This window comes from Arthrobacter sp. 05T410, from assembly GCF_056396505.1.
Genome location: NZ_JBFTLP010000002.1, coordinates 57,518 through 171,589 on the forward strand (window position 1 = coordinate 57,518; position 114,072 = coordinate 171,589).

Consider the following 114,072-nt stretch of genomic DNA (forward strand, 5'->3'; position numbering starts at 1 on the left):
GCTCGTGAGAACGCGGTTGCGCAGCGAAGCGGCCTGCCGGTAAGCCTCCGGCAGGTTCGCGAAATCGGTGCCGCTGCCGATCACCAGGCGCCAGCCGAGCCGCTCCACTTCGGCGAGCAGGGCGTCGTCGACCTTTAACCGGGTAATGGCGGCAAAGCCGTACTCGGTGAGCTCCACGAGTTTGGTGTCGAACAGCCGCCGCCACTCCAGCAGCGCCCGCACCGGAGCCTCGCCCGGTCCGCCCGGGGTCCGGGAGCTGTCCGGGGCGGCGTCAATCCGGAGACCCTGCACGACCCGCAGCTGGCCGGACCGGGTGGAGGAGATGCTTTGGGCCAGCAGGTCCTTGAACCCGTTGACATGCCGTGCGGATCCTGAGGCCACGCTCTCCGGGTGCAGCAGCAGCGCCGTGGCCAGCTGGCTCGGGGCCAGGGAGCCGCTGATGCGCTGGCGGACCAGCAGTTCCAGCAGCCCGACCGCGGTGGAGACAACGCTGTTCTGGGCCGGGGTCAGCGGGGCGTCCGTGCCGAGGATGAGCGCGCCGAGGTTGGCGTCCCGGGTGCTGCGCAGCGGATACCCGAAGACGAGGGACGAGCCCGCGGCGTCGAACGAATCCATCTCGACCCGCGGACCACTGCCGGCGAGCAGCCTGGCCAGCAGCGGCTGCAGGTCGGCTGAGTCAACTCCCGGCACGGTGCCGGCAGCGGCGCCGGCGGCCCGCGGACCGGGGGAGGGGCCCGAACCGCGGGCGCGCACTCGCCCGTCGGCGCCGACCAGCACGGCCCAAACCGGGACGCGCTGGACCAGGGCCGCGAGGAGTTCGTGCTCGGGGCGCGCGGACAAGACCGCGCGCATGAGCTGCCGGCTGGTGTCGGCCAACTGGCGGAAGGTCTTGGCGTTGTCCGACTCCAGGAGCCGGGAGAATTCCAGTCCCAGCGCGGCGAACGGGAGGCTCTCCGGGATGGCGACCAGCGTCAGGTTGTGCTGCCGGCAGGCCCGCACCACGGCATCGGGCACGGCGTTGAAGTACGGTTCCAGGCCAAAGCCCAGGGCGCCGACGCGGGCCTGGACCAGGCGCCGCACGTAAGCGTCCACCGCCTCCTCGCTGCCGCCCCCGCCCACGAACGGCAGGCCGGCCGTGAGCAGGAACTCGCCGTCGAGCAGGTAGGGGGTGGGATCTTCCAGTTCGCTGGGCTCCACCCAGCGCAGGCGCTCCTGGCCGTTGCCGCCGTCGTGCACGACGGCCAGTGCCGGCAACTGGCCCAGGAACTGCGCCAGAGTGACGAAGCCGAGCCGCTCCGGGTCCTCAGCAGCCACGGCCGCGGCCCCCGTGCCGGCCGCCCGGCCTGCGGAGTCCAAGTGCATTAAGTCTCATGAGTGAAGACTACAGGTCGTTTTGCACAACCTTGAGAGGTGGCTCACACGCCTAGGGTTGGTTCGGGAAACCGACCACTACTGAAGATAAGGACGTCAATGATGACTGTGCCAACTCTGATCGGCGACCGCCCGCCGGCGGAAGCCGGCCGTCCCGGGCTCACCGCCCAGCTCCTGCGCCGCAAGCCGATCGGACAGCTGGTCCGCGAGGCCGAGACCGGACACGGCGGCACGCGGCTGGTCCGCAGCTTCGGTGTCCTGCAGCTGACCATGATCAGCGTCGGCGCCACCCTGGGCACCGGCATCCTGGTCATCCTGGGCCAGTCGGTGCCGCTCGCCGGCCCGGCCATCTGGATCTCCTTCGCCATCGCCGGCTTCGCCGCCCTGCTCTCCGCCGTGTCCTACGCGGAGATGGCCGGCCTGGTCCCTGCCGCCGGTTCCAGCTACTCCTACACCTATGCCACCATGGGCGAGGGCATGGCCTGGATCTGCGGCTGGTGCCTGGTGCTCGAATACGCCGTCTCCGTGGCCGCCGTCGCGGTCGGTGCGGGCCAGTATGTCAACGAGGCCCTGGCGGTCTTCGGCCTGGAACTCCCGGACGCCATCTCGCAACCGCAGGGAGCCGGCGGCGTGCTGAACGTGCCCGCAATCGTGATTGTCGCCCTGGCCACCGTGCTGTTGGTCCGCGGCGCCAAGGAGAGCGCCTGGATCAACACGGCGATCGTCCTGGTCAAGGTCGGCATCCTGCTGTTCTTCTGCGCCGTGGCCTTCACCGCCTTCAACGGCGGACACTTCGAACCCCTCATGCCGATGGGCGCCGCCGGCGTCTCCGCCGCAGCCTCCCGGGTCTTCTTCTCCTACATCGGCTTCGATGCCGCCTCCACGGCCGGCGAGGAGGCCCGGAATCCCAAGCGCGACCTCCCGCGGGCCATCCTGCTCTCCATGCTGATCGTCACCAGCATCTATGTGCTTGTGGCCGTCGCCGCCATCGGCGCGCGCCCCTGGGGCTGGTTCGACGGCACCGAGGCGGCCCTCGTGAAGATCCTTGAGGAAATCACCGGCCAGCCGTGGGTTGGCGTGGTGTTCGCCGTCGGCGCCGTGCTCGCCATCGCCAGCATCGTGCTGACCGTGCTGTACGGGCAGACCCGGATCCTGCTTTCGATGTCGCGCGACGGCCTGGTGCCCAAGGTCTTCGGCCGGATCTCGGCCCGGACCGGCACGCCGGCTGCCGGAACCCTGATCGTGGGCACCGCCGTCGCACTGACCGCCGGCCTGGTGCCGCTCGGTGCCCTCGCGGACGCGACCAGCATCGGTACCCTGTTCGCCTTCGCCCTGGTCAACGTGGCAGTCATCTACCTGCGGCGGACCCGGCCCGAACTCACTCGCAGCTTCCGCGTCCCGCTCTTTCCGCTGACACCGGTTCTAGGCGCCCTCATGTGCGCTTACCTCATGGCCAACCTCGGCGCCGAGACCTGGGCGGTGTTCGGGGCCTGGATGCTCGTTGGCTGTGCCGCCTACTTCGGCTACGGCCGGAAGAACTCCAGGGTGGCTGCGCTGAGCCACGAGGACTACCTTGACCTATCAAGCCGCCACCCTGACAACACCACCACACACCAGGAACTGAAGGCAGAGATCTCATGACCATCGCCACCGAACTTCCGGCTCCCGAACCCGCTGCTGGGGCCGCTGCTGAAGCGGGCGCGGCGCCCATCACCATGCTGAATCCGGACTTCCCGTTCAGCTACGACCACTACCTCGCCCACCCGGAGGGCCTGGGATCGGTGCCGCCCGAGCTGTACGGGACCGAGGTCGCCGTCGTCGGTGCCGGACTGTCCGGACTGGTGACCGCGTATGAGCTCATGAAGCTGGGCCTCCGGCCGGTTGTCTACGAGGCCGACAGGATCGGCGGCCGGCTGCGGACCGCCAGTTTCCCGTCCGCGCCGGGGATCGTGGCAGACCTCGGCGGAATGCGTTTCCCGGAATCCGGCAAGGCCTTCTACCACTACGTGGACCTGCTCGGGCTGCAGACCCGGGCCTTCCCTAATCCGCTGGCGCCGGCGACCTCCAGCACGGTGATCGAGCTCGCGGGCCAGAAATACTATGCCGAGACCGCCGCGGACCTGCCGCCGTTCTTCCGTGAGGTCGCGGACGCGTGGAAGGCCGCCGTGAACGACGGCGCCGCGTTCGCCGAGATGCAGGACGCCATCCGCGCCCGGGACACAGCCCGGATCAAGGACCTCTGGAACGCGCTGCTCCCGCAGCTCGACGAGCAGACGTTCTACGGCTTCATCGCCGGCAGCGACTCCTTCAAGGAAGCCGGATTCGCCCACCGCGAGGCCTTCGGGCAGGTGGGATTCGGCACCGGCGGCTGGGACACCGACTTCCCCAACTCGATCCTCGAAATCCTTCGCGTGGTCTACACCGACGCCGATGACCGGCACCGGCTCATCGACGGCGGCGCGCAGCGGCTCCCCGAGGCACTGTGGGAGCACGCGCCGTCGGGTATGGCCCACTGGCCGGACGGCACCTCGCTGGCCTCGCTGCACGCAGGCGCGCCGCGCGGCGCCGTGGACCGCATCGCCCGCGACGGCGGCGGCGACTTCCGGATCCGGGAACGCTGGGGTCGCGAATCCGCCTACCCGGCGGTGGTGACCACCTGCCAGTCATGGCTGCTCTCGACCAGGATCCACACGGACGAGGCCCTGTTCCCCGCCGAACTGTGGACGGCGATCGAGCGCTCCCACTACATGCAGTCCTCCAAGACCTTCGTCATGGTGGACCGGCCGTTCTGGAAGGACATCGACCCGGCCACCGGCCGCGAAGTCCTGTCCATGACGCTGACCGACCGGCTGAACCGTGCCACCTACCTGCTGGACAACGGCCCGGACCAGCCGGCCGTGATCCTGCTGTCCTACACCTGGAACGACGACGCGCTGAAGTGGCTCTCGCTCACCGCGGAGGAACGGGCGGAGCTCATGCTGCACTCGCTGCAGCAGATCTACCCCGGGGTGGACATCGCCAGCCACATCGTGGGCCAGCCGATCACGGTCTCCTGGGAGGCCGACCCCAACTTCATGGGCGCCTTCAAAGCCAACCTGCCGGGACACTACCGCTACCAGCAACGGCTCTTCACGCACTTCAAACAGGACGGGCTGCCGGCCGAACAGCGCGGGATCTTCCTCGCCGGCGACGACGTCTCCTTCACCGCCGGCTGGGCCGAGGGAGCCGTCACCACAGGGCTCAACGCCGTCTGGGGCGTGGTCAACCACCTCGGTGGCTCCACCCCCGCCGGGAATCCCGGACCGGGCGAGCTGCTCTCCGAGCTCGGGCCGATCGCACTGGACTAGGCCCTGTGGGTCAGGCCCGCGCTGGGTCAGGCACTGTGCAGTTCCCGGTGCGCCCGCGCCAGCTCCTGGTAGTGCTCCGCGTTGTGCTGTACACCGGCGAACTCCTCGTCGCTGAGCTCGCGCCGGACCTTGGCCGGAACGCCGGCCACCAGCGAGCGGGGCGGGATGACGGTGCCCTCGAGCACCACGGCACCGGCGGCGATGAGGGACCCGGCGCCGATCACGGCCCCGTTGAGGATGGTGGCGCTCATGCCGATCAGGCAGTCGTCCTCAACGGTGCAGCCGTGGACCACGGCGCTGTGGCCGACGCTGACCCGCGCACCGACGGTGCAGGGGAAGCCGGGGTCGGCGTGCAGCACCACGTTGTCCTGCAGGTTGCTGCCGGCGCCGACGGTGATGGCGGCGGTATCGGCGCGGACGCTGACACCGTAGAAGGCGCTCGAGTTCTCGGCCAGGGTGGCGTTGCCGATCACGGACGCCGTGGGCGCGACGAAGGCGGAGTCATGGACGGCCGGAGTGGTACCGGCGAATGCGTAGAGGGGAGCCATGCCTCCAGCCTAGGACACGCCCAATCCCCGTTGAGCTATCAGTTCTGGTTGCCATGGGCGCGGTTTAACCACCACAAGTGATAGCTCAACGGGAAAAGGAGTGTCAGGCGGGGGAGCGGAGCACCGTGAAGCCCTCGCCGCCCCACTCGCTCTCGCCACGCCACTCGCTCTCGCCGCGCGGGTCGGCCGAGGTGTGCGGGTCGCCTGAGCTGCGCGGTTCGGGTGCGGGGAGTACGACGGCGATCGGCGCGCCCGGTTCCGCCACCCGCCCGAGTTCGCGGACGACGTCGTCCCACTGTTCCGCAGGCAGGCCCGCCAGGGCGTCCACCGCCCACACTGAGGCAAACGCGGCATCGGCGAACGGCAGGGAGACCGGTCCGGCCACGGAGGCTTCCAGCCCGTGGGATCGGGCGATGTGGATGTTCTCCTCGGACTGGTCGACACCGGTGAAATGGATGCCGGACTGCACAAAGTGCAGCCCGTCGGCGCCCGGGCCGCAATCCAGGCCCAGCACGCCGTGCCGGCCCTCGTTCTTCAACAGCGCCACAAACGATTCGAGCCGGTCCCTGCGGGAGGATTCCATAGCTCCAGTTAATGACCGCTTCTAGTTAAAGACAACCGTCCGGTTGCCGTCGAGCAGGACGCGGTGCTCGGCATGCCACTGCACGGCCTGGGCGAGGGTCCGGCCCTCCACGTCGCGGCCCATCTGGACGAACTGCTCCGCGGTGCGCCGGTGGTCCACGCGGATGACTTCCTGCTCGATGATGGGCCCCTCATCCAGGGCCGCCGTGACGTAGTGCGCCGTGGCGCCGATGAGCTTCACGCCGCGGGCATGCGCCTGGTGGTAGGGCTTGGCACCCTTGAAGGAGGGCAGGAACGAGTGGTGGATGTTGATGGCCTTGCCCGTCAGCTCGGTGCAGAGCTCGTCCGAGATGATCTGCATGTACCGGGCCAGGACGGTGAGCTCGATGTCGTGTTCCTTCATCAGGACCCGGAGGGCGTCCTCCGCCTGGACCTTGGTGTCCGGGGTGACCGGGATGTGGTGGAACGGGATGCCGTAGAACTCCGCCAAACCCTCGAGGTCGCGGTGGTTGGACACGATGGCCGGAATGTCGATCGGCAGGGTTCCGGAGCGCTGCAGGAACAGCAGGTCGTTCAGGCAGTGGGCGGACGTGCTGGCCATCAGCAGGGTGCGGACCTTCCGGCCGGCGGGGTTGAGGCTCCACTGCATCCCGAAGGCCTGCGCCACGGGTTCCAGCGCCGCCTGCAGCTCCGCCTGGGACGCCGCCGTCGTCGCCTCGACCCGCATGAAAAAGGTGCCCGTGCCCTGGCTGCCGTACTGCTGGGAATCTGTAATATTGCAGCCCGCCACCAGGAGGGCCCCGGCGACGGCGTGCACGATGCCCGGCCGGTCAGGGCAGGAGAGAGTCAGGATGTAGGAGGCAGTCAGGTTCTCGTCAGTCACGAGGAATAGCCTACCTGCGGTTCAAGGGCAGTTTTGAAAGGGTTTTGGTAGTGTTAACCCGTCGCAACTGGCGTTGGATGGCTAACCATCAGGGAGCGGCACTCACGAAGACCACGGATCGTACGCCTGGGCCGAGGGTCATGTCTTACCGGTCGGCAGCATCACCGCTGCCGCACCGTTGCTGGTGCCCGCGCGGGGTGCCGGCCGCCGCTGTCGCGGCCCGCTGTTAAGGGGCCCGTAATCAAGGGGCGGTGCAACGGGCCAGCCGGTAGCCTGACCAATAGCCGTACCCGTTGCCAACCAGGAGTTCCTCGTGACTACTACCACCGCCACCTCAGCCGCCGTGAGCAACCAGCCGCTGGCCGAACTCGACCCTGAAATCGCCGCCGTCCTTGCCCAGGAGCTTGGCCGCCAGCGCGGCACCCTGGAAATGATCGCTTCCGAGAACTTCGCCCCGCGCGCCGTGATGGAAGCCCAGGGCTCCGTCCTGACCAACAAGTACGCCGAGGGCTACCCGGGACGCCGCTACTACGGCGGATGTGAATACGTCGACGTCGCCGAGCAGCTCGCGATCGACCGCGTCAAGGAACTGTTCGGCGCCGAATATGCCAACGTGCAGCCGCACTCCGGCGCGCAGGCCAACGCCGCCGCGCTCGCCGCCATGATCACCCCGGGCGACAAGATCCTGGGCCTGTCCCTGGCCCACGGCGGGCACCTCACCCACGGCATGAAGCTGAACTTCTCCGGAAAGCTCTACAACGTCGCCGCCTACCAGGTCGAGGAAGATGACTTCCGGATCGACATGGACAAGCTGCGCGAGCAGGCAATCGCCGAAAAGCCCCAGGTGATCATCGCCGGCTGGTCCGCCTACCCGCGGCACCTCGATTTCGCGGCCTTCCGTTCGATCGCCGACGAGGTCGGCGCCCTGCTCTGGACCGACATGGCGCACTTTGCCGGCCTCGTCGCCGCCGGACTGCACCCGAGCCCGGTGCCGTACTCCGACGTCGTAACCTCCACCGTGCACAAGACGCTGTCCGGTCCGCGCTCCGGCGTGATCCTGGCGAAGCAGGAGTGGGCCAAGAAGCTTAACTCCGCCGTGTTCCCCGGCCAGCAGGGCGGCCCGCTCATGCACGTGATCGCGGCGAAGGCCGTGGCCTTCAAGATCGCCGGCACCGAGGAATTCAAGGAGCGCCAGGAACGCGTGCTCGAAGGCGCCAAGATCATCGCCGAGCGCCTCGGCCAGGCCGACGTCGCCGGCGCGGGCGTCTCGGTCCTGACCGGCGGCACCGACGTGCACCTGGTCCTGGTGGACCTGCGCAACTCCCAGCTGGACGGCCAGCAGGCCGAGGACCTCCTGCACTCGATCGGCATCACCGTCAACCGCAACGCCGTGCCGTTCGACCCCCGCCCGCCGATGGTCACCTCCGGCCTGCGCATCGGCACACCGGCCCTGGCCACCCGCGGCTTCGGCGCCGAGGAATTCACCGAGGTGGCGGACATCATCGCCACTGCGCTGAAGTCCGGAGCTGCCACGGAGATCGAACCCCTGCAGGCCCGCGTGGACAAGCTCGCCGCCGATTTCCCGCTGTACCCGCAGCACGAGCAGTGGTAGGCCATGACTTCTTCGCACACCGCAAAAACGGCTGAAACTGCACGGATCCTTGACGGCAAGGCCACCGCCGCCGCCATCAAAGCCGAGCTGACCGAGCGCGTGGCCGTGCTCAAGGCCCAGGGCATCACGCCCGGGCTGGGCACCATCCTGGTGGGCTCCGATCCCGGCAGCACCTGGTACGTCGGCGGCAAGCACAAGGACTGCGCCGAGGTGGGCATTACCTCCATCCGCCGCGACCTGCCGGAAGAGACCAGCCAGGACGAACTCCTGGCCGTGGTCCGCGAGCTCAACGAGAACCCGGAATGCACCGGCTACATCGTCCAGCTGCCCCTGCCCAAACACATCGACCAGGACGTCATCCTGGAGGCCATGGATCCCGAGAAGGACGCCGACGGCCTGCACCCGATGAACCTGGGCCGGCTCGTGGCCAACGTCAGCGGACCCATGAAATCCCCGCTGCCGTGCACGCCCAAGGGCTGCGTGGAGCTGCTGACCCGGCACGGGATCGACCTGAACGGCAAACGCGTCCTCGTGGTGGGCCGCGGCGTCACCATCGGCCGTCCCGTGGGTCTGCTGCTGACCCGCAAGGACGTCAATGCCACGGTCATCCTGGCCCACACCGGAACGGTGGACCTGCCGGCAGAACTGCGGCAGGCCGACGTCGTGATTGCCGCCGCCGGGCAGCCGCACATGATCAAGGCCGGGGACCTCAAGCCCGGGGCGATCGTGCTCGACGTCGGTGTCAGCCGGGTCGATGACGGCAGCGGCAAGGCAGTGGTCACCGGCGACGTGGACCCCGCTGCGGCCGACGTCGCCGCCTGGCTCTCGCCGAACCCCGGGGGAGTGGGGCCCATGACCCGCGCCATGCTGCTCGCCAACGTGGTGGAAACCGCGGAACGCCAATGGGCAGAGAAAAACCGCTGAGCAGAGGAACGCCGCCCGGGGCCCGCCTAAGGCTCCCGCGGTGGTTGGGCCGGCTTTCGGCGGGCCCAACCACCGCAGGATTCCGCACGTTCTACCGCCTGCCGGCATAACGGAACGGATACGTCAGGAGTTTTTACGAAAAGACTCTTTCATAGTTTGCGGGGATCCACTACCGTAGTGCGGGTGTCCGAACTTGCCTCTAAAGAATCACGCGCGAGCAGCCCCTCCGACGCCGCTCTCCCATACGTCATCACCGCCGAGAACCTGACCAAGCGTTACGGCGACGTCACCGCCGTCGACGGCATCTCCTTCCGCGTTCCCGCCGGGGAAGCGTTCGGCCTGCTGGGCCCCAACGGCGCCGGCAAGTCCACCACGATGAAGATGATCGGCGGGGTCTCGCAACGCACCTCCGGCAGCCTGAATATCATGGGCCTGGACCCCGAACAGCACGGGCCGGAGGTCCGCGCCCACCTGGGCGTCGTGCCGCAGCAGGACAACCTGGACGAGGAACTAAAAGTCCGGGACAACCTGCTGGTCTACGGCCGCTATTTCGGCCTGCCCATGAGCTACCTCAAGCCCAAGGCCGACGAGCTGCTGGAATTCGCCCAGCTCACCGACAAGGCCAACTCCAAGGTCGATGCCCTCTCCGGCGGCATGAAGCGGCGCCTGACAATCGCCCGCTCGCTCATCAACGAGCCCCGGATCCTGCTGCTGGACGAGCCGACGACCGGCCTTGACCCGCAGGCCCGGCACATCCTCTGGGACCGGCTGTTCCGGCTCAAGGAACAGGGCGTCACCCTGATCCTCACCACGCACTACATGGACGAGGCCGAGCAGCTGTGCGACCGGCTGATTGTGGTGGACAAGGGCAGGATCATGGCCGAGGGATCGCCGGCCAGCCTGATCCGCGAATACTCCACCCGCGAGGTCCTGGAACTGCGTTTCGGCTCGGAACGCAACGCGAGCGTCGGCGCGGAGCTCGGCGGCATCGGCGAACGCGTGGAAACCCTGCCGGACCGGGTGCTCATCTACGCCCACGACGGCGAGGCCGCCCTGGAGCAGGTCACCGCCCGCGGCCTGCGTCCGGTCACCTCACTGGTCCGCCGCTCCTCACTCGAAGACGTCTTCCTGCGCCTGACCGGCAGGAGCCTCGTTGACTAAGAAAGAGCAGCTGACTAAGCCAATTCAGGCAGCGGGAACGACGGCGGGCGCCGCGGCGGCGGGGACGGCCCTGCGCGCGCACTCGCCGGAAGTCTCGGCCGCCCGTGCCCGCCGCTGGGGCGCGTTCTACTACGCCGAACAGGTCCTGCGGGTCATGAAGGGCTACGGCTGGACCATCGTGATGTACGGGGTGGGACAGCCGGTAGCCTACCTGTTCGCGATGGGCGTTGGCCTGGCCACCCTGGTCGAGGCCAACGGCGCCGGCGTCTTCGGCGGGGTCAGCTACCTGACGTTCATCGCGCCGGCCCTGCTGATCTCGGCCGCCGTCATGACGGCTGCCAACGAGTTCACCTTCCCCGTGATGGACGGCTTCAAGTGGCGGCGCGTCTACTACGGCCCGCACGCCTCACCGCTGACTCCCGAGCAGATCGCCGGCGGCCAGATCATCGCCGTGACGGTGCGCTTCCTGCTGCAGTCGGCCATCTACTTCGCCGTCGTCGCGCTCTTCGGCGCCTCGCCCGGCGCCTGGGGCTGGGTGTCGATCCTCATCGCCACCCTCGCCGGCCTGTCCTTCGGCCTGCCGCTCATGGCCTACGCGGCCACCATCCAGCACGACAAGGGCCAGTTCGCCATGGTCATGCGGTTCATCGTCATGCCGTTGTTCCTGTTCTCCGGCACGTTCTTCCCGCTGGACACGCTCCCGCTCGCAGTCCGCTGGATCGGCTGGATCTCACCGATCTGGCACGGAACCGAGCTTGGCCGCGTGGTCAGCTACGGGTACGAGGAAGAGCCCTGGCTCACCGTCGTCCACGTCCTCTTCCTGCTGGGCCTGGCGGCTGCCGGCTGGATCCTGACCAAACGCCAGTTCGCCAAAAGGATGGCCTCATGAGCGTCCTGACCGGAAGTTTCAACACAGGGGACCACAGCGTCACCGAAGCCGCGCGCCGCCGCCGCTTCGGGCCCATCTACTCCCGCAACGTCCGCGCCGTCGTCGCCCGCGGGCTCATGGCCACCAAGAGCAGCAACTGGATGGTCATGGTCTCCGGGTTCTTCGAACCCGTGCTGTACCTGATCTCCATGGGCGTGGGCCTGGGCGCCATTGTCGGGTCGGTCCAGGGCCCGGGCGGGCAGGAAATCAGCTACGCCGCGTACATCGCGCCGGCGCTGCTGGCCGTGTCCGCCATGAACGGCGCCGTCTACGACTCCACGTGGAACGTCTTTTTCAAGATGAACTTCGCCAAGCTGTACCAGGGCATGCTCTACACCTCGCTGGGGCCGCTGGATGTCGCCATGGGCGAAATCTTCCTCGCCCTGCTGCGCGGGGCCATGTACGCGACCGGCTTCACGGCCGTCATGGGCCTGATGGGCCTCATCACCACGCCGTGGGCCATCCTGATGATCCCGGCCTCGGTACTGATCGCCTTCGGCTTCGCGAGCTTCGGCATGGGGATCACGAGCTACATGAAGACGTTCCAGCAAATGGACTGGATCAACTTCGTCATGCTGCCCATGTTCCTCTTCAGTGCCACGTTCTACCCGCTCAGCGTCTACCCGCAGTCCATCCAGTGGCTGATCCAGGCCATGCCGCTGTGGCACGGCGTGGAACTGCTGCGCCAGATCAGCGTGGGGGTGTTCACCCCGGCCACCGCCGTGCACATCGGCTACTACCTCGTCATGATTGCCCTCGGCGTCCTGCTCACCACGAGCCGGCTGCGCAAACTGTTCCTCAAGTAGCCGTCCTTCCAAAAAGGAGACCCCATGATCGGAAAATGGCAGGCCCTCGTCATCGACTGCGAGGACCCGGACAAGCTCGCCGGCTTTTACCAGGAGCTGCTGGGGATGATCCGGGTGCAGGAGGACGAGGAATGGATTTCGATCGGCGACGCCGCCGACCGTCCCGCCGTCGCCTTCCAGCGGGTGGAACGGCTGGTCCGCCCGCAGTGGCCCGACGCCGAGCACCCGCAGCAGATGCACGTGGACGTGCTCGTCGGGGACCTCGACGCCGCCGAAGCCGAGGTGCTCCGGCTCGGCGCCACCAGCCTCGACGCCGGTACGGAAACCTTCCGGGTCTACACGGACCCCAGCGGCCACCCGTTCTGCCTTGTCCTGACCTAAACGCCGGTCCTGACCTAAACGCCGATCCTGACCTAAACGCCGGTCCTGACCTAAACGCTGGTCCTGACCTAAACGCTGGTCCTGACCCAGGCCCGGCGCGGGGGCGGCGTTCGCCCGGGGTGGAAGCGGAACGGGCGGCCGGCCCCGTTTGCGATAATGGGCTCATGCAATCTCTGGGTAGCTCCTCGTCCACGTCCAACGACACAACGGCCCGCGGCCGGTTTTCCATGTTCCGCATCAGCGGGCCGGGGCTGCTGGTCTTTATCATCGCGTTCGTGGTGGCCGTGATCTTCGCGGCCAACCAGAACGACGTCGTGGGCTGGATCGTGGCGATCATCGCCGGCTTCTGGCTGGCGCTGGCCTCCTTCGTCGTGTTCAGCATCCAGAAGGCCGCCAAGAAGGCCGGGGCCAGGCTGACCGAGGCCCAGAACGCGTTCAACGCCGCAGCGGGCCGGCCGCCGGCTGCGGGCAGCGCGGACCACGGCGGAACCCGCGTGGTGAGCGAAAGCCGCGCAGCGGACAGCGTCCGCGACATGAAGCTGGACCACTCCTTCAAGATCGTCCAGGTCCAGGTCCGGGTGGTCGAGCAGGAGCGGGCGAAGGGCGAGGCGGCGGACCGCGACACGATCAGCCGCGCCCTGGAGACCATCGAGATCACCGCCACCAACGCGCGGGACATGATCAAATCCCCGGGCGGCGATGACGCTCCCGTCAGCGGAACCATCATCGACTAGAGTGGATCGGGTGAGCTCGGCATTGAAGAAGGACCACCTTCGCATCGCGTCAGTCAACGTCAACGGCCTCCGTGCCGCCTACAAGAAGGGCATGGCGGAGTGGCTTGAGCCGCGCGAGGTGGACATCCTGTGCCTCCAGGAGGTCCGCGCGCCGGACGCGATCGTCGAGGAACTGCTCGGCGAGGGCTGGTACATTCTCCACGCCGAGGCCGAGGCCAAGGGCCGGGCCGGCGTTGCCATTGCCTCCCGGGAAGAGCCCCTGGCCACCCGGGTGGGGATCGGCGATGACTTCTTCGCCACGGCCGGACGCTGGGTCGAGGCGGACTACATCGTGCGGGACGCGGACGGGCAGGCCTCACAGCTGACCGTCGTGAGCGCCTACGTGCACTCGGGCGAGGCCGGCACTCCCAAGCAGGACGACAAATTCCGTTTCCTCGACGTCATGGTCCAGCGGCTGCCCGAACTCGCCAAGCACAGTGACCACGCGCTGGTGGTGGGCGACCTCAACGTCGGCCACACGGAGCTGGACATCAGGAACTGGAAGGGCAACGTCAAACGTGCCGGCTTCCTGCCGGAAGAGCGGGCCTATTTTGACCGTTTCTTCGGCGAGGAAATCGGCTGGAAGGATGTTCACAGGGGCCTGGCGGGTAACGTCGACGGCCCCTACACTTGGTGGTCGCAACGGGGCCAGGCCTTCGACAACGACACCGGCTGGCGCATCGATTACCACATGGCCACGCCCGCTCTCGCTGCTGCCGCAGTGTCAGCCGTTGTTGACCGGGCAGCGTCCTGGGACACACGCTTCTCCGACCACGCCCCGCTGGTAGTGGACTACCGGCTCTAGTCTTAAGGCTTCCACGAATGACCACCACTTCAACTGCGACCACTGTGACCCAGGACGGCGTCGCCCCCGACGCTCAGACTGCCACCGCGAAGGACGCCTCTGCGGCCACCGCGGCCCGGCACCGCATCCTCTCCGGCATGCAGCCCTCCGCCGACTCCCTGCACCTTGGCAACTACCTCGGCGCCCTCGTGAACTGGGTCCGGATGCAGGACGAGTACGACGCCATCTTCTTCATCCCGGACCTGCACGCGATCACCGTTCCGCAGGATCCTGCCGAGCTGGCGCACCGCACCCGGGTCACGGCCGCGCAGTACATTGCCGGCGGCGTCGACGTCGACAAGTGCACGCTCTTCGTCCAGTCCCAGGTGCCCGAGCACGCCCAGCTGGCGTGGGTCCTGAACTGCATCACCGGCTTCGGCGAGGCGTCCCGGATGACCCAGTTCAAGGACAAGGCGCACAAACAGGGTTCCGACCACGCCAGCGTCGGGCTGTTCACCTACCCCATCCTGCAGGCAGCCGACATCCTGCTGTACCAGCCGCACGGTGTCCCCGTCGGCGAGGACCAGCGCCAGCACGTGGAACTCAGCCGTGACCTGGCCCAGCGGTTCAACTCCCGCTTCGGCGACACGTTCACAGTGCCGCAGCCCTTCATCCAGAAGGAATCCGCGAAGATCTACGATCTGCAGCACCCCACCGCCAAGATGTCCAAGTCTGCGGAGTCGCCGGCAGGGCTGATCAACCTGCTGGACGAGCCCAAGGTCACGGCCAAGCGGATCAAGTCCGCCGTGACCGACACGGAGACCGAGATCCGGTTCGACCGGGAGGCGAAGCCGGGCGTGTCCAACCTGCTGACCATCTACTCCTCGATCACCGGGCAAAGCGTCGACGCCCTCGTCACCGCCTATGAGGGAAAGATGTACGGCCACCTGAAGGCGGACCTCGCCGAGGTGGTCACGGAGCACCTGACCCCGATCCGGAACCGGGCCAAGGAGCTGCTGGACGATCCCGCGGAGCTGGACCGGCTGCTGGGCCTCGGCGCGGACAAGGCCCGGGAGATTGCCTCGGTGACCCTGCGCGACGTCTACGCCAAGGTGGGTTTCCTGCCCTATGCCGGCGCCCAGGGAGTCCGCTAGGTCAATGTCCTCCGTCAGCAAAGTCACCGCGAAAGCCGCCACGTCGAACGGACAGCGCAGCGAAGGCATCAGCATCGGTGTGATCCTGAGGTTCCCGGCGGACATCGCTGAGGAGCTCCAGCGCTGGCGGGCATCCTTCGGGGATCCCATGGCCGCCGTCGTCCCGGCCCACATCACGCTGGTCACCACCACCATGACGAAGGACTGGGCCGCGACCCAGCGCCATGTCCGGGACGTGGCACGGCGGCAGGAGCCCTTCACTGTGACCATCGCAGGGACCGGGTCTTTCCGGCCGGTGTCCCCGGTGGTCTTCCTGAACGTAGAGGACGGCTTCGGGGACTGCGTGAACCTGCACCGCCAGCTGCAGTCCGGCCCCCTGGAGCGGGAACTGCCGTTCGGTTACCACCCGCACGTCACCGTGGCCCACGATGTTGCCCCGGAAAGCCTCGACGAGGCCGAAACGGTCCTGAAGGATTACAGGGCCACGTTTCCTGTGGCTAGCATGGGACTTTACGAGCACGATGACAACGGCATCTGGCAGCTACGGGAAGAGCTTGATTTTGGGACCAAACCTGACCACGACAGAGGCCCGGACGGCACCGCAGGCGCCCGATAAGCCGCCGCTCCCCACCGATCTGGCCGGGCTGAAACTGGAAGTCATCCGCAAGAGGGTCGAATGGGGCCGGACCCGGCGCTCCGGCGGCGGCATGGTCGCGTCCCTGATCGCGATGATGAACTGGCTCCTGGCCCGGCTGAACATGCTGCTGCCCCTGCGCGCATACTCGCACTACCTGCGTCAGCGTGGCCCGCTGTTGAGTGCCGGCATCGGCTTCCGGATGTTTTTCTCCATCACGGGCCTGTTGGCCACTGGCTTGTCCTTGGCGGGCCTCGTGCTCAGCGACCACCCGGCCCTGCTGGACCAGGTCATCAGGAGTGTGGCCGCCGCCGCGCCCGGCCTGTTGCAGGTCGACGGCAGCGAGGGGCTGGTTGACCCCTATGCGCTGCTGAACCCCACCAGCCTGGGTTGGGCCGCCGGGATCGCCGCCGTGGTGACGGTGTTCACGTCCCTGGGCTGGATCAGCGGCATCCGCGACGGTATGCGGAGCATGATGCAGCTCGGCCCTTTGGTGATGAATCCGATCCTGCAGATACTCAAGGACGTCGGCACGCTGCTGCTGATGGGGCTGGCCCTGGTAGTCAGTTCCGCCGCCTCGCTGATCTTCGGCACGGCCGCCGGATGGGTTACCGGGCAGCTGGGCCTCGAACCGATAGTTGCCGGGCCGCTGACGACCTCCGTCACGATCCTCGTCCCGCTGCTGCTCGGCTGGGGCACCGCCGTGATCATGTACCGGGTGGCCGCCGGGCTGAAGCCAGCCCGGCGCTCCCTGCTGGAAGGGACCACTCTCGCCGCGGTGGGCACCACCATCCTGCAGATCTTCAGCACCCAGCTGCTGGCCAGCGCGGGCAAGAACCCCATTCTGGCGCCCTTCGCCATCATCATCGGCCTGCTGATCTGGTTCAACCTGGTCAGCCAGGTCTACGTGATCTGCGCCGCGTGGGTGGCGATCCGGGAAGAGGACCTCAAGGCCGGGCCCGCCGCCGCGACCACCGGCTGGGGTGCCCGGCGCGTCCAGCCGGGTAAAACCCCGGTAGAGCCGCGGGTCCGCCGCAGGCCGCTGGCCGCCGCGTTCAGGCGTCGAGGTACTGGTCGGCCCACGCCGAAATAATCTTCGCCGCACGGGCCGCCTGGCCTTTGCCGGTCAGGAGATGGTCGCTGCCCTCCAGCGAGACGAAGCTGCGCGGGTGGCGTGCCGTCTGGAAGATGGTGCTGGCGTTTTCGATCCCGACCGTATTGTCGGTGGGGGAGTGCAGCACCATGAGCGGCTTGTGCAGCTGCCGGATGCAGTCCGTCAGGTCCGCGTTCTCGAGGTCCTCGACGAAGTGCCGGCGGATCTCCACCCGCTTGCCGCCGAGGTCCACCTCGGCGCTTCCCTCGCTCAGGATCCGGTCCAGGGCCGCGTCAAAGACGTGTGCCACGTGCTTGGGGGAGAAGGGGGCACCCACGGTGGCCACGGCCCTCAGCTCCGGGATCTGCCGCGCGGCGGACAGGACGGCCGCGCCGCCAAACGAGTGGCCCACCAGCAGGGAAACCCGGCGGTCTGAGTCCCGCATGAATTCGGCGGCCTTGACGGTGTCGGCCACCTTGTGGCTGAAGGACCCCTCCGACCACATTCCCGCCGACTCTCCGAGCCCCACGTTGTCGAACCGGAGCATGCCCACGCCGTTGTCCGCCAGGGCCTTGCACATCCGCGACGCCGAGGGGCTGTCCTTGCCCAGGGTGAAGCCGTGCGAGAACACACCCCAGCCCTTGACCGGGCCCTCCGGCAGGTCCAGCACGCCGGAGAGCCGCTCGCCGGTGGAACCCAGGAACGAGACTTTTTCTGAGTGGGACAAAGTGTCCCCTTTCGTGTGAGGGCGAATCATTGAGGGCGGAAACGACGGCGGCGCCCCCACCCGAAAGGTGAGAGGCGCCGTCGTCGGTAACTACTGAAGGTGAAGCCGGTAATGCGGGCCGGTGGAACCGGTCCTTAGACCTTGCGGGACAGGATGGCCTGCTTGACCTCAGCGATTGCCTGCGTGACCTGGATGCCGCGGGGGCATGCTTCGGTGCAGTTGAAGGTGGTGCGGCAGCGCCACACGCCTTCCTTGTCGTTGAGGATCTCCAGGCGCATGTCGCCGGCGTCATCACGGGAATCGAAGATGAAGCGGTGCGCGTTGACGATCGCCGCCGGGCCGAAGTACTGCCCGTCGGTCCAGAACACCGGGCAGGACGAGGTGCACGCGGCGCACAGGATGCACTTGGTGGTGTCATCGAACCGTTCGCGGTCCTCGGCCGACTGCAGGCGTTCCTTGGTGGGCTCGTGGCCACGGTTGATCAGGAAGGGCATGACTTCGCGGAAGGACTGGAAGAACGGCTCCATGTCCACGATCAGGTCCTTCTCCACCGGCAGGCCCTTGATGGGCTCGACCGTGATGGGCTTGGACGTGTCCAGGTCCTTCAGCAGGGTCTTGCAGGCCAGGCGGTTGCGGCCGTTGATGCGCATGGCATCGGAGCCGCAGACGCCGTGGGCGCAGGAGCGGCGGAAGGAGACGCTGCCGTCCATCTCCCACTTGATCTTGTGCAGGGCGTCCAGGACACGGTCGGTGCCGTACATGGTGACCTTGAAGTCATCCCACGTGGCGTCCTCGGAGACCTCGGGGTTGTAGCGGCGCACCCGCAGGGTGACGTCGAAGGACGGGATTTCCCCGCCCCCGCCGACGCCGGCGGGCAGTTCGATCTTGGATGCTGGCTCAGCGAGTTCAGCGCTCATCTTAGTACTTCCTCACCATCGGCTCGTAGCGCGTAAAGACCACCGGTTTGGTGGCAAGCCGGATGCCGGCAATCGCCTCGGCGGAACCGTCCGCCGGGGCGTGGTCATCCTTGTACGCCATGGAGTGCTTCATGAATTTTTCGTCGTCGCGCTCGGGGAAGTCCTCGCGGAAGTGTCCGCCGCGGGATTCCTCGCGGTGCAGGGCCGCCACGGTCATGACCTTGGCGAGCTCGAGCAGGAAGCCCAGCTCCACGGCCTCAAGCAGGTCCAGGTTGAAGCGCTTGCCCTTGTCCTGGACGCTGATGCGCTGGTACCGCTCCTCGAAGGAGGCAATGTCCTTCAGGACCTGGTTCAGCGTGTCGGCAGTGCGGAACACCTGCATGTTGGCGTCCATGGTGTCCTGCAGTTCCTTGCGGATCGCAGCGACCTTCTCGGTGCCGTCAGAGGTGCGGACGTGGTCCAGCAGGTTCAGCGTGTAGGCCTCCGGGTCAACGGGGAGTTCCACGAAGTCGGCGGTCTTGGCATACTCGGCGGCGGCGATACCGGCGCGCTTGCCGAACACGTTGATGTCCAGCAGCGAGTTGGTGCCCAGACGGTTGGAGCCGTGGACGGAGACGCAGGCGACCTCGCCGGCGGCGTAGAGGCCCGGGACCACCGTGTCGTTGTCCTGGAGGACCTCGGCGCTGATGTTCGTGGGGATGCCGCCCATGGCGTAGTGGGCCGTCGGGAACACCGGAACCGGCTCCGTGTACGGCTCCACGCCCAGATAGGTGCGGGCGAACTCGGTGATGTCCGGCAGCTTGGCATCGATGTGCGCAGGCTCAAGGTGCGTCAGGTCCAGGAGGACGTAGTCCTTGTTCGGGCCGCAGCCTCGTCCCTCACGGACTTCGTTGGCCATGGAGCGGGCCACGATGTCGCGCGGGGCGAGGTCCTTGATGGTGGGCGCGTAGCGCTCCATGAAGCGTTCACCCTCGGAGTTGCGCAGGATCGCGCCTTCGCCGCGGGCGGCCTCGGAGAGCAGGATGCCCAGGCCGGCCAGGCCGGTCGGGTGGAACTGGAAGAATTCCATGTCCTCCAGGGGGATGCCCCGGCGGAACGCGATGCCCATGCCGTCACCGGTCAGGGTGTGGGCGTTGGAGGTGGTCTTGAAGACCTTGCCGGCGCCGCCGGAGGCGAACACCACGGACTTGGCCTGGAAGACGTGCAGCTCGCCGGAGGCGAGGTCGTAGGACACGACGCCGGCCACGCGCTTCTGCTTGTACGGCGTGCCGTCCTCGCGGACAGCGTCCTCTTCGACGGTCAGCAGGTCCAGGACGTAGTACTCGTTGTAGAACTCGACGTTGTGCTTGACGCAGTTCTGGTACAGGGTCTGCAGGATCATGTGGCCGGTGCGGTCGGCGGCGTAGCAGGCGCGGCGGACCGGTGCCTTGCCGTGATCGCGGGTGTGGCCACCGAAGCGGCGCTGGTCAATGCGGCCCTCGGGCGTGCGGTTGAACGGCAGGCCCATCTTTTCCAGGTCCAGGACGGCGTCGATCGCTTCCTTCGCCATGACCTCGGCGGCGTCCTGGTCAACCAGGTAGTCGCCGCCCTTGATGGTGTCGAAGGTGTGCCACTCCCAGTTGTCTTCCTCGACGTTGGCCAGGGCTGCACACATGCCGCCCTGCGCCGCGCCGGTGTGGGACCGCGTGGGGTAGAGCTTGGTCAGTACTGCTGTTCGGGCGCGCTGACCTGATTCGATCGCCGCGCGCATCCCGGCGCCACCGGCACCGACGATCACGACGTCGTACTTATGGACCTGCATACCAGACGCTCTTTCTCTCAAAATTCGCTATAAACCACCGGCAGGCAGCGCCTGCCCGGTGAAGTCTCGTGCAATCTGCGCCTGCGTTCGGCAGGCAAGATCAGGTGCCGTGACGGACCGCGGATTCCTGCCCGGACGGGCTGCTGTCCGCGGCGGTTCCGCCGCTACGGCTGAGTCGTATCGGCTGCGCCCTAAGGCGCGGGGCAGAAACCGCCGGGAAGCTGGACGCCGTTGGCCACGGGGCACGGATTGAACGTGAAGATGACCAGGGTGCCCAGGATGATGATGACCGTGGTGGCCGCGTAGAGCACAATCTTCAGCCAAAGGCGCGTTGCGTCCTTCTCGGCGTAGTCATTGATGATCGTGCGGACGCCGTTGGTGCCGTGCAGCATGGCGAGCCACAGCATGGCCAGGTCCCAGAACTGCCAGAACGGGTCGGCCCACTTGCCGGCCACAAAGCCGAAGTCGATCGCGTGGATGCCCTCGCCGACCAGCAGGTTCACCGTCAGGTGGCCGAAGATCAGCACCACCAGCACGACGCCGGAGAGGCGCATGAAGAGCCAGGCGAGCATCTCGAAGTTGCCCTTGGAACCGCCAGTGCGGCGGTACTTGGGCTGGATCTTTCCACTGCGTGGACTCTGAATGGTTGCAGTCATGGCTTAGTGACCTCCAAGGGCGAGGGACAGGTGGCGGATGGAGAAGCCGACCATGACGACGACCCAGAGGCCCAGGACAGTCCAGAGCATCTGACGCTGGTACTTGGCACCCTTCTTCCAGAAGTCGACGGCGATGATCCGCAGGCCGTTGAAGGCGTGGAACACGATCGCCGCGACAAGGCCCGTTTCACCCAGGGCCATGAGGGGGTTCTTGTAGGCACCAATCACTGCGGTGTAGGCCTCGGGGGACACACGCACCAATGAGGTGTCCAGCACGTGGACCAACAAGAAGAAGAAAATCACTACACCGGTAATGCGGTGTCCAACCCAGGACCACATGCCTTCACGGCCGCGGTACAAGGTGCCAGCTGGTTTTGTCGGCACTGAATAAACCTCCCTGCAACACAGCGGCGCTGGCATGGGATCCACGCGGGGGGAACGCCTGCTGCGAGAGCACTCGTAAGCTCAAGCCTAAATCTAGGCTTCGCTCACAGCTTATTCAATTTGGGAACTCCTTGTTGACAGGCCCCGGCGCGGTTTTGCGTTTGTTTTGAGACGAACGCCACATTTGGCCGTGGTCGCAGGCGCCGGCAGGGCCTGATCCCGGCCCAATTCGGACCGAATTGGCCGCCGTCGGCTAAAGTAGCCGTGATGACTACAGACAAAGTGACAAGCCAGGATTCACCGCTGGACCGTTTTATTGCGGTTATTCCGGCGGGCGGGGTGGGGACCCGCCTCTGGCCCCTGTCACGGGCAGCGGCCCCGAAATTCCTTCACGACCTCACTGGTTCGGGCAGTACTCTGCTGCGCGCGACCTATGACCGCCTCCAGCCCGTCGCCGGCAAGCACGTGCTGGTGGTGACCGGCTCCGCCCACAGGGCAGCCGTCTGCCGCCAGCTGCCTGAGGTCCTGGAAGCCGACTTGGTCCTGGAGAGCGAACCCAAGGACTCCGGTGCTGCGATCGGCCTCGCCGCGGCCATCCTGCACGAGCGGGACCCGGACATCATCATGGGCTCGTTCGCCGCGGACCAGGTCATCAGCCCGGACGACCTCTTCCAGGACGCCGTCCGTGAAGCCGTCTACACCGCGGCCGCGGGGAAGATCGTCACCATCGGCATCAAGCCGACCCATCCCTCCACCGGATTCGGCTATATCCGTTCCGGCGCGAACCTCCACATCCCGGACGCGCCCAGTGCGCAGTCCGTGGTGGAGTTCGTGGAGAAGCCCAGCGAGGAAGTGGCCCAGGAGTACGTCGACAGCGGCGAATATGTCTGGAACGCGGGCATGTTCGTGGCCCCGGTCTCGCTGATGCTCAAGCACCTCGAAGCCAACCAGCCCGAGCTCTTCGCCGGACTCCAGGAGATCGCCAAGGCCTGGGACACTCCGGAGCGCGACGCCGTCACTGCCCGGGTGTGGCCCACGCTGCCCAAGATCGCTATTGACTACGCCGTCGCCGAGCCCGCCGCCGCCGCCGGCGACGTCGCCGTGGTGCCCGGAACGTTCCTCTGGGACGACGTCGGGGACTTCGCCTCCGTGGGCCGGCTCAACAGCGCCAAGGAAGTCGACGAGGTCACGGTCCTGGGCGAGGGCGCACGCGTCTTCACCGAGAACGCGAGCGGCGTGGTGGTCTCCGATACCAAGCGGGTGATCGCCCTGATCGGCATCAAGGACGTCGTGATCGTTGACACCCCGGACGCCCTGCTGGTCACCACCAAGGAACACTCGCAGCGGGTCAAGCAGGCCGTGGATGCCATCAAGGCCAAGGGCGACACCGACGTCCTGTAGGCGGAGGGGAGCGGATCACGGCCTGTGCAATGTTCAGCAATCCGTAACGCGCCGTACCCGATGCCGCTATTCTTTGGCCGCTCGATAGAGTTATTCCGTGCGCAACTATTCGACTGAAGCTGAGCCCACGACTCTCGTGGGGCCGTGGCTGGAGCCCCTCCTGCCGGAGCTGATCGCTTTCCGCCGCGACCTCCATGCGCATCCGGAACTTTCGTTCAAGGAGTTCCGCACCACCGATAAGCTGGCGAAACGGCTCGAGGAAGCCGGGCTCAAGCCGCGCCGCCTCGAGGGCACTGGCCTGACGGTCGACGTCGGGCAGGGTCCCATCGCCACCGCACTGCGCGGGGATATCGATGCCCTGCCGATCATCGAGGAAACTGGCCTTGAGTTCGCCTCGAAGAACCACGGCGTGACCCATGCCTGCGGCCACGACGTCCACACTGCCACCATGCTTGGGATCGCGCTGGTCCTGCAGCGCATGCACGAGGCGTCCCCGCTGAGCGGGACCGTCCGGATCATCTTCCAGCCGGCCGAGGAAACCATGCCCGGCGGCGCCACCTCGTGCATCGAACAGGGTGTCCTGGAAGGCGTGCCGCGCATCCTGGCGCTGCACTGCGACCCCCGGATCGAGATCGGCAAGATCGGCACCCGGATCGGGGCGATCACCTCCGCCTCGGACACCATCAAGATTGAACTCTCCGGCCGCGGCGGCCACACCTCGCGCCCGCACCTGACCGAGGAGCTGGTTTTCGCCTTGGCGCAGATCGCGGTCAACGTTCCCGCAGTGCTCTCGCGCCGCGTCGATGTCCGCAGCGGCGTGTCCGTGGTCTGGGGGCAGATTTCCGCGGGCTCGGCCCCGAACGCCATCCCGGGCAGCGGCTACATGGCCGGCACCATGCGCTGCCTGGACCGCGACGCCTGGCACGACGCCGGCGAGCTGCTCGACGACATCATCCGGCAGGTCGCCGAGCCGTACGGCGTCGATGTCCACCTGGAACACACCCGCGGCGTGCCGCCGGTGGTCAACTCCGAGCACGAGACCGCGCTGATCGAGGCCGCGGCCCGCGCCGAAATCGGCGAGGGCGCCGTGGTCCTGACCCCGCAGTCCATGGGCGGGGAAGACTTTGCCTGGTTCCTGGCCGACACCCCCGGCGCCATGATGCGCCTCGGCACGAAGACGCCAGGCGGGGAAGAATACGACCTTCACCGCGGCGACTACATCGTCGATGAGCGGGCGCTGGGCCTGGGCATCCAGGTGCTCACGGCGGCGGCCCTGCGCACCATCCGCGACCTGTAAGCCGTTCCGCCCGGGCCCCTACACCGGGCCCGCCCTGCTGCACCCGGCCAGGACCGCCGCACGGAGTTTCCCCACCTATTCCGGCACGACGCCGGGACACGCCGGCGGTGCGGGCCGACACGCCGTCGGCACCCGTCAAACGTGGGGAACTCGGCGGCAGCGACGGGGAATCGTGCCGCGGCGGCCCCTTCTACGTCGATGCCGGTTCCCGCTCCGCAATTCAGTTGTGCACAACTGAATTGCACGCAACTAAATTGTGCGGTACGGTGGAGTCATGACCACGTCAGAAGAGGCCCGCACGGACGGCCCGGAAGCGCTCCGCCTGAACCGGCAGGTGTGTTTTGCGATGTACTCTGCCTCACGTGCCGCCACGGCCGCCTACCGGCCCATGCTCGAGGAGCTCGGCCTGACCTACCCGCAGTACCTCGCCATGCTGGTGCTCTGGGAAGCGGAGCCGCGCAGCGTGCGTGAACTGGGGGAGGAGCTGGGCCTGGACTCCGGCACGCTCTCGCCGCTGCTCAAGCGGCTCGAAGCGCTCGGACTCGTCCAGCGCCGCCGCTCCGCCGAGGACGAGCGCCGCGTGGAGATCTTCCTGACCGGCGCCGGCGCCGCCCTGAGCGCCAAGGCCAGCGGCATCCCGCAGCGCCTGGCGGACGCCGCCGGGCTCACCGCCGCGGAACTGGACCAGCTCCGCGACACCCTGGGCCGGCTGACGAACGCGCTCCACACCTCCCACTAAGCCCTTCCCTTAAGCCCTTCCCCCTCCACCACCCTTCCCAGGCCCCCACGGCCGACGTCGAAATCGCGGGAGGCGTGCCAGCTCGCCGGAAGTTTACGGCGACTCCGCAGGCTTCCGGCGAGTTCCCCGCTGAACCCCTTCTTCCCGCCGACAGAACGGAATCACCATGAAGACCCTTTACACAGCAGAGGCCCTGGCCTCAGGCGAAGGCCGCGACGGCACCGCCATCAGCAAGGACGGCAAGCTGAACGTCACCCTTGCCAGCCCGGTCGAACTCGGCGGTGACGGCGCGGGCACCAACCCCGAACAGCTCTTTGCCGCCGGTTACGCCGCGTGCTTCCACTCCGCCCTGCGCCTGGTGGGACGCAAGGAGCGCGCCGACCTGACGGACTCCGCCGTCGCCGCCAAGATCCACTTCGGCGCCCTCGAGGACGGTGCCGGCTACGGTCTGGCCGCCGAACTTGAGATCGCCCTGCCCGCCGTGGACCGGGACACGGCCGAGGCCCTCGTGGCCAAGGCGCACCAGATCTGCCCGTACTCCAACGCCACCCGCGGCAACATCACTGTCGACATCACCATCCTGGAGGTAGCCGCATGAGCAACAACACCGAAACTCTCACCCTTCCCGCCACCACCCGCGAGATCCAGCTGGCGTCCCGCCCCCACGGCCGCCCCGTCCCGGCGAACTTCCGCCTCGCCGAGTCGGCGCTGCCCGAACTGCAGGACGGCCAGGTCCTGGTCCGCAACCTGTTCATCTCGGTGGACCCGTACATGCGCGGGCGCATGAACGACGTCAAGTCCTACTCCGCGCCGTTTGCGCTGGATACCGCCCTCGACGGCGGCGCCGTCGGCGAAGTGATCGCGTCCCGGGCCGAAGGGCGCGCTGTGGGCGACACGGTGGTGCACGGCCTCGGCTGGCGCGAATACGCCGTCGTCGATGCCGCGGCCACCACGGTGGCGCGTACCGATCTGGCCCCCGCGTCAGCATTCCTCGGCGCCCTCGGCATGACAGGGTTGACCGCCTACGCGGGACTGCTGAAGGTCGCGGAATTCAAGCCCGGCGACGCCGTGTTCGTCTCCGGCGCCGCCGGCGCGGTCGGCTCGCTCGTCGGGCAGATCGCCAAGGCCATGGGCGCGTCCCGGGTGATCGGCAGCGCCGGCTCGCCGGAAAAGGTGGCACGCCTGCTCGAACTCGGCTTCGATGCCGCGTTCAACTACCACGACGGCCCCGTGGCGGAACAGCTCGCCGCGGCCGCGGGTGAGCGCGGGATCGACGTCTACTTCGACAACGTCGGCGGCGAGCACCTCGAAGCCGCGCTGTCCGCCCTCACGGTCGGTGGCCGGGTGGCCATGTGCGGGGCCATCGCCCAGTACAACGCGACCGAACCGACGCCGGCACCGCGGAACCTCATGCTGGCGATCGGCAAACAACTGACGCTCAAGGGCTTCCTGGTGGGCGGCTACTGGCAGCACATGGCCGAGTTCGTCGAGACCATGTCCGGCTGGCTGGCCGACGGAACGGTCCGTTACGACGAGACGGTGGTGGACGGGCTGGAGAACGCCCCGCAGGCCTTCATGGACCTGCTCGACGGCGCCAATACCGGCAAGATGCTCGTGCGGCTGTAGCCGGACACCCGGCAATCGCCGTGCCGCCACATACGCCTCCGGCGCCGGTTCCTGCGGGGACCGGCGCCGGAGGCGTCTGTGGTCGCGGCGGGCACCGGCTACCTCTAGGTAACAAGTTCTCAACAATCTGGGCATTCGCCGGGACGTGTGTTATCGGGACGTGGCGCAGGCCACTACAGTAGCTTGCATAAGTGCGCCTCGGCGCAGTGCTGCGAAATCCATCAGTGACAACAGAGATCAGCGGAACACCGCAGACAGACACTCATTGAACTTCCGTCGTAGCGCCTACTCTTTCTTCCTGGAGGAAAATTGAAGAACTCTCTGCGTGCCACCTTTAAGCGCGGATCAATGGCCGGCGTTGCCACCGCGGGCGCGGCTGCACTCCTGCTGACCGGCTGCGGAGCTGCCCCGGAGGCCAGCACCGCCACCAACACCGCCAGCAACTACACGGGCTGCATCGTGTCCGACTCGGGTGGATTCGATGACCAGTCGTTCAACCAGTCGTCCTACGAGGGACTGCAGAAGGCCAAGAAGGATCTCGGCATCGAGATGAACCAGGCCGAGTCCAAGACCAACAACGACTTCGAACCGAACCTGCGCGCCATGGTCTCCGCCGGCTGCAACCTGACCATCACGGTCGGCTTCCTGCTCGGCGACGCCACCAAGTCCCAGGCCACCGCGAACCCGGACAAGCACTTCGCCATCATCGACTTCGGCTATGACACCCCGGTCGCCAACGTCAAGCCGATCATCTACGACACCGCCCAGGCAGCATTCCTGGCCGGCTACCTCGCAGCCGGCACCACCAAGACCGGGACGGTCGCCACGTTCGGCGGCATCAAGATCCCCACGGTCACCATCTTCATGGACGGTTTCGCCGACGGTGTGAAGTACTACAACGAGAAGAAGGGCAAGGACGTCAAGCTTCTCGGCTGGGACAAGGCCAAGCAGGACGGCTCCTTCACCGGTGACTTCGAAAAGCAGGACAAGGGCAAGCAGTTCACCCAGAACTTCCTGGACCAGGGCGCAGACATCGTCATGCCCGTCGCCGGTCCGGTCGGCAAGGGTGCCGGCGCGGCCCTGCAGGAAGCCAAGGCAGCAGGCAAGGACGTCAAGCTCATCTGGGTTGACTCCGACGGCTACCTCACGGCACCGGATTACAAGGACATCATGCTCTCCTCCGTCATGAAGCAGATGGGCGAGGCCGTCGAGACGGTCGTCAAGCAGGACAAGGACGGCCAGTTCACCAACAAGCCGTACGTTGGCACCCTCGCGAACGACGGCGTCCAGCTTGCCCCGTTCCACGACATGGATTCCCAGGTTCCGGCCGAACTGAAGTCCGACCTGGACCAGATCAAGAAGGACATCGCCGACGGCAAGCTGAAGGTTGAATCCGCAGCCAGCCCGAAAGCCTAACTTCCTCCGCTAAGCGCCACGGCCCGTCCGGTCACCACCGCACGGGCTGTGGCGCTTTTCGTTGCGGCCCTTAGTGCCTCAGATCCCAGGCACTAAGCTGGTGCTGCAGCGCCCCTACGCGTCCGGACCAAGCCGTCCGGACACCTCGAGATTGGTCAGAGTTTTGAAACTTGAACTCAAGGGCATTACCAAACGCTTCGGCTCCCTGGTAGCGAACGATCACATCGATGTGGTTGTTGAACCCGGGCAGATCCACTGTCTGCTCGGTGAGAACGGCGCTGGCAAGTCCACGCTGATGAACGTCCTCTACGGACTGTACGAGCCCACAGAGGGCGAAATCCTAATCGACGACAAACCGGTCACGTTCCGCGGCCCCGGCGACGCCATGGCGGCCGGCATCGGCATGGTGCACCAGCACTTCATGCTGGTCCCCGTCTTCACGGTCGCGGAGAACGTTGCCCTGGGAGCGGAGACCACCAAGACCGGCGGATTCCTGGACCTGGATGACACCCGCCGGAAGATCCGGGAGATCTCGGACCGGTACGGTTTCGACGTCGACCCCGACGCGCTGATCGAAGACCTCCCCGTGGGCGTGCAGCAGCGCGTGGAGATCATCAAGGCACTGGTTCGCGACGCCAAGGTGCTCATCCTCGATGAGCCTACGGCCGTGCTGACCCCGCAGGACACCGATGAACTGCTGGACATCATGCGCCAGCTCAAGAGCCACGGCACCTCGATAGTCTTCATTTCCCACAAGCTGCGTGAGGTGAAGGCCGTTTCGGACACCATCACCGTCATCCGGCGCGGCAAGGTAGTGGGCTCGGCCGATCCCGGCGCCTCGACCACCGAGCTGGCCTCCATGATGGTGGGCCGGGCCGTGAGCCTGACCCTGGACAAGGCTCCCGCGAATCCGCAGGAGACCACCTTCGAGGTCAAGGACCTCACCGTCATCGCCCCCAACGGCCAGCACGTGGTGGACGGGATCAGCTTCGGAATCGCCCGCGGCGAGATCCTCGCCGTCGCCGGCGTCCAGGGCAACGGCCAGACGGAACTGACCGAAGCCATTTTGGGCCTTCACGAGCGGGTCCACGGCTCGATCACCCTCGACGGCGAAGAACTCGTGGGCCGCAGCGTCAAGGAGGTCCTCAACGCCGGCGTCGGGTTCGTCCCGGAGGACCGTTCCCTCGACGGGCTGATCGGCACGTTCTCCATCGCCGAGAACCTGATCCTGGACCGCTACGACCAGGCGCCGTTCGCCAAGGGCATCAGCATGAGCCCGGCCAAGGTCCTGGAGAACGCCAAGACCCGGATCGCGGAATTCGACGTCCGCACCCCGTCCGGCTCGCTGGCGGCCGGCACCCTGTCCGGCGGCAACCAGCAGAAGGTCGTCATGGCCCGGGAGCTCTCCCGGCCGCTGCGGCTCTTCATCGCCTCCCAGCCCACCCGCGGCGTGGACGTGGGCTCCATCGAGTTCCTGCACAAGCGGATCGTCGCGGAGCGGGACCACGGCACGCCCGTCATGATCGTCTCCACCGAACTGGACGAGGTGATTGAACTCGCCGACCGGATCGCCGTGCTGTACAAGGGCCGGCTGGTCGGGATCGTCCCGGCCGGCACCGGTCGTGACGTCCTGGGTCTGATGATGGCCGGCGTTTCCCCGGACGAGGCCCAGACCGACGCCGCAGGCAGGCACTCGGCCCGATCCCTTTCTGAAAACCCGGCCGCGAACGCAGCAGAAACCCCGGCCGAAAACCCCGCAACGAAGCCGGCCATGAACCCGGCCCCCGCCGCCCCGTCCGTGCAGGAGCCCGGCTCCGGCGCCGTAGGAGACCCCCATGAGTGAGAACACCGAGCCGCGGTCCGCGGCCGCACCGGACCCGGACCGGCTTCCGGCATCGCAGGCCACCGACGTGGAGCCTGAACCGCTCGAGGACGATGCAGACTTCGTCACCTCGCTGGACACCGCGGGCGGCGCCCACCAGCCATCGGCCGTTCCGGTCTCGACCCAGAGCGGAGCTCTTCCGGGTGCCCCGGAAGAGGAGTCGCTGCTGCGCAAGATCTTCACCGGCAACGGCATCGTGACCATCCTGGCGGTGCTGCTCGCACTGATCCTTGGCGGCCTGCTCATCGCCATGACGGACAAGGTGGTCGGCACCACGGCGGGCTATCTCTTTGCCCGGCCCAGTGACTTCCTCATCGCCGTCTGGTCCGCCGCCACCGATTCGTACGTCGCGCTCTTCCAGGGCGCGGTCTTCAACCCCCGCGGTAACGGCGTGCCCGGACAGTTCGCCCCCCTCATGGAGACGCTGACCATCGCCACCCCGCTGATCACCGCCGGCCTCGGCGTCGCCCTGGCCTTCCGCGCGGGCCTGTTCAACATCGGTGCGCAGGGCCAGATCATCATGGCCGGCATCCTCGCTTCATGGGTCGGCTTCGCGCTGCACCTGCCGCTGGGGATACACCTGCTGCTGGTCCTGGTGGCCGGCGTCATCGGCGGCGCCGTCTGGGGCGGCATCGTCGGCGTGCTCAAAGCCCGGACCGGCGCCCACGAGGTCATCGTGACCATCATGTTCAACTACATCGCACTCTATTTCCTGCGCTACCTGCTCGACACGGACTTGTTCCAGCGTCCGGGGGCGGACACACCGATATCGCCCATCGTGGACCCCAGCGCCGCGTACCCGCTGATCTTCGGCAGCCAGTACCGGCTGCACCTGGGATTCCTGCTGGCCATCGCGGCCACCGTGTTTGTTTCGTGGCTGCTGAACCGCTCCACGCTCGGTTTCGAATTCCGTGCCGTCGGGGCCAACCCCAAGGCAGCCCTGACCGCCGGCATCAACGTCTCCCGGGCCACCATCCTGGTGATGACCATTGCCGGTGGCCTGGCCGGCCTGGCCGGCGTGGCACAGGTGGCGGGCACCGAAAAGGTCCTGACCGACGGTGTCGCGGCAACCTACGGCTTTGACGCGATTACGGTCGCGCTGCTGGGTCGGTCCTCGCCATGGGGCACCTTCGCCGCCGGCCTGCTGTTCGGGGCCTTCCGCGCAGGCGCTGTCCAGATGCAGATCCAGACCGGAACTCCGATCGACATCGTGCTCGTGGTCCAGTCACTCATCGTCCTGTTCATCGCGGCGCCGCCGCTGGTCCGGGCGATCTTCGGACTCAACCCGCGCAAGAAGAAGGCCGCGACCGCCGGCAAAACCAAGCAGGCCGCAACCACCGGAGGTGCCGCATGAGCACAACAGCAACCTCGCCCGTTGAAGGAAAACCCCAGCCGGAGAAGAACCACAGGCCGACGGTGTCCGCCAAGCCCGTGACTTGGAAGTTGCCTGTCACGCTTGCGGTGCTGGCCACCGTAGCGTTCATCTTCTTCGGACTGCTGGGCCCGCAGGCGAACGCCAAGTTCGGCGTTTCATCCAGCGGAGACTTCTTCCAGCTCCCGGCGATCGAAGTACCCGCATTCCTGTCCGGCATGGTGCTCTCCCTGATCCTGCTGGGCCTCGCGGGCTACGCCCTGGTCCTGAAGGCGAGAGCGAACCGGCGGCCCCCGCGCTGGGTGCCGGCCGTGTTCACCGTCGTGTTCGTGGTCGCCTTCCTGATCTGGGTGGTGGGCGGCGCCCGGACCCCCAGTATTTCGCTGGCCGGCCTCATCGCCGGATCCGTGACCCTCGCCGTGCCGATCGTCTTCGGCTCCCTGTCCGGTGTGCTGTGCGAACGCGCCGGCGTCGTTAACATCGCCATCGAAGGCCAGCTCCTGGGCGGTGCCTTCACGGCCGCGCTCGTCGCCAGCCTGACGCACAACCCCTACCTGGGCCTGCTTGCGGCGGCCGTGGCGGGCGCCCTTGTGTCGGTGGTGCTGGCAGTGTTCAGCATCAAGTACGTGGTCAACCAGATCATCGTCGGCGTCGTGCTCAACGTCCTGGTCTCCGGGCTCACCGGCTTCCTGTTCACCACCGTGATGCAGTCCGATCCGGAGAAGTACAACTCGCCCGCCGAGCTGCCCATCATCGATATCCCGGTCCTGTCCAGCATCCCCGTGATCGGGCCCATCCTCTTCAAACAGTCCGTGGTGGGCTACCTGATGTACGTGGCAGTCATCGTGATCTGGGTCGCACTGTTCAAGACGAAGTGGGGCCTGCGCGTCCGTGCCGTGGGCGAGCACCCGCAGGCGGCCGACACCCTGGGCATCAAGGTCAACGCGACCCGCTTCTGGAACGTCACACTCGGCGGCGCCGTCGCCGGGATCGGCGGATCGTTCTTCACCCTCGTGGCGATCGACAGCTTCACCAAGGAAATCTCCGGCGGGCGCGGCTTCATTGCCCTCGCCGCCATGATCCTGGGCCGCTGGAACCCGATCGGGGCGTTCTTCGCCGCGCTGCTGTTCGGCTTCGCCGACAACCTGCAGAGCATCGTGACGATCATCGGCACCCCGGTGCCGAGCCAGTTCATGGCCATGCTGCCGTACGTGGTGACCGTGTTTGCCGTGGCCGGGCTCGTCGGCCGCTCCCGGCCGCCGGCCGCTGACGGCATACCGTACATCAAGGGCTGAGAATGGACAGCATCGACGTCGACTGGGCTGCACTCGAAGCTGCGGCAGTGTCCGCCATGAAGAACGCCTATGCGCCGTATTCGAAGTTTCCGGTGGGGGCCGCGGCCCTCACCGGAGACGGGCGGATCGTCAGCGGCTGCAATGTCGAAAACGCCAGCTACGGGCTGACCCTGTGCGCCGAGTGCGCCCTGGTGGGCAACCTGCAGATGACCGGCGGGGGACGGCTGCGCGCCTTCTACTGCGTCGACGCCGGCGGGAATGTCCTCATGCCGTGCGGGCGCTGCCGCCAGCTGCTCTACGAATTCCGGGCTCCGGACATGGAGCTCATGACCACGCAGGGAATCAAGACCATGGACCAGGTCCTTCCCGATGCCTTTGGCCCCCAACACCTGGAGGAACCCCGGTGACACAAACGACTCAGAACCCCCCCAACAGTGAAGCGTTCGACGCCGTCGACATCATCCGCATCAAGCGGGACAAGGGTGTGCTCAGCCCGGCCCAGATCGACTGGACAATCGACGCGTACACCCGCGGCGCCATCGCCGACGAACAGATGGCCGCCCTGAACATGGCCATCCTGCTCAACGGCATGGACCGGGCCGAGATCTCCCGCTGGACGGCGGCCATGATCGCCTCCGGCGAGCGGATGGACTTCTCCAGCCTGCGGCGGCCCGACGGCGGCGTGAAGGCGACGTCGGACAAGCACTCCACCGGCGGCGTCGGGGACAAGATCACCCTGCCGCTGGCTCCGCTTGTAGCGGTGTTTGGCGTGGCAGTGCCGCAGCTCTCGGGCCGCGGCCTCGGCCACACCGGCGGCACCCTGGACAAGCTCGAGGCCATCCCGGGCTGGCGTGCGGCCCTGAGCAATGAGGAAATGATGGCCCAGCTCCAGGACGTCGGCGCGGTCATTTGCGCGGCCGGCGCCGGGCTGGCCCCGGCGGACAAGAAGCTCTACGCGCTCCGCGATGTCACCGGGACAGTGGAGGCCATCCCGCTGATCGCCTCCTCGATCATGAGCAAGAAGATCGCCGAAGGCACCGGCTCGCTGGTGCTCGACGTCAAGGTGGGCAGCGGCGCGTTCATGAAGGACGAGGCCCGCGCCCGCGAACTGGCCGAAACCATGGTGGCCCTGGGCAAGGACGCCGGCGTCAACACGGTGGCCCTGCTCACCAACATGAACACGCCGCTGGGCCTGACCGCGGGCAACGCGATCGAGGTCGAGGAATCCGTGGAGGTCCTCGCCGGCGGAGGCCCGGACGACGTCGTCGAACTCACCGTCCGGCTCGCGGAGGAAATGCTGGCGTGCGCCGGCATCCGCGACGCCGATCCCCGGGCAGCACTCCGGGACGGCCGGGCCATGGACGTCTGGAACCGGATGATCGAGGCCCAGGGCGGAGACCCGCGCGCCAAGCTCCCCGTCGCCAAGGAATCCGAGGTCATCTACGCCCCGGCCGACGGTGTCCTGGTGGAGCTCGACGCGATGGCCGTCGGCGTCGCTGCCTGGCGGCTCGGTGCCGGGCGCGCCCGCAAGGAGGACCAGGTCCAGGCCGGTGCCGGGGTGCGGATGCACGCCAAGCCCGGCGCCACAGTCAAGGCAGGCGAACCGCTCATGACCCTGCTCACGGACACACCGGAGAAGTTCGAGCGTGCCAAGGAAGCGCTCGAACACGCCGCAGTGATCGCCCCCGAGGGCTCCCGGCCCGCCCAGAAGCTCATCATCGACCGCATCGCCTAAGCCCGTTGCCCTATCCCTTACGGTGCCCAAACCCTGGGGATAACAGCCGTACGGGAGAGGGCAGCGGCGGCCGGAGCCGGCGGTACACTGACTCCACAGCAGTACCCGTCAGGCGCAGGCCCGGCTCCGGCCGAGCCTGCGCTTGGATCGATCTGGCCCCGCCGCGCGTTAGGAAGCTGTGCAGGCAATCAACGACTTCATCCTCGCCGCCGCAGGGCAACCCTGGGTCCTCGTCCTGGTTTTCGCCTGCTGCGTGATCGACGGCTTCTTCCCCCCGATTCCGAGCGAATCGGTGGTGGTGGGCCTGGCTGCAGTCGCCGCCACTGCGGGCGTCCCCAACCCTCTGCTCCTGATCGCAACGGCTGCCGCAGGGGCCCTGGTGGGCGACAACATGGCTTACCTGATCGGCCGCGGGACCGGAACCCGGCGCTGGGCGTGGCAGCGCGGCCCGCGCATGCAGGCGGCCTTCCGCTGGGCCGGCCGGGAACTGCGGAAACGGCCCGCCTCACTGATCCTTGTGGCGCGCTTCGTCCCGATCGGGCGGGTGGCCGTTAACCTGACCGCCGGCGCCACGCACTACCCGTGGCGCAGATTCGTCAGTCTGACGGTGCTCTCGGCGCTGCTGTGGGCCAGCTACTCGGTGGGGATCGGCCTGACTGTTGGTCCGTGGTTTGAGGAAAACCACGTGCTGGGCGCGGCCATTGCCATCGTCTGCGCGATCGTTCTGGGCGTCGTCCTGGACCGCGTGATCAGCAGGGTGCGCGGCCGCGCACCGGAGGAACCGACGCATTCCGTGCCGCCCGCCGAGTCCTAGGCGGATTGGGCCCGCCCATGGGACACTTAGGAGCGATTTGGGTCACGTTTGTTGGCCGCACGTCGTGCAAAGTTTCGTCCATAGTTCTACCCACTGTCATCGCGAGTACGTTACGGCTTAGTTGTCCGTTCCCAGTCATCAAGGAGCACCACCTGCATGGAGTTCATTAACGAGGCCGTGCTCCATGCCGCTGGCCAGTGGTGGATCTACCCCCTCCTGCTGGTTTTCTTCTTCGTGGACGGCTTCGCGATGGTGGTCCCCAGCGAGACCCTGATCGTTGCCCTGGCGGCGTACTCCGTGCACAGCGGCCAGCCCAACCTGTGGATCCTGGGCCTCACTGCCCTCGTGGGAGCCATGGCCGGCGACAACATGGCCTACATGCTGGGCCGCAAGATTGGCCTCGAGCGGTTCCGCTGGATGCGCAAACCGAAGGTCCAAAAGGTGTTCGGCTGGGCCCACTACGAACTCGAGAAGCGCGGCGCCGTCCTGATCTTCACCGCCCGGTACATTCCGTGGGGCCGTGTCGCCGTCAACTACGTGGCAGGCACGACGGCGTTTCCGCACCGCCGGTTCTTCTTCCTGGACGGCTTTGCCTGCCTGACGTGGGTCGCCTACTCAATCGGCATCGGCGTCCTGGCCAGTTCCTTCCCGTGGCTGCACCACAACCCGTTGCTCAGCGCGGGCATCGCGGTGGTATTCGCCATTGTGCTCGGTGTCCTCATCGACCATCTCCTGCGCTGGTGGCACAAGCGCCTGGGCCGCCACGACACCAGTCCGGTCCCGTCCGAGACCGAATACGTCAACGAACCCGCATCCGGTGAGCGTGCTTCCGAGCTGCACGGCACGATGCTGGCCGGTCCGTCCGCTGAGTCCGGAGCATCCGGAAAGTAGCTTCCAGCGCCCGGCGACCCTATGGTTGGAACGTGACTGAGACTATTCCTGACGCTGCCCCTGACCTCGACTTCGACCTGAAGGGCCTTCCCAAGGTTTCCCTTCACGACCACCTGGACGGCGGACTCCGCCCGGCCACCATCATTGAACTTGCTGAGGCCGTCGGCCACACGCTGCCGTCCACGGACCCCGTTGCACTGGGGGAGTGGTTCCGCGAATCCGCCGACTCCGGCTCCCTGGTCCGCTACCTGGAGACCTTCGACCACACCATCGCCGTGATGCAGACCAAGGAGGGCCTGTTCCGCGTCGCGAAGGAATTCGTTGAAGACCTGGCCGACGACGGCGTCGTGTACGGCGAGGTGCGCTGGGCGCCCGAACAGCACCTGCAGAAGGGCCTGAGCCTGGACGACGTGGTCGAAGCCGTGCAGGCCGGCCTCGAAGCTGGAGTGGACACCGTGGCAGAGACCGGCCGCGATATCCAGGTGGGCCAGCTCATCACCGCCATGCGCCACGCCGACCGCGGCCAGGAGATCGCCGAACTGGCCGTCCGCCACCGCAACAACGGCGCCGTCGGCTTCGACATCGCCGGCGCCGAGGACGGCTTCCTGCCGTCCCGCTTCAAGGACGCCTTCACCTACCTGGCCCAGCACAACTTCCCGGCCACCGTCCACGCCGGCGAAGCCGCCGGCCTGGAAAGCATCCAGTCGGCCCTCGTCGACGGCCGGGCCCTGCGCCTGGGCCACGGCGTCCGGATCGCCGAGGACGTCACGATCGAATTCGAAGAGGACGAAGAGGCCGCCGACGCCGAAGGCTTCGACGACTCCGTCAACGACACCATCGGCATGGTGACCCTGGGCGAGCTCGCCAGCTGGGTGCGGGACCGTGGCATCGCCCTGGAGATCTGCCCCTCCTCCAACCTGCAGACCGGCGCCATTGCCGGCTTCGGTGAGGGCATCGAAAGCCACCCGCTGGACATGCTCTACCAGCTCGGCTTCAACGTCACCATCAACACCGACAACCGGCTCATGAGCGGCGTGACGCTGACCGACGAGTTCGAACTCCTGGTTGAAACGTTCGACTACGACCTCGATGACCTGCTGGAGCTGACGCTGAACGCGGCCGAGGCCGCCTTCCTGCCGCTCGAAGAGAAGGAAGCCCTGGTCGAATACATCAACGAGGCCTACTCCGATCTTGGCTAACGAGGACACATCACCCGTCCAGGGGCTCGCTGGGCCCACAGCGGCAGGGGTCCCTGGCCGAGCTTGCGAGGTCGGGGAGCTGCTGGGGCTGATAGCGGCCCTGCGCGAGCATTGCCCCTGGATGGGTGCCCTCACCCACGAGTCCCTCGTGGAGTACCTCCTGGAGGAGGCCTATGAAGTGGCCGAGACCATCGAGACCGGCGCCGGCGACGCGGAACTGCAGTCTGAACTGGGGGACGTCCTGTTGCAGGTGGTGCTCCACGCCCGGCTCGCCGAGGAACGCGGCGCCTTTGACCTGGGCGATGTCGCCCGGGGCCTGAAGGCCAAGATGATCCGGCGCAACCCGCACGTGTTCCGGCCCGACGGCTCGCTGCAGGATTCCTTCCCGGCAACGGTGGAGGAGATCGTCCTGAAATGGGACGCCGTCAAGAAGGCCGAGAGGCCCGAACGTGGCCACGTCTTCGACGGGGTTCCCGCCGCGCTGCCGGCCCTCGCGCGGGCCCAAAAGCTCCTGGACCGCGCCGAACGCGCGGGTATGGCAGCGGCCGCCGGCCAAACCGCCGCCCGAACCGCCGTCGGAACCGCCGTCGACCTCCCGGCCGCCGAGGAGGAACTCGGCGACCTGCTGTTCGGGATCGTGGCCGCTGCCCGGGACGGCGGGCTCGACGCCGAACGCGCCCTCCGCGGCGCCCTGCGCCGGTTCCAGGACAGCACCGGCCCCAGGCCCTCGGCACAATAGTGCTGGCAGACTTAGAGTCGGCACGGTAGCGGCACCATCATGACGTCCGGGGATTGGATAGGTTTCCGTAACTTATCCCGCTCTCGACTACGCTAGTAGCGACGACGACGTCGGCTTTTCCGCTTGATGTTCAGCCAGAGTCCAAGCAGTCAGATTCCCTGCAGATCGCTTCACCCAAAGGAGCATATCCATGGCGCTTATCGATGCCATCCACGCCCGCGAAATCCTCGATTCCCGTGGCAACCCGACCGTAGAAGTTGAAGTCCTGCTCTCGGACGGCCAGATCGGCCGCGCAGCAGTTCCCTCCGGCGCTTCCACCGGCGAGCACGAGGCCGTTGAACTTCGCGACGGCGACAAGGGCCGCTACCTCGGCAAGGGCGTCCAGAAGGCCGTCGACGCGGTCATCGACCAGATCGCCCCGGCCCTGACCGGCTTCGACGCGACCGACCAGCGCAGCATCGACCAGGCCATGATCGACCTGGACGGCACCCCCAACAAGGGCAAGCTCGGCGCCAACGCCATCCTGGGCGTGTCCCTGGCCGTGGCCAACGCCGCCGCCGCCTCCGCTGACCTGCCGCTGTACAAGTACCTGGGCGGGCCCAACGCGCACGTCCTGCCCGTGCCCCTGATGAACATCCTCAACGGCGGCTCGCACGCCGACTCCGACGTGGACATCCAGGAATTCATGATCGTCCCGATCGGCGCCGAGACCTTCTCCGAAGGCCTGCGCTGGGGCGTCGAGGTCTACCACAACCTCAAGTCCGTCCTGCAGGCCAAGGGCCTGTCCACCGGCCTGGGTGACGAGGGCGGCTTCGCGCCGAACCTGCCGTCCAACCGTGCCGCCCTGGACCTGATCCAGGAAGCCATCAAGAACGCCGGCTACACCCCGGGCAAGGACATCGCCCTGGCCCTGGACGTCGCCTCCTCCGAGTTCTTCAAGGACGGCGCGTACCAGTTCGAGGGCAAGGCACTTTCCGCCACCGAGATGAGCGCCTACTACGCCGAGCTCGTGGCCGACTACCCGCTCGTGTCCATCGAGGACCCGCTGGATGAGAACGACTGGGAAGGCTGGAAGACCCTCACCGACACCATCGGCGACAAGGTCCAGCTCGTGGGCGATGACCTCTTCGTCACGAACCCGGCCATCCTGCAGCGCGGCATTGACACCAAGACCGCGAACTCGCTGCTCGTCAAGGTCAACCAGATCGGTTCCCTGACCGAGACCCTGGACGCCGTTTCCCTGGCCCAGCGTGCCGGCTACACCACCATCACCTCACACCGCTCCGGCGAAACCGAGGACACCACCATTGCTGACATCTCCGTTGCCACCAACGCGGGACAGATCAAGACCGGTGCCCCGGCACGCTCCGAGCGCGTGGCCAAGTACAACCAGCTGCTGCGCATCGAAGAGGAACTCGACGACGCCGCACGGTACGCCGGCCGCAGCGCGTTCCCGCGTTTCAAGGGCTAGTTAGCCGCGAAAACCGGTAACCGGTGGCTATGGTTGAAAGACCATGGCCACCGGTTCTTTTTTTGGTCCGTTTTTGAAGGAGTGACATGGCAACCCGACGCCCCAATGTTCCCCGGGCTACGCCTGCCGCCAAGGCTGCTGCTGCCAAGCCTGCGGCCACGGGTCTGGGGGCAGCAGCCGACGGCGGCGAGGTGATCCAGGCGGACTTTGGCGGCGCCCGCAGCGGCGCGGCGGCGCCGGCCGGCGCTGCGCCTGCCCCGCCACGGGTGTCAGCTCACACAGGCAAGCCGGCCCCGGGCAGCACCGGCGCCGGATCTGCGGCCAGAGCCCGTCCCGCAACAGCCCCGGCAGGAGCACCGGCAAAGCCCGAGACCCGCCCGGCGGCCGGGAAGGCCGGCGCCAAGTCCGGCGGCAAGGCCGGCGGCAAGACTCAGAACCGGACCGCCGCAGGGGGTCCGGACGAATCCCTGGACCCCGTGCCCGCCAAGGCGTTCTCGGGCCGGCTGCTGGCCCTGGGCGTCGTCATGATTGCCATCACCATCCTGCTGGCCCCCACGGTCAAGATCTTCCTGGACAAACGCGCCGAAATCGCGGCGCTGCAGGCCGATATTGCGGCCAAGCAGACGAAGCAGGAGGACCTCAAACGCCAGGTGTCGCGGTGGCAGGATCCCAACTATGTGAAACAGCAGGCCCGCGACCGCATTAACATGGTTATGCCCGGAGAGACGGGCTACTGGGTATTCGGCAGCGATCTTCCTGCCGCGCAGTCCGGTGGCGCGGCGGGTGCAGCATCAGCACAAGACCCGGCCAACCTGCCCTGGGTGGACGCCCTCTGGGAGTCCATCAGGCGATCGGCAACAGACTAGAAGCGGCGCCCGCCGCCGGGATTGTCCCGCGGACAATCCGGAACAGGGCAGGAAGGTGCCACTCCCGTGGACGAGAACCGAGTGGACCAGAACCGAGCAGCCGAGAACAACGACGGGCCCAAGACCCCGGCACCACGGCACAGGGCAGACGCCCCGGAGGGCTCCCGCCAGCCGTCGCCGCACGATCTCGAGGTCCTCAGCCGCCAGTTGGGCCGGCCCGTGCGCGACGTCGTCGAAATCCCGGCACGCTGCGTCTGCGGAAACCCGCTCGTTGCCGCCACTTCGCCGCGGCTCAGCAACGGTACGCCGTTCCCCACCACGTTTTACCTCACCCACCCGGTGATCACGTCGGCGGTATCGCGGCTGGAGGCCGCCGGGCTGATGAACGAAATGAACGACCGGCTCGCTGCCGACGCCGGCCTCGCGGCCCGGTACCGGTCCGCCCACGAGGCATATCTGGCCTCCCGTGCCGAGATCGGCGCGCGCTCCGGCATCGGGGCCGTTCCCGAAATTGACGGCGTCTCCGCCGGCGGAATGCCGACCCGCGTCAAATGCCTGCACGTCCTCGTGGGGCATTCGCTGGCGGCCGGCCCGGGCGTGAACCCGCTGGGCGATGAATCGATCGCGGCCATCGCCGAATGGTGGACCGTGGAGCGCTGTTACTGCGAAGGCGCCTGGGACACCGGCGGGGAGGCCCCGTCCCGGGACCTCAGCCGCCATGGCCCCCAAGGCCTGCCGGAGATCGTGGGCCGGCCCGCACCGGTCCGCAAGTCCCGCGTCGACGCCGCCGGCGCCGGCGCCGCTGACACGGCCGCCGCCGCCGGTGCTGCTGAGACGGCCGGTACCATCGGCACGGGGGGAGTCCAAGTGACCCGGGTCGCGGCCGTAGACTGCGGCACCAACTCCATCCGCCTGCTGATCGCAGATGTGAGCGCAGGCGGCGCAACAGGGCCGGCCACGCCGCGGCTGACCGACATCGTGCGGGAAATGCGCGTGGTCCGGCTGGGCCAGGGCGTGGACTCCACAGGTGAACTGGCCCAGGAAGCGCTTGAGCGCACCTTCGCCGCGACCCGGGACTACGCTGCCCTCATCCGCGAGCACGGCGCCGAAAAAGTGCGCTTCGTGGCCACCTCCGCCACCCGCGATGCCCGCAACCGCCAGGTTTTCGTCGACGGCATCCGCGACATCCTCGGCGTCGAACCCGAGGTGATCACCGGCGACGAGGAAGCCGCGCTGTCCTTCGCCGGCGCCAGCAGTGTCCTGCCCTCCCGCGGGCAGGACCCCGTGCTGGTGGTGGACCTCGGCGGCGGCAGCACGGAGTTCGTGCTGGGCAACGCCGACGGCGTCATCGCGGCCCGCTCGGTCGACGTCGGCTGCGTCCGAATGACCGAACGGCACCTGCGCAGCGATCCGCCCACAGCGGATCAGATCGCAGCGGCAGAGGCCGACGTCGACGCCGCCATCAGCGAGGCGGCACAAACCGTTCCGCTGGAACGCACCACCGCCGTCGTCGGCGTGGCCGGCTCCGTCACCACCATCACGGCGCACGCGCTGCGCCTGCCGGAGTACTCACCGGCCGCGATCCACGGCACCGAACTGGACCTGGACGCGGTCCGGAAAGCCTGCACCGAGCTGCTCGAAATGACCCGGGAGGAGCGGGCCGCGCTGCCTTACATGCACCCCGGGCGGGTGGACGTGATCGGCGCCGGTGGACTGGTCTGGCGGCGGGTCCTGCAGCGCCTGGCCGAGGTCACCGGCGGGCGCATCACCACGGCCGTGAGCAGCGAACACGATATTCTTGACGGAATTGCCCTCAGCATCCGATGATCCCGCCCCAGCAGCCGTGCCCCAGCGCGCGCCCGTGCCGCTGGTGCATCCGCCGATAGGACCTGAATGACCAGAGCAACAGCCCGGCGCCGCCGGACCGCCTCCGCGTTGATGGCCTTGGCCCTCGCCGGCGGAGCGTCCACGGCGGCGCTGACCCTGGCCGCACCCGCCCACGCCGACTCCTGGCGGGACAAGGAATACTGGCTCGCCGAGTCCGGCATCACCAAAGCCTGGGACGTTTCCAAGGGAGCCGGGGTCAAGGTCGCCGTGATTGACAGCGGCGTGGACGGCCGGCATCCGGATTTGGGCGGCGTGCTCGCTGGCGGCGCAGACATTTCCGGCGCCGGCAAGGCCAACGGCCAGGAGAGTATCGGCGCCAAACCCGAACACGGCACGCTCGTGGCCACCATGCTGGCCGGACGGGGGCACCAAGCGCCCGAAGCGACCGCCAAACCGAGCGCCAGCGCAACTGGCCCTGCCGCCGGCCCGGCCGCTGGACCTGACGGGGTTGTCGGCGTCGCCCCGGAAGCGCAGCTGCTGTCCGTCTCCACCTGGCTCGGTTCCGCCAACCCGGGCGGCAAGAGCGACCAGGACCAGATCCCGGAGGCAGTGCGCTGGGCCGTGGACAACGGCGCCCGCGTCATCAACATCTCCCTCGGCAGCACGTCGCCGGAATGGCCGCAGAGCTGGGACGCGGCATTCCTCTACGCCGAACAGAAGGACGTCGTGATCGTCGCCGCCGCGGGCAACCGGGTGGGCGGCAACGTCCAGGTCGGCGCCCCGGCCACCATCCCCGGCGTCCTGACGGTTGCAGGCCTGGACCGCACGGGCGCGGCCAGCATCGACTCCTCCTCCCAAGGCATCAGCATCGGCGTCGCAGCTCCCGCCGAGGACCTGGTTGGCGGCCTGCCCGGCGGCGGCTACGCCGACTGGGCCGGCACCTCCGGAGCCACGCCCATCGTGTCCGGCGTCGCGGCCCTGATTCGCTCCAAATGGCCCGAAATGTCCGCCAGCCAGGTCATCAACCGGATCGTCACCACGGCCAAGGACGCCGGGGCGCCAGGGAAGGATCCGCTCTACGGCTTCGGCGTGCTGAACGCCGAGGCCGCACTCAAGGCCGATGTCCCGGAAACCAAAGTCAATCCGCTGGGGTCCATTTCGGACTGGATCCGGGTCCACCGGCGCGGAAACCTCGCCACGACTGCCTCTGCCGCGGAGCCCGCGCCCTCCAGCGCTGCCCCCACCCTGCCCGAAGCGACCGTGCCCGTCGCGGAGAAGCCGTCCCAGCTGGACAGTGCCGTGCCGGCCGCGGTGGTCCTGGGCTTCGGAGCCCTGCTCGTGGGAATCGTTGTGGCCGCCGCGTTCCAGCTGCGGGCCGCCATGCGCACGCCGCCGAAGGACGGCCCGGACGGGCCGGGCGGGACCGGCAAGGCCGAACCCGAGGCCGTCAATCCGGTGGACTCCAGCAAGCCGTCATAGTTAGTGAAGGTTTTCACAAACTACTGTATTCTTGAGATATGGCATCCTCCCTTCAGCTCCAGGACCGTCCCCGGGTACTCGTCGTCGGCGGCGGGTACGTCGGCCTGTATGTAGCCCTCAAACTTCAGAAAAAGATCGCGAATGCTGGTGGCATCGTCACCCTCGTGGATCCGCTGCCCTATATGACCTACCAGCCCTTCCTGCCGGAAGTTGCCGGCGGCAACATCGAGGCGCGCCACGCAGTCGTCTCGCACCGCCAGCACCTGAAGCAGACGGAACTCATCCAGGGCCGCGTCACCTCGATCGACCACGCCAACCGCACGGCAGTGGTCGCACCCTCCGACGGTGGACACACCTTCGAGATTCCGTACTTCGACGTCGTGCTTGCCGCCGGCGCCATCACCCGCACGTTCCCGATCAAGGGCCTCGCGGACAAGGGCATCGGCCTGAAGACCATCGAAGAGGCCGTCGCCCTGCGCAACAAGGTTCTCGAGCGGATCGAGACCGGTTCCCTCATGACGGACCCCGTTGAGCGCGCCCGCGCCCTGACGTTCGTCGTCGTCGGCGGCGGCTTCGCCGGCATCGAATGCATCACCGAAATGGAAGACCTGGCCCGCGCCGCGGTCAAGAACAACCCGCGCATCAAGCAGGAGGAAGTCCGCTTCGTCCTGGTCGAGGCGATGGGCCGCATCATGCCCGAGGTCACGGCATCGCAGGCCGAATGGGTCGTCGAGCACCTCCGCAGCCGCGGCATCGAGGTCCTGCTGAACACTTCCCTCGACAACGCCGAGGGTTCCCTGAAGCTCATCAACCTCCCGGACAAGAGCCCGGCCCAGGAATTCGAGACCGACACCCTGGTCTGGACTGCCGGTGTGCAGGCCAACCCGATGGTCCGCTCCACCGACTTCCCGCTCGAGCCGCGCGGCCGCGTCCGCGTCCTGGCCGATCTGCGCATCGCAGGCGACGAGGGCATCATCGAGAACGCCTGGGCCGCCGGCGACGTCGCTGCCGTCCCCGACCTCACGGGCAGCGGCCTGCCGGACGGCACGTGCGTGCCGAACGCGCAGCACGCGCTGCGCCAGGCCAAGCGCCTCGCCAAGAACCTGTGGGCCTCCCGCTGGGACAAGCCGCTCAAGGATTACAAGCACAAGAACCTGGGCGCCGTCGCTGGCTTCGGCGAATGGAAGGGCGTGGCGAACATCAACCTGCTTGGCCGCATCGGCCTCAAGGGCCCGCTGGCCTGGCTGGCACACCGTGGCTACCACGGCATGGCCATCCCCACTGTGGAGCGCAAGATCCGCGTGATCTCCGGCTGGATCTGGGCCTTCTTCCTGGGCCGCGACACCACGCAGCTGATGGATCTGGACAACCCGCGCGGCGCCTTCGTGGCCGCAGCGACGCCGGCCCCGAAGCCTGCCGCTGCTCCCGTTGCCGGCACGCCTGCGGATGCTGCCAAGAACGACGCCGCGAAGAGTGGCACTGCCAAGAACGACACTGCCAAGAACGACACCAAGGAAGCTGTTCCGGCCGACTCCAAGTAGCCTGATCCGAGCCTTCGACGGCGGCTGTTCCCCCAGGGGGAGCGGCCGCCGTTTTCGTGGCGGGCAGCCGCCCCAGGACGCCGGGAGCGGGCAGGAGCGCGGGACCCCCGCCTAGACTGGCTCCATGACAGCTGAAAAGGACCTGCACGCCCTCCTGGCCACCATGCACCCCGAACTGCGCGAGGGCGAATACGTCTACGCCCTGTGGCCGCACGGCAAGCCCCTGGCCGGGGCCATTGCGGCCGCCGTCCGTGAGGCGGAAGGGCTGACCGTCGTGCTGCCGCGGAACGAAGCGGACAGCCTGGGGCTCTCCTACGACTTCGTCGCGGCCTGGATCACGCTCCAGGTGCACTCTTCGCTTGAGGCGATCGGCCTCACGGCTGCCGTCAGCGCGGCCCTGACCGAGGCGAAGATCAGCTGCAACGTCCTGGCCGGCTTCCACCATGACCACCTGCTGGTGCCGGTGGCGGACACCGAACGGGCGCTGGAGGTACTGCACGAGCTCGTCGCGGCCAACGGGGTGCACAAACCGGCACCGGAACTCGTGCTGCGCAGCGAGGAACCGGCGGACCGTCCCGCCATCCTCGCCCTCACCGCCGCCGCGTTTGCCATCTCGCCCGCCACCGGAGAGCACATCGACGGCGAACCCGAGGAAGTGAAGCTGCTGGCGCGGTTGTTCGAGTGCCAGGAATACCTGCCGGCGTTCAGCATCGTGGCCGAACTCGCCGGCGAAATCGTGGGGCATGTGATCAGCACCCGCGGATGGGTGGACGGTCTGGAGCTGCTCGGCCTCGGGCCGATCGGGGTGGTGCCGCGGCTGCAGCGCCACGGCATCGGCACCGCGCTCATGAACGAGACCGTGGCGCGGGCTAACACCGCGGGGGAGCGGGGTATAGCCCTGCTGGGCAGCCCCGAGTATTACTCCCGGTTCGGCTTTGTTCCGTCCACCTCGCTCGGGGTGGCGCCGCCGGAGGCAGGCTGGGCCGCGCACTTCCAGTTGCTGCCGCTCGCCGTCTGGCCCGGCGGCGTGAGCGGCACCTTCCGCTATGCGGATCCTTTCGCGGGCTGATCCGCCCGGCGACGGGATACCATTGACCGGGCGCCCCAGTAGCCCAATTGGCAGAGGCAGCGGACTTAAAATCCGCGTGTTGTGGGTTCGAGTCCCACCTGGGGCACTGAGCTGTGCGCCGCCCTGCGGCGCGGCGGCAGCCGGGTGGCCCTGACCCCCGGCGTTCCCAGGACCCTCGCACGGGCTTGTCCCACGCACGTGCTTGCCCTCGGGGTCGCCTGACCCGGGCAGCCGTTCCGGGCCGTCGCCCCCGACAAAACAGCCGCCGCAAACCGTCCAGATTTCCTCTATGCAACGAGTGTTATAAGGATGTGACCGTAGTCACTTATTTTCACGTCGAAATTGCACTAGCTTGAAGTGGAATCAGGAACACCTGATCTTTCGCGTCAAAGGCCGTTCGCACCTTTAGATCGAGGAGCTTGTACATGACTTCACTCCCCCGGGTTGCGCCCCGCGTCGCTAAGCTCACCGTGCTTAGCCTCGGCGTCGCCCTTTTGGCTACGGCTTGTGGCGGTTCACCCGCCCCGAGTTCGTCGGGATCCAGCTCAGCCGCGGCCGCGGGAATCGCGTGCCCGGCACCTAGCGCCACCGGTGGCGGTACCAGCGCCGCCGGCGAAACGGGCACTGTGCCCGCCTCGGCCACCACCACCCCCACGCCCCTGAAGATCGGCTCGCTCCTGCCGACGACGGGTTCGCTGGCCTTCCTCGGCCCGCCCGAAATTGCAGGTGTCAACCTCGGCATCAAGGAGGTCAACGATGCCGGCGGCGTCCTGGGCAAGCCGGTAGAGGTCATCCACCGTGACTCCGGCGACACCAAGACCGACATCGCCACCCAGTCCACCACGGCACTGCTCGGACAGGGCGTCAGCGCAATCGTCGGCGCCGCCTCCTCGGGTGTCTCCAAGACCGTAATCAACCAGATCACCGGTGCCGGCGTCGTCCAGTTCTCCCCGGCCAACACCTCCCCGGACTTCACGGCGTGGGATGACAAGGGCCTCTACTGGCGCACCGCGCCCTCGGACGTGCTCCAGGGCAAGGTCCTCGGCAACTACATGGCCACCTGTGGCGCCCAGACGGTCGGCATGATCGTCCTGAACGACGCCTACGGAACCGGCCTTGCTAAGAACGTCCAGGCAGCTTTCGAGGCGGCCGGCGGCAAGGTTGTTGCCCAGGAGCTGTTCAATGAAGGCGATTCCCAGTTCAGCAGCCAGGTGGACAAGGTTCTGGCCGCCAAGCCGGATGCCATTGCCCTGATCACCTTCGACCAGGCCAAGAGCATCGTTCCGCTGATGACGGGCAAGGGCGTCAAGCCGACCCAGATCTTCATGGTGGACGGCAACATGTCCGATTACAGCAAGGACTTCCAGGCAGGAACCCTGAAGGGCGCCCAGGGCACCATCCCGGGCACCTTCGCCAAGGAGGACTTCAAAAAGAAGCTCCTGGCGATTGACCCGGCGCTGAAGGACTACAGCTACTCCGGCGAGTCCTACGACGCAGTGAACCTGATCGCACTGGCTGCCGAGGCCGCCAAGAGCACCAAGGGCACCGACATCGCAGCCCAGCTCAAGGCAGTCTCTGAAGGCGGGGAGAAGTGCAACACATTCCCGAGCTGCGTCACCCTGCTTCGCAACGGTAAGGACATCGACTACGACGGCCAGTCCGGCCCCGTAACGTTCTCCGACGCCGGCGACCCGACGGAAGCCTACATTGGCATCTACGAGTACCAGGATGACAACACCTACAAGCCGGTCAAGGAAGAATTCGGCAAGCTGTAAGCCGCTTCCCCTCGACTAACAAAAGACCCCCGTCCAGTCCGGACGGGGGTCTTTTGCGTGCGGGGGAGCGGGGGCGGAGCGTCAGGACCGCGGAACCGGACGCGGTTGCGGAACCGGATTTGCGCTGCGGATTCGGACAGGGGCGGCGCGGATCCGAGGTGCGCCGGTCCGAAACCGCCGCGAAAACGTGGCTCAACCGAAGGGCGACGGAGGCCGAGCAAGTGGCTGCGGGGGCGACCGGAGGCGACCGGAGGCGACTGGAGATGCCGTGGGGCCACGGACTGTTGTAGCAGGCACCGGGCACGCAGAAGGGCCGCCACCGGCTGGTGACGGCCCTTGCGGGGGAGATACTGCCCGGAGCGCTATTCGACAGTGTCTGCGAGCGTCCCCAGGTAGAGCTGGATGACCTTGGGATCCTTCATGAGCTCCCGGCCAGTACCGGTGTACGCGTCCTTGCCCTGGTCCAGCACGTAGGCGCGGTCGCAGATCTGCAGGCAGCGGCGCGCGTTTTGTTCCACCATGATGACGGAGACGCCGGCCCGGTTGATCTCGTGGACCCGGAGGAAGGTCTCATCCTGCTTGACAGGGGAGAGGCCCGCGGAGGGCTCATCGAGCAGCAGAACGGCCGGGTCCATCATGAGGGCCCGTCCCATGGCGACCATCTGGCGTTCGCCGCCGGAGAGCGAGCCGGCACGCTGGGCGCGCCGTTTGGCGAGCTCCGGGAACAGTTCGGAGACAAAGTCGAACCGTTTGGCGAAGTCCTTGGGCCGCTGGAACATGCCCATCTGCATGTTTTCCTCGATGGTCAGGGCGGCGAACACGTTGTTGTTCTGCGGAACGAAGCCGACGCCCTTGCTGACCAGCTTGTTGGCCTTGAGCCCGGTGATGTCCTGCCCGCGGACCACCACCGAGCCGGAGTGGACCTTGACCAGGCCAAACATGGCCTTCAGCAGCGTGGACTTGCCGGCGCCGTTGGGGCCGATGATGCCGATCAGCTCACCCTTGCGGGCTTCGATGCTGCAGCCGTTGAGGATATTGACGCCTGGGATGTAACCAGCCACCAGATCGGTGACCTTCACGACCGAGTCGCCATCGAAGGCGGGCTGGGCGGCCGGTGCCGCGCTGGTGGCGCTCATTCTTTGTCCTTCTCTGTGCGGTTTGGCTCTTCGGCGCGGTTCGGCTCTCCGGCGCTGCGGCGGCCGCGCGTCGTCCCGTTCGCCGCCTCCTCCGCCTCGGTGGCGAGGACGTCGGCGGAGATGATGCCGGCGTTTTCAGTGCCGACAATCGATTCCTCGTCGGCGACCAGCTCCGCGGCCAGTTCCTTGATGCCCTCGGCGTCGCCGAGATCCACGTCGTGGTGGGCGCCGAGATAGGCGTCGATCACAGCGGGGTTCTTCATGACTTCGGCGGGAGGCCCTTCGGCCACGATCTTGCCCTCTGCCATCACGACCACCCAGTCGGCGATGTGGCGGACCATGTTCATGTCGTGCTCGACGAACAAAACCGTCATGCCTTCGGCCTTGAGGTTCTTGATGTGGTCCAGCAGCGACTGCGTCAGCGCCGGGTTGACGCCGGCCATCGGCTCGTCGAGCATGACCAGCTTGGGCCGCACCATGAGGGAGCGGGCCATTTCCAGCAGCTTCCGCTGCCCGCCGGACAGCGACGCCGCGTAGTCGTCCCTCTTGGCGTCCAGTTTGAACTTCTCCAGCAGCACGTTGGCTTCCTGGGTGATCTTCTTTTCCTGGCCGCCCCAGATGCCCTTGAACAAAGCCTTGGACAGCCGTTCCCCGGACTGGCTGGAGGCGCCGAGGCGCATGTTCTCCATGACGGTGAGCTTGCCCATGACCTTGGTGAGCTGGAACGTGCGCACCATCCCCATCCGGGCAACCTTGTACGAGGAGACGCCGGCGATGTTGTTGCCCTCGAACTGCCAGGTACCCGAGTTCGGGGTATCGAATCCCGTCAGCAGGTTGAACAAGGTGGTCTTGCCGGCGCCGTTGGGGCCGATCAGCGCGGTGATCTTGTGCCGCGGGATCTCGAGGTACTGGACGTCGACGGCGTTGATGCCGCCGAAGGTGCGGGTGACGTTTTCTGCCACCACGATCGGATCACGCTTCTTGCAACCGGGCGCGATCTCGCCGGCGGCGATCGGACGGTTGTCCGTCATGTAGTCGATCTCTTCCGACGTGCGGGGTTCGTCCCGTGACTCTTCGCTTGGAATGCTCATGCGAATGCCAGCTCCTTCTTATTGCCGAGAACGCCCTGGGGCCTGAAGATCATCAGCAGCATGAGCGCCACGCCGACCAGGATGTAACGCAGCTGCCCGGCCTGGACCGTGTTCAGCCACGTGATGGTGCCGGACTCGATCAGGCCGTAGAGGATGCCCTGGGTGAGCGAGAGCACCACCCAGAAGATCATCGCGCCGACCACCGGGCCGAGCACAGTGCCGAGCCCGCCGAGCAGCAGGCAGGTGTAGAGGAAGAACGTCAATTCCGTGCCGTAGTTGGCCGGCTGCACCGCGCCGCGGGGAATCGTGAAGATCATGCCTGCCAGGGCACCGAGCGCGCCGCCGATGATCAGGGACTGCATCTTGTAGGCGTACACGTTCTTGCCGAGCGAGCGGACGGCGTTCTCGTCCTCGCGGATGCCCTTGAGTACCCGGCCCCAGGGGCTGCGCATCAGCAGCCAGACCAGGGTGCAGAAGAAGGCCACGACTGCCCAGGCGACCACCCGGATGAAGAAGTCGCGGTTGTTCATGCCAACGTAGGTCCCCGGCGGGAAAGGGTTCATGGCGTAGAAATCGCCCTCAAAGGCGGCCAGGCCGTTGGCCGAGCCGGTGACGGCGGTCAGCTGGTTGGTCGTGACGATGTAGCGTACGATTTCGGCCGCCGCGATGGTCACGATGGCCAGGTAGTCCGCCCGCAGCCGCAGCGTCGGGATGCCCAGCAGCAGGGCGAAGATGGCGGAGGCGACGACGGCGATGAGCAGTCCGACGAAGAACGGCACATGGAACGTCAGGGTGGAGATGGCGAAGCCGTAGGCTCCCACTGCCATGAAGCCTGCCTGGCCGAAGTTGAGCAGGCCGGTGTAGCCGAAGTGAACCGCGAGGCCGAGGGTGGCCAGGGCGTAGGCAGCTGTCGTCGGGCTGAAAAGTTCGCCGGCGGCGCTGGAAAATATGAATCCGAAGTCCATGGCTGTCTCCTAACCCACGCGCTCTTTGCGGCCCAGAATGCCCTGAGGGCGGAACAAGAGGACAACAATCATGATGAACAACGCTCCCACGTATTTGAGGTCGGCTGCGAGGCCGAACACGGTGGTCAGCTCAACGAAGATGCCGACGATGATGGAACCGACCAGGGCGCCCCAGACTGTGCCGAGGCCGCCGAGGGTGACGCTGGCGAAGATGAGCAGCAGGATTTGCGAGCCCATGTCGAAGGTGACGCCGGGACGGTAGTAGGCCCAGAGGATGCCGCCGAGGGCGGCGAGCATGCCGCCGACCACCCAGACGATCCGGATGACGGAGTCGACGTCGATGCCGGAGGCCGCGGCCAGCGCCGGGTTGTCGGCCACAGCACGGGTGGCCTTGCCGAGGCGGGTCTTGAGCAGGACGATCCCGAGGGCGGCGATCACGACGGCGCTGACGAGGAGGGACAAGAGGTTGTTGGGGGAGATGGAGATCGGGCCGATCAGGATTTCCACGCTCTGGGCGAACGGCAGTTGCTGGGTGGCGCCGCCGAAGTAGAACTGGATGATGTAGCGCACGGACAGGGCGAGGCCGATGCTGACGATCATCATCGGAACAAGTCCGGTTCCGCGGCGCCGCAGGGGTTTCCACAGGCCCGCGTCCTGGACGTAGCCGAACAATCCGCCGCCGATGACGGCCAGGATGACGGCCAGCCAGAACGGCAGGTGCATCTGGTTGAAGGCGAACACCAGCACCGCGCCGAGGGTGACCATTTCACCGTGGGCGAAGTTGGTCAGGCCGGTGGTGCCGAAGATCAGGGACAGGCCCACGGACGCGAGGGCGAGCAACAGGCCGAAGCTCAGGCCTGCCACCAGCCGGTTGAGCAGGTTTTGCATGAAGTTCTGCTGCTCCACGACAATGCCCTTGCCAAACGTGAAGATCACCGAGAGGTTTGAGGTCTGGCTGAAGGTGACGTTGCGGGGGTTCTCCTGGCCCTCGGCCAGTTTGATGCCCTGCGGAAGCGTGGACTCATCGAGTTTGACCTCGTAGGTTCCCTGGGTGGGGACGCCGATGGTCCAGGCGCCGTTGGCTCCCGATTTGGTGGTTCCCGTGAAATCGCCGCTCGTGGCGGTGATGGTCACCCCGGGGATCGGTGCGCGGTCGTCGCCGCGCAGGAAGCCGCTGATGCTGTTCGTGAACTGGGTGGCCGACGGGGATGGTGTCGGCGAGGGGGTCGTGGCGCTGGACGCCGGGGCCACGATGAGCAGTAGCGCAGCCGTGGCTGCAAATACTGACCCCACAGCCCTCAATAGTCTGCCGCGCCGTCTCTGCGACAGGCCGCTCGTTGTGCTTCTCAAATTGAAAACCTCCACATGGGGGTGCTGTGGGTTGCGCCTTTGCAACCGTTGCGAACGGTCAGGGGACGAGCGTCTGGCAATACGATCATATGTTGTGATGTCCGTCACCCTGTGTGGCCTATGCTACAGCCCGGGGGGCCCAAAGAATGCCGCCGCGAGCAGGGAGAACGTCGCGATCGGGTAACAACCGTGTAGCGCCGCCGACACCTTGCTGTAGCCCAGCTAAAGAAAACTTTTGTTGATTCCGAGTATGCCTAAACAGTGGCCTGCCCGGTCCCCAATTCGCCGGGCCGCCCGGGGCTGGCGCGGGCGGCCGGGCACGTCCGCTCCGGCCCGCGTCACCGCCACCCCCAAGCTTTTTCCAAGCCCGCCGGCGTTATGGTGCGAAGAGCGCCAGAACCCGAGTCCGTTCGTTCCGGAATCCGGCCGGCGCCGAAGGCAGGGGCCGATCGTGGAGGGCCGACTGATGAACCGGGTGGTCAAGCTGTGCCTCGCGGGTTCGCTTGTACTGGCGATCCTGGGCCTCCCGGCGCTCAGCCTGGGCCCCGAAACCGCTGGGGCGCAGGCCTGCGTTCCCTCCACGGAGGCACTCAGGGACCCCTATCCGGGGATCCAGGCGGCGGCGTCCAGCTTCGAGGCAGGCACCCTGGACGGGTTCGGCATTTCCGCGGCCGGGACGGGGAACGCCTCGGTGTCCACCGGGCTCTCGCGCTCCGGGAACTGTGCCGCCCTCCTGCACACCACCGCGGCGCCGGGCTCCATCGCCAGGCTGACGGTGGGCCTGACCCCCGGGACCACGGAGGCATATGCGGACGGCTGGTTCAACATCGCCGCCGAAGGAATGGCGGGAAACAATGTTCCCTACTTCCGGTTCTTTGCCGGCGGAGTCCGCGTCCTGGATGTTTTCCGGCAGAACATCTCCCATGAGCTCGTGCTCCGTACCTCGTCACCCGCAGGGTTCGCCTACACCACCTTGCGGCGGGACGTCCCGACTGACTCCTGGCACCGGCTCGTCATGCACGTGGTCCCCAACGGCCCCGGGACCAACGTCCAAATCTGGTGGGACGGGCGTTCGGTCTACGCCGGCACTGTCAGTATTTCCGCCACGACGCTCGACACGCTCCAGCTTGGCTCCGAACACGATCAGCAAATGGCCGACATCTATATCGACGACGTCATTGTCAACAGCGGTACGGGAACGCCGGCGCCGGTTCCCGGCCCGCTCCCGGAGCCGAAGGGGGACCCGTCGCAGCGGTTCGACGAGTTCCACGGTGACGGACAGTCCGGCCTGCTGGCGGCCGGCACCGTCACGAGCCGCACCGTCATGAGCCGCACTCTCACGAGCCGCGCCGGGAGGCCGGCGTCCGCGGACATGCTCGGCCTGAAAAACCCGCTGACCTAGATCACGGTTCGGTTGCGGCGGTCCCCGTGGGGAACTATCCCTCCCTGTCAGCCGTGGGAATTGGTAGCGTGACTATATAAAATCGCAATTCGTCTAGTCCGCATCGCACCGGAACATCACCCACCCCCTTATTTTGGAGGACACCCGCAATGGCACATGGCGGAAACCTGATCTTCAGCGGAAAGAATTTCCGCGAAGCCACCCAGGCACCGCCTGCCCCGCAGGCCCCATACGGTCAGAACCCGTACGGTCAGAACCCGTATGGCCAGACCGCTTACGGCCAGGCCCCGGGCCAGGGCGGGTGGAATTCGGCCCAGCAGGGCATGACCCAGGAACAGCTCCAGGACCTGTACAACCGCCCGGCGGCCGGGCCGGCTGACATTGGACGGATGACGTACGACGACGTCATCGTCAAGACCGCCGGGTGCCTCGGCATCCTGGTAGTCGGCGCCGCAGTGGCGCTCGCCGTCCCGCAGGGCACTGGATCCATGCTGATGATCCTCGGAGCCCTCGGCGGCTTCGCCCTCGCAATGGTCAACACCTTCAAGAAGCAGCCGTCGCCCGGACTGATCCTGGCCTACGCCCTGCTCGAAGGATTCTTCCTCGGCGGCCTGACCCGCATCCTCGACAACCTGTTCCCGGGAGTCGGCATCCAGGCCGTCGTCGGGACGCTGTCCGTCTTCGCCGTGACGCTGGTGCTATTCAAGAGCGGCAAGGTCCGGGCGACGCCCAAGCTCATGCGGTTCTTCATGATCGCCCTGATCGGCTATGCGGTGTTCGCGCTCATCAACCTCTTCATGATGATGACCGGGGCCGTGACCACGCCGTTCGGACTGAGCACCAGCGTGGAGATCATGGGCATCCCGCTCGGCGTCTTCATCGGCTTCCTGGCGATCGGCCTGGCCGCCTTCTCCCTGATCATGGACTTCACGTCCATCGAGGCGGCCATCAACGCCGGCGCCCCGCAGCGCTTCTCCTGGACCGCTGCCTTCGGCCTCACGGTCACGCTGGTCTGGCTCTACGTCGAGATCATCCGACTCCTGGCCATCCTCCGCGGCGACGAGTAGCCGGCGTCGTTCCTGAACGACCCTGATTTCCCGCGAGGAGCCCCGCCCAACGGCGGGGCTCCTCGTGTTTGCGGCGACGGGAACCTGCTGCAGCCCATCAGCTGCAACGCCTCAGCTGAGCCGCTCGAACACAACCGCCATGCCCTGGCCGCCGCCGACGCACAGCGTGGCCAGGCCGAGGGAGGCATCGCGGGCGCGGAGCCCGTTGAGCAGCGTGGTGGTCATGCGTGCGCCGGTCATCCCGAAGGGGTGGCCGAGCGCGATGGCGCCGCCGTGGATATTGAGCTTCTCCGGATCGATGCCGAGCTCCCGGGCGCTGGCCACCACCTGGACCGCGAAGGCCTCGTTGAGCTCCACGAGGTCGATGTCCCCGATGCCCAGCCCGGCGATCGTGAGCGCCCGGCGGGTCGCTTCCACCGGTCCCATGCCCATCAACTCCGGGGACAGGGCGCTGACACCGGTGGAGACGATCCGGGCTAGCGGTTCGAGACCCAGTTCGCGGGCGCGCGAGTCACTCATGACCACGACGGCGGCGGCCCCGTCATTGAGCGGGCACGCGTTCCCGGCCGTCACAGTGCCGCTACTGCGGAAGACGGGCTGCAGGGCGCCGACGGCCTCCGCGCTCACACCGGGACGCGGCGAATCGTCGCGGTCCACCACCGAGCCGTCGGTGCGGGTATACGGCGTGATTTCGCGGGCGTAGAACCCGGAAGCGATGGCCGCCTCGGCCCGGTTCTGGCTGAGCACCGCCCAGGCGTCCTGCTCCGCGCGGGTGATGCCGTAGCTTGTGGCGACGTTCTCCGCCGTCTGGCCCATGGCGATATACACGTCCGGCATCCGGCCACCCAGCCGCGGGTCGGTCCACGGCGTGTTGGCGGCCGCACGGGCCTCGGTGCGTTTCCGGGCCGCCTCGAAGCGCGGATTGTGCGTGCTGGCGTCGGTCTCACCGGCACCGGACCACTCCCGGTAGCGCGACACCGCCTCCACCCCGGCGGCCACGAACGCCTGGCCTTCGCCGGCCTTAATGGCGTGGAAGGCCATCCGGAGCGTCTGCAGGCTGGAGGCACAAAAACGGTTGATGGTGGCGGCCGGAACGTTGTCCAGCCCGGCCAGGATGCTGACCACCCGGGCCATGTTGGAGCCGGCCTCACCGCTTGGCTCGGCGCACCCCAGATAGATGTCGTCCAGGCCGCGGCCTGGCCCGGCGGCGGCGTCGAACGCAGGAATCCCGGCGAGGGCCGCTGTGATCATGGCCGCGGCGAGATCGTCGGGACGTTCGTCTTTCAGGGACCCTTTGAAGGCGCGGCCGATCGGGCTCCGGGCGGTAGAAACGATGACAGCTTCTGGCATGCGCCCAGACTACGCCCCGCCTAGGCCAGGCGCATGGCTCCGGCCGCGGGGCTGACGCTGAAGATCTCCGGCGCGGCATACCCGGCCCGGGCAAAGGCACGTTCGACGGCGGAGCGAACCTGCTGCGCCGATCCCGCCGGGGTCAGAGCGATCGCGGAGCCGCCGAAGCCGCCGCCAGTCATGCGGGCGCCGACCGCGCCGGCCGACCTCGCCGTGTCCACGGCAAGGTCCAGCTCCGCGCAGGAGATCTCGAAGTCATCGCGCATCGAGGCATGGGACGCGTCGAGCAGGGGGCCGATGGCGGCCGGGCCCCGGGTGTCCAGCAGCTCCACCGTCTGCAGCACGCGCTGGTTCTCGGTGACCACATGCCGTAGCCGGCGGAAGGTCTCCTGGTCCAGAAGCCCGCTGGCCTCCCCGAGATCCTCGAACCCGACGTCGCGCAGCGCCCGCACGCCAAGGACCTCGGCGGCGAGTTCGCACGATTCCCGCCGGGCCGCATACCCGCCGTCGGCGTGGGAATGGGAAACCCGGGTGTCGATAACCAGCAGCACCAGTCCCGCGGCGTCGGCGTCGAACGGCACCAGCCGGACACTCTGGTCCCGGCAGTCGAGGAAGACGGCGTGGCCGGCCGTGGCCCGGAGCGAGGCGGACTGGTCCATGATGCCGGTGGGCGCGCCGACGAAGTCGTTCTCCGCCCGCTGGGTGGCCAGGACCATGTCCTGCACGGAGAGGCCGGCGTCCATGAGCCCGTTCAGCGCCGAAATCACGGCGCATTCGATGGCATGGGAGGACGACAGGCCCGCCCCTCGCGGAACCTCGGAATCCAGGAGCAGGTCCACGCCGGGAACCTGAAGGCCCCGCTGCTGCAGGGCCCAGATGACCCCGAGCGGGTACTTTGTCCAGCCCCTGGCGCTGGCGCGGGCCAGCGAGCCGGTCTCCGCGGTGGTCAGCCCCTGGTTGCCGAACGTGGAGAGCATCCGCACGGTAGAATCCGGCCGGACCCGGACGGCAACCCGGGCCGCCCGGTCGATGGCGAACGGCAGGACGAAGCCCTCGTTGTAATCCGTGTGCTCGCCGATGAGGTTGACCCGTCCCGGCGCCTGCCACACGCCGTCGGGCCGGGCGCCGAAGACCGTCTCAAACCGGGCGGCGAGCCCGCGGCCGTCCAGGGGTGGATTCATGGCCTGGCTCCTGCGCTGCTGGAAGTCATGGGTCCAAGGTATACGGGTTGCCGGGTTGTTTGTGTGGTGCGGGCTGTACGGTGGTCACCATGGATCTCTCAGCGACACCCCCGGCATCCGGCACAGTATCCGCCGCCAATGACACGATGCGACGGTATGCGTCCGGCCGGCAGTATGAGCTCCGGCGCGGCGACGCCCTGGCAGTCGTCACCGAACTCGCCGCAGGCCTGCGGCTCTACAGCCGCGGCGACACCGCCCTGACGGAAACCTACGGGGATGCCGACATTGCGCCCGGCGCCACCGGAATCACGCTGGCACCGTGGGCCAACCGGGTGGAGGACGGCGTCTGGCACCTCAACGGCAAGAAGCTGCAGCTGGACATCACCGAGGTCTCCCGCAATAACGCCAGCCACGGTCTGCTGCGGAACTCCTCCTACGATCTCGTGGACGAGGACGAGTTCTCCGTAACCCTGGAGGCGGCAGTCTTTCCGCAGCACGGCTACCCGTTTCTTCTGCGGCACCGGGTCCGCTATGAACTGGCCGAGGACCTGGGCCTGGTGGTGCGCCAAACCCTGATCAACGACTCCCAGGACCGCGCGCCGTTCGTGCTTGGCGCGCACCCTTACCTGCGGCTGGGCGACGTGCCCAGCGAGGACCTCACCGTGAGCGTCGACGCCCGGACCAGGCTGGTCGCCGACGACCGCCTCATCCCGCGCAGCAGTGAACCGGTCAGCGGCGACTTCGATCTGCGCGGCGGCCGGCCGGTAGGGACACTTGACCTCGATTCGGCCTACACGGACCTGGAGTTCGACGGCGGCGTCGCCCGGCACACGCTGCGCTCACCCGACGGGCGGACGGTGAGCCTGTGGCAGGACGCAAGCTGCGGGTACGTCCATGTCTTCGTGACGACGGAATTTCCGGGCCGGTCGAAGGCGGTCGCGATCGAGCCGATGACCGGTCCCGCCAACGCGTTCAACAGCGGCGAGGGACTGCGCTGGCTTGCGCCGGGGGAGCAGTTCTCCATGACCTGGGGCATCTCCGCCTCGCTGACGGCCGCTGCAGTCTGACGCTGCAGGCTGACGCTGTGGGCTGATCCGGCGGCCTGACCCCAGGAACGGCCCCCGGGCCGGTTGTTGGTTGCTGGTTTCCTATTGAACGTCGCCTACGGAATCATGGGGCTATGACGCCAGCTGAGGACGCCGCACCTGCCACAAGCCCCTCCTATTCCGCGGCCGGGACCGGCGCACGTGCCGGGGCCCGGGTATGGACCGACCGGGAGATCGACCAGGACATTCCCTACGGCGTGCGGATCGCCGCCGCCTGGGCGTGGCGCGGCGGGCTGATCCTGCTCGTGATCGGGCTGCTGGTCTGGCTGCTCAGCCACGTCAGCTTCCTCATCATCCCCGTCATGGTGGCCGCCCTCCTCTCGGGGCTCCTCAGCCCTGCAGTGCGCTGGATGGCCAACCGGCGCGTGCCCAAGGGGCTCGCCGTCGCCATCACTGTGCTCGGCTTCATCGGCCTCATCGTCGGTGCCCTGACCCTGGTCGGGCGCCAGCTCATGCAGGGCTTCGGCGAGCTGTGGTCCCAGGCGCTCACGGGCGTGCAGCAGGTACAGACCTGGCTGTCGGAAGGCCCGCTGCACCTGACGGCCGCCCAGATCGACAAGTACATCGAGGACGCCACCGCTGCCCTGCAGAACAACAGCAGCAGCATCCTCAGCGGGGCTCTGACGTTCGGGAGCACCGCCGGGCACTTCGCCGCCGGCCTGGTCCTGGCGCTGTTCATCCTGATCTTCTTCCTGCTCGAAGGCGACAGAATCTGGGCCTTCCTGGTCAGGCTCATGCCCCGGAAGGCGCGCCGGGCCACGGACGGCGCGGGCCGCCGCGGCTGGACATCCATGGTCAGCTATGCACGCATCCAAATGTTCGTCGCCTTCGTGGACGCCGTGGGAATCGGCGTCGGCGCCGCCATCATCGGCGTGCCGCTCGCGCTGCCGCTGGGCGTGCTGGTCTTCCTCGGTTCGTTCATCCCGGTGGTCGGCGCGCTGTTCACCGGCGCGATCGCCGTGCTGCTGGCGCTGGTCGCCAACGGGCCCGTCAACGCCCTCATCATGCTGGCGATCGTGCTCGGCGTCCAGCAGCTCGAAAGCCACATCCTGCAGCCCCTCGTCATGGGCAAGGCCGTCTCCCTCCACCCCGTCGCCGTGATCCTGTCCGTCGCGGCCGGCTCCTACCTCGCCGGGATCCCCGGCGCATTGTTCTCCGTTCCGATCCTTGCCGTAGCAAACTCGTCGATTCGCTACATTGCGGGCAGAACGTGGGAACATGATGAAGTGTTGGCAACCGCGGGAGCCGGGGGCGGTCATGCCCCCGAACCCGGCGCAGACACCACCTTCACAGACGTCCACCTGCCGGGCGCAAACCCCGGCGGCGAGGGCGCCGCACCCAACAGCGGTGCTCCGGGCAGCGATGCCGGACGGGGCACCGACGCCTGATCCAAAGAAGGAGAACAGTTCGTGAATACCCTTGAGAGCCTGCCCGTCACGCTGGACGATGTCCTGGAGGCGCAGAAGCTGCTCGACGGGATTATTACGCGGACGCCTGTGGAATCATCGCGGGCCCTCGGCAGCACGGTCGGCGGCGAGGTCTTCCTCAAGTGCGAAAACCTGCAGCGCGCCGGCTCCTTCAAGGTCCGCGGCGCCTACGTGCGGATGGCCAAGCTCTCCGACGCCGAAAAGAAGCGCGGCGTCGTGGCGGCCTCTGCCGGAAACCACGCCCAGGGCGTGGCTGTCGCAGCCAAGAGCCTGGGCATCAAGGCCCGGATCTACATGCCGCTCGGCGTCGCATTGCCCAAGCTCGCCGCCACCCGCAGCCACGGCGCCGAGGTTGTGCTGCATGGCCACAACGTGGACGAGGCGCTGGCGGAAGCCAAGCGCTACGCCGATGAAAGCGGTGCCGTCTTTGTCCACCCCTTCGATGACGTCGACGTCGTCGCCGGCCAGGGGACGGTCGGGCTGGAGATCCTCGAACAGGTCCCCGACGTCGACACCATCCTGATGGGTGTCGGCGGCGGCGGACTCCTCGCGGGCGTTGCCGTTGCGGTGAAGGCGCGCGCCAAAGAACTCGGCCGCGATATCCGCATTATCGGCGTCCAGGCTGAAAACGCCGCCGCCTATCCACCCTCGCTCGCCGCCGACGCCCTCGTCCCGCTCAAGAAGGTCTCCACCATGGCCGACGGCATCGCCGTGGGCCGGCCGGGCCAGTTGCCGTTCAGCATCATCCGCGAGCTCGTCGACGACGTCGTCACCGTCAGCGAAGACGCCCTGGCCCGGGCGCTGATCTTCCTGCTGGAGCGCGCCAAGATGGTGGTGGAACCTGCCGGGGCCGTCGGCGTCGCGGCGCTCATGGAAGGCAAGATCGAAAACCCCGGAACCGTTGCGGTGGTCCTCTCGGGCGGCAACATCGACCCCATGCTGATGCTCAAGGTCATCCAGCGCGGCCTCTCCGCCGCCGGCCGGTACATGACCGTGCGGATGATGCTGGACGACCGTCCGGGCTCGCTGGCCACGATTGCCCGCATCATCGCCGAGAACGACGCCAACGTCACGGGCCTGGACCACACCAGGGTGGGCGGCTCCATCAGCATGGGCGACGTCTCCATCACCGTCAACCTGGAAACCAAGGGCCACGAGCACTGCAGCCAGGTCCTGGCGGCGCTGCGCGCCGAGGGTTTCCAGCCGATCGTGGTGCACTAGGGGCCATGGTGACGGACGCGTTTGGGGGCGGGGAGCCGCGGGAAGGGGAGAGCACCGCGGTGCGGGCCCGCCGGGGACTGCTGGTGGTCGGCTCCTTCGTGGTGCTGCTCTACCTGATCGAGATCCTCAACACCGCACTGTTCCACTCCCTGAACCGCACTTTCGGGCTGCGGCCGCGCAGCCTGGACGGGATCCTGGACATCCTGACCTTTCCGCTGCTGCACTCCAGCCTGGCCCACCTGATGTCCAACACGCTCCCGTTGATCATCTTCGGCTTCCTCGTGTTCCTCTCCGGGCGCCGGGTGTTCATCACCGCACTGGCCGCCAGCTGGCTGGCATCCGGGCTCGTGGTGTGGCTCATCGGCGGCGCCAGCGTCACTGTTGGCGCCTCCGGGCTGGTGTTCGGGCTCTTCGCGTTCCTCCTGGTCCGCGGCTTCATCAACCGGAACTGGTGGCAGATCGCCCTGTCCGTGGTGTTGTTCATGGCCTACGGCGGCATCCTGTTCGGAATCCTGCCCACCGTGGCCAGTTTCGTCTCGTGGCAGGCCCATCTGGGCGGGGCTATTGGCGGTATCACAGCCGCGCTGCTGCTGAGCACCAGGCGCCCCGGTGCGCTGCCAGCGGGACGCTGAGTACCCGGAAAGAGGACACCTCCCCAGGACTCCGGCCAAACCGGCCGGCCCCAACAGCCCCCCGCCAACGGGCGGAAAAAACGACGCCGGCCTCCCCTTGAAGGAGAGACCGGCGTCGCTGTTATGTCGCTGGTGTCAGCCGGCGTACGGCTTGGCGGAGATGATCTCCACCGTGATGTCCTTGCCGTTCGGGGCGGTGTAGCTGAGCTTGTCGCCCTCCTTGTGTCCGACGATGGCCGCGCCGAGGGGGGACTTCTCGCTGAAGACATCCAGGTCCGAGTCGCCGGCAATTTCACGGGAGCCGAGCAGGAAGCTTTCCTCGTCGCCGGCAATCCTGGCCACGACGATCATGCCGGGCTCCACGATGCCGTCGTCGGCCGGGGCCTCCCCGACGTGGGCGTCCCGGAGGAGGGCCGTGAGCTGGCGGATGCGGGCCTCGATCTTGCCCTGCTCCTCCTTGGCAGCGTGGTAGCCACCGTTCTCCTTGAGGTCGCCCTCCTGGCGCGCCGCTTCGATCTTCTGGACGATTTCTGCCCGGCCGGGGCCGGAAAGGTTGTCCAGCTCTGCCTTCAGGCGGTCAAAAGCTTCCTGGGTAAGCCAAGCCGCAGTTGCGCTGTTGGTGGTAGACACGGACTTCTCCTTTGGGTGGTCATACAAGCAAAGACCCCGCCACGGTGGCCACTTTTATGACGCAGTAACCAGCTCAGCGGGGGAAAGGTATTGATCCATTGTAGTCAATCCTGTGGATAAACCAAAGAGGACTGCGGCGTGGATCACACGGTGTCCCAAGCAGCCTCGGACGGCATCACTGCGTGCGCGGCCCGGCACGTGCCGCGGCCTGTGGTCCCGTTATTGTCCGGCGTCGGGAATCCAGCAGCTGTCCACGACGGCGGAGACCGCCTGGGATTCCGTGCGCAGCTGGGTGCGGTGGGCTGTGGTGCGTCCGCCGTCCGTGCCGGCATCGGCCGCGTTCGGCCCGATGTCCACAACCTTCCAGCCAACAATCGCGAACTTCGAGTCCATGGCCTTCACAGCGCATTTCGCCTCCGCTGCCGGGTCCTTCGTGACCTGGAAGTCGATTTCCGTGACCGTGGCGTCGGGGGTGCTGTAGCCGACATCCTTGAAGCTGACACCGCCGATGGCCGCCGACGTCGAGACCCAGGCCAGAAAGGCAATGCCCACGGCGAGGGCGGCGATCAGGATGTTGCGTTTGACCTTGCGGGACAGCGCGCGCTTTTGGCCGCCGTAACGATTGGATAGGCTGTTAGGTGCCGGCGCGGCAGGCTGGTCCTCGGAAGTCACCAGTCCAGTTTAGTGTGGATCGGACCGGGATATTTCCGGCTGGCCGCACAGACCAAGCCGCACACCAACAGACGCACCCCAACAGGGCAGCACAGCAGAAAGAGGAGCCGTCCCACGATGACAGCATCCCCCAGCCCGTCAGCACCGCTTCGTCTGCTGGCGGTCCATGCTCATCCCGACGACGAATCCAGCAAGGGTGCCGCCACGATGGCGATGTATGCTGCCGCCGGCGTGGACGTCCTGGTGGCCACGTGCACCGACGGCTCCCGCGGCGACATCCAGAACCCCGCGATGGAGGGGCAACCGCACCCCAAACGCGACATGGCCGGGGCACGCCGGCTGGAGATGGACGCCGCCGCGAGCGTGCTCGGCATCCGGCAGCGCTGGCTCGGCTTCGTCGATTCCGGGCTGCCCGAGGGCGACCCCCTGCCAGCCCTGCCGCCCGGGTGCTTCGCCCTGCAGCCGCTGGAGCGGGCGGCCGCGCCGCTGGTCCGGCTGGTCCGGGACTTCAAGCCCCACGTAATCCTCAGCTATGACGAGAACGGCGGCTACCCGCACCCGGACCACATCATGGCGCACCGGGTGGCCGTCGAGGCCTTCGCGGCGGCCGGCGATCCTGCCCGGTATCCGGACGCCGGGGAACCCTGGGAGCCCAGCAAGCTCTACTACGACCGCGCCTTCAGCCCGGACCGTTTCCGTGCCCTCCACTCCGCGCTGGAGGAGGCCGGCCTGCAGTCCCCGTATGCCGAGCGGCTCGCTGCGTGGCTGGAAGCGGACGCCGAAGGGCATACCCCGCCGCCGCCGACGCACCCCACCACAACCCAGGTCCAGTGCGGCGATTTCTTCGAAGCCCGCGACGACGCACTCCGCTCGCACCGGACCCAGGTGGACCCGGAAGGATTCTTCTTCGCGGTCTCCTCGGCGATGCAGCGCAAGGTCTGGCCGTGGGAGGACTACTCCCTGATCGAATCCCGGATCCCCGTAGATCTGCCGGAAACGGACCTCTTCGCCGGGCTAAGATAGAGACGAAATGGCTCTTCTATCCAGTGTAGAAAAGATGTTGTAGACAAAGCACTGTAGAAAAGTCACCGCAGAAAAGACACCCAGTTCCACAGAAGGTTTCCCACCGTGCATTCCTTGCTCATCGCCCTCGCAACAACCCCGGCGCCGACCCCTACGCCGTCGCTGCGCCCGGGCCTGTCCGAGGACCAGGTCACCCCGGGTCTGCTGGGCTTCCTGCTGACAGCCTTCATCGTGGTGTTGACCGCGCTGCTGATCGTGGACATGGTGCGGCGTATCCGCCGGGTCCGCTACCGTGCCCAGGTGGAGGAAGAGCGTGCGGCCGCCGAGGACGCATCCCAGGAACCAGGGGCCCCGGGCGGCGTATTCCCTGCCGACGGCGCTGCCTTCCGCGCTGACGGCACGGCCTTCCCCGCCGACGGCGCGGTTAACCGGCCGGAAGTCAACGGCGATGCGGGACCCGGAACCCGCTGACCGCGGATTCCCCAACCCGCCGTCCGGGGCCTCGAATGCCCTGGCGGCGGAACCCTCTGCGTACCTGCGCCAGCACGCCGGCAACCCCGTTCACTGGCAGCCGTTCGGTGACGCGGCCTTCGCCGCCGCTGCCGCCCGGGACGTGCCGGTGTTCCTCTCAATCGGCTACGCGGCCTGCCACTGGTGCCACGTCATGGCCCATGAATCCTTTGAGGACCATGAAACCGCCGACTACCTGAACGCCCACTTTGTCTCCATCAAGGTGGACCGGGAAGAGCGCCCCGACGTCGATGCTGTCTACATGACAGCGACGCAGGCGATCAGCGGCGAGGGCGGCTGGCCGATGTCCGTCTTCCTCCTGCCCGATGGCCGCGCCTTCCATGCCGGCACCTATTTCCCACCCCGGCCCATGCCGGGCCGGCCGTCCTTCCGGCAGGTCGTTGAAGCCGTGAGCGAGGCCTGGACGGAACGCCGCGGCGCCGTCGAGGCCAACGCGGCCACCCTGGCGCGCGGCATCGCCGCCTCCCAGCCGGCAGCCGCCCTGCGCCTCGACGGGCCGGCCGAACCCCTGGACGCGGCGCTCCTTGGCGAAGCCGTCACCGCCCTCTCCGGCGCCGAGGACCGGTACCACGGCGGCTTCGGCGGCGCACCGAAGTTCCCGCCCGCGGCCGTGCTCGAATTCCTGATCCGTCACGCCGCAGTGCCCTCGGACAGCATGCCGCCGGTAGCCGCTCCGGACACCGCTTGCCAGGACTCCGCGGGCCTGGAGACCGCGACGGCGGCCCGGGACATGGCCGGTCGGTGCCTGGCAGCAATGTCCCGCTCGGCGTTGTTCGACCAGCTCGACGGCGGCTTCGCGCGCTATTCGGTGACGGGAGACTGGTCCGTTCCGCACTTCGAGAAAATGCTCTACGACAACGCCCAGTTGCTGCGCGTCTATGTCCATTGGGTCCGGCTGGGCGGCACGCCGGAGTACCCGGCGGCCGAGGCCGCCGGGATTGCCGGGCTTACCGCCGACTGGCTCCTGGCCCGCCTCGGGCTGGCACCTGCGACGGGCCCGGCACCAGCCCCTGCGGCGGTCGCTGCGACGGGACCGGACACCGGGGTCGTGGCCCTGGCGTCGTCGCTGGACGCCGACACGGTCGTCGACGGCGTGCACGCCGAGGGGGCCAGCTACCTGTGGACTCCCGGCGGCCTGGAGTCGCTCCTGGGCCCGGCCGACGGCGCCGCCGTGGCGGCCCTCATGAACGTCCGAATGCCCGGAAGCGTGACCGCCGACGGTTCGCCGCTGCATCCGGGCCGGGAGATGTCCGGCGGGGACGCCGCGCTGTGGCAGCGGGTGCGCCCGCTGCTGGCGCAGGCGCGCAGGAACCGGCCCCAGCCCGGCCGGGATGACAAGGTGGTGGCGGGCTGGAACGGGCTGGCAGTCGCCGCCCTCGCCGACGCCGGCGCCGTCCTGGTACGCCCGGAGCTTGTGGCCGCGGCGGAGCGGATCGCGGACTATCTTGAGCGCGTGCACTGGCGGCCCGCGGCGGATGGCCCCGGCAGGCTTCTGCGCGTCTCCCATGACGGAGTGGCGGGCGGAATCGGCGGTTTGCTGGAGGACTACGCCTTCTGCGCCGAGGGGCTGTTCGCGCTCTATGCGGTTACCGGGCACACCCGCCGGTATGGGCTGGCCGAGGCCATTCTGGACGCCGCCTGCAGGCGGTTCGCGGCCGACGGCGGCCTGAGGGACGCTGCGGGGGAGTCCGCGCAGGTCACGGCCGCCCAGGGCGGCCGTGACGGCCTGGAACCGTTCGACGGCGCCACCCCCAGCGGCGCCGCCGCGCTGGCCGGTGCACTGCTGACCCACTCGGCCTTCTCCGGCTCGTCCGAACACCGCACCCTGGCGGCCAGCATCCTCGCCCTGTTGCTTCCTCCGCTTGCGGGCCAGGCGCCCCGCGCCGCCGGCTGGCTGCTCGCGACCGCCCAGGCCGCCCTCGCCGGTCCCATCGAGGCCGCCGTCGCCGGACCGGACACCCCGGAACGGGCCGTGCTGCACCGGGAGCTGCTGCTCTCGGCGAGCCCCGGGCTGGTGGTCGCGGTCCAGGACGACGGCGCCGCCCGGCCAATACCGCTGCTGCAGGGCCGCGGCGCGGGCCCGGACGGCGCCCCGCAGGTGTTCCTGTGCCGCGGCATGGTCTGCGGCCTCCCCTCGACTTCCGTCGAAGAAATGCGCGGGCAGCTGGCTAGGATGTCCTCATGACTGGTCAGGACGGCTTTGAGCTGGTGGTGTTCGATTGCGACGGTGTGCTGGTGGATTCCGAGGTGATCGCCATCCGGGTGGACCAGCGAGTGCTGGCCGATCTCGGCTGGGACCTGGAACTCGATGACATCGTGGAACGGTTCGTCGGAAAATCCGAGGCGCACTTTGTGGCCGCCGTGGAACAGCAGCTCGGGGTCCGGCTGGCCGACGGCTGGGACCGCGACTACGGTCGCTGGTACCAGGAGGCGTTTGAACGTGACCTCGAGGCCGTTGATGGCATCGAGGACGCCCTGGACCGGCTGTCCCTGCCGCACTGTGTCGCCTCCAGCGGCAGCCACGAAAAGATGCGCCGGACCCTGGGCAAGACCGGGCTGCTGCGCCGCTTCCAGGGCCGCATCTACAGCGCCACAGAGGTGGCCAACGGCAAACCCGCGCCGGACCTGTTCCTCCACGCCGCGGCGAGCCTGGGCACCGCTCCCGGGCGGTGCGCCGTCGTCGAGGACAGCGCCTACGGCGTCCAGGCCGCCCGGGCGGCGGGAATGCACGTCTTCGCGTATGCCGGCGGTGTCACCCCGGCTTCCCGATTGGCCGGTCCCGGAACCACCGTCTTTTCAGACATGCGGCTGCTGCCCGAGCTCATTGCGGCAGGGCATCCCGGCTGAGCCGGGGCCAGCTCCTGACGCCGGAATTCCCCACGATTGAAGCCGGCGCCCGGCGTGTCGGGCCGAACTGCCGGCGAGTCCCGGCGTCGCTGTCTCAAAGGTGGGGAGAATCAGCGCAGCCGGCGTCAGCCCAGGACCGCGATGGCAATGGCGATGTAGTGCGCGGCGAAGGCAAAGACCGTCAGCGCATGGAACAGTTCATGAAAGCCGAAGTGTTCGTAGCTGAAATTCGGCTTCTTCAGCGCATAGAACACGGCTCCCGTGATGTACAGGACCCCGCCGACGCAGATCAGCACCGCCGAGGCAGCGTTGGCGGCGAAAAAGTCCGGCAGATAGAACAGCGAGCCGCAGCCGAGTGCGATATAGATCGGCACGTAGAGCCACCGCGGGGCATTGGTCCACAGCAGGCGGAACAGCACACCGAGGATGGCCCCGGACCAGATCACCCAGAGCAGCACTTCGGCTTGCTGCCGGTCCAGCAGGGCCCAGGCGAGCGGCGTGTAGCTTCCGGCGATCACCAGCATGATGTTCGTGTGATCCAGCCGCTTCAGGACGATCTTCACGCGCGGTGACCAGTTCCCGCGGTGATAGACGGCACTGACGCCGAACAGCAGGACCCCGGTAACGGCATAGACGGCGCAGGCCACCTTCAGGTCCGGCGGCGCCAGGATCACCAGCACCAGCCCGGCGGCCAGTGCCAGCGGGGCGGTGACGGTGTGGATCCAGCCCCGCCATTTGGGCTTGATCATCAGCAGTTCAGCCAGGCGCACCGCGGCGTCGTCCACCGGGGTTGCCCGCTTCGCCGGAGGCTCCGGCCGGGGCTCCGGACTGTTGCTTTCCATGCCGTAATAGTAACCTACGCCCTAGTAAGTTACCGGTGAGTAACAAGCGGTCCGGGGCTGTCCTGTGACGGAGCTGCACCCGGCACGGCCCTCCGGCAGGTAGCCTAGGATGTGCACTGAACAAGTACCTCAAGGAAGCCAGGTGAATCTCCGGATGGAAATGCCCGGATTCCTCTACGGCTTTTACGAGCGCAAGCTCCAGCGCTCCCTCGATCCTGAACGGATCCCGCGCCACGTCGGCGTCATGGTCGACGGCAACCGGCGCTGGGCCCGCCAGTTCAACGCCCCCACGAGCCAGGGCCATCAGGCCGGCGCGGACAAGATCCACGAATTCCTCGGCTGGTGCCAGGAGCTGGGCATCAAGGTGGTCACCTTGTACATGCTCTCCACGGACAACATGAACCGCTCCGGCGAGGAACTCGACCTCCTGATGGGCATCATCGCCAACACCCTGGACCGGCTGGACGAGGACGCCAACATCTCGGTTCACGCCATGGGCGCCCCCGAGCTGCTGCCGGACTACCTCGCCGAGCGGCTGAACAACCTGACGGCGCGCACGCCCGCGCAGGAGAGGCTGCACGTCAACGTCGCCGTCGGCTACGGCGGACGGCGGGAGATCGTCGACGCCGTCCGGGAACTGCTGCACGACGCCGTCGCCCGGGGAGCGGACATTGGACAATTGGCCGATGAACTCACCGTGGATGACATCTCGCGCTTCCTCTACACCCGGGGCCAGCCGGATCCGGACCTGGTGATCCGGACCTCCGGGGAGCAGCGGCTGTCCGGATTCCTCATGTGGCAGAGCGCGTACAGTGAGTTCTACTTCTGCGAGGCCTTGTGGCCGGCGTTCCGCAAGGTGGATTTCCTGCGTGCCCTGCGCGACTACGCCGGCAGGCAGCGCCGCTTCGGCGCCTGAGCGGTTCACGCGGAGTTCACAAGACGGCAACAAGAATCGCCGAAAAATTATCGGACAAACCGGCCCCCGGAGACGTACGTTAATCCCATCGGCAGGCAATTCGCCGGCCGATCGGGGAGGCCAGTACATGGAGCGGATTTTCGCACCGGGTGTATGGGAGGCCGCGTCCGGCCTCCAGGCCGAGCCGCCTCACCAATAACAATTCCGGGCATTGCCCCGGGGCTGGAGTCGATGTGGCTATTTCTGAGCAACTGCCCGACGTCATTTCCGATCAGGGACAGAAAGCTACCTCTCGCGCCAAGCGAGCCACCTCAAAGACCGGTGCAGCGGATTCCGCGGCGGCCGGTCTTGCTGTTTCCGGGGAAGGAACAGGGAGCCGGGGCACGGCCCGCAGTTTCGTGATCGATACCTCCGTCCTGCTCTCCGATCCGCGGGCCCTCCTGCGCTTCGCCGAGCACGAGGTCATCCTGCCGATCGTTGTCATCACCGAGCTCGAAGGAAAGCGCCACGACCCAGAGCTGGGTTACTTTGCGCGCAAAGCCCTCCGGCTGCTCGATGACCTGCGGCTCGAGCACGGCGGCCTGGACCGTCCCATCCCGCTGGGCCCCGACGGCGGCACGCTCATGGTGGAGCTGAACCATATCTCCGCCGAGGTGCTGCCCGCCGGGTTCCGCGGGGTGGACAACGACAGCCGCATCCTCGCGGTGGCCAAGAACATGGCCAACGAGGGCCGCGACGTGACGGTGGTGTCAAAGGACCTGCCGATGCGCGTCAAGGCCTCGGCCATGGGGCTGCTGGCCGACGAGTACCGCAATGAACTCGTCAAGGACTCCGGCTGGACCGGCGTCGCCGAGCTCGACGCGGGCGAGGACGAGGTTGCCACCTTGTACGGGCACGAGCCGGTATTCATCCCGGCGGCGGCCGAGATGCCGACCAACACCGGGCTGGTCCTGCTGTCCAGCCGCGGCTCGGCCCTCGGACGGGTAGGGGCGGACAAACAGGTCAGGCTCGTGAAGGGCGACCGCGACGTCTTCGGACTCCACGGCCGCTCGGCCGAGCAACGGTTGGCGATCGACCTCCTGATGGACCCGTCGGTCGGCATCGTGTCCCTCGGCGGCCGGGCCGGCACGGGCAAGTCCGCACTGGCCCTGTGCGCCGGTCTCGAAGCCGTCCTGGAGCGCCGGGAGCACCGCAAGGTGATCGTCTTCCGCCCCCTGTACGCGGTGGGCGGCCAGGAACTCGGCTACCTGCCCGGGTCCGAAGCGGAAAAGATGAACCCGTGGGCGCAGGCGGTCTTTGACACCCTGGGCGCGCTGGTCAGCCAGGAAGTGGTGGAGGAAGTGATGGACCGGGGCATGCTTGAGGTCATGCCGCTGACGCACATCCGCGGACGCTCCCTGCACGACGCATTCGTGATCGTCGACGAGGCGCAGTCCCTGGAGAAGAATGTGCTGCTGACAGTGATGAGCCGGATCGGCCAGAACTCCAAGATCGTCCTGACGCACGACGTCGCCCAGCGGGACAACCTGCGGGTGGGACGGCACGACGGCGTGGCGGCCGTCGTCGAGACCCTGAAGGGACACCCGCTGTTCGGCCACATCACCCTCACCCGCTCGGAGCGCTCGCCGATCGCTGCCCTCGTGACGGAGCTGCTGGAGGGGGCGGAGATCTAGGCCATCACCCTCCTGCCGAAGGGCCGTGGTCCGGTTCGCCGGGCCACCGCCCTTCGCCGTGGTTGGGTAACCGTGGTTGGGTTCGCCGGGCAGCGGTCCTTCGCTGTGGTCGGGTAACCGTGGTTGGGTTTGCCGTGGTTGGGTTCGCCGGGCAGCGGCGTCCCGCCGTCGCTTAGACACCTCCCGTCGCTGCGCTGCGGTCGCTGGGCGACCTTCGCTTCGCTTTGGTCGGCGATGCGCTCCTTAGCGGGACACCGCTGCCCCGCGATGGTGAGACGCCCACCAGCCGGGTCGCCGTCTTTCGTAGAGGAGCGCATCGCGGCGCATCGGATCCCCGGAGGTCGCCCAGCGACCGCAGCGGGTCCCATGCGTCGTGTCTAAGCGACGGCGAAAGGTGGCGGTCCGGCGAACCCAACCACGGCACCCGCAACCACCGCAACCCAGCGACGGGAAGCGACAGGAGGCGTCTGAGCGACGGCGGACGCCGCGGCCCCGCTGGGGCTATTCGTGGATGCCCAGGAATTTGGCCGTGGCTTCGTGGCCTTTTACCTCGAGCTGCCAGTCGGGGCGTTTGAAGGTGGCGGGGGTGAGGCGGACGCTTTGGACTTCCTGGGCCTTGCCGCCCCAGGCGGCGCGGGTGACGCCGTTGAGCTCGTAGCCGAGGGAGCGTGAGACGCCCAGGGACTGCTGGTTCCAGGCGGCGGCCTCGGATTCCGCCACTTCGGCGCCGAGCCAGTCGAAGGCGTAGAGGGCGACGGCGGCTCGCATTTCCTTGCCGATGCCGCGGCCCTGGACGCTCTGGCGGAGCCATGAGCCTGTGGTGACCGTCTTCAGCGTGGCGAAGTCTTTGGCCTCGACGTCCTGGCATCCGACGAATTCGTCCTCGTGCCAGATGCCGAGCAGGAGGGTCCAGTCCTGCGGTGTCATGTTCCCGCGGCACCGCCAGTACCACTGCGCCATGTTCGGGCCGAGCTCCTCAGCGGGGGATTCGGCCCAGGGCCTGCTGAAGGGGCTGCGGCCCGGCTCGTGCACGCCGCTCAGGGCGGCTGAGACCGCGGCCGGAATGTCCGCGTCGCGGATGGGGCGCAGCTGAAGACGCGGCGTGGTCAGGCTCAAGGCGAAAGGGGGCCAGTAGTCGGCGGGTTCAGTCATCGCAGGAAGCCTAGCGGTGCCGGCGGGCGGATGCGAGTCACGGCCGGGCTACTCCGCGGGGACGTCCCAGCTGATGTGGCGCCGGACGTCCGTGAGGTTCATCGATTCGGCCAGGAACAGGTCATCGAGCATGTATTCGTCGACGCCCAGGATGCGGAGCCAGTGCCCGTAACCGTCCTGCTCTGAGCCGGCCCCGGGCGCGTCCAGCCAGCGGCTCGCAACGCAGACGCCCGTGCCGGCGTCAATCCTCAGCAGTGTGCGTCCCGGACGGCATAGCGGGGCTCCGGGATCGGCGGGACGGTAGGAGAGGTTCGGGCTGACCGTCGATTCCAGGGCCGGCCGGCCCTCGTGGTCTACCTCCGTGATGGGGCCAAGCTCGACGGCGTTGGAGTTGGGGAACTCCAACGGGACGGGGGCGTTCCCCGCAAGCTCCACCGGGTCCAGGACGGCGGCGAACCTGCCGTTGCCGAACGACGGCTCGCCATAAGCTGCCTCCGGGCGGCGGCGCACCAGCCCGTCGTCGTCGTACACCGGCGTAACCAACTGCGGGGGCAGGAGCCAGGTCTTCCTCGTGGAGCTGATATAGAAGCCGCCGCGGGAATCATTGATGCCGGTGGTGCTGCCGATGACCAGTCCGTCGGCAGTCTCCAGCCGCAAGGCACCGGGCCGGCGCAGCCACCCCCTGACGAGGTCGCCGGGGGAGGGGGCGGCCGGGGAAACCGCGGAAACCGTGAGCGGCCGGTCCAGGTACTCGAACCTCAGCGACTGCCACTTCCAGGGCGATGACCGGCACAGGTTCCGGAAGGCCGCGGCCTTCTCCGCCGGGCCGCGGGGCGCGTCCGGCCCGCGCCGGTTCGTGCTGTCCCATGCGGCCATATCCACAGTTTACGCGCGGGGACCGCCGGGCCGGACGAATATCAAGTAGCATCCGAGGGTGATCGAACGACTCGGCACCCTGGGCGCCGCCAACCCGCTGGCTTTCTGGCTTGCCCTGGCTGCGTGCGCGTATTTCTTCGTGATGGCCGTTCGGCTCACGGTCATTGACGTCCGGCACCACCTGCTCCCGGACAGGATCGTCTTTCCCTCCTATGGGATCGCCGGAGTCCTTCTGCTGGGCGCGGCGGCCAGCCAGTTGCTTCCCGGCGGGCAGGACGTGGCCGGCACAGCCGACGCCGGGGCATTCGGCATTCCGGGGCTCCGTGTCCTGGCCGGCGGGGCAGCCCTCTGGCTTTTCTACTTTCTCCTGCACGCGGTATATCCGCCGGGAATGGGATTCGGCGACGTGAAACTCGCGGGCGTCCTGGGAATGTACCTGGGATTCCTGGGCTGGGGGCACGTCATGGCGGGGACCTTTGCGGCGTTCGTCCTCGGCGGGCTGTGGAGTCTCGGATTGCTCGCCGCACGGCGCGGGACGCTGCAGTCGGCCATTCCCTTCGGGCCCTTCATGCTGGCCGGCACGGCCGCCGCCATGCTGCTGCCGGCCGCCGGATAGGCCGACTGCACGGCCATCCCGGCCTGCCGGAGCCGACCGGCCGGCACGCGGCAGGGGCGCCGCACCCCCAAAGGTTGCGGCGCCCCTGCTGGCACTCACCGGCTGCTGCCGGGCCGTCTCCGGACCGTCAGTTTCCGGACCCTCAGCCGCGCAGGCGGGTGAGCTCGTCTTCGTGGCCGGACCCGCCGGTGTTGCCGTGGGCTGAAAGCCCTTCCGGCCCCGTGGACTCCGCGGCGTCGGCGGCGTGGCGGGCTGCCGCCCGTTCCGCCTCGAGCCGCTCGGCTTCCTCGCCGCCGACTGCTTCGCCGCGGGCCACCATGCCGGCGGTGTCCGACAGGGGGATCTGCTTGAGGGTCAGGGCCAGAATCAGGGCGATGACCAGGAAGGGCAGCAGGTACCAGAAGACGGGGGCGAGCGAGTCCGCGTAGGCGTTGACAATCGCGTCCTTGAGCTGCGCCGGGAGCTGGCTGAGGACCTGGGGGTCCATCGTCCGGGTGGACTGCGACGCCTGCTCAGCGGACGCCCCGGCGCCGGTAAAGGCATTGGTCAGGGACTCGGAGAGCCGGGTGGTGAAGATGGAGCCGAACACCGCGACGCCCAGGGATGCGCCCACCTCGCGGAAGTAGTTGTTGGTGCTCGTGGCCGTGCCGATCTGGTCCGCCGGCACCGAGTTCTGGACCACCAGGACAATCACCTGCATGATCGAGCCCAGGCCGGCGCCGAAGACGAACAGCTGCACGCAGATGACCCAGATGGGCGTGGCGGCCGTGAGCGTGGTCAACCACAGCATTGCCGCGATGGTCAGGGTGGCCCCGAGGATCGGGAACATCTTGTACTTGCCGGTCTTGGAAATGCGGATGCCGGAGAAGATGGCCATGCCCATGAGTCCCACCATCATGGGCAGCATCAGCAGGCCGGATTCGGCGGCGGAGGTCCCGGAGGACATCTGCAGGAAGGTCGGGACGAAGGCGATCGCCGCGAACATGCCCAGCCCGAGGGTGAAGCCGATCGCGGTGGAGTTCACGAAGATGCGGTTCTTGAACAGGCTCAACGGAATGATCGGGTCCTCCGCCCGGCGCTCCACCAGGATGAAGGCCGTAGCGGCGAGCACCAGCCCGGCGCCGAACGCCCACGTCAGCGGGGAATCCCAGCCTTCGTCCTTCTTGCCGCCGAAGTCGGTGAAGAAAATCAGGCACGTGGTGGCCGCGGAGAGCAGCAGCACGCCCAGGATGTCGATCCGCTTCTCGGCCTTCTTGTTCGGCAGCGTCAGGGTGAACCAGGCGATGGTGAACGCGGCGATGCCGATCGGGATGTTGATGTAGAAGGCCCATTCCCAGGTCAGGTGGTCCACGAAGAAACCGCCCAGCAGCGGTCCGGCGACGGCGGAGAGGCCGAAGATTGCGCCCAGCGGGCCCATGTACTTGCCGCGCTCCTTGGCCGGAACGATGTCGGCGATGATGGCCTGGGACAGGATCATCAGGCCGCCGCCGCCGAGGCCCTGGATGGCGCGGAAGACCACGAAGCCCCAGAAGTCGGTGGCGAGGGCGCACCCGACAGAGGCGAGGGTGAAGAGCCCGATGGCGATGAGGAACAGGTTCCGGCGGCCCAGGATGTCGCCGAACTTTCCATAGATGGGCATGACGATCGTGGTGGCGAGCAGGTAGGCCGTGGTAATCCAGGCCTGGTGTTCCACGCCGCCGAGCTTGCCGACGATCGTCGGCATGGCGGTGGAGACGATGGTCTGGTCAAGGCTGGAGAGCAGCATGCCCGCGATGAGGGCGGAGAAGATGATCCAGATGCGTTTCTGGGTCAGCAGCAGCGGCTCGGCTGCTGGTTTGGTGCTGACGGCGGCGCTCATTGCGCTCCTTCGGAAGGGTTGGGCTGGACTGTATTTGACTCGACTCCGTCGAAGTGGACTGTGTCGAACTGGGACATGGTGAACGGCAGGGAGAAGAGCGTGCGGGCTGCTGCAATGTTTTCCAGCAGCAAGTCCTTGTAGGGGCGGGCGTTGCCCTCGGAGAAGTAGTCGGCGCTGGTTTTCCTGGCGACGTTTCCGAGGAGGACCACGGCCATGCGGACTACGGGATGATCGGCAGGTACGCCTTCCCTGGCCGCGAGCAGCCGGGCAAAGTCGGCCTCGCGTTCCTCGGTGGCGCCGATGATCTTCAGCATCAGCTGGGGTTCCTTCTTGATCACCCCGATCAGCTGGCGGGTCTCTTCCTCGGAGCCGCTCATCCGCTCCGACAGATCAAGGGATAGGCGCACGAGGTCGGCGAGGAGTGAGGCCGAGATTTCCCCGGCGGGCGAACCCGCGCCGCCCGCCATGAACCGGGCCACCACCTCTTCCGGAAAGTCGTCGTCGACGTGGCCCAGGATCGCATCTTCCTTGGCAGGGAAGTAGTTGAAGAAGGTCCGGCGGGAGATGCCCGCGCGCTCGCAGACTTCCTCCACGGTGTAGCCGCTGAGGCCGCGTTCGGCGGTCAGGGAACGCGCGACGGCGGTGATCGCCGCCCGTGTTGCGGCCCGCTTGCGCTCGCGGAGGCCGCCCGAAGTAATTGCACTGTTTCCCATGAAGTGTATTTTTGCACTAAATCATAAATAGTGCAAAAGGTACTTTGGGCTGTTTGCGTTGTTTGGGCTGTTGCCGGCAATAATGTCGCTGCCCGGCCGTAGCCTGCTCCTGTCCAGCCATACCGCTGGCAACAGGTGGCCCGCGACGAGGCAGAAGCTCCGTCGGGGGCCGGAAATGGGGAAGCATGACAGATTCAGCCCTGACGCACGTGTACGTCCTCCTGGACCGTTCCGGGTCGATGAGCGCCATCGCCGATGACACTGTGGGCGGGTTTGCGGCGTTCATCCGCGAACAGCGGGCAGTGGCGGGCCGGTGCCGGCTGTCGCTGGCGCAGTTCGATGACACCTACGAGCGCGTCTACGCCTCGGTGGACATCCAGGACGTGCCGGCCCTGGACCTGCAGCCGCGGGGCAGCACCGCCCTGCACGACGCCATGGTCCGGCTGATCGGTGAAGCGGGTGCGGAACTGGCGGCCCTTCCGGAGGACGAGCGCCCCGGCACTGTGCTGGTGGCCGTGCTGACGGACGGCCACGAGAACTCCTCGCGCGAGGCCACCGGCGAGCTGGTCAAGGCCCTGGTCCAGCGGCAGCAGAGCCAGTGGGGCTGGCAGTTCACGTATTTGGGCGCCAACCAGGACGCCGTATTGACCGCCGGCGGCCTCGGCATCCGCGCCGAAGACGCCCTGACCTATGCCGCCGGGAACGTCGATGCTGCCTTCTCCGTCCAGTCCGCCAAGACGCGGCGGTTGCGGGAGGCACGGATCGGCGGTGCCAGCATGGCGGATGCCGCAGCCGCAGCGGCGTACACGGCGCAGGAGCGGGAGGCCGCCGGCGGGGAACCGCCCAGGGTCTAAGTTCAGACCTGCGGTGCAGACATGCCGACGGCCGGCACCCTTCCAGGAAGGATGCCGGCCGGCGGTGCTTGTACTCTTCGGGGGCGGCGCCGCCCGGAGCCGTTAGGCCTTGTGCGGCGGGCGCGTCATGGACATGACGTCCAGGGCGGTGTCCAGCTGCTCTTCGGTCAGTTCGCCGCGCTCGAGGAAGCCCATGGAGACGACGGTCTCACGGATGGTCAGGCCCTCGGCCACGGCCTTTTTGGCGATCTTGGCGGCGTTCTCGTAGCCGATGAACTTGTTCAGCGGGGTCACAATCGACGGCGAGGCCTCGGCGAGGAAGCGGGCGCGCTCGACGTTGGCGGTGATGCCGTCGATCATCTTGTCGGCCATGACGCGGCTGGTGTTGGCCAGCAGGCGCACGGATTCAAGGAGGTTGGCGGCCATGACCGGGATGCCGACGTTGAGTTCGAAGGCGCCGTTGGTGCCGGACCACGCGATGGCGGTGTCATTGCCGATCACCTGTGCGCAGACCATGATGGAGGCTTCGCAGATGACGGGGTTGACCTTGCCCGGCATGATCGACGAGCCCGGCTGCAGGTCCGGGATGGCGATTTCGCCGAGGCCGGTGTTGGGGCCGGAGCCCATCCAGCGCAGGTCATTGTTGATCTTCATGAAGGAAATCGCGATGTTGCGCAGCTGGCTGGACGCTTCGATGAGGCCGTCCCGGTTGGCCTGGGCCTCGAAGTGGTCGCGGGCCTCGGTCAGGGGCAATCCGGTGTCGGCCGCCAGCAGTTCGATCACGCGCTCCGGGAATCCGGCCGGCGTATTGATGCCGGTGCCCACGGCGGTGCCGCCAAGCGGGACCTCGGCGACGCGGGGGAGGGCGGCGTTGATGCGCTCGATGCCGTAGCGGACCTGCGCTGCGTAGCCGCCGAACTCCTGGCCCAGCGTGACGGGGGTGGCGTCCATGAGGTGCGTGCGGCCGGACTTCACGACGTCCTTGAATTCGGTGGCCTTGCGCTCCAGCGACTCCGCCAGGTAGCCGAGGGCCGGGATCAGATCGTTGATCAGGGCGGACGTGGCGGCGACGTGGACGGACGTGGGGAAGACGTCATTGGAGGACTGCGAGGCATTGACGTGGTCGTTCGGGTGGACAACTTTGTCGCTTCCGGCAGACGTGAGGGCCCGCGTGGCGAGCTCGGCGATGACCTCGTTGGTGTTCATGTTCGAGGACGTGCCGGAGCCGGTCTGGAAGACGTCAATCGGGAAGTCGCCGTCGTACTTGCCGGCCGCAACCTGGTCGGCTGCGTCGGCAATCGCCTGGGCGAGCTCGCCGTCGAGCACCCCCAGTTCTGCGTTTGCCTGGGCGGCTGCCTTCTTCACCCGTGCCAGGGCTTCGATGTGGGCGCGCTCCAGGGTCTTGCCGGAGATGGGGAAGTTCTCGACTGCCCGCTGCGTCTGTGCGCGGTACAGGGCGTTCACGGGAACGCGGACTTCGCCCATCGTGTCGTGTTCAATACGGAACTCTTCGGTGTTCAACTCATCTGTGGAAGTCATGGGGCTAGCTTATTGGGAGTAGGAGTCCCACCGAAAACCGTGAGCAGGCTGCGACGGCCGGTCGCCGGGGTTTACAGCCTGCCGATGCTGGAAACGAGATCGGCCCGGCCGTCAGCCAGGCTGTAGGCGAGGCCGATCACGGCGGTGCGGCCGCTGTCGACTGCGCCCGAAATCACCCGGGAACTGTCCACCAGCCGCTGCGAGGTCTGCTTGACGTTCTCGACCACCATGTCGTTGACGTCGGTCTGATTGTTACGCAGCGAGGTCAACACGGACGGGGTGATCCGCTCCACCAGGCTGCGGATGAAACCGACCGGCATCTGGCCGGTTTCCACGGCGTTCTTGGTTGCGGTGACAGCACCACAACTGTCGTGCCCCAGGACGACGATCAGCGGGACGTCCAGTTCGCTGACGCTGTATTCCAGCGAGCCAAGCACGGCGTCGTCGATCACCTGGCCGGCGGTGCGGACCACAAAGGCGTCCCCGAGGCCGAGGTCGAAGATGATTTCGGCGGCAAGCCTGGAGTCGGCGCAACCGAAGATCACCGCGAAGGGGTGCTGGTTTTCAACCAGCGACGAGCGCCGCGACGCGTCCTGGTTGGGGTGTGATGACGTGCCGGCGACAAAACGCTTGTTGCCTTCACGGAGACGCTGCCATGCGAGTGCGGGAGTCAGATAAGTAGCCACGTGGCCACTTTACGGTGAAGGGCTGGCCGAAGGTGAAACTGTTGCGCCTGGCGTGCTGGACGATGCCCCGGCGGGCGGATTGCTTTCGAGCGAGTTCACCACGGCGGTGGCCAGGGCGGAGAACTCCTCCAGTGTCGCGGATCCGGAGAGGATGACGGTGGTGCCGCGATCAGTCAGCACCATGGATTTCTCGCCCTTGCCGGTGTCGCGCAGTTCCCAGTCGCGGCCGCCTGCGTTGCGGGTGCCGGTCACGGGAGCGTTCTTGGTCTGCTGCAGGAGCCAGGTGGGGTTGGCCGTGCGGGTCTGCACGAGGGCGATGAAGGATTCCTTGGGCGTCAGGTAGCCGACTTCCCAGGCGGGGACGCCGCTGCCGGCGCCGGACTCCCAACGGGCGTAGTTGGCGCGGAATGTGTCGCCGGTATCGGCCGCCACGGGTGTGAATCCCGCCACACCGGCCGCGTTCTGCGCGGTGGCGCTGACGTTGACGTTGGGCCGGTAACCGTCGGTCTTCGGAGACGGGTTCATGAGGACGATCGGCAGGAACGCGGCGATGCTCACCACCAGGGCGATGATCATGCCCATCACGGAGGCGTTGGCGCGTTTGGCCGCCGCGGCGGCGATGACGGGCTTCACGGGCTGTCCGGAAGGGGCCGGGTCTGCCGCGGGGGAGCTGCCAGCCGGCGAACCGGGGGCGGCGGGGGAAGCGTCCTGCAATTCACTCACCCCTCTATAGTCGCGCATGTCCGGGCCGATCTCACATTCGCGGCGCAGCGGCCCCTCCGACGGTGAAGTGCGTCACGCGCCGGTCATCCCATGACCTTCCGGGTCCGCCCCGACTATGATCAATATCAGACGAATCACCGCGACGGATCGATCCTGGCCGTACGGGTTCAACGACCGCCACTCGAAGAAGAGGTTCACGTGACACCAGCGCCCATGTCCCAGAAGTACTCCACGCTTTCCCCGTCGCTCGCCGTCGGGATCGATGAGCCTGACCGCAACCTCGCGCTGGAACTTGTCCGCGTCACGGAAGCCGCGGCCATCGCCGGCGGCCACTGGGTGGGTTTCGGCGACAAGAACAAGGCCGACGGCGCCGCCGTGGACGCCATGCGCTCCTTCCTGCAGACCGTGCACTTCAACGGCGTCGTTGTCATCGGTGAGGGCGAGAAGGACGAAGCCCCGATGCTGTTCAACGGCGAGCACGTCGGTGACGGCACCGGCCCCGAGTGCGACGTCGCCGTCGACCCCATCGACGGCACCCGGCTGACCGCCCTCGGCATCAACAACGCCCTGGCCGTGCTGGCCGTGGCCGAACGCGGCTCCATGTTCGACCCCTCCGCCGTGTTCTACATGGAAAAGCTCGTCACCGGCCCGGAAGCGGCCGACATGGTGGACCTTCGCCTGCCGGTCAAGCAGAACCTGCACCTGATCGCCAAGGCCAAGGGCGTCAAGGTCAACCAGCTCAACGTCATGATCCTGGACCGCGACCGGCACCGCCCCCTCGTGGAGGAAATCCGCGAAGCCGGCGCCCGCACGAAGTTCATCATGGACGGCGACGTCGCGGGGGCCATCGCCGCTGCGCGTGCCGGCACCGGAGTCGACGCCCTCATGGGCATCGGCGGAACCCCGGAAGGCATCGTCGCGGCCTGCGCCATCAAGTCCCTCGGCGGCGTCATCCAGGGCCGCCTGTGGCCCACGAGCGACGAAGAGAAGCAGAAAGCGATCGACGCCGGCCACGATCTGGAGCGCGTGCTCTCGACCAACGACCTCGTCTCCAGCGACAACTGCTACTTCGCGGCCACCGGCATCACCGACGGCGACCTCCTCAAGGGCGTCCGCTACTCCAAGGACAAGGTCCTCACCCAGTCCATCGTGATGCGCTCCAAGTCCGGCACGATCCGCTTTGTCGACGGCGAACACCAGGCCAGCAAGTGGGAAGGCTACGCCCGCAGGAGCTAGCACCTGAACGGCAACACTGAACTGCACGATAGAGCACAGCGAATCCCGGGCCGCCTCCGCGGTCCGGGATTCGTCGTCTAAACCAGGTGCATGATGACGTGTCTATTGCGGTGCGGCGGCCGGGGCCCGTGGGATTAGATAGGGTGGAGCCATGACGTGGCTCGTAACTGGCGGTGCAGGATATATCGGTTCTCATGTGGTTTCCGCTTTGCGCGGTGCCCGGATTCAGCCGGTGGTGATTGACTCCCTCTCCAGCGGGCACCGTGAGTTCGTGCCGGCCGATGTGCCGTTCATCCATGGCAGCATCCTCGACGCCGACCTCGTGGCCCGCACGCTGCGGGAGCACGCGGTGACCGGGGTGATCCACCTGGCCGGTTTCAAGTACGCCGGGGTTTCCGTCCAGGAGCCGCTGCTGACTTATGAACAGAACGTCACGGGCACCGCGCAACTGCTCAAGGCCATGGAGCTCACCGGCGTCGACAAACTGGTGTTCTCCTCGTCCGCGGCCACCTACGGCACGCCCACCGGCGACATCGTCACCGAAGCGACGCCCACCAACCCGGAATCGCCCTACGGCGAGAGCAAACTCATCGGCGAGTGGCTGATCCGTGACCAGGGCAGGGCCCGGGGCCTGAGCCACACCTCGCTGCGGTATTTCAACGTGGTCGGCTCAGGTGCGCCCGAGCTTTACGACACCAGCCCCCACAACCTTTTCCCGATCGTGCTGCGGGCGCTCACGGCCGGTAAGACGCCGCGCATCAACGGCATCGACTACAACACGCCGGACGGAACTTGCGTGCGCGACTACGTGCACGTGGCGGACCTGGCCACCTCGCATGTGGCCGCCGCCCAGGCGCTCGAGGCGGGCAAGCCGCTGGAGCGGGTGTACAACCTCGGATCCGGGGACGGGCTGTCCGTGCGCCAGATCATGACGGCGATGGCCGACGTCACGGGGATCGATTTCGAACCCGAAATCGGTCCGCGGCGGGCAGGGGATCCGGACCGGATCGTGGCCGACGGCACGCTGGCCGCCCGCGATCTCGACTGGAAGATGCGGCACTCCGTGGAGCAGATGGTGGCCAGCGCCTACGACGCCCAGCGGCACGCCATTACGGCCAACTAACGCCCCCACCAACACCGGCCACCGGGAAACGGCGGCCCGGCCGGCCGGGGCGACCCGGTGGCCGGTGCCGCCTGCTGGGCCCTTAGCGGTTTGCGAGGGCCCGGGACCGGGCGCGCAGCTTCTTCGCGAGCTGGGCGCCTTTGCGGGCCAGCTGGTAGCTGCCGTAGCGCACCTTCCGGACCGGCAGGTCCCACGTTCCGGGATACGCGATCCCGCGGCCCCCGAACGACTTCTTGAACGCCGTGAACCCGGCCCATTTGTGGTCGGGCTGGTCCTCCGGCGCCACGCCCCAGAGATCCACGTGCTTGAGGCCCTTCGCCTGGGCGTCCGCGATCAAGGTGACAAGCAGGGGGATGCCCGCGCTGAGTTTGCGGTGGGTGTCGTCCAGGGCGGCGTGCGCGTAGGTCCGGGTGTCGGCCGAGTCGTAGGCCAGGGCTGCGGCGATGGGGTGGCCGTCGAGCTCCGCGATGAACAGCGTCGCCGCGCCGGCCGGCATCAGCGAGAGGGCCACCTGGGTCAGGTATTCGTCGCTTTGCGGCTTGAAGCCGTTGCGGGCGGCCGTCATGTGCAAGAACTCCAGGAGGACGGCGATCTCTGCCGGATCCTGGCTGGAGCGGAAGCTCACGCCCTTCTTGTGGATGTTGCGGAACAGGTTCCGGTTCGCCGGCTTCATATCCGCCAGGACGTCCTTGAAATCCCGGTCGAGGTCCACAATCCAGCTGAGCTCGGGCTGCTGGCTGGCCGGGGCCGGCTGCAGGCCGCGGCTGCGGAGTACCGAGTCGGCCTCGGCGGCGGTGAATCCCGCGGTGACCGGCTCAACCCGGACAAACACCGCCCCGCTGGTCCGGGCGAGGTCCGTCAGGGCCGCCAGTGCGGCGTCGAACGCTGCCAGTGACTCGGCGACCGGGCCGTACGGGGAGTACAGCAGTTTACCGGCCGGATTGGATTCCTCCACCGCTAGGAAGCGCCACCCGGGCCCGGACTGTTCGTGGACGGTGCGTCCCAGCGAACGCTGGAACTGTGCCCACGGCGGGCTCTGCAGGAAATAATCCATGGTGTCAGGCTTCCAATGCGGTGGTGACGGCAAATGCCAGGGCGGGGCCGGTGGCGCCGGAGACGGCGTGGACATTGACCGGTGCCTCGGCGGCGGGCAGGAAGGCACTGGCGCCCCTTTCCAGCCTGAGCTCGCCCTTGGGGGAGTCGAGGCGGACGGAGCCGTGGGTGACAATGACGACGGCGGCACCGGACTGCGCTAACGGGACGGGCTCCGCGCCGGGCGCCACAACAATTCGCTGCAGCTGGAATTCCCGGAACGGCGGCCGGAAGAGTTCCTGGCCCAGCATGGTGGTCTCGGCGGGGAGCATGGGCACGTCGACGGCCTCGAACGCCACGGTCTTCAGCAGTTCCGGCACGTCGACGAATTTCGGCGTGAGCCCGCCGCGGAGCACGTTGTCCGAGGACGCCATGACCTCGATGCCGAGGCCGTGCAGGTAGGCATGGACATTGCCGGCCGGGAGGTACACGGCCTCACCGGGGGCGAGGGAAATCCGGTTCAGCAGCAGGGAAATCAGCACTCCCGGATCTCCGGGGTACCGGCCGTTCAGGCTCACCGCGGTGGACAGTTCCGCCTCGTGCCCGGCCATCGGGGCACCGGAGACGAGAGCCGCAACGATCGTCGCCGTCGCCTCGGCGACGTCCCCGCCGCCGGAGATGAGGCGTTCCAAGGCGGAGCGCAGGGCCGCGGGTTCGTCCGGCTGCGCCAGGTCCTCGAGCAGTTGCGGGACCAGCGGCGGCAGCTCCAGCCCGGCGAGTTCGAAGCACGCCGCCAGATGCTGGAAGACCGCACGGGATTCCGCGGCCGGCCGGAACCCGCAGAGGGCCTCGAACGGAGTCAGCGCGAAGATCATTTCGGGCTTGTGGTTATCGTCCTTGTAGTTGCGCTCCGTCGCGGCGGGGTCGACGCCGGCGGCTTCCTCGCGCGCGAAGCCCTCCCGGGCCTGGGCGAGCGTCGGGTGCACCTGCAGGGACAAGGGCGCCTCGGCCGCGAGGACCTTGAGCAGGAACGGCAGGCGCGGACCGAAAGCGGCCACGCTCGCGCTGCCCAGGCAATGTTCCGGATCCCCGGCGATCAGGGCGTCCAGCGGCAGCCGTCCGCCGTCGTGCGTTGCGGGTGCGTGCCGGCCGGCACCGCCGGGCGCCGGCGTCAGCGCGACGGACGGGGAGCCCGGGTGGGCGCCGATCCAAAGCTCCGCTTCAGGACCGCCGGAAGCCGGCCTGCCCAGCAGCCCGGCGATGGCCGTCGGGGAGCCCCAGGCGTAGGGCCGGAGGACGTTCTCAAGTTCGTACATGGCCTGGTCCCTGTCTGATCAATGAAATGTCTCGTCAAAGAAATGTGGTCGCACTGCTGCGGTCAAGGCTGCTGCCGGGGTTAGAGCGGCGCGCACTGTCCGTTGGTGGCGACGAGGTCGCGGATGGACTGTTCGTCGCCGTTGCGCTTGAACTGGTTCAGCATCTCTTCGGTGATCTGCTCGCCGTCCGGCGTGGTGGTCACGGGGGTGAAGTCCGACGGCGCGGGCGGGGGATCGGTGGCCGGGGCGGGACCGGCGGCGGAGACCGGCCCGGCAGCCGTTACGGGCTGCAGCACCGCATCGTCAGTTGCGGCTGCGGCGCCGGCGGACGGGCTGGCCAGCAGTTTGGCCACCCGCGCGTGGATGACGTCGAAGTCCGGGGACGTGGAGAAGGCGGCGTCGAAGTCCGGCGGACCGATGGTCAGGCGGCTGACGTCCTGTCCTTTGGCCTTCATGGCCAGGTCCACGAAACTGCCGAGCTGGCCGGAGGAGATGTTCGACTCGACCACCTTGGTCCCGGCCTTGGCGATGTCCTCAAACTTGGCCAGCAGTGTTGCCGGGTCGAGCTGCTTCAGCATCGCCTGCTGCACGCACTGCTGGCGCTGGATGCGGGCATAGTCGTCCACGAATTCCCGGGACCGGCCGTACCAGAGGGCGTGGAAGCCGTCGAGCGTCTGGTCTCCGGCCGGAATCCAGCCGTCCGGCATGCCGTGGATGCCGTTGGCCTCATCCACCATCGGCCCGCTGATGGGGACCCAGCCGCCGGCCTTGATCCGGATGCCGCCCATGGCGTCGATGAGCTTGGAAAAACCGTCCATGTCCACGAGCACGTAGGCCTGGACCTTGATGCCCAGCGTTCCTGACACCGCTTCGAGGGTGGCCTGCGCCCCGGGGTCGGCCACCCCGGGATAGAGGTCCTGGTGCTGGTTGGTGACCTCGGTGTTGATCGCGTTGATCAGGCATTCGTCGCCGCAGTTGTAGCCATCCGGGTACACCTGGCGCATCGGCGATTCCGCGCTGAACTGGGCGTTCTGGAGGTTGCGGGGCACGGAGATGATCGCCGTGCTGCCGGTCTTGGCATCGACGCTGATCACCGAGAGGCTGTCCGGCCGGCGGCCCGTGCGGTCCGCTCCGGCGTCGCCGCCCATCATCAGGAAGTTGTACCGGCCATCGGACGGCTCAAGGGTGGGGCCGGAGCCGGAGAAGATGCTGCCGATGGCGTTGCGGCTGATATTGAGCAGATAGGCCGCGTAGCCCAGGGATCCGCTGCTGAGGATCATGGCCAGCACGAGCGCCAGCACCACCGCGGGACGGATCCTGGGGGCGAGCGTCCCGGGCCGGATCAGCCGCAAGGTGTTCAGGAACAGGGCGGCCCAGCCGATGGCCAGGCAGGCGAGGCCGAGCACCAGCAGGAGCGAGGGCACCGTGCCGGTGAGGAGGTTGATCAGCGTGGAGCGGGACACGAGCAGGAGCACCACGGCCAGCAGGGCCAGCGCCCAGACCGTGAAGGTCACGCGCAGCGCGGCCCGTCCAAGCCGGCGGCTGCCCGCGACGGTTTGGGCGCTGCCGGGAACCAGCAGCGTCATGAGGATCAGGACGAACGCCCGCTTGGTGAGCACCGGGGACGGGGCGCCGGAGGGATGCCGGACCGGGTCGCCCAGTGCCCGCCCGGACTGCTCAGGGCCGTGTGTGGGGGCGTAGCTGCTGCTCATGCCGGGATTCCTAATGGATGCCTTAATTGCCGCTACGCGGGGTGACGTTTCCGGCGGCGAACACTTCGCTGACCTTGTGCCGCAGGTTCGCGCCCTTCCGGGTTGCGACGTCGTTCAGCTCCTTGGCGAACTCCAGCAGGTCCGCCCGGAGCTGGACTGCCAGTTCGTCCGTGCCCGAGGCCAGCATGCGCACGGCCAGGAGGCCGGCGTTGCGCGCGCCGCCGATCGAGACGGTGGCGACCGGAACGCCGGCCGGCATCTGCACGATGGACAGCAGGGAATCCATGCCGTCCAGGGTCTTCAACGGCACGGGGACGCCGATCACCGGCAGGGGAGTGACCGAGGCCAGCATGCCGGGAAGATGCGCGGCGCCGCCGGCGCCGGCAATGATCAGGCGAAGACCGCGCTCGTGGGCCGTCTGGCCGTAGCGGATCATCTCCGTGGGCATCCGGTGGGCCGAGACGACGTCGGCCTCGAACGGGATTCCAAACTCGGCGAGGGCTTCGGCGGCGGCTTCCATGACCGGCCAGTCCGAATCCGAGCCCATCACGAGGCCCACGAGCGGGGTGCCCGCGCGGGCGCCGGCGAGGGGGTTTCCCGCTTTGTTGGCTTCGGGGCTGGCTGCGGTGCTCATGCGGTCTCCTCGGAGGTTGCCGGCATTGCGCCGGTGTGGGCCCGGCCATTCCGGATGATGTCGGCCACAGTGGTGGCCCGCTGCCGCACGGAGTCGACGTCGGCGGCTGAGGTCCCGACCAGGTTGACGTGGCCGATCTTCCGTCCGGGCCGGACGGCCTTGCCGTAGCAGTGCACCTTCGCGGCGGGTTCGCTCGCGAGGGCGGCGGGGAAGGCGGAATAGAGGTCCTGGTTGGCGCCGCCGAGGAAGTTCTTCATCACCACGACGGGCCCCAGCAGGTCAGTGGCGCCCAGCGGCAGGTTCAGGATGGCCCGCAGGTGCTGCTCGAACTGGCTGGTCACCGAGCCGTCCTGGGTCCAGTGCCCGGTATTGTGCGGGCGCATGGCGAGTTCATTGATCAGGAAGCCTGCGCCCACGCCCGGGGTCTCGAAGAGTTCGACGGCCATGACACCGGTCACGCCGAGTTCGCCGGCGATCCGGACCGCGGCGTTTTCCGCGGCTGCGGCAACATCGACGGAGATGTCCAGGGCCGGGGCAATGACTTCATCGCACACCCCGTCCACCTGGATGGTGTGCACCACCGGCCAGGCCCGTGTTTCACCGTCAGGCGTCCTCGCGACCATGGCCGAGAGCTCCCGGCTGAATTCCACCTTGGCTTCGGCCAGCAGGGGGGACATGGCCTCGAACCAGTCGGCGGAGGCTGCCGCGTCCTCGGCCGAGGACACGATGCGCACGCCCTTGCCGTCGTAGCCGCCGCGGGGCATTTTCAACACCACCGGCCAGCCGGTCTGCTCGCCGAAGGCGACGAGGTCCGCGACATTGGCGACGGAGGCCCACGTGGGGTTCGGAAGCTCGAGCCGGTCGATCGCGGCGCGCATCACCAGCTTGTCCTGGGCGTTGACCAGGGCATCCGGGCCGGGATGGACGTTCACGCCGGCACCGATCAAGGACCGCAGGTGCGCCGTGGGGACGTGTTCGTGGTCGAAGGTCAGGACGTCGAGGCCGCGGGAGAACTCGAGCAGATGCTCCAGGTCCTTGTAGTCGCCAACCGGGGCGTTAGCCACGGCAGAGACTGCGGAGACGTCCTCGCCTTCGGCGAGAACACGGAGCTCAAAGCCCAGGGCGGTCGCGGCAGGGGCCATCATGCGGGCAAGCTGGCCGCCGCCAACAACACCGATTACAGGAAAAGTCACAAGTCCCAGCCTACCGAAAACCTCACGGGAACCCGGCTTTTGGGGATTGGCAAGCGCGGGAACGGTGCCGGGACGGGGGTTTCGCACCCGCCCGCCCGGCGCCCGCCGCCGGGTCCGCAGGGAGCCGTCTGAGCGGCCGCTGCGGGCGGACTCCCGGGAAACGGCGCTAAAATGGGCGTTTGGCCCAATGGCCGACAGTTCCAGAAGGCCACGGAGGGTCATGATTACTACACTTAACGAGCGCATGCGCGGGCTTGCCTCGCTGTTCTGGCGCGAAGTGGCCAAGTTCGGTGCCGTCGGCGGCATCGCGTTCGTCATCGACAACGGACTGACGTTTTACCTGATGCACGGTCCCATGACCGACAGTGAGGCCAAGGCCCGCTTCTTCGGGGCCAGCGTGGCGACGGTCTTTTCCTGGGTTGCGAACCGTTTTTGGACGTTCCGGCACCGCCGGCAGGCCAACGTGCTGCGCGAGTTCGTGATGTTCCTCATCATCAACGGGATCGGCATCGGCATCTCCACCGGCCTGACCGCCGTCGCGAAGTACGGCATGGGAGTCACCGACAAGAACATGCTCTTCCTCGCCGGGGTGGTCGGCATCCTGGTCGCGACCGTGGTCCGGTTCTTTGCCTACCGCTTCCTGGTGTTCAACCAGGAACTCGACGCAGAGCCCGAGTTCTCGCACGACCACGAGATCATCGAACGGCACCCGCACTCCCAGCCGGTTGCCACGGCAGCAGTCAGGGAACCCGTCAACGATCCGGAACTGCCAGGCCCGCCGGCCTAAGGAACCGCCGTCCCGGGCGATCAGTGCCCGGAAGTCAGCGCGTGGGGATCAGTTCCCGCTGATGCGCTCGGCGTCCCGCAGTTTGCCGGTCACCTCTACCTCGGGGTGCACCAGGACCACGGAACCGTCGGCCTTCCAGGTTCCCAATGACTGCGCAAGGACGGTTTCGAGGCCGTCGGCCGCCGGAACGAGCAGCCGCAGCCCGGGGCCCTGGGCCGCGGCAAAACCGTCCAGGAGCGCCCCGTGCGCATGGGCTGCGCCGTCGGAGGTGCGGACGGCGAGACGTCCCGCCTCCGGATCCACGTGGGGCATGAAAATGTCGCCGTGGGAGCGGACCTCGGCGGCGTAGTCGAGGACGCCGCTGGGCAGTTCACCCGTCCACCGCATGGCCAGTGCCGGCAAAGACACGGCCAGGACGGCGTCGAACCCGCCCGCGGCAGCGCCCGGACCCGGGTCCGCGGTGGCAAGCAGGTCAGCCTCCGCGTCGTCGAAGACCACTTCCATGCCAAGCTGCCAGGCCGCGAGGGCCAGGATCACCGACTTCCAGTGCGCGGGCAGGTCCAGGCGCAGCCGCATGCCCGGTTCGGCGTCGAGTTCGTCCTGCAGCAGGTTGGAAGTCTTCGCGACCCAGTTGTCCAGCACGCGGCCAGAGAGTTCAACCCGTTCCGAATCGGGGCCGTACCAGGTCAGCCGGGGCGCCGTGGCCTGGCCGGACCGCAGTGCTGTCATCAGGTCGATTGCCGGAATGCTCATGCCCTCATCTTGCCACGGCTGTTGTCGCGGCCGATCAGTCCCCGGCTCCGTGACGTCCGTCACCCCGGCGGCCCCGGCGTTCGGCGGGGTCCGCGCAGGGCGCGGGAAAATTTCCCGAAAATTCAATGAAAAGCCCCAAAAGTGCTCAGTACCCTGATTATTCCGCGGGTTCTCGCGGGAGAGGAGAAAAAATTCCGGGCGTGGCGTGCCTCCACTTTGTGTATCAAGTTGATTATTATCTCCGCCGTGGCTTGACTCCCGGATACTTACACGCGTGTAATTAGTTATCTAAAGCCACTGCACAAAAACCGGCACTCAACCGAGTGTCCAAGGGGGTCTTGCAGTGGCTGCAAATCAGGAGGGGGACGCCATGGGGCTAGCAGAGCGTATCCATGAAGATGCCGTAGTTGCCGGCCAGGCCACGGCGAAATACCGGTCACGCGGCGTGCCGACTGACTGGTACGTAGATCCGGCGGATCCGGACGCAGCTGACCGCTATAACGAACACACCAAGGATTCCCTGCAGGAGGCCGCCACGGCCTTCCTCGCAGCGCACGACGAGCTCCTGTCCGGCCCGGATCATGACACCGATCCCCTCGACCCGCCGATGGAGCTCCATTCGCCCGGTTCCGGTACCGCCGGGCAGCGGGTCTGGATCGGCCTGCCGTCCCGGCAGGAATTCGACGACGAGGGCGAGCTCGGCTGGCAGACCGATGCCCTGTGCGCCCAGACTGATCCCGAAGCCTTCTTCCCCGAAAAGGGCGGCTCCACCCGCGACGCCAAGAAAGTCTGCGGCGCCTGCAATGTGCGTTCCCAGTGCCTCGAGTACGCCTTGTCCAACGACGAGCGCTTCGGGATCTGGGGAGGCCTCTCCGAGCGCGAGCGGCGCCGGCTTAGGAAGCGAGCAGTCTAATTCTTCAAGAAGTACGAGTCACCGCCGTCGTGGTCTCCCACGACGGCGGTGATTTTCTCCCCAGGACCCTTGCGGCGCTGGCGGCCCAAACACGGCCCGCCGACGCCGTGATCGGTGTCGACACCGGATCCCGCGACCACTCCGCCGCCCTCCTTGAACAGGAACTGGGCAAGGCCAACGTCACTGTCTTCGACCAGCCCAGGTCCGGCATGGGTGGAGCCGTCATGGCCGGGCTCAAGGCCCTCGCGCCGTGGCCTGCGGAGGGCTCCGCCGCCACGGCGCCGGGCACCGACTGGATCTGGCTGCTGCACGACGACGCCGCACCGGCACCCGAGGCCCTGGCCGAACTCCTCCGTGCGGTCGAGCGGGCGCCGTCGGTCACGGTTGCAGGCTGCAAGCAGCTGGACTGGCATGCCGAGCGGCGGCTGATCGACGTCGGGCTCTCCACGAGCCGCTGGGCCGAGCGGCTGACGCTGATCGACGCCGACGAGCTCGACCAGGGCCAGTACGACGGCCGCAGCGATACCTTTGCGGTCAATTCCGCCGGCATGCTGGTCCGCCGCGACATCTGGGAGGAGCTCCGGGGCTTCGATCCGGCCCTGCCCGGCAGCGGCGACGACGTCGACTTCTGCTGGCGCAACCGTCTCGCCGGGCACCGCGTGGTGGTGGTCCCCAGCGCCCGGATGTTCCATGTCTCGCACCGTCCCCACGCCCTTGGCAACGCGACGGCCGCACGCAAGGCACAGGTGCACCTGCGGCTCAAGCACGCGGCCGGCTGGAAAGTCCCGCTGCACGCGGCCGGCGCCCTCCTGGGCAGCCTCTTCAAACTCGTCCTGAGCATTGCGGTCAAGGACCCGGGGCACGGGTTCTCCCAACTGCTGGCGACCTTTGCCGCACTGGGCCGCCCGGCGGCGGTGGTCCGCGGACGCCGCAATGCCGCGCGCACCCGCCGGATCCGGCGCTCCGTCATGAAAGGACTGCAGACGCCGCGCCGTGAGGTCTGGGCGCACCGGCGCTCCCTGATTGAGGCGCTCGGCGCCGACGACTTCGGCAGCGAATTGACAGGTGCCGGTCCGCTGGCCGAGCAGCCCACCGGGAACACCGGCAATGCTGACGATTTCGCCGCCATCGCCACCCCGGACCGCGGCTGGGTGGGCAGCGGTGCGGTGCTGGCCATCCTCCTGACCCTGGCGGTCTCCCTGACAGGGTTGCTTAGCCTGTTCCGGGCCCCGGCCGTCTCCGGCGGCGCGCTGATCCCCGTCTCATTGCGCCTCTCCGAAATCTGGAACCATGCCTCCACCTGGTGGATCAGTCTGGGCGCGGGCCTGCCGGGCCACGGCGACCCCTTTGGCTACCTGCTGTGGGTGCTCGGTGTGCTCGGTGCCGGCGATGCCAACGGCGGCGTGGGCTGGTTGTTGATCCTCGCCATGCCGCTGTCTGCGCTGGGCGCGTGGTTCGCTGCCGGCGCCCTGACTGCCCGCCGGAGGCTGCGCCTTGCGGCCGCTCTGCTGTGGGCCGCGGCGCCGGCACTCCAGGTGTCGCTGAACCAGGGCCGGCTCGGCGGCTTGGTCGCGCACGTCATGATCCCGGTGGTCGTCCTGGCGCTGCTCCGGGCGACCGGCACGGCCGCGGGCCGCGGCATCCATGCCGTCCCGGCCCCGGGGCAGGGACGGCTCATCCCCACGCCGGCCGCCCGTCCCGGCGTCAACGGGACGCCGTCGTGGACGGCTGCGGCCGCCGCGGGCCTCGCCCTGGCCGTGGTCACCGCCGCGGCGCCCTCGCTGCTGCTGCCGTCCATGGCCGTCGTGGCCCTCTGCGGCGTGCTGTTGGGCCGGCGCGGCCGCACGGTGTGGTGGGCGCTCCTGCCCAGCCTGGCACTGTTCCTGCCCTTCGCCTTCTCGGTCCTGGACCGGCCGCGGGCGCTCCTGGCCGACCCGGGTCTGCCGCTCGGTTTCGACGCCGCCCCACTGTGGCAACAGGCCCTGGGGCAGCCACTGAACTTCGACGCCGGCGCCGGACTCACCGGGCTCAGCGCCTTCGGCGGGTCCGCCGCAGGTTCCGCCGGGCCGGCCGGTCTGCCGTGGGCACTGCTGCTGGCCTTGCTGTTGGGGCTGCCGGTGCTGCTGCTGGCCCTGGCCGCACTCTTCATGCCGCGCCGGCTTGTGCTGGCCGGACGCACCCGGACGGCACGGGGCCTGTGGGCCGTGGCCGTCCTGATGCTGGCCGGCGGCTGGCTCGCCGGGCATGTCGCCTCCGGCGCCAGCGCCGAGGTCCTGGTCACTCCGTTCCCCGGCCCCGCCGTTTCGGCGGCCGCGTTCGCGTTCCTGGGCGCTGCCCTGATCGGAGCCGAAGGGCTCCTGGACGCCGCCGACCGGACCGCCGGTTCCGGGCTGGCACGGAAGGTCCTGGTCCGCGGTACGGCCGCGGCATCCATGGTCCTGCTGCTGGCTGCGCCCCTGGCCGGGTTTACCGTGTGGACCGCACAAAACCTGCTGCAGCCCGCGTCGCAGACACCGACACAGGCAGCGGCAGCCACCGCGGGACCCTCCGGTCTCGGGACCCCGAGGCTCGTCCAGCCTGCCCAGGCCCGCACGCTGCCCGCCACGGCGGTTGATCGCGGCGAGGGCCCGGAACAGTCCAGGACGCTCCTGATTGCCAGCAACGAGGACGGAAGCTTCGACGCAACACTCATGCGCGGAGCCGGGACCACCCTGGACGCGCTCTCAACGATCGCCGCCGCCCGCGGCATCATGGGAGCGCCGGGCCAGGAGACGGTCCGCGACGACGACGCCGTCGCCGGATCGCTCCGGAACGTCGTGGCCACCATCGTCGCCGGCGAAGGCGTGGATCCGCGGGAGGACCTCGAGCGGCTCGGCGTCGGCTTTGTCGTGCTCCGGGTTGCCGATTCAGCCTCCGAATTGACGGCCAGCCGCATGGACGCAGTCCCCGGACTTGTCGCCGTCGGCCAGACGGGGACGGGATGGCTCTGGCGGGTCAGCCCGCAGGACCGGCCCGGCATCACGGACTCCGACGTCGCGCACCGGGTCCGGGTAGTGGACGGCAGCGGCGCCGCCATCGGACTGCTCCCGTCCGAAGAAGTCTCGGCGGCCGGCACGGTCCCGGCCGGCCCCGAGGGCCGCCTTGTGGTGCTCGCCGAGCGGGCCGATCCGGGCTGGAGCGCCTGGCTTGACGGGCGCCGCCTGACCTCAACGACGTCGGGATGGTCGCAGGCCTTCACACTGCCGGCCCAGGGCGGCCAGTTAAGCATCCGTTACGAAGCGCCGTGGGCCGTCCTGATCGGAATTGCGCAGGCCGTGATGATCGGGCTGACCGTCCTCCTCGCCGTGCCCATGCCTGCCCGCCGGTCCAACACCGGCCTGTCCAGGGACGAAGCCTCCCTGCGTAAGGAACATCAGCATGTCTAAGGGCCACAACGAAAAAGAAACCGAAACGGAAGCCGAAACGGGTCCGTCGCCGCGGAAGCGGCGGCTGCCGCGGGCCGGAGTGATCGGCGGCATCCTCTCCGCGGTGGCCCTCGTTGCCGCGGGCGGCGGCCTGGTATCGGCGGCGTCGCTGACGCCCCAGAACCCCGCCAGCAGGCAGCTCGAGGCCCCCGTCGCCGCGGTTCCGGCCGGCAGCAGCGTCGGGGTCTGCCCGGGCCCGGCCCGGCTGCTTGAGGGCACCCCCGTGGGCACCGACCCCCAGTTCAGTCCGGAATCCGCCACCGCGAAAACAGCCGTCAGCGCCGCCGTGCTCGGCTCAAGCGCCGGCATCATCCCCGGCAGCCGGCTCGCCCCGCTTAAAGGTGCCCCCCTCGCCGACATCGCGCCGGGCACCGCGCCCACAGCTTCCGCGCCCCCGGCTTCCGCGGCTGCGGCCCGCACGCCCGTGCTGGTCGCCGGCGTCGTGCCCCAGCGCGAGGTGGACAACATCAGCGTCCTCAGCGCCGATGCCCAAAACAACCACCAGGCAGCTGCCGGCGCCGTCCTGAGCTACACGGCAGAGGACGGGGACCTCCAGGGTTCCGCGGCTGCCGCGTGCCAGCAGCCCGGCAACGATCTCTGGCTGGTCGGCGCCAACACCGCGCTCGGCCGGTCGGCGGTCCTGAACCTGACCAATGCCTCCAGCACGCCGGCGACGGTGAGCCTGGACCTCGTTGGCTCCGAGGGCCCGATCCAGGCTCCCGGAAGCCGCGGCCTGCTGGTGGCGCCCGGCACCACCCGCTCCATCATCCTGGCCGGGCTCGCGCCGGGACAGGAACGGCTCGGCGTGCGGGTCCGCAGCACCGGCGGCCCGGTGGCTGCCGTGATCCAGCAAAGCGTGCTCCGCGGCCTCACACCCGGCGGCGTCGACTTCATCACCCCCGGCACCGCCCCGTCCGTCAGCCAGGTGGCCGCCGGTCTCGACATCCAGGATCCCGCGGCGCTGGCCGCGCTCAAGGCAAAGCCCGGCTTCGCCGACGCCGGACCGGCCCTCGAAGTCGCCGTGCCGGGGGCCACCGACGCGGTGGTCGAGATCAAGCTGTATGGTCCCGACGGCCAGAAGGCGCTGCCCGGCGGCGGCGTGGTGACGGCGAAGGCCGGCGCGGTCACGGAAGTTTCCCTGGCCGGGGTCCCGGCCGGGACCTACACCGTGGCGGCGAGCTCGGATGTCTCGTTCGCGGCCACGACCCGGCTCACGCGGGGACTGCAGGCCGGGGACGCGGCGGACATCGCGTTTTCCGCCGCCTCGGCGCGGCTGGGCAGCCAGCACATCGTTGCGGTTCCGCGCACGGGCGACCGGCAGCTCGTTCTCGGTGCCCCCGCCGGCCGGGCGACCGTGACCTACACGCCAATCACTGCGGACGGCAAGATCCGGACCGCAGGCACCGCCGACATTGCCGGCGGAACCACCGTTTCCATCAAGATCCCCGCTGACGTGGGCGGCTCGCCGCTCGTGGGCTATGTGGTGTCCGCCGCCGGGGATCCGGCGTACGGGGCACTTGTTCTGGCGCGGGACGGCCGGCAGGACATTTCCGCGGTGGCGCTGGCGCCGGAAGCGGCAGGACAACGGCAGGTCCCCGTCACGCTGGGCTACTAGGCCCGGGGCAGGCCGGACGCAGGCTCGGGCTAGTACCGGCGGCGGTAGACGGGGTCGAGGGACTCCGGGGGTACGCCGAGCATCTCGGCCGTGTATTCCACGACGACGTCGTGCACGAGGTCCTGGAGTTCGTCCCGGGTTCCGCATACCTGCTCCACCACCCGGCGGTACAGCGTGATGACCGGTCCGTCCTCGGCCGTGGCAGCAGTGAAAGCGCCCATCGGCGCGGGCGTGCGGTCCGCCACGAGCTGCTCCAGGCCCGGGGGGATCTCGTCAACGGCGAAGCGGACGCCGTCGAGCGGCTTGCCCCAGATGTCGTGCAGCCGCTGGGCCGAGTCCAGGACGAAGTCATCGAAGCGGTCGGAGCGCGTCCGGTAGCCGGGCACGGTGGGGAGTATGAGCTCGCCGCGAAGGCCCCGGCCGTGCCGGTTCCTGCGGCGCTGCCGGAAGGTCTTTCCCTGGACGGCGGCAGGCGACCCGGCCAGAGGCGCGCCGGCGGGGCCGGAACCGGCGCCTGTGCGTCCGGCGTCGGGGTCAGCCAACCGGACCGTGAAACCCGAATCGTGGTGCGATGACTGCATATCTTGACTCTAAACCCGCGCAATGAAATACGCGATACAGCCCCGACGGCGATCCGCCGCCGCTCCGCCGCGGCCGCGCCGCGGCGCCGCCGCGGCACAACGACAGACGTTTCAATGCGCAGCCCCCGGCCCGAGGGGGAGTAGTCTGTGATGTCGTGGGTGCAATTCGTATTTGTTCTAGGTCTGCCTGCCGCAATTCTGCGGTGGCCACTTTGACGTACGTCTACGCCGACTCCACGGCCGTTCTGGGCCCGCTGGCGACGTACGCCGAACCGCACTGCTACGACTTGTGCGAACAGCACGCCGATTCGCTGACCGTGCCGCGCGGCTGGGAAGTCATGCGGCTGGCGATGCCCGCAACCCCGGCCGGCCCCGGCCCCGACGACCTCCTGGCCCTTGCCAACGCGGTCCGCGAAGCGGCCTCCCGTCCGGCTGCGGGGGAAACGGCGAAGGGGCAGCGCACGCTGCACCCGGCGCTGGAGGCACCGGCCCCGGCTGAGGGCGTCCGGCGCGGACATCTGCGCGTCCTGCGCGAACCTTCCTAAGGCGTCAACTGGCGGTAGGGTGGAAACTGCAAAAAGCCGTCAGCCACTTAGCCACCGGCGCCCTGTTGCGGCGCCCATCAGGGAGCGTTCACCATGCCCAAGCTCAGTTCCGAACTGTTGTCTGTCCTGCGATGCCCCGTCACCGGCTCCGGCCTGGTGCAGGAAGGCGACGAGCTCGTCACCGTCACGGCAGATGGCGCCGGGAACAAGCTGCGGTACAAAATCGAGGACGGCATCCCGCTGTTGCTGCCGCCGGAACTGCTGCCCGCCGCCGCGGCGGCCCCCGCTGACCAGCACGACGCGAAGCTGCACGACGCCGCCCCGCGCCACGCCGCGGAATAGCGCGCCCCGCGCCACGCCGCGGAATAGCCGCCCCAAAACGCCGCCGGGCACCCATCGGGGAGGCCCGCGGCACCGAATGACTGCTTAGATCCTGCTCCAATCCAGAATCGCCCAGCTCCAGACACGCGATGCCACCGGCCACAACAAAGGACTCAGATGACTTTCGATTACAAGATTGCGGACATTTCCCTGGCCGAGGCGGGCCGCCACCAGATCCGCCTCGCCGAGCACGAGATGCCCGGACTCATGTCCCTGCGCGAGGAGTTCGGCGCCAGCCAGCCGCTCAAGGGCGCCCGGATCGCCGGATCCCTGCACATGACCGTCCAGACCGCGGTGCTGATCGAGACCCTTACCGCCCTCGGCGCCGAAGTCCGCTGGGCGTCCTGCAACATCTTCTCCACCCAGGACGAAGCCGCCGCCGCAGTGGTGGTCGGCAACGGCACCGTCGAGGACCCCCAGGGCGTCCCCGTCTTCGCCTGGAAGGGCGAGACGCTGGAGGAATACTGGTGGACCGCCCAGCAGATCCTCACGTGGCCGGGCGCCGACGCCAACCCTGAGCTGGGCCCGAACATGATCCTGGACGACGGCGGCGACGCCACCATGCTGGTGCACAAGGGTGTCGAGTTCGAGGCCGCCGGCGCTGTCCCCGCCGCCGCCGAGGACGAGTCCGAGGAAGGCCGGGTGTTCCTCGACGTGCTGCGCGCATCCCTCGAGTCCGACCCGCAGAAATGGACCCGCATCGGCGCCCTCCTGCTCGGCGTCACCGAGGAGACCACCACGGGCGTGCACCGCCTGTACCAGCTGGCGGAGCAGGGCAAGCTGCTCTTCCCGGCGATCAACGTCAACGACTCTGTCACCAAGAGCAAGTTCGACAACAAGTACGGCATCCGCCACTCCCTGCCGGACGGCATCAACCGCGCCACCGATGTCCTGATGGGCGGCAAGGTCGCCGTCGTCTGCGGTTACGGCGACGTCGGCAAGGGCGCAGCGGAGGCCTTCCGCGGCCAGGGGTCGCGCGTGATCGTCACGGAGATCGACCCGATCTGCGCGCTCCAGGCGGCCATGGACGGCTACCAGGTCGCCAAGCTGGAATCCGTCCTCAGCGAAGGCCACATCTTCATCACCACCACGGGCAACAAAGACGTCATCATGGCCAAGCACATGGCCGAGATGCGTGACAAGGCCATCGTGGGCAACATCGGGCACTTCGACAATGAGATCGACATGGCCGGGCTGGCGCGGGTCCCCGGCATCAAGAAGGTCGAGATCAAGCCCCAGGTGCACGAGTGGGTCTTCGAAGCTGACCCGGCCACGGGTAAGGGCGGCCGCTCCATCATCGTCCTGTCCGAAGGCCGCCTGCTGAACCTCGGCAACGCCACCGGACACCCCTCGTTCGTCATGAGCAACTCCTTCGCCAACCAGACGATCGCCCAGATTGAACTGTTCACGAAGGCCGGCCAGCCCGAGGGCGAGCGGGAATACGAGAACCAGGTGTACGTCCTGCCCAAGATCCTGGACGAAAAGGTCGCCCGCCTGCACCTGGGTGCCCTCGATGTGGAGCTGACCGAGCTGTCCAAGGAACAGGCGGAGTACCTGGACGTCGACGTGGCCGGACCGTACAAGCCCGGTCACTACCGCTACTAGGAACCCTCCCAAAGGGCCCCGGACGAAGGTCCGGGGCCCTTTGTTGTGACCGTTTTGGGGGCACTTTTGTAACCGGATCGTGGTCGAATCGGGCCGGGGTTCCAAGGTAATTCGCTTATGCTGGCAGGATGACGTGTGGAAACGCCCGGGTCCTGTGATGGCCCTGAAAACCTGGAGTACCGGCCGAAAGATCGCCCTGCTGGGGGTGCTCTGTGCCCTGGCAGCCGGCGGCGGAGCCTTCGCCGCGGCGGCTCCGGGGCTGGCCCAGTCCGGGATTTCCTCCGAGGCCGGGTCCCCGTCCCGGACGACGCCGGGACTCGCCGTCCCGGTGGTCGCCCCCGCAGAACTGGCCGTCTCGCCCGCCGACGGCGCCAAGCAGGTCAACCCTGCGGCGCCGGTTTCCCTCAAGGTCACGAACGGCCGGATTGACCGCGTGGCCCTGACGAGCGATGACGGCGACACCGTTGACGGCACCTTGGGCACGGACGGGTCCGCCTGGACGTCCTCCGGCAACCTGACATTCAACACGCGGTATAACTTCACGTACTCCGTGGTGGACGACGCGGGACGCGAGACCCACAGCACGCGCGCGTTCACCACCGTGTCGACCGCCAACGAGGCCGACGCCGCCATATACCCCTTGGACGGGATGAAGGTGGGTGTGGCCCAGCCCCTGCAGATCACCTTCAGCGAGCCGGTCCTGAACCGGACCGCCGTCGAAAAGGCCATCAAGATCACCTCGACGTCCGGCCAGGTGGGTGATTTCCACTGGTTCAACAACAACACTGTCCGGTACCGGCCGGAGGCCTTCTGGGCCGCGAACAGCACCATCACCATGGACATGAAGCTGTTCGGCGTCGAGCTCGGCAACGGGCAGGTCGGCAACTTCAACAAGACGGTAACGGTCCATATCGGGGACAAGAAGGTGGCCGTCGCCGACGCCAAGGCCCATACGTTCTCGGTCAGCATCAACGACAAGCCGGCCGGACACTGGCCGGCGACCATGGGTGACACCCGGTTCCCGTCGGCACGGGGCTTGCTCGTGTTTATGGAGAAGCACCGTGTGGAGCACATGGATGCCTCCACGATTGGGCTCAAACCGGGGGACCCGGCCTACTACGGCCAGCTGGACGTCAACTACGCCACGCGCCTGACGCCCAGCGGGGAATTCATCCACCAGGCCACGGAGTCCGCGATGCCCTACATCGGCAAGACGAACCTCTCCCACGGCTGTATCGGCCTGGGCCCGGACGGCGCGAAGTGGGTGTTCGACAATATGACCACCGGCGACGTCGTCCAGGTGGTGAACACCGAGGGGGAGTACGCCAACTTCGATGACGGCTTCGGGGACTGGAACATCCCTTGGGCCCAATACGCCAACTGACGGGGTGGCACCTCGCTGAGCCCAATCCTCTGACGGTAGGCTCAGAGCCAGATAAGTTGCGCAGCCGGGCGCAGGCCGGGCAGCGCAGAAGCCTACGGAAGCGAAGCTCCACGTGACTGACAAGAGTCCCACCCCTCCCGACCGGCCGGATCCGCACCTGGACCCGTCGGACGACACCGACGAACCGGCGTTCGACTGGATGAAGCCGGCCGCCGCTGGCAAGCCCACGGCGGGCACGGCAGCCGGCCCGGCAGGGCCGGCCGCAGCCGCCGGCAAGCCCATGGCGGGCACGGCAGCCGGCCCGGCAGGGCCGGCCGCAGCCGCCGGCAAGGCAGGATCAGCCGCAGCAGCGGGATCAGCAGAGGGCACGGCAGCGCCGTCGGCAACGCCCACCGCCAGCCAGCCGGAGAGCCGCGCCGACCGCAAGGCGGCCGAGGCCGCCGCCACGGGGCCGTCGGATACTTCCCCGTCGGACGTGGCCACGTCGCATGCTGCCACGTCGAATGATGAGGCGCGCGGGGCAGGAGCCGGCGCATCAGCCCGCGCACGTCCTGACACCGACCCCGAGGACGAAGTCGAACGCCGCAACGCCGAACGCCGTAATGCCGAACGCGAGCAGGCGGCCAAGGCCAAGCCCGTCCTGCCGCGGGTGCTTCAGGTGCTGCTCGCCGTGTTCTACCCGGTCATCCTGCTGGTGCTCGCCGTCCGCGCCGTGACCAGCCCCCTGTTCCTCTGGGTGGAATACAACCGTCCGGGCTTCCCCGGTGACGGCTACGGCTTCAGCACCGATGACCGCATGACGTACGGTTCCTACGCGGTGGACTACCTCAGCAACTGGTCGGGCCCCCGCTACCTCGGCGATCTTGTGGACCAGAGCGGGGAGCGGTTGTTCAAGGACGGCGAAGTCAGCCACATGGCCGACGTCAAGGCCGTGATCCTGTCCACTTTCGGCGCCGGTACCCTGCTGATCCTGCTGGGCCTGGTGGCGGTGATCTACCTCAAGCGGCGCCATAACGGGGGAGTCCGCCGCGGCCTGTTCGCCGGCTCGATCGTCACCCTTGCACTCATCATCGGCCTCGGGACCCTCGCGGTACTCGGCTGGGAGCAGTTCTTCACCGATTTCCACCGTATTTTCTTCGCCAACGGGACCTGGACATTTACGCTTCAGGACACCCTGATCCGGCTCTTCCCGGGCCAGTTCTGGATGGACGCCGGGATCGTCATCGGAAGCCTCGTGCTGCTCGCTTCCTTGGTCACCCTCGTCCTGACCTGGCCCACGCGCCGGCGCCGCGGCCTCGGCAAGAAGGCCGCCGCCACGTCCAAGGGCACCGATACTGATGCCGGCGCCGGCGCCACCGCCGAGGCTGCGCCCGCGGCGGACGGCACGGCAGGCAGCGACGCAGAGGGCCCGGCGCGCACCCGGCACACCGTCTGACGACGGGGCGGTTGCCCGGGGTCAGCCGTAGATGCGGTTGATGTGCTGTTCGTAGTCCCGCACGACGGCGGCCCGCTTGAGTTTGAGCGAGGGGGTCAGGTGCCCTGATTCCACGGTGAAGTCGGCGTCCAGGATGACGAAGCTGCGGATGGACTCGGCCTTGGAGACCGTGAGGTTCGCGGCATTGATGGCTTCCTGGATCGCGGCCCGGACCGTCTGGTCCGTGGCGGCTTCGGCCGGCGCCATGACGGGCACCTTCCGGGCGGCGCACCAGTTGCGCAGTCCTTCCGGGTCCAGGTTCACCAGTGCCGAGACGAAGGGCCGGCCGTCGCCAACGACCACGGCCTGTCCGACCAGCTGGTGCTCCCGGATCTTCTCCTCGAGCGGGCCCGGGGCGACATTCTTGCCGCCGGCTGTGACCAGCAGGTCCTTCTTCCGGCCCGTGATGGTCAGGAATCCGTCCTCGTCGAGGGAGCCGAGGTCGCCGGTCCGGAAGAAACCGTCCACGAAGGCCTCAGCGTTGGCGGCCTCGTTGGCGTGGTAGCCCTTGAAGACGCCGATGCCCTTGACCAGGATCTCGCCGTCGTCGGCCACCCGGACCGTGGTGCCCGGCACCGGGATGCCGACGGTGCCCACCTTGGTCCGCGCCGGGGTGTTGGCTGTGCAGGGCGCCGTGGTTTCGGTCAGGCCGTAGCCTTCCAGGACGGGGATGCCCACGCCGCGGAAAAAATGGGCGTCGTTGGAGCTCAGCGGGCTCGCGCCGGAGACCGTGTACCGCAGCTGGCCGCCGAAGGCCTGCCGGAGCCTGGGATACAGGATCCGGTCGAAGACTGCGTGCCGGGCACGCAGCAGGAGCCCCGGGCCCGTGCCGTTGCCCCGGGAGGCGGCGTCGAGGGCCTTGGAGTAGTCGATCGCGGCCGCCGCTGCGGCTGTGAAGATCCGTTCCTTGCCGGCGGCGTCGGCCTTCTGCGCGGCTCCGGCGTAGACCTTTTCGAAGATCCGGGGGACCACCAGCAGAAAGGTGGGTTTGAAGCTGTCCAGGTCGTCCAGGAGCTCTTTGGCACTGGCGGTGTGGCCGAGGGTGGATCCGGAGCTCAGGCAGACCACCTGTACCGCCCGGGCCAGGACGTGCGCCAGGGGCAGGAACATCAGCGTCCGGGAACGCGGCTGCATGAGGAGCTCGGGCAGGAACAGGACGATGTTCTTGGCCACGAGGGCAAAGTTGGCGTGGGTGATCTCGCAGCCCTTGGGCTTGCCGGTGGTGCCCGAGGTGTAGACCAGGGACGCGACATCCGCCAGGGACGCCGCGGTCCGGTGGCGTTCCAGCTCGGCGTCGGTCACCCCGGTGCCGGCCGCGGCCATGCTTGCCAGGTTCGGTGCGGCGCCGTCGTGCTCCATCCGCACGACGGCAACAAGCCTGTCACCGAGGACGGTGGAGGCGTCCAGGACGCCCTGGACGAGGGCGGCCCTGGCGTGGTCCTCGACGAACACCCGCCGGGCCCCCGAATCATGGAGAATCCACTCGACCTGGGCCGCGGAGGAGGTCTCGTAGATCGGGACGGTGACGCCGCCGGCGAACCAGATGGCGAAGTCCACCACCGTCCACTCGTACCGGGTGGCGGACATGACCGCGACGGTTTCGCCCGGCGTGAGTCCGCCGGCGATCAGGCCCTTGGCAAGGGCAGTGACCTGCTCCAGGAAGTGCTGGACGGAGACGTCGGTCCAGCCGGCGGGGCCTTTGCGGGAGTAGAGGGCGTGCACGGGATCCTTCGCGTGCTGCTCCAGGAGCAGGTCAGTCACGTTGCTCTCCGGGTCCAGCTCCACGAGCAGTCCGGTGCTTGCTTCTCTCACAGCCGAGTCTCCATTTCCTGGTCCGCCCGGAGTTCGGCGGACATTCCCCTGCAATCCTGCCCTAGATCCAGGACGGCATCCACATCCGGATGCGCCAGTCCTGGTACGGGATCACCTCGGCCGTCCAGACCGGGTAGAAGAACGCGGACACCAGCACGGCCGCCACCACGAACAGCGCCACCAGGTAGAACCCGGACCGCCGGCGCCAGAGGGGGTCGGCGCGCTGGCCGAGCACCAGCCCCAGGCAATAGACGAGCGCCAGCACCAGGAACGGTTCAAAGGACACGGCGTAGAAGAAGAAGGTGGTGCGCTCCGGGTACATGAACCAGGGGAGATATCCTGCGGCCACTCCGGCCAGGACTGCGCCGGCGCGCCAGTCGCGGCGGCCCGCCCACCAGAACAGCAGGACACCCAGGCTCACGGCCGCGCTCCACCAGATCAACGGGTTGCCGACGGAGAGGATGGCGGTGGTGCAGTTGGTCAGCTCGCAGCCCGGGGTGCCCTGCCCGGGGGATTCGTAGAAGAAGGACGTGGGCCGGCCCATGACCAGCCAGCTCCAGGCGCTGGCCTCGTAGGGGTGGTCGGCACTGAGGCCCTGGTGGAACTTATAGGCCTCCAGGTGGTAATGCGCCAGGGACCGTACGGCGTTCGGCAGCCAGCCCCACTCGGCCGAGGGATTGGCGTCGGCCCAGTGCCTGAAGTAGGCGTCCGTGGAACGGAACCACCCGGTCCAGGTGGCGCCGTAGACCAGGGCGGCCACCGGAACGATGCTCAGGAAGGCCGGGACGCCGTCCTTGAGGATGCCGCCGCTGATCCAGGCATGCACGCCGGCTATGCGCCGCGCACTGAGGTCCCAGAAGACGGTCAGCAGGCCGAATCCGGCCAGAAAGAACAGGGCGGACCATTTCGTGCCGACCGCCAGGCCCAGGCAGACGCCCGCCGCGAGGCGCCACCACCGGATGCCGAGCCAGGGCCCGGAGGTGAGCTGCAGCGCGGAGGGCCGCCCCGTGGCGGAGGCCGCGGCCTGCCGGCCGAGCCGGGCAGCGAGCCGCCTCCGGCCGTCGTCGCGGTCCATCAGCAGGGCCCCGAACGCGGCGAGGATCCAGAACATCAGGAAGATGTCCAGCAGCGAGGTCCGGGACATGACCAGGTGGTGGCCGTCCACGGCAAGCAGGATGCCGGCCACGGCACCCAGGGTGAGCGAGCGGAAGAGCTTTTGCGCGATCAGGGCCAGCAGGAGGATGGACAGTGTCCCCGTCAGGGCCGCACCGAACCGCCAGCCGAAGGGGTTGTCCGCCCCGAAAAGCCACATGCCCGCGGCGATCATCCACTTGCCGACCGGCGGGTGGACGACGTACTCCGGCGTGTTCAGCAGCACGCCGGGGTTGCCGGCGATGAAGGAGTCGTTCGCCCGGTCCGGCCAGCTGCGCTCGTATCCGCTGACCAGGAAGGAGTACGCGTCTTTGACGTAGTACGTTTCGTCAAAGACCAGGTTGCGCGGCGTGTCCAGCCGGACGAACCGCAGGACGCCGCCCAGCGCGGCCGTCAGGACGGGAATGAGCCAGTACCAGAGCCGAAGCGACGCCGGGTAGTCCCGCCAGCTCTGGAGGCCGCCGATCAGGCGTTCCCTGAGGGCCTCCGGGGTGTTGGCCTCGGCGGGGCGGCCGATCCAGCGGTGCCCTTCAAGGTTGCGGCCGGTGCTGAAGCGGCTCCGGTCCTTGCCGGCCGCCCGGCCGTCGGGACGGCTGGGACCTGTTGCCGGCGATGCATCGGGGCCAGTCTCGGGCTGCCGCGTGGGGGTCTGGGTCACGTTGCCCATGCTACCTTTCGCAGCTGTGCTCGCAGGCCCCCGCCCCGGCGGCAGTAGGCTGGTCCTGTGGACCACGAACCCAGCCCTTCCCCCCTTCCTCCCCTCGATCCTCCCTTCGACGGTGATGCCGCCGCCGCCGTTCCCGCCCCTGATTCCGCGTCTGTTTCCGCCGCTGTTTCCGCCAGTGTTCTCGCCCCTGGCGGGCCCGGCAGGATCGTTCTCGCCGCGACGCCGATCGGCAATGCGGGCGATGCCTCGGCGCGGCTCGTGGAGTTGCTCGCGACGGCGGACATCGTCGCCGCGGAGGACACCCGGAGGCTGCACCGCCTTGTGCAGAACCTCGGCGTCACCGTGGCCGGCCGGATCATCAGCTATCACGAGCACAATGAGGCAGCCAAGACGGCTGACCTGCTGGAGCAGGTCCGGTCCGGCAAGACCCTTGTGATGGTGACCGACGCCGGCATGCCCTCTGTCTCTGATCCGGGGTTCAGGCTGGTTGAAGGCGCCGTGGCGGCCGGCCTCACCGTCACCGCGGCCCCGGGACCCTCCGCCGTGCTGACCGCCCTGGCCCTGTCGGGCCTGCCGACGGACCGCTTCTGCTTCGAGGGTTTCCTGCCCCGCAAGGCCGGTGAACGCTCCTCGCGGCTGGCCGATCTCGACACCGAGCGGCGCACCATGGTGTTCTTCGAGGCGCCGCACCGTCTGGAGCCCATGCTGAGGGCCCTGCGTGAGAGCTTTGGCGCCGACCGCCGGGCTGCCGTCTGCCGCGAACTCACCAAGACCTATGAAGAGGTCATCCGCGGCACCCTGCGCGAACTGCTTGAATGGGCCGAGTCCAGCGAGGTACGCGGCGAAATCGCCGTGGTGGTGGGCGGCGCCCCGGAACGCGAACCCGGCCGCCCCGAGGATCATGTGGCCGCCGTCAACGGGCTGATAGCCCAGGGCATCCGGCTGAAGGAGGCTGTCGCCGCAGTGGCCGATGACGCGAAGGTCAGCAAGCGCGAACTCTATGCCGCGGTCCTCGCCGCGCGCTGAGCCGTGCGCTGAGCCAGGTGGTGGGTGCCGGGCGGCGGGTTCCGGCGCGCTGCTTGCCTCGGGGGCCGGCCGGAACCGGGCTCCACGCGCACGCAGAACGGTTGTGCAGCTGCACAGCATAGTCTGGATACAGTAGTGCGCGCATGCATAGACTTGCCAGTGAGCGCGGCAGTAGCGTGGCAGTAATCCAGACGCCCGTGCCTGCCTGTGGGAACGAGCGTCCTACAACGAAAACTCATTCAAGAAACTTGTGCCCGCACTAGTTCAACCGAATTGCTGACGAGGGAGTCATTGTGACTGTAACTGCCCAGCCTATTGTTTCCGCGGACCGGGAGAGCGCCCTGCTGGCGTCCGTTCCGACGGGTCTGCTGATCAACGGCGAATGGCGTCCGGCCGTGTCCGGGAAGACCTTCGACGTCGAGGATCCCGCGACCGGGAAGGTCCTGCTCAGCATTGCCGACGCCGGTCCCGAAGACGGCAAGGCGGCCCTGGACGCGGCCGCCGCCGCGCAGGAGTCCTGGGCCAAGGTCCCGGCCCGGGAACGCGGCGAGATCCTGCGCCGCGCCTTCGAGCTGGTGACCGAACGGGCCGAGGACTTCGCGCTCCTGATGACCCTGGAGATGGGCAAGCCGCTGGCCGAGGCCCGTGGCGAGGTCACCTACGGTGCCGAGTTCCTGCGCTGGTTCTCGGAAGAGGCCGTCCGCGCGTTCGGCCGCTACTCGGTTTCCCCGGACGGCAAGTCCCGGCTGCTGGTGACCAAGAAGCCGGTGGGCCCGTGCCTTTTGATCACGCCGTGGAACTTCCCGCTGGCGATGGCCACCCGCAAGATCGCCCCGGCGGTCGCGGCCGGCTGCACGATGGTGCTCAAGTCCGCGAACCTGACCCCGCTGACCTCCCAGCTGTTCGCGGCCGTGATGGTCGAGGCCGGCCTGCCCGCCGGTGTCCTGAACGTCATCCCGACCTCCACGGCCGGCGCCACCACGGGTCCGCTGATCAAGGATCAGCGCTTGCGCAAGCTGTCCTTCACCGGTTCCACCGAGGTCGGCCGCCGGCTGCTCGCGGACGCGTCCGAGACGGTGCTGCGGACCTCGATGGAACTCGGCGGGAACGCCCCGTTCGTCGTCTTCGGGGACGCCGACATCGACGCCGCCGTCGCCGGGGCGATGCTGGCGAAGCTGCGGAACATGGGCGAGGCCTGCACCGCGGCGAACCGGTTCATCGTGCACGAGTCCGTCGCGGCCGAGTTCGCGGAGAAGTTCGCCGCGAAGATGGCGGATATGACCACCGCCCGGGGCACCGAGGCCGAGTCCAAGGTTGGCCCGCTGATCGATGCCAAGAGCCGGGACAAGGTCCACGAACTCGTCACCGACGCCGTGAACTCCGGTGCTGTCGCCGTGACCGGCGGCTCCGCCGTCGAGGGCCCGGGCTACTTCTACAAGCCCACGATCCTCACCGGCGTGAGCGAGGGCAGCCGGATCCTGTCCGAGGAAATCTTCGGGCCCGTCGCCCCGATCATCACCTTTGACACCGAGGACGAGGCCGTCCGGCTCGCGAACAACACCGAGTACGGGCTGGTGGCCTATGTCTTCACCCGGGACCTGAACCGGGGCATCCGGATGGGCGAACGGCTCGAGACCGGCATGCTGGGCCTCAACGCCGGCGTGGTCTCCAACGCTGCCGCCCCGTTCGGCGGCGTCAAGCAGTCCGGTCTGGGCCGTGAAGGCGGCCTCGAGGGCATCGAGGAATACCTCTACACGCAGTACATCGGCATCGCCGACCCCTACGCCGGCTAGCCACGCCAGCTACCCGCGGCGCACCCGGCGGACGGAGTTGCGGATCTTTCCCCAGGATCCCGCGAACCCCCGCCGGGTGCGTCGTGCTGTCCGGGAGTATTGTGCTGTCCGGGAGAGGAATCCGCGGGGCAGCCGGAGGGCCCGTCGCCAGCCGGACATGACCGACGGCGGGAGCCAGGCCGCGCGCAGCCGGACCAGGAAGCCGGCGTTGGCGCGCAGCGAGGCCTGCACCAGGGCGATCCTGGCCGCGGCGGAGTCGGCCGGATCCGTGGAGCCTGCGGTCCGCGCCGGACCGGCCACGCCGCCCGGGCGGCCGTACTGCTCACGTTCGAAGTCCTCGGTCAGGGCCGCCGCGGCCCGCTGGCCGGGCCCGTCCGCACCGCCGGGTTCCCCCAAAACCGTCGAGGCGCGCAACCGCTCGGAGAAATTCCGCGGCGTTTCGCTCGCTCCGGGCGCCACCCCGTAGTCCGTGGCCAGATCCCGCAGTTCCGCCCAGGCCGGCAGCGCCGTCCCGGCCGTGACGCCGGGATAGCCGCGGGACGCCGTCCTCAGCCTGCGGCGCCGCACGCCGCTGCGCACCAGCCGCGGGGAGGCCACCAGCAGCGCCAGCAGCAGCACCGCGGCAACGCTGTACAGCGCCTGTGCCGCCTGCGCGCCGCTGGGCGCCGGCGTGCCCGCTCCGGGAAGCGGGACCGTGCCGGGGGCCGGGAACGGTGCCTGGGTGGAACCGTCACCGGGGGTCAGGGCGTCGTTGCGGTCGTTGGTGCTGGCACCGCTGCGTGCGGCGGCATCCGTGGCGTACGCCGGAACGACGCCGCGGGACGGTGTCGGCTCAAACGCGACCCAGCCGATGCCCTGGAAATAGAGCTCCGGCCAGGCGTGGGCGTCCCGGGCATCGACCTCGAACTCCGGAAGCGGGCCCTGGCCCGAGACCGCCACCGTGGCCCCCGTGGGGCGCCCCGGCGCGTAGCCCACGGCGATCCTGCTCGGAATGCCCTCCAGCCTGGCCATCACGGCCATGGCGGAGGCGAAATGAATGCAGTAGCCGCTCTTCTGGGTCAGGAAGTCCGCCAGCACGGACAGGCCGTTGCCGTCGTAGCCGCCCTGCACGGGGGACTGCAGCGAGTAGCTGAACTCGGCGGAGCGCAGATACCTCTGGATGGCCATGGCCCGCGAATACGGCGAGTTGGCACCCGCCGTCACGGTTTTAGCTGTGCTGCGCACAACCTCCGGAACATTCGACGGTTCCCGGAGGAACAGTTCGGGGACACCGGTCACTGGCCCGGAAGCGCCCGCCAGCAGCGCTGCCGTGAGCTGCGGAGTGACGGACGAGACCACATATTGCTGGTCGCGGGAATTTGTGTCCACACCCTTGATGCTCAGCGTGGCGGGGTCCCAGCTCCAGCGCCCTGAGAGTCCGTTGACAGCTTCCGGCGCATACGGTGCGGGCAGGTACGGGCTCGTGTACTGGCCGGTGTTGACGGCCGTAATTACGCGGAGCTCGGCCGGGGCGGTTTCATGCCCGGCCTCGAGCCGGCCGGTTCCCGGCTGCCGGCTCGACTCCCGGTCATCGGGTGACCAGGAATCGCCGTCAAAGGTGTCCACGGTCACCGAGCGCAGGTACGGCGTCGTCGGCGCGTTCGTGGCGAAGGTGATCCGGCCCTCGCCGGAGGGGCTGCGCAGGCTGTTGCCCAGGCTGATCATCGGATTGAGGCCGGTGGCGCCGCCGAACGGGTTCAGCCGCGAGCCCTGCGGGAACGTGCCCTGGTCGAAACCCGGGATGACCAGCTGCAGCACCAGCGTGAGGGTCAGCGCCGCGACGGCCGTGACCGTGCCGCGCCGGAGCTGCCCGGGGTTGCGGGCGGTGTCGGCCAGGGTGCGGGTATCCGGCGTGTACCAATGGCTGCAGCCGAGGATCAACAGGTACCCGACTACGGCGCCCACGAACCCCAGCACTCCCACGCTTTGCGGCTTGACCATGGCCGGCACCACGAGGATTGCCAGGATCCCGAGCCCGCTCGTGGCCGGCAGCGCCAGCGGGAACGCCAGGGCATCGATGAGGATCACGAGCAGCCCGAGGACCGCGCAGATCAGCATGACGATTCCGGCGTTGGGGGCCACTGGGGTGCTCTCGGCCAGAACCGTTTCGCTGGCCCGCCGGAGGAACTTTCCCAGGTAGTTCATGGTCTCCGGGGAGGGGATGAACCCGGCAACGCTGTGCTGCCGGAAGAAGATGAAGGTCACGGCCACGATCAGCGCCACCAGGCCGCCGGCGGTCACCAGCCAGGGCCGGGCACGCAGGGACCGGAGCACCGCGAGGGAGAACGCAACGGAGAGCACGGTACTGAACACCGGGGAGTACCAGGCCCAGCCACGCAGGACGCCGTTGAATCCGAGGGCCGCGCCCGCGACGGCTACCGCGACGGCGGTCGCCATCACCCAGGGCCGGGCGCCGGGTCCGTCCGGCCGGGACGCCGCACCGGGGGAGAGGGCCGTCGGTTCTTCTCCGCCGGCCGTGCCGGTGCCTTGGCTGCGTTGCGGGGCGAGCGTCATGGCCGGCCCCCCACGCCGCGGCGGACGTCGGCCCCGGCGGACATCCCCGGGTCTGCCTGGTCGAAGGCTGCCCAGGCGTCAGGCAGCGAGCTCTGGGCGGACACCGCCAGGGCCCGCCATCCGCCCAGCCGCAGCGCCTCCAGCACCTCGGGCACTTCGCCGGAGTCCTGTGCCCGGTCCGTGACCAGCAGCGCGAAGGCGTTCGCGCCGAACCCGGCGGCCGGGGACAGCGCCCGGGCCTCGGCCGGGGTCAGGCTGCCCAGGACCGCCAGGACAGGTCCGCGCAGCCGGTGGGCGGAAAGTTTGTCCATCAGGGTGTCGTCGAAGGCGTGCGGGGCATTCCCGGTGCCCGCCCCGGCCCCGGAGCGGAATCCCCCCGGCGCGGAAGATCCGGTGCTGGTTCCCGCCGCGGCCTTCTGCGGGCGGGGCCCCGTGCGGTCACGGTGCGGGTGGTTGTGGTGGTGGGTGTGGTGCGGGCCGGAAAGCTCGATGGCAGCCAGGCTTTCGGCGATGGACTGCAGCCCGGCCGTTCCGGTGTATTCCTCGGCTTCCGGGTCGGGAGCGGACGGCGAATGCCGGAAGGCCGGCTCGCCCGCGCTGTCCAGGAACCGCAGCGAGTAGTTGCGTTCCGCGAGGTGCGCCCCGATCGACATCGCCGCCGTGACAGCCCACTCGAAGGCATCAGAGGTCAGCAGGTCGTGGCCGTCCCCCTCCCCGCCGCCCGGATGGCCGCCGGAGGAATGGGCACTGTGGCCGAACACCCCGTGGGGGTAGGCGGAGAGCCGCTGGTCCAGGATGATGGTCGCCTCGGGGGTCGTGACGGATTCCTCCTGCCGCACCATGAGGGACCCGTGGCGGGCGGTCGCGGCCCAGTGCACCCGGCGCAGCGGATCACCGTGGCGGTATTCGCGGGTCATGACGTCGTCGTCGCTGGGATTGGCCCGGGCCCGCGTGGGTGTGACACCGTCGTGTCCGCGCGCACCGGCGAGCCCCGTCTCCGGCAGCTCGATGGCGGCGGGCGTCACGGTGAGGAGGTCGCCGTCGTCAATCGCGTGGCGGTGGAAGGAGAGCCCGAAGGGATCGCTGAATTCCGCCGTGACGGGCCCGATCAGGAACTGGCCGCGCCTGGCCGAGCGGAGGTGGTACTCATAGCGGCTGGTGCCGCCGGCTGCCGCACGGGCCGGGAACCGGAAGACGGGCGATTCGCCGAACCGGGCCGGCAAGTGTTCCTCCATGACCGCGTGGCCTGTGCCCGCCCCGGTCCGCGCGACGGCCAGCCGCACCGTGGCACGGGCGGAGGTTTCAACCGGCGACGGGCTGAATTCGCGGTAGACCCGGAACCTCGGCTTCAGGACCCGGGTTCCGGCCAGGGCGAGCGCCGGCAGCACCAGCAGCAGGACGGCCAGGGCCAGCAGGTCCCGGCGCCCCATGATCTGCGCGGCCAGCAGCGACACCGCACCGGCGCCGAGCAGGCCCCAGCCGCGGCTACTGAAGAAGTGCCCGGGGAACCGATCCCTTAACGCCACGGCGGAGCCATTCCCTAGCGCGGATTGGGCAGGTTGGGCGGCGGCGCGGCTGCCATGGCCGAGGCCTTCTTCCGGCCAGGGCGGCCGGTTCCGTTGGGTGAGGCCGTCACGTCCGGGGTGACGGGTATCTTGGCGATGATGGCCCGGATGACGCTTTGCGGCGTCTCACCCGCGCTGGCCGCCTTGCGGTCGAGGATGATCCGGTGGGCGAGCACCGCTTCGGCGACGCTGACGACGTCGTCCGGCAGCACAAAGTCCCGGCCCTCCAGCGCGGCGGTGGCCTTCGCCGCACGCAGGAGCTGCAGCATGGACCGCGGGCTGGCGCCGAGCCGGAGAAGCCCGCTTTCCCGCGTGGCCCGGCCCAGGGCCACGGTGTACTCCTTGATCGACCGGGACACGTACACCTGCTGCACCGTGGCAATCATGGCGGCCACTTCCGCCGCGGTGACCACTGCCGTCACACGCGCCAGCGGAGAGGAGGCCTGGTGGGTTTCGAGCATCTCCATCTCGGACTCACGGTCCGGGTAGCCCATGGAAATCCGGGCCATGAAGCGGTCCCGCTGCGCTTCCGGCAGCGGATACGTGCCCTCCATCTCAATGGGGTTCTGCGTCGCCACCACCATGAAGGGCTCATCCAGCCGGTAGGACGTGCCGTCCACCGTGACCTGGTGCTCCTCCATGCACTCCAGCAGGGCTGACTGGGTCTTGGCCGAGGCGCGGTTGATTTCGTCCCCGATGACGATGTTGGCGAACACCGCGCCGTGCCGGAACTCGAAGGTCCGGGTCGCCTGGTTGTAGATGGACACGCCCGTGACGTCGGACGGGAGCAGGTCCGGGGTGAACTGGATCCGGCTGACGGAACAGTCGATGGTGCGGCCCAGCGTCTTCGCCAGGAGCGTCTTGCCCACCCCCGGGACGTCTTCGAGGAGCAGGTGGCCCTGGGCGAGGAGGACCGTGAGCGCCAGTTTGGCCGCTTCGGCCTTGCCGTCGATGACCGTATTGATCGCCGTCAGGATCCGGGTGCTGGCTGAGTGGAAAGCGTCGGCTTCCATGGCCGGCAGTTCATGCCGCGGGGGCCGGTGTCCGGCTGCGTTTGGATCCAAGGAAGCGCGGCCCGGGAGGCTCTGTCCTTGGGGGAGGATGTCGTCTACGGAAGTGCGGTGGTAATCCATCGGCAGCCTTTCAGCCCTGGTGGGTCCCGGATCTGACCGCCCGCGGCGGCCGGGCCCCGCAGTGGCATTCACCTGTTTCCTAACGGGGAAATTACAGAGTATTAACAGACTACTAACACAACTGCCGGCCCTGACAGAGAGTTCCGGGGAAATCTGGCCTCCGGTTAGGGTGGATGAATGCTCAATCCCCTCACTCCCGTCCCCTTCCGGTCGCCTGGACACGACGGTACCGGACGCAGCGGGTATCCGCCCGCACCGGAACCGCTTCCCGTGCCGGTCATGGACAACCACACGCATTTGGATTTTCCCGACGCGGAGCTTGAGGTGGGCATCAAGGACGCCCTCGATGCCGCCGCCGCCGTGGGCGTGCAAGGCGCGGTGCAGGTGGGCTGCGACCTCGAATCGTCCCGGTTTACGGTCAACGCGGTCGACCTCGATTCACGGCTCCTGGGCGCTGTTGCCCTCCACCCCAACGACGCCCCCGGCTACGCCCGGCGCGGCGGCCTGGAGGAGGCCCTGGCCGAGATCGAGGAGCTCGCCGCCCATCCGAGGATCCGGGCGATCGGGGAGACCGGCCTGGACTTCTTCCGGACCGAGGGCGAGGGCCTGGTCCACCAGCGCTATTCGTTCCGCCGCCATATCGA

At 68.1% G+C, this 114,072-nt stretch carries 100 protein-coding genes, 1 tRNA gene and 1 pseudogene (2 of these 102 only partly in view); 65 read left to right on the forward strand and 37 right to left on the reverse strand.

Going from position 1 to position 114,072, the window contains the following annotated elements:
* A protein-coding gene (locus AC1DFR_RS02750) for a PucR family transcriptional regulator (protein ID WP_476871223.1) crosses the window boundary here: on the reverse strand, positions 1-1,362 show its 5' portion. 414 nt of this gene lie to the left of the window's left edge; the window shows 1,362 of its 1,776 coding nt (coding positions 1-1,362); it begins with the start codon at positions 1,360-1,362; the stop codon falls past the left edge of the window.
* 111 nt (positions 1,363-1,473) lie between these two features.
* On the opposite strand from AC1DFR_RS02750, the gene AC1DFR_RS02755 reads away from it, so the two are divergent.
* Positions 1,474-3,012 carry an amino acid permease gene (locus AC1DFR_RS02755; protein ID WP_476872680.1) on the forward strand — a complete coding sequence of 513 codons (1,539 nt, stop codon included), beginning with the start codon at positions 1,474-1,476 and terminating at the stop codon, positions 3,010-3,012.
* Positions 3,009-4,718, forward strand: coding sequence for a flavin monoamine oxidase family protein (locus AC1DFR_RS02760; protein ID WP_476872681.1), 1,710 nt, complete (start codon positions 3,009-3,011; stop codon positions 4,716-4,718). The genes AC1DFR_RS02755 and AC1DFR_RS02760 overlap by 4 nt, the downstream gene beginning before the upstream one ends.
* Positions 4,719-4,744: 26 nt before the next feature.
* On the opposite strand, the gene AC1DFR_RS02765 is transcribed toward AC1DFR_RS02760, so the two are convergent.
* From AC1DFR_RS02765 to purU, 3 genes are all read right to left on the reverse strand, one after another.
* Positions 4,745-5,266, reverse strand: coding sequence for a gamma carbonic anhydrase family protein (locus tag AC1DFR_RS02765; RefSeq protein ID WP_476872682.1), 522 nt, complete (start codon positions 5,264-5,266; stop codon positions 4,745-4,747).
* 103 nt (positions 5,267-5,369) lie between these two features.
* Positions 5,370-5,849, reverse strand: coding sequence for a methyltransferase domain-containing protein (locus AC1DFR_RS02770; protein ID WP_230010256.1), 480 nt, complete (start codon positions 5,847-5,849; stop codon positions 5,370-5,372).
* Positions 5,850-5,870: 21 nt separating this feature from the next.
* Entirely contained in the window at positions 5,871-6,731 is an 861-nt protein-coding gene (gene purU, locus AC1DFR_RS02775; RefSeq protein WP_079553266.1) for a formyltetrahydrofolate deformylase, read from the reverse strand.
* Between the two features lie 313 nt (positions 6,732-7,044).
* Here purU and glyA point away from each other — a divergent pair, with 313 nt between their 5' ends.
* The 11 genes from glyA (at position 7,045) to AC1DFR_RS02830 (ending at position 16,981) form a co-directional block, all read left to right on the forward strand.
* Positions 7,045-8,343, forward strand: coding sequence for a serine hydroxymethyltransferase (gene glyA / locus AC1DFR_RS02780; RefSeq protein WP_459384157.1), 1,299 nt, complete (start codon positions 7,045-7,047; stop codon positions 8,341-8,343).
* 3 nt (positions 8,344-8,346) lie between these two features.
* A complete protein-coding gene (locus AC1DFR_RS02785; RefSeq protein WP_230008086.1) occupies positions 8,347-9,267 on the forward strand; it encodes a bifunctional methylenetetrahydrofolate dehydrogenase/methenyltetrahydrofolate cyclohydrolase in 921 nt (306 codons plus the stop codon).
* 183 nt (positions 9,268-9,450) lie between these two features.
* Complete coding sequence (locus tag AC1DFR_RS02790) at positions 9,451-10,428, forward strand: ABC transporter ATP-binding protein (protein WP_043436284.1); 978 nt, start codon at positions 9,451-9,453, stop codon at positions 10,426-10,428.
* 10 nt (positions 10,429-10,438) lie between these two features.
* Complete coding sequence (locus AC1DFR_RS02795) at positions 10,439-11,317, forward strand: ABC transporter permease (protein WP_476856646.1); 879 nt, start codon at positions 10,439-10,441, stop codon at positions 11,315-11,317.
* Positions 11,314-12,162, forward strand: a complete 849-nt coding sequence (locus AC1DFR_RS02800; RefSeq protein ID WP_079553256.1) for an ABC transporter permease — start codon at positions 11,314-11,316, stop codon at positions 12,160-12,162. Before AC1DFR_RS02795 ends, AC1DFR_RS02800 begins: the two co-directional genes overlap by 4 nt.
* Before the next feature lie 24 nt (positions 12,163-12,186).
* Positions 12,187-12,543, forward strand: coding sequence for a VOC family protein (locus AC1DFR_RS02805; RefSeq protein ID WP_230009984.1), 357 nt, complete (start codon positions 12,187-12,189; stop codon positions 12,541-12,543).
* Positions 12,544-12,707: 164 nt separating this feature from the next.
* A complete protein-coding gene (locus AC1DFR_RS02810) occupies positions 12,708-13,277 on the forward strand; it encodes a hypothetical protein (protein ID WP_476849122.1) in 570 nt (189 codons plus the stop codon).
* Between the two features lie 10 nt (positions 13,278-13,287).
* Entirely contained in the window at positions 13,288-14,121 is an 834-nt protein-coding gene (locus tag AC1DFR_RS02815) for an exodeoxyribonuclease III (RefSeq protein WP_476849121.1), read from the forward strand.
* Between the two features lie 17 nt (positions 14,122-14,138).
* Positions 14,139-15,254: a tryptophan--tRNA ligase gene (gene trpS, locus AC1DFR_RS02820; RefSeq protein WP_476849120.1), complete on the forward strand. Its 1,116-nt coding sequence runs from the start codon at positions 14,139-14,141 to the stop codon at positions 15,252-15,254.
* Between the two features lie 4 nt (positions 15,255-15,258).
* On the forward strand, positions 15,259-15,870 hold the full coding sequence (locus AC1DFR_RS02825; protein ID WP_223914197.1) for a 2'-5' RNA ligase family protein: 612 nt from the start codon (positions 15,259-15,261) through the stop codon (positions 15,868-15,870).
* Positions 15,815-16,981, forward strand: a complete 1,167-nt coding sequence (locus AC1DFR_RS02830; RefSeq protein ID WP_476859221.1) for a YihY/virulence factor BrkB family protein — start codon at positions 15,815-15,817, stop codon at positions 16,979-16,981. Before AC1DFR_RS02825 ends, AC1DFR_RS02830 begins: the two co-directional genes overlap by 56 nt.
* On the opposite strand, the gene AC1DFR_RS02835 is transcribed toward AC1DFR_RS02830, so the two are convergent.
* The 5 genes from AC1DFR_RS02835 to sdhC form a co-directional block, all read right to left on the reverse strand.
* Positions 16,944-17,708 carry an alpha/beta hydrolase family protein gene (locus AC1DFR_RS02835; protein ID WP_079553244.1) on the reverse strand — a complete coding sequence of 255 codons (765 nt, stop codon included), beginning with the start codon at positions 17,706-17,708 and terminating at the stop codon, positions 16,944-16,946. The two genes, AC1DFR_RS02830 and AC1DFR_RS02835, sit on opposite strands and share 38 nt — an antisense overlap.
* 134 nt (positions 17,709-17,842) lie before the next feature.
* The gene (locus tag AC1DFR_RS02840; protein WP_026537821.1) at positions 17,843-18,625 is read right to left on the reverse strand and encodes a succinate dehydrogenase iron-sulfur subunit; all 783 of its coding nucleotides are present in this window, start codon (positions 18,623-18,625) and stop codon (positions 17,843-17,845) included.
* A gap of 1 nt (position 18,626) precedes the next feature.
* The gene (gene sdhA / locus AC1DFR_RS02845; RefSeq protein WP_476872683.1) at positions 18,627-20,426 is read right to left on the reverse strand and encodes a succinate dehydrogenase flavoprotein subunit; all 1,800 of its coding nucleotides are present in this window, start codon (positions 20,424-20,426) and stop codon (positions 18,627-18,629) included.
* Positions 20,427-20,617: 191 nt separating this feature from the next.
* Positions 20,618-21,082 carry a succinate dehydrogenase hydrophobic membrane anchor subunit gene (locus tag AC1DFR_RS02850; protein WP_476849118.1) on the reverse strand — a complete coding sequence of 155 codons (465 nt, stop codon included), beginning with the start codon at positions 21,080-21,082 and terminating at the stop codon, positions 20,618-20,620.
* 3 nt (positions 21,083-21,085) lie between these two features.
* Positions 21,086-21,466, reverse strand: a complete 381-nt coding sequence (gene sdhC / locus AC1DFR_RS02855) for a succinate dehydrogenase, cytochrome b556 subunit (protein WP_079553238.1) — start codon at positions 21,464-21,466, stop codon at positions 21,086-21,088.
* Positions 21,467-21,733: 267 nt separating this feature from the next.
* Between sdhC and AC1DFR_RS02860 the strand changes: the two genes are divergently transcribed.
* The 24 genes and pseudogenes from AC1DFR_RS02860 (at position 21,734) to AC1DFR_RS02975 (ending at position 47,900) form a co-directional block, all read left to right on the forward strand.
* A complete protein-coding gene (locus AC1DFR_RS02860) occupies positions 21,734-22,867 on the forward strand; it encodes a mannose-1-phosphate guanylyltransferase (RefSeq protein ID WP_026537818.1) in 1,134 nt (377 codons plus the stop codon).
* Positions 22,868-22,964: 97 nt separating this feature from the next.
* The gene (locus tag AC1DFR_RS02865; protein ID WP_476849117.1) at positions 22,965-24,164 is read left to right on the forward strand and encodes an amidohydrolase; all 1,200 of its coding nucleotides are present in this window, start codon (positions 22,965-22,967) and stop codon (positions 24,162-24,164) included.
* 274 nt (positions 24,165-24,438) lie between these two features.
* Entirely contained in the window at positions 24,439-24,903 is a 465-nt protein-coding gene (locus AC1DFR_RS02870) for a MarR family winged helix-turn-helix transcriptional regulator (protein WP_476872684.1), read from the forward strand.
* A 166-nt stretch (positions 24,904-25,069) separates the two neighbouring features.
* The gene (locus AC1DFR_RS02875) at positions 25,070-25,501 is read left to right on the forward strand and encodes an organic hydroperoxide resistance protein (protein ID WP_223914194.1); all 432 of its coding nucleotides are present in this window, start codon (positions 25,070-25,072) and stop codon (positions 25,499-25,501) included.
* Positions 25,498-26,529, forward strand: a complete 1,032-nt coding sequence (locus AC1DFR_RS02880) for an NADP-dependent oxidoreductase (RefSeq protein WP_476856597.1) — start codon at positions 25,498-25,500, stop codon at positions 26,527-26,529. The genes AC1DFR_RS02875 and AC1DFR_RS02880 overlap by 4 nt, the downstream gene beginning before the upstream one ends.
* A 309-nt stretch (positions 26,530-26,838) precedes the next feature.
* Positions 26,839-27,945, forward strand: coding sequence for a BMP family lipoprotein (locus AC1DFR_RS02885; RefSeq protein WP_476849114.1), 1,107 nt, complete (start codon positions 26,839-26,841; stop codon positions 27,943-27,945).
* A 163-nt stretch (positions 27,946-28,108) separates the two neighbouring features.
* Positions 28,109-29,788, forward strand: a complete 1,680-nt coding sequence (locus AC1DFR_RS02890) for an ABC transporter ATP-binding protein (protein WP_476871231.1) — start codon at positions 28,109-28,111, stop codon at positions 29,786-29,788.
* Positions 29,781-31,181, forward strand: a complete 1,401-nt coding sequence (locus AC1DFR_RS02895) for an ABC transporter permease (protein ID WP_476872685.1) — start codon at positions 29,781-29,783, stop codon at positions 31,179-31,181. The genes AC1DFR_RS02890 and AC1DFR_RS02895 overlap by 8 nt, the downstream gene beginning before the upstream one ends.
* Entirely contained in the window at positions 31,178-32,494 is a 1,317-nt protein-coding gene (locus AC1DFR_RS02900; protein ID WP_223914190.1) for an ABC transporter permease, read from the forward strand. Before AC1DFR_RS02895 ends, AC1DFR_RS02900 begins: the two co-directional genes overlap by 4 nt.
* A gap of 2 nt (positions 32,495-32,496) precedes the next feature.
* Positions 32,497-32,901, forward strand: a complete 405-nt coding sequence (locus AC1DFR_RS02905; RefSeq protein WP_230010838.1) for a cytidine deaminase — start codon at positions 32,497-32,499, stop codon at positions 32,899-32,901.
* Positions 32,898-34,229, forward strand: a complete 1,332-nt coding sequence (locus AC1DFR_RS02910; protein ID WP_476871234.1) for a thymidine phosphorylase — start codon at positions 32,898-32,900, stop codon at positions 34,227-34,229. Before AC1DFR_RS02905 ends, AC1DFR_RS02910 begins: the two co-directional genes overlap by 4 nt.
* 178 nt (positions 34,230-34,407) lie before the next feature.
* Positions 34,408-35,043 (forward strand): DedA family protein, encoded by a 636-nt coding sequence (locus AC1DFR_RS02915; RefSeq protein ID WP_223914188.1) that lies wholly within the window; start codon positions 34,408-34,410, stop codon positions 35,041-35,043.
* Positions 35,044-35,199: 156 nt separating this feature from the next.
* Positions 35,200-35,934: a DedA family protein gene (locus AC1DFR_RS02920; protein ID WP_476856591.1), complete on the forward strand. Its 735-nt coding sequence runs from the start codon at positions 35,200-35,202 to the stop codon at positions 35,932-35,934.
* 32 nt (positions 35,935-35,966) lie between these two features.
* The gene (locus tag AC1DFR_RS02925) at positions 35,967-37,133 is read left to right on the forward strand and encodes an adenosine deaminase (RefSeq protein ID WP_476872686.1); all 1,167 of its coding nucleotides are present in this window, start codon (positions 35,967-35,969) and stop codon (positions 37,131-37,133) included.
* Between the two features lie 121 nt (positions 37,134-37,254).
* Complete coding sequence (locus tag AC1DFR_RS02930; RefSeq protein ID WP_476872822.1) at positions 37,255-37,872, forward strand: MazG nucleotide pyrophosphohydrolase domain-containing protein; 618 nt, start codon at positions 37,255-37,257, stop codon at positions 37,870-37,872.
* A gap of 190 nt (positions 37,873-38,062) precedes the next feature.
* Positions 38,063-39,343, forward strand: coding sequence for a phosphopyruvate hydratase (gene eno, locus AC1DFR_RS02935; RefSeq protein WP_018774732.1), 1,281 nt, complete (start codon positions 38,063-38,065; stop codon positions 39,341-39,343).
* 86 nt (positions 39,344-39,429) lie between these two features.
* Positions 39,430-40,209: an FtsB family cell division protein gene (locus AC1DFR_RS02940; RefSeq protein WP_476872687.1), complete on the forward strand. Its 780-nt coding sequence runs from the start codon at positions 39,430-39,432 to the stop codon at positions 40,207-40,209.
* A gap of 66 nt (positions 40,210-40,275) precedes the next feature.
* A pseudogene (locus AC1DFR_RS02945) lies at positions 40,276-41,001 on the forward strand (DUF501 domain-containing protein); the annotation flags it as partial.
* A gap of 75 nt (positions 41,002-41,076) precedes the next feature.
* Positions 41,077-42,036: a Ppx/GppA phosphatase family protein gene (locus tag AC1DFR_RS02950; RefSeq protein ID WP_476856588.1), complete on the forward strand. Its 960-nt coding sequence runs from the start codon at positions 41,077-41,079 to the stop codon at positions 42,034-42,036.
* Positions 42,037-42,102: 66 nt separating this feature from the next.
* Positions 42,103-43,515, forward strand: a complete 1,413-nt coding sequence (locus AC1DFR_RS02955; protein ID WP_476859154.1) for a S8 family serine peptidase — start codon at positions 42,103-42,105, stop codon at positions 43,513-43,515.
* 38 nt (positions 43,516-43,553) lie between these two features.
* Positions 43,554-45,056: an NAD(P)/FAD-dependent oxidoreductase gene (locus AC1DFR_RS02960; protein ID WP_476856586.1), complete on the forward strand. Its 1,503-nt coding sequence runs from the start codon at positions 43,554-43,556 to the stop codon at positions 45,054-45,056.
* A 124-nt stretch (positions 45,057-45,180) separates the two neighbouring features.
* Positions 45,181-46,125, forward strand: coding sequence for an N-acetyltransferase (locus AC1DFR_RS02965; protein WP_476871240.1), 945 nt, complete (start codon positions 45,181-45,183; stop codon positions 46,123-46,125).
* Between the two features lie 32 nt (positions 46,126-46,157).
* Positions 46,158-46,231, forward strand: a tRNA-Leu gene (locus tag AC1DFR_RS02970).
* A gap of 319 nt (positions 46,232-46,550) precedes the next feature.
* On the forward strand, positions 46,551-47,900 hold the full coding sequence (locus AC1DFR_RS02975) for an ABC transporter substrate-binding protein (protein ID WP_476871241.1): 1,350 nt from the start codon (positions 46,551-46,553) through the stop codon (positions 47,898-47,900).
* A 362-nt stretch (positions 47,901-48,262) separates the two neighbouring features.
* Here the strand turns inward: AC1DFR_RS02975 and AC1DFR_RS02980 are convergent, their stop codons facing one another.
* Genes AC1DFR_RS02980 through AC1DFR_RS02995 form a run of 4 tightly spaced genes read right to left on the reverse strand, consistent with a single transcriptional unit; the run spans position 48,263 to position 52,385 of the window.
* Positions 48,263-49,036, reverse strand: a complete 774-nt coding sequence (locus AC1DFR_RS02980) for an ABC transporter ATP-binding protein (RefSeq protein ID WP_230009341.1) — start codon at positions 49,034-49,036, stop codon at positions 48,263-48,265.
* Positions 49,033-50,127, reverse strand: a complete 1,095-nt coding sequence (locus AC1DFR_RS02985; protein ID WP_476856584.1) for an ABC transporter ATP-binding protein — start codon at positions 50,125-50,127, stop codon at positions 49,033-49,035. The genes AC1DFR_RS02980 and AC1DFR_RS02985 overlap by 4 nt, the downstream gene beginning before the upstream one ends.
* Positions 50,124-51,092 carry a branched-chain amino acid ABC transporter permease gene (locus AC1DFR_RS02990; protein ID WP_476849101.1) on the reverse strand — a complete coding sequence of 323 codons (969 nt, stop codon included), beginning with the start codon at positions 51,090-51,092 and terminating at the stop codon, positions 50,124-50,126. The genes AC1DFR_RS02985 and AC1DFR_RS02990 overlap by 4 nt, the downstream gene beginning before the upstream one ends.
* Before the next feature lie 9 nt (positions 51,093-51,101).
* Positions 51,102-52,385, reverse strand: a complete 1,284-nt coding sequence (locus AC1DFR_RS02995; protein WP_476856583.1) for a branched-chain amino acid ABC transporter permease — start codon at positions 52,383-52,385, stop codon at positions 51,102-51,104.
* Positions 52,386-52,893: 508 nt separating this feature from the next.
* Here AC1DFR_RS02995 and AC1DFR_RS03000 point away from each other — a divergent pair.
* Positions 52,894-53,844: a hypothetical protein gene (locus AC1DFR_RS03000; protein WP_476872688.1), complete on the forward strand. Its 951-nt coding sequence runs from the start codon at positions 52,894-52,896 to the stop codon at positions 53,842-53,844.
* Between the two features lie 149 nt (positions 53,845-53,993).
* Positions 53,994-54,911, forward strand: coding sequence for a Bax inhibitor-1/YccA family protein (locus tag AC1DFR_RS03005; RefSeq protein ID WP_476872689.1), 918 nt, complete (start codon positions 53,994-53,996; stop codon positions 54,909-54,911).
* Positions 54,912-55,022: 111 nt separating this feature from the next.
* Here AC1DFR_RS03005 and AC1DFR_RS03010 read toward each other — a convergent pair whose 3' ends face one another.
* Together AC1DFR_RS03010 and galK are read right to left on the reverse strand one after the other, a co-directional pair.
* Positions 55,023-56,261 (reverse strand): acetyl-CoA C-acetyltransferase, encoded by a 1,239-nt coding sequence (locus AC1DFR_RS03010; protein ID WP_476871244.1) that lies wholly within the window; start codon positions 56,259-56,261, stop codon positions 55,023-55,025.
* Positions 56,262-56,281: 20 nt separating this feature from the next.
* Positions 56,282-57,442, reverse strand: coding sequence for a galactokinase (gene galK, locus AC1DFR_RS03015; RefSeq protein ID WP_476872690.1), 1,161 nt, complete (start codon positions 57,440-57,442; stop codon positions 56,282-56,284).
* Between the two features lie 89 nt (positions 57,443-57,531).
* Between galK and AC1DFR_RS03020 the strand changes: the two genes are divergently transcribed.
* The 4 genes from AC1DFR_RS03020 to AC1DFR_RS03035 all read left to right on the forward strand — a co-directional run bounded on the left by AC1DFR_RS03020 (position 57,532) and on the right by AC1DFR_RS03035 (position 61,828).
* Positions 57,532-58,509, forward strand: coding sequence for an aldose 1-epimerase family protein (locus tag AC1DFR_RS03020; protein WP_476872691.1), 978 nt, complete (start codon positions 57,532-57,534; stop codon positions 58,507-58,509).
* A 113-nt stretch (positions 58,510-58,622) separates the two neighbouring features.
* Positions 58,623-59,936: an AI-2E family transporter gene (locus tag AC1DFR_RS03025; protein WP_476849095.1), complete on the forward strand. Its 1,314-nt coding sequence runs from the start codon at positions 58,623-58,625 to the stop codon at positions 59,934-59,936.
* A gap of 21 nt (positions 59,937-59,957) precedes the next feature.
* Entirely contained in the window at positions 59,958-61,196 is a 1,239-nt protein-coding gene (gene ilvA, locus AC1DFR_RS03030) for a threonine ammonia-lyase (protein WP_026537791.1), read from the forward strand.
* A 5-nt stretch (positions 61,197-61,201) separates the two neighbouring features.
* Positions 61,202-61,828 (forward strand): rhomboid family intramembrane serine protease, encoded by a 627-nt coding sequence (locus AC1DFR_RS03035; protein ID WP_476849094.1) that lies wholly within the window; start codon positions 61,202-61,204, stop codon positions 61,826-61,828.
* Between the two features lie 135 nt (positions 61,829-61,963).
* On the opposite strand, the gene greA is transcribed toward AC1DFR_RS03035, so the two are convergent.
* Together greA and AC1DFR_RS03045 are read right to left on the reverse strand one after the other, a co-directional pair.
* Positions 61,964-62,458: a transcription elongation factor GreA gene (gene greA / locus AC1DFR_RS03040; protein ID WP_028277369.1), complete on the reverse strand. Its 495-nt coding sequence runs from the start codon at positions 62,456-62,458 to the stop codon at positions 61,964-61,966.
* 219 nt (positions 62,459-62,677) lie between these two features.
* Entirely contained in the window at positions 62,678-63,130 is a 453-nt protein-coding gene (locus AC1DFR_RS03045) for a DUF4307 domain-containing protein (protein ID WP_476872692.1), read from the reverse strand.
* 117 nt (positions 63,131-63,247) lie between these two features.
* On the opposite strand from AC1DFR_RS03045, the gene mca reads away from it, so the two are divergent.
* From mca to AC1DFR_RS03065, 4 genes are all read left to right on the forward strand, one after another.
* Positions 63,248-64,153, forward strand: a complete 906-nt coding sequence (gene mca / locus AC1DFR_RS03050; protein WP_476872693.1) for a mycothiol conjugate amidase Mca — start codon at positions 63,248-63,250, stop codon at positions 64,151-64,153.
* A gap of 105 nt (positions 64,154-64,258) precedes the next feature.
* Positions 64,259-64,624, forward strand: coding sequence for a hypothetical protein (locus tag AC1DFR_RS03055; RefSeq protein WP_476872694.1), 366 nt, complete (start codon positions 64,259-64,261; stop codon positions 64,622-64,624).
* The gene (locus AC1DFR_RS03060) at positions 64,602-66,869 is read left to right on the forward strand and encodes a thioredoxin domain-containing protein (RefSeq protein WP_476872695.1); all 2,268 of its coding nucleotides are present in this window, start codon (positions 64,602-64,604) and stop codon (positions 66,867-66,869) included. Before AC1DFR_RS03055 ends, AC1DFR_RS03060 begins: the two co-directional genes overlap by 23 nt.
* Positions 66,866-67,531, forward strand: a complete 666-nt coding sequence (locus AC1DFR_RS03065) for an HAD family hydrolase (protein ID WP_230012707.1) — start codon at positions 66,866-66,868, stop codon at positions 67,529-67,531. The genes AC1DFR_RS03060 and AC1DFR_RS03065 overlap by 4 nt, the downstream gene beginning before the upstream one ends.
* 125 nt (positions 67,532-67,656) lie before the next feature.
* Here AC1DFR_RS03065 and trhA read toward each other — a convergent pair whose 3' ends face one another.
* Positions 67,657-68,373: a PAQR family membrane homeostasis protein TrhA gene (trhA, locus tag AC1DFR_RS03070; RefSeq protein ID WP_230009209.1), complete on the reverse strand. Its 717-nt coding sequence runs from the start codon at positions 68,371-68,373 to the stop codon at positions 67,657-67,659.
* A gap of 154 nt (positions 68,374-68,527) precedes the next feature.
* Here trhA and AC1DFR_RS03075 point away from each other — a divergent pair, with 154 nt between their 5' ends.
* Both AC1DFR_RS03075 and AC1DFR_RS03080 read left to right on the forward strand, forming a co-directional pair.
* A complete protein-coding gene (locus tag AC1DFR_RS03075; RefSeq protein WP_043436292.1) occupies positions 68,528-69,289 on the forward strand; it encodes an isoprenyl transferase in 762 nt (253 codons plus the stop codon).
* 233 nt (positions 69,290-69,522) lie between these two features.
* A complete protein-coding gene (locus tag AC1DFR_RS03080) occupies positions 69,523-70,962 on the forward strand; it encodes a PhoH family protein (protein WP_028277376.1) in 1,440 nt (479 codons plus the stop codon).
* A gap of 501 nt (positions 70,963-71,463) precedes the next feature.
* On the opposite strand, the gene AC1DFR_RS03085 is transcribed toward AC1DFR_RS03080, so the two are convergent.
* Positions 71,464-72,114: a GNAT family N-acetyltransferase gene (locus tag AC1DFR_RS03085; protein ID WP_476872696.1), complete on the reverse strand. Its 651-nt coding sequence runs from the start codon at positions 72,112-72,114 to the stop codon at positions 71,464-71,466.
* Positions 72,115-72,162: 48 nt separating this feature from the next.
* Positions 72,163-72,990 (reverse strand): hypothetical protein, encoded by an 828-nt coding sequence (locus tag AC1DFR_RS03090; RefSeq protein WP_476872697.1) that lies wholly within the window; start codon positions 72,988-72,990, stop codon positions 72,163-72,165.
* A 58-nt stretch (positions 72,991-73,048) separates the two neighbouring features.
* Between AC1DFR_RS03090 and AC1DFR_RS03095 the strand changes: the two genes are divergently transcribed.
* The gene (locus tag AC1DFR_RS03095) at positions 73,049-73,606 is read left to right on the forward strand and encodes a prepilin peptidase (protein WP_476872698.1); all 558 of its coding nucleotides are present in this window, start codon (positions 73,049-73,051) and stop codon (positions 73,604-73,606) included.
* Between the two features lie 142 nt (positions 73,607-73,748).
* Here the strand turns inward: AC1DFR_RS03095 and AC1DFR_RS03100 are convergent, their stop codons facing one another.
* Complete coding sequence (locus tag AC1DFR_RS03100; RefSeq protein ID WP_476872699.1) at positions 73,749-75,464, reverse strand: MDR family MFS transporter; 1,716 nt, start codon at positions 75,462-75,464, stop codon at positions 73,749-73,751.
* Entirely contained in the window at positions 75,461-76,177 is a 717-nt protein-coding gene (locus AC1DFR_RS03105; protein WP_476871255.1) for a TetR/AcrR family transcriptional regulator, read from the reverse strand. The genes AC1DFR_RS03100 and AC1DFR_RS03105 overlap by 4 nt, the downstream gene beginning before the upstream one ends.
* Positions 76,178-76,362: 185 nt before the next feature.
* Between AC1DFR_RS03105 and AC1DFR_RS03110 the strand changes: the two genes are divergently transcribed.
* Positions 76,363-77,031, forward strand: a complete 669-nt coding sequence (locus AC1DFR_RS03110; protein ID WP_476849085.1) for a VWA domain-containing protein — start codon at positions 76,363-76,365, stop codon at positions 77,029-77,031.
* Between the two features lie 102 nt (positions 77,032-77,133).
* On the opposite strand, the gene AC1DFR_RS03115 is transcribed toward AC1DFR_RS03110, so the two are convergent.
* The 3 genes from AC1DFR_RS03115 to AC1DFR_RS03125 form a co-directional block, all read right to left on the reverse strand.
* Positions 77,134-78,570, reverse strand: a complete 1,437-nt coding sequence (locus AC1DFR_RS03115) for a class II fumarate hydratase (protein ID WP_079553135.1) — start codon at positions 78,568-78,570, stop codon at positions 77,134-77,136.
* Between the two features lie 71 nt (positions 78,571-78,641).
* Positions 78,642-79,256, reverse strand: a complete 615-nt coding sequence (locus AC1DFR_RS03120; protein ID WP_028277382.1) for a carbonic anhydrase — start codon at positions 79,254-79,256, stop codon at positions 78,642-78,644.
* A 9-nt stretch (positions 79,257-79,265) separates the two neighbouring features.
* A complete protein-coding gene (locus AC1DFR_RS03125; protein ID WP_476872700.1) occupies positions 79,266-79,997 on the reverse strand; it encodes a DUF4245 domain-containing protein in 732 nt (243 codons plus the stop codon).
* 195 nt (positions 79,998-80,192) lie between these two features.
* On the opposite strand from AC1DFR_RS03125, the gene glpX reads away from it, so the two are divergent.
* Positions 80,193-81,215 carry a class II fructose-bisphosphatase gene (glpX, locus tag AC1DFR_RS03130; protein ID WP_028277383.1) on the forward strand — a complete coding sequence of 341 codons (1,023 nt, stop codon included), beginning with the start codon at positions 80,193-80,195 and terminating at the stop codon, positions 81,213-81,215.
* Positions 81,216-81,366: 151 nt separating this feature from the next.
* Positions 81,367-82,338, forward strand: coding sequence for a UDP-glucose 4-epimerase GalE (gene galE, locus AC1DFR_RS03135; protein WP_223914156.1), 972 nt, complete (start codon positions 81,367-81,369; stop codon positions 82,336-82,338).
* 82 nt (positions 82,339-82,420) lie between these two features.
* Here galE and AC1DFR_RS03140 read toward each other — a convergent pair whose 3' ends face one another.
* The 5 genes from AC1DFR_RS03140 to AC1DFR_RS03160 form a co-directional block, all read right to left on the reverse strand.
* Positions 82,421-83,392: a lipid II:glycine glycyltransferase FemX gene (locus tag AC1DFR_RS03140; protein WP_476872701.1), complete on the reverse strand. Its 972-nt coding sequence runs from the start codon at positions 83,390-83,392 to the stop codon at positions 82,421-82,423.
* A 4-nt stretch (positions 83,393-83,396) separates the two neighbouring features.
* Complete coding sequence (manA, locus tag AC1DFR_RS03145) at positions 83,397-84,686, reverse strand: mannose-6-phosphate isomerase, class I (RefSeq protein ID WP_476872702.1); 1,290 nt, start codon at positions 84,684-84,686, stop codon at positions 83,397-83,399.
* A gap of 80 nt (positions 84,687-84,766) precedes the next feature.
* Entirely contained in the window at positions 84,767-86,398 is a 1,632-nt protein-coding gene (locus AC1DFR_RS03150) for an LCP family protein (protein ID WP_476872703.1), read from the reverse strand.
* A gap of 22 nt (positions 86,399-86,420) precedes the next feature.
* Positions 86,421-87,032, reverse strand: a complete 612-nt coding sequence (purE, locus tag AC1DFR_RS03155; protein ID WP_476871259.1) for a 5-(carboxyamino)imidazole ribonucleotide mutase — start codon at positions 87,030-87,032, stop codon at positions 86,421-86,423.
* Entirely contained in the window at positions 87,029-88,177 is a 1,149-nt protein-coding gene (locus tag AC1DFR_RS03160; protein ID WP_476856644.1) for a 5-(carboxyamino)imidazole ribonucleotide synthase, read from the reverse strand. The genes purE and AC1DFR_RS03160 overlap by 4 nt, the downstream gene beginning before the upstream one ends.
* Positions 88,178-88,445: 268 nt before the next feature.
* On the opposite strand from AC1DFR_RS03160, the gene AC1DFR_RS03165 reads away from it, so the two are divergent.
* Positions 88,446-89,012, forward strand: a complete 567-nt coding sequence (locus AC1DFR_RS03165) for a GtrA family protein (RefSeq protein ID WP_223914153.1) — start codon at positions 88,446-88,448, stop codon at positions 89,010-89,012.
* A 48-nt stretch (positions 89,013-89,060) separates the two neighbouring features.
* Here the strand turns inward: AC1DFR_RS03165 and AC1DFR_RS03170 are convergent, their stop codons facing one another.
* Complete coding sequence (locus AC1DFR_RS03170) at positions 89,061-89,765, reverse strand: TIGR03089 family protein (protein WP_476872704.1); 705 nt, start codon at positions 89,763-89,765, stop codon at positions 89,061-89,063.
* A 370-nt stretch (positions 89,766-90,135) separates the two neighbouring features.
* On the opposite strand from AC1DFR_RS03170, the gene AC1DFR_RS03175 reads away from it, so the two are divergent.
* From AC1DFR_RS03175 to AC1DFR_RS03185, 3 genes are read left to right on the forward strand one after another with little or no spacing between them, the layout of a single operon-like run.
* Positions 90,136-90,678, forward strand: a complete 543-nt coding sequence (locus AC1DFR_RS03175; protein WP_476872823.1) for a WhiB family transcriptional regulator — start codon at positions 90,136-90,138, stop codon at positions 90,676-90,678.
* Positions 90,679-90,707: 29 nt separating this feature from the next.
* Positions 90,708-94,103 (forward strand): glycosyltransferase family 2 protein, encoded by a 3,396-nt coding sequence (locus AC1DFR_RS03180; RefSeq protein ID WP_476872705.1) that lies wholly within the window; start codon positions 90,708-90,710, stop codon positions 94,101-94,103.
* The gene (locus AC1DFR_RS03185) at positions 94,096-95,757 is read left to right on the forward strand and encodes a DUF5719 family protein (protein ID WP_476872706.1); all 1,662 of its coding nucleotides are present in this window, start codon (positions 94,096-94,098) and stop codon (positions 95,755-95,757) included. The genes AC1DFR_RS03180 and AC1DFR_RS03185 overlap by 8 nt, the downstream gene beginning before the upstream one ends.
* 29 nt (positions 95,758-95,786) lie before the next feature.
* Here the strand turns inward: AC1DFR_RS03185 and AC1DFR_RS03190 are convergent, their stop codons facing one another.
* Complete coding sequence (locus AC1DFR_RS03190; protein ID WP_476872707.1) at positions 95,787-96,338, reverse strand: metallopeptidase family protein; 552 nt, start codon at positions 96,336-96,338, stop codon at positions 95,787-95,789.
* Positions 96,339-96,493: 155 nt separating this feature from the next.
* On the opposite strand from AC1DFR_RS03190, the gene AC1DFR_RS03195 reads away from it, so the two are divergent.
* From AC1DFR_RS03195 to AC1DFR_RS03215, 5 genes are all read left to right on the forward strand, one after another.
* The gene (locus tag AC1DFR_RS03195; protein ID WP_476856560.1) at positions 96,494-96,883 is read left to right on the forward strand and encodes a DUF3499 domain-containing protein; all 390 of its coding nucleotides are present in this window, start codon (positions 96,494-96,496) and stop codon (positions 96,881-96,883) included.
* Between the two features lie 93 nt (positions 96,884-96,976).
* A complete protein-coding gene (locus AC1DFR_RS03200) occupies positions 96,977-97,225 on the forward strand; it encodes a hypothetical protein (RefSeq protein WP_028276502.1) in 249 nt (82 codons plus the stop codon).
* A 156-nt stretch (positions 97,226-97,381) separates the two neighbouring features.
* Positions 97,382-98,869 carry an adenosylhomocysteinase gene (gene ahcY / locus AC1DFR_RS03205; RefSeq protein WP_476856559.1) on the forward strand — a complete coding sequence of 496 codons (1,488 nt, stop codon included), beginning with the start codon at positions 97,382-97,384 and terminating at the stop codon, positions 98,867-98,869.
* A 157-nt stretch (positions 98,870-99,026) separates the two neighbouring features.
* Positions 99,027-100,253: a L,D-transpeptidase gene (locus tag AC1DFR_RS03210; protein ID WP_476872708.1), complete on the forward strand. Its 1,227-nt coding sequence runs from the start codon at positions 99,027-99,029 to the stop codon at positions 100,251-100,253.
* Between the two features lie 112 nt (positions 100,254-100,365).
* The gene (locus AC1DFR_RS03215) at positions 100,366-101,688 is read left to right on the forward strand and encodes a TIGR01906 family membrane protein (RefSeq protein WP_476872709.1); all 1,323 of its coding nucleotides are present in this window, start codon (positions 100,366-100,368) and stop codon (positions 101,686-101,688) included.
* A 21-nt stretch (positions 101,689-101,709) separates the two neighbouring features.
* Here AC1DFR_RS03215 and AC1DFR_RS03220 read toward each other — a convergent pair whose 3' ends face one another.
* Both AC1DFR_RS03220 and AC1DFR_RS03225 read right to left on the reverse strand, forming a co-directional pair.
* Complete coding sequence (locus AC1DFR_RS03220) at positions 101,710-103,539, reverse strand: AMP-dependent synthetase/ligase (RefSeq protein WP_476856556.1); 1,830 nt, start codon at positions 103,537-103,539, stop codon at positions 101,710-101,712.
* Between the two features lie 61 nt (positions 103,540-103,600).
* The gene (locus AC1DFR_RS03225) at positions 103,601-105,358 is read right to left on the reverse strand and encodes a dolichyl-phosphate-mannose--protein mannosyltransferase (protein ID WP_476872710.1); all 1,758 of its coding nucleotides are present in this window, start codon (positions 105,356-105,358) and stop codon (positions 103,601-103,603) included.
* A 57-nt stretch (positions 105,359-105,415) separates the two neighbouring features.
* On the opposite strand from AC1DFR_RS03225, the gene rsmI reads away from it, so the two are divergent.
* Together rsmI and AC1DFR_RS03235 are read left to right on the forward strand one after the other, a co-directional pair.
* Positions 105,416-106,384 carry a 16S rRNA (cytidine(1402)-2'-O)-methyltransferase gene (rsmI, locus tag AC1DFR_RS03230; protein WP_476856554.1) on the forward strand — a complete coding sequence of 323 codons (969 nt, stop codon included), beginning with the start codon at positions 105,416-105,418 and terminating at the stop codon, positions 106,382-106,384.
* Positions 106,385-106,677: 293 nt separating this feature from the next.
* Positions 106,678-108,177 (forward strand): NAD-dependent succinate-semialdehyde dehydrogenase, encoded by a 1,500-nt coding sequence (locus tag AC1DFR_RS03235; protein ID WP_223914141.1) that lies wholly within the window; start codon positions 106,678-106,680, stop codon positions 108,175-108,177.
* 9 nt (positions 108,178-108,186) lie between these two features.
* Here the strand turns inward: AC1DFR_RS03235 and AC1DFR_RS03240 are convergent, their stop codons facing one another.
* From AC1DFR_RS03240 to AC1DFR_RS03250, 3 genes are read right to left on the reverse strand one after another with little or no spacing between them, the layout of a single operon-like run.
* Positions 108,187-110,730: a transglutaminase TgpA family protein gene (locus AC1DFR_RS03240; RefSeq protein ID WP_476872711.1), complete on the reverse strand. Its 2,544-nt coding sequence runs from the start codon at positions 110,728-110,730 to the stop codon at positions 108,187-108,189.
* On the reverse strand, positions 110,727-112,256 hold the full coding sequence (locus AC1DFR_RS03245; RefSeq protein WP_476872712.1) for a DUF58 domain-containing protein: 1,530 nt from the start codon (positions 112,254-112,256) through the stop codon (positions 110,727-110,729). Before AC1DFR_RS03245 ends, AC1DFR_RS03240 begins: the two co-directional genes overlap by 4 nt.
* A gap of 14 nt (positions 112,257-112,270) precedes the next feature.
* Positions 112,271-113,428: an AAA family ATPase gene (locus AC1DFR_RS03250; RefSeq protein ID WP_476849067.1), complete on the reverse strand. Its 1,158-nt coding sequence runs from the start codon at positions 113,426-113,428 to the stop codon at positions 112,271-112,273.
* A gap of 177 nt (positions 113,429-113,605) precedes the next feature.
* On the opposite strand from AC1DFR_RS03250, the gene AC1DFR_RS03255 reads away from it, so the two are divergent.
* On the forward strand, positions 113,606-114,072 hold the 5' portion of the coding sequence (locus tag AC1DFR_RS03255) for a TatD family hydrolase (protein WP_476871268.1). The gene runs 421 nt beyond the window's last position; the window shows 467 of its 888 coding nt (coding positions 1-467); its start codon is at positions 113,606-113,608; the stop codon falls past the right edge of the window.

What these genes read in the sequence shown, in the direction of transcription:
- AC1DFR_RS02755 (WP_476872680.1), top strand. Translation starts at nt 1,474, where the DNA reads ATGACTGTGCCAACTCTGATCGGCGACCGCCCGCCGGCGGAAGCCGGC.
- AC1DFR_RS02760 (WP_476872681.1), top strand. Translation starts at nt 3,009, where the DNA reads ATGACCATCGCCACCGAACTTCCGGCTCCCGAACCCGCTGCTGGGGCC.
- AC1DFR_RS02765 (WP_476872682.1), bottom strand. Translation starts at nt 5,266, where the DNA reads ATGGCTCCCCTCTACGCATTCGCCGGTACCACTCCGGCCGTCCATGAC.
- AC1DFR_RS02770 (WP_230010256.1), bottom strand. Translation starts at nt 5,849, where the DNA reads ATGGAATCCTCCCGCAGGGACCGGCTCGAATCGTTTGTGGCGCTGTTG.
- AC1DFR_RS02785 (WP_230008086.1), top strand. Translation starts at nt 8,347, where the DNA reads ATGACTTCTTCGCACACCGCAAAAACGGCTGAAACTGCACGGATCCTT.
- AC1DFR_RS02800 (WP_079553256.1), top strand. Translation starts at nt 11,314, where the DNA reads ATGAGCGTCCTGACCGGAAGTTTCAACACAGGGGACCACAGCGTCACC.
- AC1DFR_RS02805 (WP_230009984.1), top strand. Translation starts at nt 12,187, where the DNA reads ATGATCGGAAAATGGCAGGCCCTCGTCATCGACTGCGAGGACCCGGAC.
- AC1DFR_RS02810 (WP_476849122.1), top strand. Translation starts at nt 12,708, where the DNA reads ATGCAATCTCTGGGTAGCTCCTCGTCCACGTCCAACGACACAACGGCC.
- trpS (WP_476849120.1), top strand. Translation starts at nt 14,139, where the DNA reads ATGACCACCACTTCAACTGCGACCACTGTGACCCAGGACGGCGTCGCC.
- AC1DFR_RS02825 (WP_223914197.1), top strand. Translation starts at nt 15,259, where the DNA reads ATGTCCTCCGTCAGCAAAGTCACCGCGAAAGCCGCCACGTCGAACGGA.
- AC1DFR_RS02840 (WP_026537821.1), bottom strand. Translation starts at nt 18,625, where the DNA reads ATGAGCGCTGAACTCGCTGAGCCAGCATCCAAGATCGAACTGCCCGCC.
- sdhA (WP_476872683.1), bottom strand. Translation starts at nt 20,426, where the DNA reads ATGCAGGTCCATAAGTACGACGTCGTGATCGTCGGTGCCGGTGGCGCC.
- AC1DFR_RS02850 (WP_476849118.1), bottom strand. Translation starts at nt 21,082, where the DNA reads ATGACTGCAACCATTCAGAGTCCACGCAGTGGAAAGATCCAGCCCAAG.
- AC1DFR_RS02860 (WP_026537818.1), top strand. Translation starts at nt 21,734, where the DNA reads ATGACTACAGACAAAGTGACAAGCCAGGATTCACCGCTGGACCGTTTT.
- AC1DFR_RS02870 (WP_476872684.1), top strand. Translation starts at nt 24,439, where the DNA reads ATGACCACGTCAGAAGAGGCCCGCACGGACGGCCCGGAAGCGCTCCGC.
- AC1DFR_RS02875 (WP_223914194.1), top strand. Translation starts at nt 25,070, where the DNA reads ATGAAGACCCTTTACACAGCAGAGGCCCTGGCCTCAGGCGAAGGCCGC.
- AC1DFR_RS02880 (WP_476856597.1), top strand. Translation starts at nt 25,498, where the DNA reads ATGAGCAACAACACCGAAACTCTCACCCTTCCCGCCACCACCCGCGAG.
- AC1DFR_RS02895 (WP_476872685.1), top strand. Translation starts at nt 29,781, where the DNA reads ATGAGTGAGAACACCGAGCCGCGGTCCGCGGCCGCACCGGACCCGGAC.
- AC1DFR_RS02900 (WP_223914190.1), top strand. Translation starts at nt 31,178, where the DNA reads ATGAGCACAACAGCAACCTCGCCCGTTGAAGGAAAACCCCAGCCGGAG.
- AC1DFR_RS02905 (WP_230010838.1), top strand. Translation starts at nt 32,497, where the DNA reads ATGGACAGCATCGACGTCGACTGGGCTGCACTCGAAGCTGCGGCAGTG.
- AC1DFR_RS02920 (WP_476856591.1), top strand. Translation starts at nt 35,200, where the DNA reads ATGGAGTTCATTAACGAGGCCGTGCTCCATGCCGCTGGCCAGTGGTGG.
- AC1DFR_RS02930 (WP_476872822.1), top strand. Translation starts at nt 37,255, where the DNA reads ATGGGTGCCCTCACCCACGAGTCCCTCGTGGAGTACCTCCTGGAGGAG.
- eno (WP_018774732.1), top strand. Translation starts at nt 38,063, where the DNA reads ATGGCGCTTATCGATGCCATCCACGCCCGCGAAATCCTCGATTCCCGT.
- AC1DFR_RS02940 (WP_476872687.1), top strand. Translation starts at nt 39,430, where the DNA reads ATGGCAACCCGACGCCCCAATGTTCCCCGGGCTACGCCTGCCGCCAAG.
- AC1DFR_RS02955 (WP_476859154.1), top strand. Translation starts at nt 42,103, where the DNA reads ATGACCAGAGCAACAGCCCGGCGCCGCCGGACCGCCTCCGCGTTGATG.
- AC1DFR_RS02960 (WP_476856586.1), top strand. Translation starts at nt 43,554, where the DNA reads ATGGCATCCTCCCTTCAGCTCCAGGACCGTCCCCGGGTACTCGTCGTC.
- AC1DFR_RS02965 (WP_476871240.1), top strand. Translation starts at nt 45,181, where the DNA reads ATGACAGCTGAAAAGGACCTGCACGCCCTCCTGGCCACCATGCACCCC.
- AC1DFR_RS02975 (WP_476871241.1), top strand. Translation starts at nt 46,551, where the DNA reads ATGACTTCACTCCCCCGGGTTGCGCCCCGCGTCGCTAAGCTCACCGTG.
- AC1DFR_RS02980 (WP_230009341.1), bottom strand. Translation starts at nt 49,036, where the DNA reads ATGAGCGCCACCAGCGCGGCACCGGCCGCCCAGCCCGCCTTCGATGGC.
- AC1DFR_RS02985 (WP_476856584.1), bottom strand. Translation starts at nt 50,127, where the DNA reads ATGAGCATTCCAAGCGAAGAGTCACGGGACGAACCCCGCACGTCGGAA.
- AC1DFR_RS02990 (WP_476849101.1), bottom strand. Translation starts at nt 51,092, where the DNA reads ATGGACTTCGGATTCATATTTTCCAGCGCCGCCGGCGAACTTTTCAGC.
- AC1DFR_RS03005 (WP_476872689.1), top strand. Translation starts at nt 53,994, where the DNA reads ATGGCACATGGCGGAAACCTGATCTTCAGCGGAAAGAATTTCCGCGAA.
- AC1DFR_RS03010 (WP_476871244.1), bottom strand. Translation starts at nt 56,261, where the DNA reads ATGCCAGAAGCTGTCATCGTTTCTACCGCCCGGAGCCCGATCGGCCGC.
- galK (WP_476872690.1), bottom strand. Translation starts at nt 57,442, where the DNA reads ATGAATCCACCCCTGGACGGCCGCGGGCTCGCCGCCCGGTTTGAGACG.
- AC1DFR_RS03020 (WP_476872691.1), top strand. Translation starts at nt 57,532, where the DNA reads ATGGATCTCTCAGCGACACCCCCGGCATCCGGCACAGTATCCGCCGCC.
- AC1DFR_RS03025 (WP_476849095.1), top strand. Translation starts at nt 58,623, where the DNA reads ATGACGCCAGCTGAGGACGCCGCACCTGCCACAAGCCCCTCCTATTCC.
- AC1DFR_RS03035 (WP_476849094.1), top strand. Translation starts at nt 61,202, where the DNA reads ATGGTGACGGACGCGTTTGGGGGCGGGGAGCCGCGGGAAGGGGAGAGC.
- mca (WP_476872693.1), top strand. Translation starts at nt 63,248, where the DNA reads ATGACAGCATCCCCCAGCCCGTCAGCACCGCTTCGTCTGCTGGCGGTC.
- AC1DFR_RS03060 (WP_476872695.1), top strand. Translation starts at nt 64,602, where the DNA reads ATGCGGGACCCGGAACCCGCTGACCGCGGATTCCCCAACCCGCCGTCC.
- AC1DFR_RS03065 (WP_230012707.1), top strand. Translation starts at nt 66,866, where the DNA reads ATGACTGGTCAGGACGGCTTTGAGCTGGTGGTGTTCGATTGCGACGGT.
- trhA (WP_230009209.1), bottom strand. Translation starts at nt 68,373, where the DNA reads ATGGAAAGCAACAGTCCGGAGCCCCGGCCGGAGCCTCCGGCGAAGCGG.
- AC1DFR_RS03075 (WP_043436292.1), top strand. Translation starts at nt 68,528, where the DNA reads ATGGAAATGCCCGGATTCCTCTACGGCTTTTACGAGCGCAAGCTCCAG.
- AC1DFR_RS03085 (WP_476872696.1), bottom strand. Translation starts at nt 72,114, where the DNA reads ATGACTGAACCCGCCGACTACTGGCCCCCTTTCGCCTTGAGCCTGACC.
- AC1DFR_RS03090 (WP_476872697.1), bottom strand. Translation starts at nt 72,990, where the DNA reads ATGGCCGCATGGGACAGCACGAACCGGCGCGGGCCGGACGCGCCCCGC.
- AC1DFR_RS03100 (WP_476872699.1), bottom strand. Translation starts at nt 75,464, where the DNA reads ATGAGCGCCGCCGTCAGCACCAAACCAGCAGCCGAGCCGCTGCTGCTG.
- AC1DFR_RS03105 (WP_476871255.1), bottom strand. Translation starts at nt 76,177, where the DNA reads ATGGGAAACAGTGCAATTACTTCGGGCGGCCTCCGCGAGCGCAAGCGG.
- AC1DFR_RS03110 (WP_476849085.1), top strand. Translation starts at nt 76,363, where the DNA reads ATGACAGATTCAGCCCTGACGCACGTGTACGTCCTCCTGGACCGTTCC.
- AC1DFR_RS03115 (WP_079553135.1), bottom strand. Translation starts at nt 78,570, where the DNA reads ATGACTTCCACAGATGAGTTGAACACCGAAGAGTTCCGTATTGAACAC.
- AC1DFR_RS03125 (WP_476872700.1), bottom strand. Translation starts at nt 79,997, where the DNA reads ATGCGCGACTATAGAGGGGTGAGTGAATTGCAGGACGCTTCCCCCGCC.
- glpX (WP_028277383.1), top strand. Translation starts at nt 80,193, where the DNA reads ATGTCCCAGAAGTACTCCACGCTTTCCCCGTCGCTCGCCGTCGGGATC.
- galE (WP_223914156.1), top strand. Translation starts at nt 81,367, where the DNA reads ATGACGTGGCTCGTAACTGGCGGTGCAGGATATATCGGTTCTCATGTG.
- AC1DFR_RS03140 (WP_476872701.1), bottom strand. Translation starts at nt 83,392, where the DNA reads ATGGATTATTTCCTGCAGAGCCCGCCGTGGGCACAGTTCCAGCGTTCG.
- manA (WP_476872702.1), bottom strand. Translation starts at nt 84,686, where the DNA reads ATGTACGAACTTGAGAACGTCCTCCGGCCCTACGCCTGGGGCTCCCCG.
- AC1DFR_RS03150 (WP_476872703.1), bottom strand. Translation starts at nt 86,398, where the DNA reads ATGAGCAGCAGCTACGCCCCCACACACGGCCCTGAGCAGTCCGGGCGG.
- purE (WP_476871259.1), bottom strand. Translation starts at nt 87,032, where the DNA reads ATGAGCACCGCAGCCAGCCCCGAAGCCAACAAAGCGGGAAACCCCCTC.
- AC1DFR_RS03160 (WP_476856644.1), bottom strand. Translation starts at nt 88,177, where the DNA reads ATGATGGCCCCTGCCGCGACCGCCCTGGGCTTTGAGCTCCGTGTTCTC.
- AC1DFR_RS03165 (WP_223914153.1), top strand. Translation starts at nt 88,446, where the DNA reads ATGATTACTACACTTAACGAGCGCATGCGCGGGCTTGCCTCGCTGTTC.
- AC1DFR_RS03170 (WP_476872704.1), bottom strand. Translation starts at nt 89,765, where the DNA reads ATGAGCATTCCGGCAATCGACCTGATGACAGCACTGCGGTCCGGCCAG.
- AC1DFR_RS03175 (WP_476872823.1), top strand. Translation starts at nt 90,136, where the DNA reads ATGGGGCTAGCAGAGCGTATCCATGAAGATGCCGTAGTTGCCGGCCAG.
- AC1DFR_RS03185 (WP_476872706.1), top strand. Translation starts at nt 94,096, where the DNA reads ATGTCTAAGGGCCACAACGAAAAAGAAACCGAAACGGAAGCCGAAACG.
- AC1DFR_RS03190 (WP_476872707.1), bottom strand. Translation starts at nt 96,338, where the DNA reads ATGCAGTCATCGCACCACGATTCGGGTTTCACGGTCCGGTTGGCTGAC.
- AC1DFR_RS03200 (WP_028276502.1), top strand. Translation starts at nt 96,977, where the DNA reads ATGCCCAAGCTCAGTTCCGAACTGTTGTCTGTCCTGCGATGCCCCGTC.
- ahcY (WP_476856559.1), top strand. Translation starts at nt 97,382, where the DNA reads ATGACTTTCGATTACAAGATTGCGGACATTTCCCTGGCCGAGGCGGGC.
- AC1DFR_RS03210 (WP_476872708.1), top strand. Translation starts at nt 99,027, where the DNA reads ATGGCCCTGAAAACCTGGAGTACCGGCCGAAAGATCGCCCTGCTGGGG.
- AC1DFR_RS03225 (WP_476872710.1), bottom strand. Translation starts at nt 105,358, where the DNA reads ATGGGCAACGTGACCCAGACCCCCACGCGGCAGCCCGAGACTGGCCCC.
- AC1DFR_RS03240 (WP_476872711.1), bottom strand. Translation starts at nt 110,730, where the DNA reads ATGACGCTCGCCCCGCAACGCAGCCAAGGCACCGGCACGGCCGGCGGA.
- AC1DFR_RS03250 (WP_476849067.1), bottom strand. Translation starts at nt 113,428, where the DNA reads ATGGATTACCACCGCACTTCCGTAGACGACATCCTCCCCCAAGGACAG.